We start from the raw sequence: 115,343 nt of genomic DNA on the forward strand, positions 1-115,343 counted from the left end.
TCGGCGAACGGCGCAGGTCCATATTCGCCATTGAGAGCCGCCTTCAGCGCCAGCACCCGCCCACCCGGCGACTGCAGGGCTTCATCGGTGGCACGGTAGCTGGGGCACATCACCCCCTTCGGCTTGCGCTGGCACAAGCGGTCGCTGATGCACACCGCCACCGCCTTGGCGAAGTCGCCGCCGGTCGCTGGGATACCCGCGTAGGCATCACCCTGCCCGGCAGTCTCGTAGCTCGACCAGTCGAGTTGATGTTTCATTTCCTTCCTCCGGAGAGCAAGGAAAGCAAGTCCGATACCAGCGCAAACGGCCCGCATCCGTGCCACAAATCAGCACGCGCATGACGGGAACCCGACAAATCCGACATCGGAAGTGCAAAAGGACACGCAAACGCGAGCTTGCGTGTCCCGCCCGGCTTCAGTACTTGCCGTACCTGTCCACCAGCGCGGTCGGGCGCCGGCGTGGCCACGGCACCGGCTATTCGTGACGGAGCGCTTCGATGGGGTCGAGCTGCGCCGCCCGACGTGCCGGAAAATACCCGAATACCACGCCGATCGCGGCCGAGAACAGGAAGGAAATCAGGTTGATCGACGGGTCGAACACGTAGGCAATGTTCATCACACCGGACAAGACCACCGACGCTGCCGCGGCCAACGCGATGCCGATTACCCCACCCAGGCTGGACAGCACCACGGCCTCGATCAGGAACTGCAGCAGCACCTCGCGTTCGAGGGCACCGATGGCCAGGCGGATGCCGATTTCGCGGGTCCGTTCGGTCACCGATACCAGCATGATGTTCATGATACCGATGCCCCCCACCAGCAAGCTCACCGCGGCCACCGCACCCAGCAACATGGTCAGGATGCGGGTGGTGCCGGTCAGCGTCTCGGCGATCTGACGCGTATCCATGACGCGGAAGTTGTCCTCCTCGTTGTCGCCGATCTTGCGCCGTTCGCGCAGCAGGCGCTCGAGTTCGGCCTTGATGGAGTCGATCGACGCACCACTGCCGGCCGACACCATGATCATATTGACGTCCTGGCTGCCGCTGAGACGGCGCTGTACCGTGCGCAGGGGCATGACCACGATGTCATCCTGGTCCGAACCCATTGCCGACTGGCCCTTGGACTTGAGTTGCCCGATCACCTCGCAGGCGAACTGCTTGATACGGATCTCGGCACCCACCGCACTCTGCTGGCCGAAGAGCTTGTCGCGAACGGTATTGCCGATCACGCACACTGCCTTGCCGGCGCGCTCCTCGCTCTCGGAAAAGCTGCGGCCTGCGGTGAGTTCCCAGTTGCCCGCGGAGAAGTAATCGTTGCTACTGCCGGTGACCACCGTCGACCAGTTGCGCGATTGATTGACCGCCGTCACTGCACTGCTCACCACCGGCGCGACGGCAACCGCAGCGCCGATCTGACTACGCACGGCCTCGACGTCCGCAAGCTTGAAGTTCGGCGCCGCCTCAGAGCCCGGCCCAAAACGTTGGCCTGGACGCACCATCAGCAGATTGCTGCCCATGCTGGCGATCTGGGCCGACACCGAGCGCGTCGCACCGTTTCCCAGCGTCACCATGGTAATGACGGCCGCCACGCCGATCACCACGCCCAGGATGGTCAGGAAGGATCGCATCAGGTTGCGCCGGATCGCGCGCATCGCCAGCAGCAAGGTATTCCACAGCATCAGGCACGCTCCTCCTGGCGGTGATCGCTATCGACCCGGCCATCCTTGAAGCGAACTACCCTGCGGGCATAGGCCGCCATGTCGGGCTCGTGCGTCACCATCAACACGGTGATGCCGCGGTCACGGTTTAGACCGCTGATCAGCTCCATGATCTCGCAACTGTTGTGGGTATCGAGATTGCCGGTCGGCTCGTCGGCCAGCAGGACCTTGGGATCGGTCACGATGGCCCGGGCGATGGCCACGCGCTGTTGTTGCCCACCGGACAATTCGTTGGGTGCATGATCTTCCCAGCCCGCGAGACCCACCTGTTGCAGCGCCGCACGTGCCGCCGCGTGACGGGACGTTGCCGGCTCGCCGCGGTAGATCAGCGGCAACTCGACGTTCTCCAGCGCCGTGGTGCGCGACAGCAGGTTGAAGCCCTGGAACACGAACCCAAGAAAGTGCCGCCGCAACAACGCGCGCTGGTCGCGCGTCATGCTTTCGACATGCGCGCCCTGGAACGTGTAACTGCCTGCGGTGGGAGAATCCAGACAGCCAAGGATGTTCATCACCGTCGACTTGCCCGAGCCACTGGGGCCCATCACCGCGACGAACTCACCTTCGTCGATCTCGAGATCGATCCCGTTCAGGGCCTGGAACGCGGCGGCACCTGCGCCGTAGGTTCGGGTAATGCCGGCAAGCCGGATCAACGGCGACGCCGCGGTCATGGATTGGCACTCGCGGTTTCGGTGATCACCTCCATGCCGGCCTGAAGATCACCCCCCACGATCTCGGTCACGCGGCCGTTGGTGGCGCCGGTCCGGACCTGCAGCGGCACGACCGTGCCCTCACGCAACACCCACAGGCGCTGACTGCCGTCATCGGCCCGCGGCGGTGCACTCGCCCGCGGTGCGCTGCGGGGCGGGCGCGGCATCAGCGAGCTGAGTACGCTGCTGCCGGCGGTGCGCTGCGCGCTTGGCGCAGGGGGCGAATAGCGTAGCGCGGCATTGGGCACCAGCAGCACCTGTTCGCGGGAAACCGTCGTGATTTCGGCGGTCGCCGTCATGCCCGGGCGCAAGCTGAGGTCGTCGTTCGCCACCTGCAGCACGGCCGGATACGACACCACGCCGTCGCTGTCGGTCGCATTGAAGCCCACTCGTGTGATCGCAGCCTCGAAGCGCCGGCCCGGCCATGCATCGACGGTGAACGATGCCTTGAGTCCGGCCTTGACACTGCCCACGTCGGCCTCGTCGACATCCACACTCAATTCCATCTTCGACAGGTCTTCCGCCAGCGTGAATAGCGTAACCGCCTGCAGGGACGCCGCCACCGTCTGCCCCGGATCGACCGCACGCAACAGCACCACACCATCGATCGGCGAACGGATGCTGCCGCGTGAGAGATTGGTGAGATCGGTCTGCAGCGCGGCCTTGGCCTCGGCGATGCTGGCGCGGGCACTGGCGACATTCGCGTCGGCGCGCTCGACATCCGCCTGTGCGCTTTCGATTTCGATCTTCGACGGCACCTTGCCACCCGACAGGCGCGCCACCTCGCGATACCGGTCAAGCTTGGCCCTTGCCTCGACAACCGTGGCCTGCGCCTGTTTCAGTGACGCCTCCGCCACCGCCAGCGCACCGCGCGACTTGGCAACCGCATCTTCGAACTTCGAGAGATCGAGCCGGGCCAGTACCTGCCCCTTGCGCACACGCTCGTCGTCATCGACGAGGACCTGCGCGATCGTGCCCGACAGTTCGCTGCCGAGATTGACCTGATTGGTCGGCGCCAGGTTGCCCGTCGCCGACACCGTTACGACCAGGCTGCCGATCCGGGCCGCTTCGGTCCGGTATTGCGGCAGACCGGACTCGGTTCTGCGACCGAAGATCATGAAGATCGCAACTGCGACCACCAGGACGGCAGCGATGATGAGGCGCCAGCGCCCGGACCGGCTGCCGCCACTGCGTGCAAGAATGCTGTTGAGATCGGGCGCAGACACCGCTGCGGTCTTGTCGGACTGATCTTTCATGAGGCGCTTCCGGGTTGGCTGGCAGCACTGGCGGGCGACCATCCGCCGCCGACTGCCTTGTAAAGCTGGATCTGGGCAGTGGCGAGGTCGCCGGTACTGCTGGCAAGCTGGTCTTCGAGACTGAGCAGGGTGCGCTGACTGTCGAGTACGTTCAGAAAATCGGTGAGGCCGGATGCATAGCGATGCTCGGCGATCTGCAGCGCCTCGCGCGCCGCCGCCGTTGCCTGTGCGAGTTGGTGCCGGCGCTCGCCGGCATTGGCCACCGCTACGAGCGCATTCTCGACGTCCTCGAGCGCCCCCAGCACCGCAGCCCGGTAGGTGAGCCGGGCCTGTTCGAGCAAGGCATCCTGGATCTCGATATTGGCACCGATCCTTCCTGAATCGAAGATCGGTGCGGTCACGCCGGCGAACAGCGAACGCGCCGCGCTGGCGCCATTGGCCAAACTCTCGAGGCTGAGCGCATTCAAGCCGAGCGAGCCCGACAGGCTGAAACTCGGGTAGCGCGCCGCCTCGGCCTCGCCCAGACGTGCGGTTTGTGCCGCCAGCCGGCGCTCCGCGGCGCGCACATCCGGGCGCTGGCGCAGGGTATCGGCGGGAATGCCCACTGCCATCGATACGTCGGTCTGAGGAATCACCGCCTCGTTCAGGCGTGCCTGCCATTCCTGCCATTCGCCCGGCGTACGCCCGAGCAGCAACGCGAGCCGGTTCTGCGCCCCGGAGATCGCCGTCCGCAAGGCCGGCATGGCCGCACGGGCGCTCTCCAGCTCGGTCTGGGCCTGTGCGGCGTCCAGCGCCGACACCAGCCCGGCCTGAACCCGCCAGCGCGTCAGGTCGAGGGTTTCGCCGCGCGCGGCCACGCTGGCCTCGGCCACGGCGAGCCGGCGTTCGCTGGTGCGCAGATCGACATAGTTCAGGACCACTTCGGCCACCAGCGAGACTTGGGTGGCGCGCAGACTCTCGGCACTCGCACCGAAATCAGCCTCTGCGGCCTCGACACCACGCTTGAGCCCGCCAAAGACGTCCGGCTCCCAACTGGCGTCGAACCCCGCACTGTAGAGATCGGTCGTCCTGCTGTTGTCGCCGACCCCGGTGGTGGTGCGGCTACCCGAGCCCGTGGCGGTCATCGTCGGCCCCAGCGCGGCACCGCTCAGCGTGCGGCGCGCCCTTGCTTCGCGCAGTTGCGCCGTTGCCGTGGCCAGATCGAGGTTGGCCGCCAGTGCGTCAGCCACCAGGCCATCGAGCACCGGGTCCTTGTACTGACGCCACCACTGCGCCAACAACACCGTATCGGCCGCGGCGACGGCCGTCTTTGCCGACCATTTCGGCGGAACGCTCGACTCCGGCGGCCGATAGTCGGGCCCAACCGTCATGCAGCCCGACAAGGCCAGCGCGGCCAGCAGCGCGAGACACCTCCCCCGATCGTCGCGCGGGACGCCAGGGGCAGGACGCGGGCGTAACCCGACAAATGGATTCATGTGCATTCTCGTGAAGGTCGTTTGCCTTGCTCCGATCGCGATGACGTCCGCGATCGGGCAGTGCAATTTGTTGGCCTGAAAATGGTAACGTCCGCCCCCGCGGACAATGTGTTGCAATGTATCGACTTTGTAGCGGCAGGCCCGATACCGACGCAGCCGTGGCCATGACCGACCCGGTCAGACAATCTGCTTGCCAAACACCACCGGTTCTCGTCTATAATCCGCGCCCTTCAGCGCCCGAAAGACACGTCCTCGACCTGTCGCAATAAATTCGGGATGCGGGAGCCCTGGTGGTGAAATTGGTAGACACGCTATCTTGAGGGGGTAGTGGCGAAAGCCGTGCGAGTTCGAGTCTCGCCCAGGGCACCAAATGCAAGGCAACACGTCGAAAGCCAGACCACCCGATAACACGGGAATCTGGCTTTTTTCGTTGCCACGCGGAATGCCGGCGGAAACAGCAAACAAGCAAGTGGGGTTTCAGATGCGAGTACAGGAAAATCCGGCCGACGTCGGTCGATGCGGCTGCGGTCGCCGCGAATACTGCGATGGCAGCCATAGCCTGACCGAGGCGCAATGGCAGGCACTATGTGTGAAGGAGCGCGAAACCGAAGGACAGACGCGGCAACCGGAAGAACGTCACACCGCCTAGGCAGAAAGGGTCATTCCCGCCCTGCCCAGGCAAGCTCCGGACAAACTCAACGCCTTCTCTGCCAACCCGCACGCCTGAGCGCAACACTGCCAACGCCGGCCAGCATCATCGCGAGCAAGGCAAAGGCGGCAGGCGACAGTGCTGGAATCTGGGTCAGCGGCAGAATGGCCGGTCCGACCGGATCGATAATGTGCCCATCGGCACCGGTGCTGTCACCGACACCACCATCGATCACCGAGAATCGAATCGTCTTCGCCGTACGGTCGATAACCCCTCCCGACACCGCATACCACCGGCTCGCACCGCCGAAGTCGGGCGCCACGGGGCCGAACTTGCGCACCGCCATCGGTCCCGAAAAATCAGCACCGGGGAACCACAGGGTGACCTGCGCCGTCGTGCACTCGAGATCGAAACTCGCAACCCCTTCGGGATAGCGCGCATCGCCGTCCTTGATTCCCAGCGAGTCTGCGCTCACCACCGAGAAGGAGACGATCTTGTCGCAGCCGCCTTCCACCGACAACGCCACGGCACGCCCGGTGACCGGACTGACCAGGCTGGCCACCGTTGCCTGCAGGGCATCAGGGATACCGTCACCGTTGACGTCCCCCAGCGCCTGCTCGACTGACGTCGGTATCCCGTCACCATCGGGATCGGATTCGTCGAGATTCAAGGGCGTCAGATCGCGCGGCGCACCGGCTACTTCGACTTTCAGGATCGCGCTTGCCTGAGCGAAGTTTTTCACCGCACCGGCATAGGTCGCACGCACGAGATCCGTCGAGCTTGGATAGTTTGCTGCCGCCGCACCGGCTGGTACCGCCAGCGTAACGTCGAAGGTACAGCTTCCGCCGGGTGCAAGGGATCCCCCCGACAACGCGAGCGTGCCCGTTCCGCTCAAACTCGAACCCGCACCGCATACATCGGCAGCCGGCAGGCCCGTCGCAACCAGGCCGGATATCACCCGACCCAACACCTGGCTAACGTTGATCGACGTCGCTGCTTCCGTCAGGCTGTCGTTCGTCAGCGTAAAGCGCAGTGTCGTGGTCCCACCCGGTGCCACGGGATCGTCGATGAAGGCTTGCGTCGCACCAAGGCCCCCCACGGTGAGCATCGTCGCGGCTGCAGTGCCCATAGTGACCACGCCACGCGCCACGCCGGATGGCGGGCTCGACGTCAACGCATACGTTCCCGAAGCCGCGAGCGCAGGCACGGAAAGCGGTACCGAGAAACTGCAGTTCTGCCCGCTCCCCAGGACGCCGCCCGTCAGCGCGAGAACGGTGGCACCCGTCAGCTGGGACCCGCTGCCACAGACGTTGCTCAACGGCAGACCGCTCGCCGACAAACCCGATAGCGCCGCATCGAGATCAAGCGTGAACGCGATAGCGGAAAAACTGTCGTATTCATCGGCATCCACCTGGCCCCCGCTATCGTTCGACAGCAGGACATCGAGCGTCGCAGTACCACCCGCAGCCGCGAAGCTCTCCGCGATATCAAGCGTAAGTGCGGGTGGCGGCACGACGACGAAACTGTCTTCGGTGACCCGCGCATCCAGCGTGACAGCTGCGACAGTACCCGTCGCGGTCTCGGAAACACTGCTGAAACGCCCGCTGCGAACGCCCGCCGTAATCGGCAAATCAACGTCGAAGCTGCACGTTCCGCCAGGCGCCAGACTCAAGGAACCAGACACACGCGCCGGATCAATTGTGTTGGCGACAGTTCCGCTGAGGGTGCCACCGCACACGGATGTACCGCCAGGAAAGGTCGGCACCGTACTGACATAATCACCGTAATTATCGACAAATGTAAAACTCAAGCTGTCCGTCGCACTGGTGTTGGCTAAGGTGTAGCGGAGTGTGATGCTCTGTCCGCTACCAACCACCGGTGCCAAAAACTTCTTGACCAACCGAGGCACGGCGTCCACCTGTAGAACATCTGTTGCTGCATTCGATACGATCGGCCCCGCTCCCAGCGTTCCGGACAGCGCGCTGGTGGTATTCGGGTAGCTTCCACGCGCCGCACCCGCGGGGACCTGAAGGGGCACAGAGAACTCGCAACTTGCACCCGGTGCAAGGCTGCCACCCGTCAGCGTCAGAACACCGCTACCCGACAGGCTCGACCCGCTCCCGCACACATTGGAGAGCGGCAACCCGGTAGCACTCAGCCCCGAGAGGGCGGCGTCGAGATCGTCGGTAAAGGAAAGACCGCTTGCCGAGTCCGTACGCGAGGTATTGACGATACGAAAGCTGACACTGACCGACTCGCCCGGAATAGCCGGGTTGCGTTCGATACGCTGGGACAGGCCGACCGTGTCGGCCAGCACCTCCAGCGCCGCAAGCGCGATACCACCGCCCCCACCCGGGCTAACCGTCAGTGGCGACGAGGCATGTGCAAAGCTACCGACCGCTTCGGCAAAGACATCGACAGCGATCGTGCAGCTTGAAGACGCCAATGAAAAGGCAGACGTCAAACTGATGCTACGCGTCCCCGGAAGCGCCGATACAGTGCCTCCGATGCAAGTCGACACTGTCGAATTGACCGGATCGGCAAGAACGAGCCCCTGCGGCAACTCGTCGGTAAAGAGCACGGTTGCAGGCGAGCCGCTTCCGGGGTTATCGACCGTATACGTCAGGACAACCCGATCGCGCCAATGCACGGTTGCAGCGCTGTATGCAGCGTGAAACGCGGGACGCGCACTATCGACCGTCAGCGTCGCAGTACTCGATCCGCCGTTGCCTTCGCTGCTGGTCAGATCGCCACTCGTATTGGAGAAACTGCCTGGGGCAGCAGCGACAACATAGGCGGAAACGGTACAGCTTCCACCAGCAGGCACCAGACCTGAAGCCAACGTGATCGTCGAACCGCCATCGGGCGCGCTGACCTCGCCGCCACAGGTGTTGCGGACAATTGCCGGGCTGGCAAACGTCACGCCCGCCGGCAGGGTGTTGGCAAACGCCACCGACGTAAGTGGGGCCACACCGCCATTCTGGATGGTGAACGTTAACAGGGTGGCCGTACCGGGCGCCACCGTGGAGGGCGCAAAAACCTGGGTAAACGCAGCCAGCGCCGGCTGGGCGAACGCCGTCGCTGTCACAGTCACGAAGCAGGCAAGCCAACGGACAAGCGAACCACCGATGCGCAAGTCGAAACGGGCCGACATCTCGTTCAGTCCTGTTGACGGATCTGCAGCCGCGCCTGCAACGCCTCGATCTGCTCCTGCTGCTTGACGGTGTATAAGGTGAGCTCCTCGACCTTCTTGAGCAACTTCAGCTGCAACTCGGTCATGTTCAGCCCGTCGCGCTCGATCTCCGCAGCAGACGGAATGCCGGGCAGATGCCCGTTGGTCTTGATGAAGTCATGGACGTTCGTCAATGGCGGCAGCACGTAGCTGCTTGCGAACACGTAGTCGGGAACCGTGTTAGCCGGAATACTCGACGCGATCACGGAGCCGCCAAGGCTGAGATTTCCGTTCGTATCCAGCCGCATCCGGAGCTTGCCATTGAAGGCAACACTCAGACCCGCTTCATTGGCCTGGATATCCCACACCGCCGGCGTGAAGCCGCCAGAACCGTTCTGTTCGAGCCGGATCGCCGGCGCATTTGCACCGCTCACATGAACACGCTTCTGTGGCGCATTCGTCCCCAGGCCAAGGTCGCCCGTCGACGACACGAAGACGCTATAGCTTGGCGCGCCGCCCATCAGTGTGAATATTTCCCGTGTGGCGGTAACGTCCTCCACAGAGAAGCGGTTACGCCCGCCATTGGTCGAATCATTGGCCACCAGCTCCCAGTCCGTACTCGGAAACGAGCCACTGCTGCTGGTATCGACGAACCTGACGCGGGTATTGTTTTCCTTCAGCCTCAGGGTTTCGAAACTGAACACCTCACCGAGAGCGCAATCCATCCCGACACACTGACTGCCCTGAATGATCGAATCGTCTGCAACCACGTTGTCTGCACGGGCAGAAAACGGCAAGGCGAGAACCAGAGCGGCGACGAAGATGCGATTTTTCATTTGATCAATCCTGGCGTGACTGTCGGGAGCCGGCTCGGTGGCATCGCCACATGCACAAAACGAAGGGGCGCTCGCGCAGCCGGCACATCTGCGCAAAAAGTCTAACAGAGAAACACTCTGTAACATGCTCGCGCTATCGCAGCGCCTTCGGGGCGCCTGCCGCAATGCAAGCCATAAGCCGACAATCGCACCTCGATTGATGCATCCGCTGTGCTACCCGGGCAACGCTGACATACGTGGCGCAAGCGCTATGGCGCCATGAACCCTGATGAGGTCAAGCAACTGCGGCAGCTGGAGTCAGAGAATGCGCGGCTCACGACGATGCTGGCCGAGCGGAGTCTGGAGATTTACGTGATGAAGCAGATCGCGGCAAAAAAGGGAGCACCTGCGCACGCCGAGCGCAGGTGCTTTACGCAGTGAGGCGAGGCGTTTCGCGGCACCTCAGGGTTTGCGGCAATACATCATGAAGATCGGGTAGTTCCGCGCCGACGTGCCTTCACCACGCGTCATCCGGAACACGGTGGAGAATGCCACCTCGGTAAAACCCGCCTCTTGCGCAAGGCGCCCCAGATGCGCGCGCTCGAAGCCGTTGTGGCCATCGAAGCCGACGCCGTGAAATGAACCATCTTCGGCGTCCAGATCGGCGATGCACAGCTGCCCGCCCGGCTCGAGCAGTGCATTCAGGTCCTGAAGCAGCCGTGCCGTATCGGACACGTGGTGCGCCGTCATCAAGGAATAGATCAGGTTGAAACGCTGACTTGGCAGCGGATCGGCAGCCAGGTCAAGACGCAGGGTTCGCATGTTGTCGAACCTGCCGTCGACGATCTTGCGCTCGGCAACCGCCAGCATGCCCTCCGAACTGTCCATCAGGGTCAGCTGTCCCACGCCGGGCTGCAGGAAGAAGCTCAGCAGTCCGGTACCGCTGCCAAACTCCATGGCTCGGGTTTGACGTGAAAGCGGCACGCGCGAACGGATGGCCTCGGCAACGGCCGCCGCACGCGCGACCTTGACCGGGTCGGCATCCCAGGTCGCGGCCTTGGCATCAAATTGGCTCATGATTGGTGATCATCCTCGCAGGCAATCAAGCGCATCATATTCCCTGCCTGCGCGCCGCAGCCAAGCCCGTGCATGGGCAGCAGCCGGACAAGCGGCTGAATCCGCCCCCTTCCGCAGGAAATGGCGCCGGATTCAGCCGGGTTTGAAGCCACGCTCAGAACGCCATCTGCCAGCCTGCAGACAGCCAGAAGCTCGGCGCTTCGCCCTTGGTCGTGGCATTGAGCATCAGCGAGCCCTTGCCGCCGCCCATCGTGCCTTCCACACCCACGCCTGCACGCAACCAGTCCTGCTTGTAATCGGTACCGGCAAAATCAAAATCGAACAAGCCGACAATCACCCCCGACGTGCGATCGCCCTTGCCCTCGAATCGATGCGCCGCTTCGAGCACGCCCAGCAGCTTCACGCTGCCAGCAAGCGGCCTGGCCGCATTGACGCCGACCCGCAGTTCGGTGGCCGCGTCGGTGCGCGCATCGAAATGGGCCGGGAAACCACCACCGGTCTCGGTGTAGGCATCGAGCTTCGCCTCGGTGTAGCTCAGATCGACGTAGGGCGAGAAATCTGCGCCACCCACACGATAGGCATTGTCCCAGTCGAGTCGGGCGCGCAGGCCCCAGGCGTCGACATCGGGCGTCCCCACCGAACTGCTTTGCACACCCGCATTCTGATACCCGCGGCGGATGTCACTATCGCCCCAGTACCCGTAGCCGCCGATGGTTGCCCACAGACTGTCACTCACCGGCATCAGCGCTTCGGCCAGCAGGTAGGTTCCGTCGCTGCGCACACGACCGTTCAGCGTCAGCTCCTGTTTCGCCCAGCTCTGACCCAGCGACACGTTCAGCTGCAGCGGCCCGAAGTTGTAGCCGAGCCCTGCCTCGGCCAGGCCGAGGTCGCCGTCACGCGTGCCGTGATTGTCCGTGCCCCAGTCGCCGACGAGCCAGAAGGCCTTCTGCCCCGCCGCCACACGTCGCGATAGGGGCCGGCTGTTGGCACCGTTGAACACCGTGCCCGCGGTCGACAATGCCGCGTTGGCACCGGTCGCCGCAGCGCCGAGGCTGGTTCGAAGGTCATCTACTGCAACCAGGCCACTTGCCCCGCGGGCAATGAATGCACGTTGGTTGGTGTTTCGGTTGGTCAACTGCCCAACCACGATACTGCCATCCTGGTTGGTTGCGGTGGCTTGATATGTAATGTCCTCGGGAACAACCACACCGCTGTCGCGCAGCCAATCCTCGACCGTCTGCATGCCTGTGGCTTCGGTCCAACGCATGGCCCTGTAGTCTCTGACATTGCCGTTCACCGTAAATACGTATCCAACGATGACGCGCCCGTCTCCTGATATGCCGTATGCAGCCGACTCGACTCCTCCGTCGATGACACCCAGACTTTGCAGGCCGCCTGCCTGCGTCCAGCGAAATGCCTTGTTCGCATTGCCGAACGCTCCATCGTCCGAAGTTCCGACAATAACCGTGCCATCCGCCGAAACACCATATGCGATTGAACTGAAGCCGCCGTTGATGACGCCCAGATTGATCATCCCTTCCGCCTGTGTCCATCGAAATGCACGTGCGTCGGATTGCCCGACAATGACCGTTCCGTCGGCGGAAACCGCTCTTGCTTCAGAATTGGCGAAAGCGCTACCGAGCGTCCCCAGATCGACCATTCCACCCGTCTCAGTCCAGCGAAACGCCTTCCACGCAGATGAACCAAGAGCGGCACCAACAACAACAGTTCCATCCGCGCTGACTCCGTAGGCCAACGATCGGGTACTACCATCCAGCGTTCCGAGTCTTGTCATCCCTGTTGATTCAGTCCATCGGAAAGCGACCCAACTCTTATATGGATAGGCGTGCTCAGCAACGGCGAGATCTTCTGAATTCCCGACAATCGTCTTTCCGTCAGCACTGACCGCACTCGCGTAGGAACTCCCACCAGTACCACCAAGCGTTCCGAGTGCTACCAATCCCTCGGATTCAGTCCAACGATAAGCGACGGGTTCGTATCTGTAAGCCCACCAAGCCTCCTCGAGGTGTGATTCCTTTGTAATCGTGACAGCAACTACAGTCCCATCTCCAGAGATTCCGGAAGCAATTGATGACGATCCCCATGGCGTCACGCCGAACTCATGAATCCCCGGCTCTACGGCGTAAACACCTTCCACGGCCAATGCGGCTGACACTGCCAGCGCGATCCGAAGCATGCTCGGCCCGGACTTGGTTCCGGATACCACAGGCACGTTGATCCGTTTCATTCTGAAACTCCCTGTTTAGCGGAACGCCGTTGACCTCAACGACATTACAATATGCCAAAAGAGATAATTTTAAGTGAATTTTCATATAACGCTAAGCAGCATGGTGTTCGTATCATCCCTACGCACGCGCCGGAAACGCAACTTTTCAGCTTGCAGTCAGGTGATCCGGGCGCATCCGAATCAGCAATGCGCCGATCGCCGTGATCGTGGCCAACGCGGTCACCCCCGTCCAGCCCCACTGCGACTGCATGACGCTGCCCAGTGCCGAGCCGATGGCCATGCCGATGAACATGCCCACCACCAATACCGCGTTGACGCGACTGCGCGCACCGGGATCGATGCCATAGACGATTGTCTGGTGCGCGATCAGGCTGGCCTGGATGCCGAGATCGAAGCCAACGGCGCAAAGTACGAGAAGCCATAGAGCGGCCTGCGGCGGCATCAGCGGCAGCAAGGCCATTGCCGCAAACGACATCGCGGCAATGCCGGCGCCCAGGCGCGTCACCACCTGCGGACCGCGGCGGTCGGCAAAGCGGCCTGCAAGCGGCGCAGCCAGGGCGCCGGCCGCGCCTGCCAGACCGAACGCGCCGGCCGCCGCACTGCCCAGGTAAAACGGTGCGGCGTGCAACATCACCGCCAACGTGGACCAGAAGGCGCTGAATCCGACAGAAAGCAGCGCTTGCGCCAGGGTGGCGCGACGCAAGGCGCGGTGACGCTTCCACAGGCTGGCCAGGGAACCGAGCAAGGCCGCGTAGGGCAAGTCGGTAGTGGGCCTGAAGCGGGGCAGACCGCGCCACACGGCCACGCCGATGAGCGCCACGTTGACGGCGGCCGCAATGAACATGCTGCGCCAGCCGAAATGCTCTGCGACGAAGCCGCTCACCACACGCGACAGCAGGATACCGAGCAGCAGACCGGTCATCACGGTGCCGACCACTTTGCCACGATGGGCGTCGGGTGCGAGGGTGGCGGCGGCGGGCACCACGTCCTGCGCCATGGTTGCCGCCAGGCCGATGCCAAGACTGGCAAGCAGCAGCAGGCCGATGGATGGCGCAGTGCCCGCCAGCAACAGGGCAAGGACCAGCATCGCGGACTTGATCAGGATGATGCTGCGCCGATCGAAGCGGTCGCCCAGCGGTGCCAGCAGAAGGATGCCCAGCGCGTAACCCAGCTGGGTGAGTGTCGGCACCAGCCCGATCATTCGATCGGAGGCGCCAATATCCGCCCCCAGTATGCCGAGCATGGGCTGGCTGTAATACAGGGCCGCAACGGCAAAGCCCGTCGCCGAGGCAAGCAGAAGCACCAATGACGCGGGCAGGCCTGAAACGGCGCCTGCAGCAGCCTGCAACTGAGGCGGAATGGCGGCACCGGCCAGGTCCGCCGTATTCGTATTCTGTATGTTGGACATGATCTCTAATCCGGTCTGAATTCCATGCCTCGAGTCTGCACAGCACAGGATTAAAGGGGTAGTGCCATGACTTGCACATTTGTTATACATTCGACGCATGCAAGGAAGCCGCCCTCCACCCGCACTCACAGCATCCGGATCGACCGATCGCATCGAGTTGATGCAGACCTTCGTGCGCATCGTCGAGGCCGGCAGCCTCTCCGCCGCCGCCGCACAACTGGGCACGACGCAGCCCACCATCAGTCGCCGTCTGCAGGCGCTCGAACGTTCACTGGGCCTGCGCCTGCTGCAACGCTCGACCCACGTGATGCGCCTCACGGTGGATGGCGAACGCTGTTTCGAACGCGCCAAGGCGCTGCTGGCCAGTTGGGCCGCATTCGAATCGGATCTGCGCGGCGCGAACGAAGAGCCGGAGGGCATCCTGCGTGTCGTCGCACCCCATGCATTCGGCCAGGAACGATTCGTCAGACCGCTGGCCGACTTCCTCCACCGCCATCCCAGGGTCAGCGTCGAATGGCTGCTGCACGACGATATCCGGGATTTCATCGCCGCCGGCATCGACTGCGCCATCCAGGTCGGTGAAGTGCGTGATCCGGCACTGGTGGCGATCAAGCTGTCGGAAATCCCGCGCATCGTAGCCGCCGCCCCCTCGGTGCTGGCTGACGGGCCGCGACCCGAGCAGGCAGCGGACCTCGCCTGTCTGCCCTGGCTGGCGCTGCGCACCTTCTACCGCAACGAGATATCGCTGACCCATGCACGAACGGGCAAGACCGAGCGTATCGCGATCAGTCCACGCGTCAGCACCGACAGCCTGTATGCACTGCGCAGCGCGGCACTGATGGGTCTGGGCGTGTGCGTGGGCTCGGCATGGCTGCTGGCCGACGACATTGCACGGGGCGACCTGCTGCATCTGGCCCCGGAATGGCAGGCGGCGCCACTGCCGATCTATCTTGTCTACCCCTATGCGCGCTTCTATCCGGCACGGCTGCGTCAGTTCGTCGACACCATACGGGCGGCGATGCCGTCGGTGATGAACGGCGCCGGGATCGACACACAATACTGAATCAGGCCGACAATACCGCCCGCGCCAGCGCGCAGAGCGCCCTGGCGCCCTCCTCGATCAAGGAAAACCCGACATGACCGACGTCACCATCTTTCACAATCCCCGCTGCGGCACCTCGCGCAACACACTGGCCATGATCCGCGAACGGGGCATCGAGCCACAGGTGGTCGAGTACCTGAAGTCGCCGCCGACGAAAGCACGTCTCACCGAACTGATCGCGGCCAGCGGGCTGCCGGTGCGCGAGCTGATACGCAGCAAGGAGGCCGTTTTCGCCGAGTTGGGCCTGGCCGACCCGAAGCTCGGCGACGACGCCCTCATCGACGCGATGGTCGCTCATCCGATCCTGATCAACCGCCCCGTCGTCGTCACCCCGCTCGGCACCCGGCTATGCCGTCCGGCCGAGCTCGTGCTCGGGATTCTGCCGGACACGACGCCTCGCACCGTCGATCCGGAGCCGACAGATGCCTGATGCGCTGAGCGACATGCCCAATCTCGAGGCGGACCTGTTTCGACTGCCGGACCCGGCCCGACTCCACCCGGCACCCGCATCGACCCATGCCCCGCGCATCCTGCTGCTCTATGGATCGCTGCGCAAACGCGCATTCAGCCGCCTGGTGGTGGAAGAGGCCGCACGCCTGCTGCAGGCCATGGGCGCCGACACCCGCATCTTCAACCCGAGCGGCCTGCCGCTGCCGGATGACGCCCCCGACGACCACTCCAAGGTGGTCGAACTGCGCGAACTGACGCAATGGGCAGAAGGCATGGTGTGGTGCTCGCCGGAACGCCATGGCGCCATGACCGGCATCATGAAGGCCCAGATCGACTGGATCCCGCTGGCGATGGGTGCAGTGCGCCCCACCCAGGGCAAGACGCTGGCGGTAATGCAGGTGAGCGGCGGCTCGCAGTCGTTCAATGCGGTCAACCAGATGCGGGTGCTCGGACGCTGGATGCGGATGCTGACCATCCCCAACCAGTCATCGGTGGCGAAGGCCTTTCTCGAATTCGACGACCAGGACCGCATGAAGCCGTCACCCTACTACGATCGCATCGTCGACGTGATGGAGGAGTTGGTCAAATTCACCCTGATGACACGGGATGCCGCAGACTATCTTGTCGACCGCTACAGCGAACGCAAGGAGAGTGCGGAGGCGCTCTCGCGACGGGTCAATCAAGGCGCGATCTGAATTCGACCGACCAAGCCCTGAAGTCATGCGGCGACCTCGAACCGGCTGGTTCAGCTGTCGCTCAAGCGCACCAGCAACTTGCCCCGATTGCCACCGTTGAACAACAGCCTGAGCGACGGAAAGGCCTGCTCGATGCCCTCCACCACATGGGCCTGGTACTTGAGCCGGCCGGCCTGGAACCAGCGGGTGAGGTCGCGCTGGCAGCGCTGCTGCTCGGCGCCGCCGAGGAAGTCGAAGACCACGAAACCTTCCATGCGGGCGCGGCGCATCAGCAGCATGAAATGGTTCTTCACGCCGTAGAGGGCGTCCGGGTCCTCGATGTTGTCGTAGTCGGAGATGCCGCCGCAGATCACCACCCGCGCGCCCATGGCCAGATGCGCCAGGGCGGCGTCGAGGATGGGCCCGCCGACGTTGTCGAAGAAGATGTCCACGCCGTCCGGGCAGGTGCAGCCGATGGCCTCCAGCACGTTCTCGGCCTTGTAGTCGATGGCCGCGTCGAAGCCGAAGTCCTCGATGAGCTGGCGGCACTTCTCCGGTCCGCCGGCGATGCCCACCACGCGGCAGCCGGCGATCCTGGCGATCTGCCCGGCCGGGACGCCGGTGGCCCCGGCGGCGCCGGAGATCAGCACCGTCTCGCCCGGCCGTGGCTGGCCCTTGAGCAGCAGGCCGTAATAGGCGGTGTGAGCGTTCATGGCCAGGGCGCAGATGGACGCTTCGAGCGACACCTCGGTCGGCGCCGGCATCTTCATCATGAAGGCGGTGCGGTCGGGGTTGATGATCGAGTACTGCGCCCATTGCATCAGGCCGTAGGCGATGTCGCCCTCCTGCCAGCCGGGCGCACGGGACTTGTCCACCACACCGATGATGAAGCCGCGCATGGGGTCGCCGAGCGGGATCGGCGGCAGGTAGGTGTAGCGCGGCGACAGCCACACCCGGTTGGTGGGGTCGAGGGAGAGATACACCCCGCGCACCCGGATCTCGCCCTCGCCGGGCTCCGGCATGGGCTGCTCGCGCAGCACCAGGTTGTCGTCGCTCATGGGCCCGTCGGCATGGCGGTTCATCGCCCACAGCGTGTTCGTTTGCGTCATGTCTCCTGCTCCTTCTGTTTTTGTCGACGGGCTAAAGCGTGTAGTCCGGGCAGTCGCGCGCGAAGGCGATGTAGTCGTCGAGCGCGGCCGGGTTGGCCATTGCGTCCCGGTTCGCCGCCTTCGCCACCGGCACGCCCATGAGCAGCTTGCGCACCGGCACCTCCATCTTCTTGCCCGTGAGGGTGTAGGGAATCCGCTCCATGGCGTAGATGCGATCGGGCACATGGCGCGGGGAGTACTCGCTGCGCAGGCGCGCGCAGATGCGTTGTTCCATGGCCTCGTCCAGTGCCACGCCGGGTTCCAGTTTCACGAACAGGGGCATGAAGAAGCGCCCGCCCGACAGGTCGAGGCACACGATCAGGCTGTCCGCCACGCCTTCGATCGCCTCCACGCAGCGATAGATGTCCGCCGTGCCGATTCTGACCCCGAAGCGGTTGAGCGTCGAGTCCGAGCGGCCATAGATGTAGCAGCCGCCGCGCGCGTTGATCTTCAGGTAATCCCCGTGGCGCCACAGGCCGGGGTACACCTCGAAGTAGGATTCCCGGTAGCGCACGTCGCCCGCGTCGTTCCAGAAACAGAGCGGCATCGATGGCATGGGCTGGCACACCACCAGTTCGCCCACCTCGTCCACCACCGGTTCGCCGGCATCGTTCAGGGACTTCACATCCGCGCCCAGCATGCGGGTCTGGATCTCGCCGGCGTACACCGGCAGGGTCGGCGAGGCACCGACAAAACCGGTGGCCACATCGGTGCCACCGCTCTGGGAGGTGAGCCACAGGTCGGGGTTGATGTTCTCGTAGCACCACACCATGGACTCGGGCGTCACCGGCGAGCCGCCCAGCAGGATGCCCTCGATGCGCGACAGGTCGTAGGTTTCGCGCGGATGGATGCCGCCCTTGGCCATCATGCCCACATAGGTGGGGCTGGCGCCGAAGAAGGTGGTGCCGGTGTCGGCGGCCATGCGCCACAGCACGTCCGGGTCCGGGTGGGCGGGGTTGCCGTCGTAAAGCACCGCCGCGGCACCCGACAGCAGCGAACCGACCACGATGTTCCACATCACCCAGCCGGTGGTGCTGTAGAAGAACATCACCCCGCCGGGCTTGAGGTTGAAGTGGAAGTGCGAGAGCTTGAGCATCTCCAGCGTGATGCCGCCATGCCCGTGCACGATGGGCTTGGGCAGGCCGGTGGTGCCCGAGGAATAGACGATCCACAGGGGATGCTCGAAGGGCGTGGGCGCGAATTCGAAGCCGGGCACATCCGCCCCGTCCCGCACCACGTCCGGCCACAGGGCAACGCGCACGCCCGGGGTCGCCGCCGGGCCGGGGTCGTCCGGATTCAGGTAGGGCAGGCAGACGATGGTCTCCAGCGTCGGCAGGCTGGCGGCGATCTCGCGGGATTCGGGCCGGCGGTCGAAGTCCTTGCCGCCGTAGCGGTAGCCGTCGATGGTGAACAGCACCTTGGGGCGGATCTGCACGAAGCGGTCGAGCACGCTCTTGACGCCGAAATCCGGCGAGCAGCTCGACCAGATCGCCCCCACCGCCGCCGTGGCCAGCATCGCCACCGCCGCCTGCGGGGTGTTGGGCAGATAGGACACCACCCGGTCGCCCTGCTCCACCCCGGTCTCGCGCAGCCAGGTGGCCAGGCAGCGCACCTGACGGGCCAGTTCGTCCCAACTCATGTGCTGCAGCGGAGCGAGCTCCGACAGGTGATGCAGGGCCACCTCGCCCGGCCGCGCCTGGCGCAGCAGCTGCTCGGTGAAGTTCAGCTGCGCGCCGGGAAACCAGCGCGCGCCCGGCATCACCGGGTTCTCCAGCACCGCCCGGTAAGGGGTCGGTGAGCTGATGCCGAAGTAGTCCCACAGGGCTTCCCAGAACGCCGCCACATCCTTCACCGACCAGGCCCACAGGGCCGGGTAATCGGCGCAGTCCACCCCGCGCGCGCGCCGCAGCCAGTCGATGAACGCCGTCACGTTCGAATCGCGGGCGAAGGCCTCGCTCGGCGTCCACAGCAGATCGCCTTCATTGACCATGTCGCGTCTCCACTCTCGTTGTTGTTCTGTCAGGTGGCGGTCCAGCCGCCATCCACCGGCAGCTCCACGCCGGTGATCCAGGACGACGCCTCTGAAGCCAGGAAGCGCACCGCATGGGCAATGTCCGCCGGCTCGCCCATGCGCCCGATGGGATGGGCGTGCAGGAAGGCGGCACGCACCTCGTCCAGCGACGCGGTGCCGCCGGACAGGGCCTGGTTCTTGTGCAGGAAGGAATCGGCCATCTGGCTGGCGACCACGCCCGGATGGATGGAATTGCAGCGGATGCCGTAGCCGAGGCGGCCGCACTCGACCGCCACGTCCTTGGTAATCAGGCGCACCGCGCCCTTGCTGGCGCCATAGGCCGACAACCAGGGCACCCCGACGAGGCCGGCCACCGAGGACATGTTGATGATCGAGCCACCCCGCCCGGCCGCGCCGCCGGGCCGCATCGCGGTCACCGCCTGTTTGCAGCCGAGGAAGACGCCGTCCACATTGATGGTCATGAGGCGGCGGAAGTCATCGAGATCCACCTCGGTGATCGCCCCCATGATCTCGATGCCGGCGTTGTTCACCAGCACGTCGAGGCCGCCGAAGCTGTCGACGGTGGCCGCGACGGCGGCCTCCCAGTCGGCTTCGCGGGTCACGTCGAGCGACAGGTAGTCGGCCTTTGCGCCGCTGGCGCGCAGCGTCGCGGCGGTGTCGTGGCCGATGTCGTCGAGCACATCGGTGAGCATCACCCGCGCACCGGCAGCGGCCAGGTGGCGGGCGCATTCGGCGCCGATGCCGCGCGCCGCGCCGGTGATCAGCGCGACCTTGCCGTCGAGGCGGAAGGGATCGGCGGCGCTCATGCGGACACCTCCGCCAGTTCGGCCTGGCCTTCGCGACGGCGCAGCACGGCGAGACGATCGAGCACGGTCTCGGGCACCGCGTCGGCCGGGATCACGCCCTGGTAGAGCCGGGCATTCGCGGGCGCGAGCGCCTCGCCCCCGGCCATCCAGAAGACCTCGGGCACGCGTGCCTCGCGGCTGCCGGCGGGCGCGATCAGCACATCGAGCGCACCGGCCTCATGCACCGGCAGCAGGCCGGCCGGATCGAGCAGGCCGATGGCCCAGCGGAAGTGCCGGCAGGTCTTGAACACCGATTCGTACAGGGCCAGATCCTCGCCACTGCGGGCGCCGTCGTCGGGCGACTCGCACAGCAGCACCAGGTCGACACCCGCCGTGGCGAACTCGCCCAAAAAATTGGCGACATACACCGCCGCGCCATCGATCTCGTCCGGGTCGCTCGCCACCTCTGCCGCCATCGGCTCGCCATGGGCCACGGCGTAGGCGGCGGCCAGCCACTGGCGTGGCGAGGGCAGCACCAGCGCCAGCGGACGCTCGCCGTCGGCGGCGCGCAACGGCCCCAGCAGGGCGGACACCGCCTGACGCAGGCCGGCGTCCTCGAGCAGGCGGCGCAGCGGGTAGGCCGGCCGCTTCTTCTCGCCCAGGGCGCTCGACAAGGCTGGATTGGCCCGCAGCAGCGCCTCGGCGATGCGCGCCACCGGGACCGTGATCACGTCGGAGCCCAGCAGGCCCTGGGCCTTGCCGTGGAAGGCGGCGAAGGCCGCCTCGTCGAGCCAGGGAATGCCGGCGGCGCCGGCCAGTTTGGCCCCGGCGTAGTCGTAGAAATCCAGCCACACCAGCGGCTCGCCGCCGGCCAGCCGATTCATGAAAGCAGTCTGCATCGGAGTCCTCCCGCAGGATATCGGTCAGCCACGCCCGGCCGTCGCGGCGGCCAGTTGCGCTTCGAGTTCGGCGATGCGCACATCCTTGGGGTTGGGCATCATCACGCCGGTCACCGCGCCACGCGCCATCACCACCCGGCCGGCGCCCTGGCCCGCGTAGATGCGGGTGGGGTCGTCCCAGCTACCGTAGTAGGGCAGGTCCTCGGGCGGCTCCGCGCGCACCCACTCGGCCACGAACTGGTCGAAGGGCTTGCCCCGGCGCTTGCGCGCCTCGCGCTCGGCGGCGCGGGCGGCGCGGGTGGCTTCCACATCGAGCACCAGCGAGTCCTCGTCGTACACCACGTGGTAGAGCGCGCGGGCGGTCTCGTGGGAGATGAGGTCTTCCTCCAGGTCACGGATGACCAGGTTCGGGTCGCGGTCGAGCACGTCGCCGTAACCGGCGCCCGCGCCCTGGCAGATCATGTAGACCTCGCCCTCCTGCACCGGCTCGAAGGTCATCCCCATGTCGTAGGCGCCGTACTTGGCACCGGGGATGGCCTGCTCGTTCATGAGCTCGACCAGGTCGAACTTGAAGCTGCGCGGATCGGTCTTGAGGGTGTCGAAGACGTTCACCTCGCGGATCTTGCACAAGGTGTAGACCGGCGAGGCGTAACCGCCGAAGAGCCCGTAGGCGCTCGGATGCAGCGAGCCGGTGCCGCCGGTCATGAAGCCCCAGAAGCCGGCGTCGCGGCTGGTGATGAGCTGCTCGTAGCCGAGGCCGCCGCGGTACTTGCCGAAGCCGACCCGGTCCTTGGTCAGGTGCTGGGCCACCAGGCGCAGCACCGGCAGTTCCTCCTCGATCAGCTCCTGCTCGCCGGTGTCGCACATGTAGCCGAAGCACGGCGACACCGCATGCTCGCCGTCGCGGTTCTCGCGTGCGCCGCCGCCGTTGCCGTTGATGTCGGCGCAGAAATTGCCGGTCACCTCGCCATGCTGGGTCACCCCGCCGTAGATGAAGGTGTAGGGCTGGTTGAAGTGGGAGGAGTAGATCGCGGTGTAGCGCGTGGGGCAGCTGTACATGAACTTCGCCAGCGCGATGGTCGGCAGGGTGAAGGACTTGAACAGCGGGATCAGGCTCATGCAGTTGGGCGCGTCGAAGGACGAGTCCAGCAGCGAGTTCTCGTCCGAGAGCACCTCCACCGCCGAGAAGCAGGCCATGTTGTGCGGCAGGTCCGGCCAGATGTAGAGCAGGTAGGCCGTGGCGATGCAGGTCTTGAGCGAGGCGACGGTGGTGTTGATGGAGCGGTTCACGAACTCCGGGCTGGAGCCGCGCACATCCAGGATCATGCGCTCGCCCTTCACGGTGACCGTGAGGTTGTACTTGATGAGCACGTTCTCGCGCAGGGTGCCGTCGATGAAGGCATGGGTGCGCACGGTGCCGTCGGGCATCTCGCGGATGCGGCGGCGCACCTCGATGTCCACATCCTCGATGTTCTTGCGCAGGCAGGCGATCAGGTTCTCCTTGCCATACTCGGCGATCACCGCGCGGATGCGCTCGATCAGGCGCAGGCAGGCATGCAGCTTGACCTTCACGTCCTCGTACTGGAGCTTGGGATCGCGCACCGAGTTCTGCAGGAAGGTGAGCAGGTCGCGCCTCACCTGGTAGTTCTCGACGATGCGGAAGGGCGGCATCTTGAGCCCCTCGTCCCACTTGCTCTCGGCCGCCGCCGGCATGCCGCCGGGCTCGCAGGCGCCGTTCTCGCCCTCGTGGATGGTGGAGGACACCCAGCAGATCACCTCTCCCTCGTGGAACACCGGCATGATCATGCTCTGGTCGGTGTTGTGGATGTTGCCGTAGCGCGAGTCGTTGTGGATGAAGCCGTCGCCGTCGTGCAGGCCCACGGTGGGGTCCTTGGCCCAGTACTTGGCGATGAACTTGAGCGGGTAGTGGCACACGCCCGAGAACACCACCACGCCTTTCGGGCTGATCGACGACAGGTCGCCGGTGGCGGTGTAGACCGCGGTCACCAGGTCGCCCCATTTGGCGCCCGGCGCGGTGCCCATCTGCTCGACCATGTCGTAGGTCTCGTCCAGCGCCGCATGCAGCCGGCCGCGCACCAGGTTGAGCGCGTGGGGGTCGAGCTCACCCTGCAGCAGCTCGTCCTCGATGGCGCTGCGCGGGCCGATGGTGTGGTCGCGCATGATCGCCGGGTCGGGTCCGTAGAACAGCGAGTGCTCATCCAGGAAGGTGTTCAGCAGGGCCTGCTCGTCGGCGCTCAGGGCGTCTTTCATTTGCTTGTCGGTATGTCCCATATCGGTCTCCGCGAATGGCTTGTCTGGGGGGCGTCAGCCGGCGAGCTGGTTGAACCACACGGCGCCCTGGCCGGCGGCCCGGAACTGCCAGCCGGGCTCGACCAGGTAGGTGGTGGCCGGGGTCACGACGATGGCCGGCCCCTCGATGCGGGTGCCGTCGGCCAGCGCCGAGTCGTCGTAGATGGGCGTATCTACCGCGCCCTCGATGCCGACGAAGTGGCACTCGCGACGCCCTACCGGCGCGCCCGGTGCCTTGTCCGGCCCGGTCGGCTTGATGCCGGCGAAGCGCACGGTCTCCAGCTCCACGTAGGCGCACACCCGGATGGTGTTGATGCGCACGCCGGCTTCCGGCGCCTGGCTGCCGGCCCCGAAGCGGTCGCCGTAGCGGGTGTGGAACTGCTCCATGAGCTTGAGCACGTCGGCCAGGCTGGCGAGGCGGTTGAGGTCGGTGACCACGGCGGTCTCGACCCGCTGGTTGCCGTAGCGCATGTCCAGCTCCAGCCGGTAGCGGATGTCCTCGGCGCGCATGCCCTGGCGCGTCAGGTCTTCACGGCCGCGGCTTTCCAGGTCGGCAACGATCTCGTTGAAGCGGGCGTAGTCGCTGAACATCTGCTTGCGGTTCGAATCGAACAGCACCATGAACACCGAGGATTCATGGATGTGCATCTGGTGCATGTTGCCGGCACCGCAGGCCGAGAACACCGAACTGTAGGGCGGCGCGAGGATGGCGCCGATGCCCAGGCTGCGGGCGATACCGCAGGCGTGCAGCGGGCCGTTGCCGCCGTAGGCCAGCATGGTGAACTGGCCGGGGTCGTAGCCGCGGGCACGCAGCTCGGCGGCCATGCCGTTGGCCATGTTGGCGTCCACCGTCTGCTTGATGAGCTTGCACACCTCGATGGTGTCCAGGTCCAGCTCGTCGCACAGGGTGTCCTCGATGGCCCGTTTGGCCCGCCGCGGGTTGAGCTTGATCTTGCCGCCGGCGTAGTTCTCCGGGTCGAGGTAGCCGAGCAGCAGGTCGGTGTCGGTGACCGTGGGCTTGAGGCCGCCGCGGTCGTAGCTGGCCGGGCCGGGATCGGAGCCCGCGCTTTCGGGGCCGACCTTGACCGTGTGGTACATGCGGTCGTAGCTGGCCACCGAGCCGCCACCGGCGCCCAGGGTGACCAGGTGCACCATGGGCACGCTGACCATCCAGCGCTCGATCACCGGGTTGAAGTCGTAGTGCTTGACCCCGCCCTCGACCACGATGCCGATGTCGAAGCTGGTGCCGCCCATGTCGGTGGCCACCACGTTGCCCAGGCCCGCTTCCATGGCCAGATGTTCCGAGGCCGCCACGCCCGACACCGGGCCGGAATGCACCGTCTGCAGCGCGTCGGTGGAGTTGAGCTGGGCCATGCCGCCGGAGTTGTGCACCACCAGCATCGGCCGCTGGTAGCCGGAATTACGCAGGTTCAGTTCCAGCGTGCCGAGGCCGTGGTACATGACCTTGTGCAGAAAGGCATCCATGATCGCCGACATGCCGCGCACATACTCGCCCTTGCGCCCCGCCACCTGGTGGGAGAGCACGATGGGCAGCGCACCGAGCATGTGGGCGGGGTATTCCTCGAGGAAGATCTCGCGCACCCGCAACTCATGGGCGGGGTTCACCACGCTGTTGGCGAGCATCACCACCAGCGCTTCGGCGCCCTTGTCCACCAGCTCGCGCAGCTGCAGGCGCAGGTCGTCCTCGTCGATGTCCATCACCACCGCGCCCTTGTAGTCGATGCGCTCGCGCACCTGGCGGATCATGGGGATGGGCACCAGCGGATCGGGCCGCGCGGCGTTGGGGACGTCCATCTGCCGGCTGATGTCCAGACCCTCGCCATAGCCGCGCCCACGCGAGATGGGCAGCACGCTCTTGAAGCCGGCGGTGACCAGCACCGCCACCTTGGGGCCACGCCGTTCGATCAGCGCATTGGTGCCCAGGGTGGTGGCGTAGCGCACCGAGTCCACCTCGGAGAGCAGGGCTTCGCGATCGACCCCGAGGTCGCCGCAGGCGTAGTCGAGGGCCTCGTTGAAGCCCAGCGCCAGGTTGTGATGCGTGGTCAGCGCCTTGCGCTGCACATAGTTGCCGTCCCACACGACGAAGCAGTCGGTGAAGGTGCCACCGATGTCTACAGCCACCCGTTTCATGTTTTGGATTCCTCGTCAGTGCTCAATGGGCGTGGGTGTGGCGCAGCTGCTTGATGCGCTCGTCGTCGTCCGGGATCTCGCGAACCGCCGGGGCGGGCCGGTCCTTCCATTGCGCCCTCAGCGCGTCGATGTCGAACTCCATGTCATGCAGCGGCGGGTGGCCGGGCACGGTGTATTCGGTCTCGACCATCGTTCCGCAGGAGGGGCAGTAGTATTCGAGCAACGCGCACCACGCCGGGTCCGGCGCGAAGCTGCGCTGGTACTTGGTGGTGTCGAGCAGCGGCTTGTGGATCTCGCGCGGGTTGCGGTCATACACCAGCAGGCCCTTCTTGTAGTTCTCGCGGGCGCTCTGGATCAAATGGCCGCAGCAACGGCATTCCCACATCTCGCGATCGAGGTCGATCGCCAGGTATTCGGTCATCGGTATTTTCATTGTGTGTCTCCTCGGAATTCGGCGTGGCGTGTGCGCTAGTCGGCCTTTTCGAGCACCAGGTCCATGCCGCCGGCAAAGCGGTAGCGCCAGCCGGCCGGCACCCGGCAGGTGAAGAAGTCTTCCTCGATGACGGCCGGCCCCGACCCGGTGGCACCGGCCGCGTTGTCGGCGATGCGCACCAGGGGAATGTCGCGGGCGTCGTCACCGGGCAGGCACACCCGGCGGGTACCCGCCGCCACCGCGTCGCTGGCCGTGCCGACATCGACCGGCTCGAAAGCCACATGCTCGATGGGCTTGGTCACGCGCATGGACACCGTCAGGTGTTCGCCGGCCGTCAGATGGACGTCCGGCGCCTGGCCGGGTCGATAGGCCAGCGGATGTGCTTCACCCGCGGCATCGACCCGCAGCAGCGACACCGCCTGCTCGCATTCCTCAAGCTCGAAGCCCTCGGCGTACATGTCGCGGCGGGCACGCTCGAGCAGGCTCGCCACCAGCGCGTCCAGCCCGGCCATATCGCCCTCGGGCACCACCGCCTCGTAGTGATGGGCGATGTCGCTGAAGCCCAGGCCGAAGGCGCTGAACACCGCCGCCAGCGCCGGCACGATCACCTTGCGCACGCCCAGCCGGTCGGCCACGTCGCAGATCAGCAGCGGACCGCCGCCGCCGAAGGCGGCCAGCGTGGTGTCCGGCGTGATGTCGGTGAAACGGCGGATGCTGTCGGCCACCTTGTCCACCCAGGCCCACTCCATGGCGGCGAGGGCGTCGGGCATGGGCAGCCCGAGGGCGCCGGCCACGTTTTCATTGATGGCCGCCTCGGCGCGGCCGGTGTCGAGGGTGAGCTCGCCACCAAAATAGGATTTCGGATCGAGAATGCCGGTGAGCAGGCACACATCGGTGATGCAGGCGAGCTTGCCACCAAGCCCGAAACAGGCCGGGCCCGGCTGGGCGCCGACACTCTCCGGCCCGACCTTGATGCGCCCGTCCTCGGCGCGGATGATCGAGCCGCCGCCGACGCCGACGCTGACCACATCCACCAGCGGCAGGCTGATCTCCACCGACTCCACCGCGCCACGCCGGCGGCTGCGTAAGGCGTCATGCTCGACCAGGCCGATGTCGGTGGTGGTGCCGCCCACGTCGACGGTCACCAGCCGTGCCGCGCCATGCTGGGCGGCCAGCGCCCGGGCGCCTTCCATGCCGCCGCGCGGCCCGGAGCTGTAGGTCTTGAGCGCCACCGTCTTGGCCACCCGCGCCGAATCGCCGTCGTTACGGAAGATCAGCAGCGGGGTCTTGAAGCGGTGCTCGCGCAGGATGTTCTCGGCGTGATAGAGGAAGGTCTCCATGGCCGGATGCAGGAAGGCGTTGAAGGCCGCCGTCCAGATCCGCCGGGCGTCGTCCAGGTCGCTGCCGATCTCGTGCGAAAAAAGCACCGGGATCGCCCCGAGCAAGTGGGAGGGGAACTTGCGCAGGATGATCCGGCGAATCCGTTTTTCCTGGTCTTCATGGTCGGGCCCGAGGGCGCCGATCACCAGCCGGTTGGCGCCGGCCGAGGCCAGCGCATTGACCACCCGCACCACCTCGGCCTCGAAGGCCGCGCCCTCCAGCGACAGGTCGATGGCTTCCAGGCGCTGGTCGAACAGGGCCTCGAACATCTCCTCGCCGCCCGGCGACTGGCGCAGGACGTCACCCGGCGTGCCGGCCGGCAAGGCCAGCCCGAGCCGCGGACCCTTGCGCTCGACCAGCGCGTTGGTGCCCTGGGTGGTGGAGTAGCGGATGTAGTCGGTCGTGCGCAGCAGTTCGACGACGTTCTCGTCGCCGTAGATCTCCCGGGACGCCTTCTTGAGCCCTTCGAAGAAGCACTTGCTCAGGTCGTAGGGCGTGGTCAGGGTCTTGGTGCGGAAGATGGTGTTGCCTTCGACGACCACGATGTCGGTCAGCGTGCCGCCGTTGTCGATATTGATGAGTTTTCCCACGTACGCACCTCTGTAACGGGGTTGATGGAGAGCGATTCGATGGATGCATTGTTTTGGAATCCGCCCCCTGCCACATCGTTAATAGGGATGATTTTTGGCCGTCGCGGGATACCCACAATGGACGACGCATTGCCACGGGAATCGGGGTAAAAGTAGGCTTCGGCGTGCCATGCGCCGGGGCGGCGATATACTCCAAAAGACGAGGTACGCACGCACCCGCCACGACCCGGCCCAGCCGGATCGATATAAGAAAAGACGTGAGGAGACAGCTGTGAATCGGGACCCGGAAATCGAGGTGAGCGCCAAGCCCGCACGGATCAGGCTGAGTGCGGCCAAGCTCAGCCCACCGACACTGACCCCCAATTCGGTGGCGCGCACGGCGCCGATCCCGGACCTGATCCAGTCCCACATCAAGCTGGCGCTGTTCCACGCACCGGCCGGCTTCGGCAAGACCACCGCCATGCTGCAGTGGGTGGAACGGGCCCGCGCCTCGGGCATCGGCACCGGCTGGGTCACCCTCGATGCGCAGGACAACGACGCCAGCCGCTTCCTGAGCTACCTGGTCGCCGCCCTCGACGCCTGCGGCGGCGAGAACCGCCGGGACGCCGCACCGGGTTCCCTGTTCGACTCCCAGACCGCGCCGCTGGGCGCGCTGCTCGACGCGGTGGACCGGCTCTCGGCCGAGGGCGTGGATTTCGCCCTCTTTCTGGACGACTTCGAGACCATCACCAATGGCGCCATCCACGAGATCGTGCGCCAGTTCATCGACCACCTGCCCGCCGGCAGCCAGCTGGTGATCGGCAGCCGCGCCACCCCGCCGCTGGGGCTGGGCAAGCTGCGCGCCCGCGAGCAGCTGGTGGAAGTGGGCGCCGACCTGCTGCGCTTCTCCCTCGACGAGGCCCGCCACTACCTCACCGGCGTGCGCCAGCTGAACATCAGCGACCGGGATGTGGCCGAGCTGCACCGCTGCACCGAGGGCTGGGCCACCGCCATCCAGCTCGCCTCATTGTTCCTCGACGGCCAGCGCGACATCGGCGCCTTCATCCGCGGCTTCAGCGGCGATCAGGCCGCCATCGCCGACTACCTGGCCGAGGACGTGTTCAACCGCCAGAGCGAACCGGTGCAGGACTTCCTGCTCAAGACCAGCATCCTGGGCAACCTCAACCCCGAGATCTGCAACGCCCTCACCGGCCGCCAGGACGGCGCCGTGATGCTCGAGCAGATCGAGCGCGCCAACCTGTTCCTGGTGTCGCTGGACAGCGCGCGCATGGCCTACCGCTACCACAATCTGTTCGCGGATTTCCTGCGCAGCCACCTGTTGCGCCGCCATCCCGCCCAGGTGGCCGAGCTGCACAACCGCGCCGCCGCCTGGTACGAAACCGAGGGCGTGCTCACCACCGCGCTGGAACATGCCCTGGCCGCCGGCAACATGCACCTGGCCGCCACCCTGCTCGACCGGGTCGCCGAAACCCTGATCTACGAAGGCCGGGTCGCCACCCTCATCCGCCAGGTGGAGGCGCTACCCAAGCAGCACCTCGACGGCCTGCTCAAGGTGCGCCTGTCCTACGCCTGGGCGCTCACCTTCGCCCATCGCTACCAGGAGGCGAAGCTGGTGCTCGCCAGCCTGGAGCAGAACAAGACCCGGCTCGACGAACGCTCCCGCGACGGCATCCTCACCCTCGGCCCCTGCGTGCTGCTGTGGTCCGACCGCATCGACGAATGCCTGGTGATCGCCGCCGAGAACCTGCCCAAGCTCTCGGGGCGGGACGACTTCTCCCATGGCGCGCTGCTCAACATCTACGCCATGTGTCTGAGCATCGAAGGCAACTTCGGCCAGGCCCGCGAGATGCTCGGCACCGCCAAGCGGCGCATGGCCCGGGCCAACAGCGACTACGGCCTGGTCTACGCCGACTGCATCGACGGCATCATCAGCTTCACCCAGGGCCGGCTGCGCGCCGCGCTGGCGCAGTTCGAGACCGTCTATCGCTATGCCAGCCAGCGCTCGCGCTATTCCAGCGCCAGCGCGGTGGCCGCGGTGTACCTGGCCGAGGCCTGGTACGAGGAAAACAACGTCGACGCGGCCGAGGACATCCTGCGCGAGTACCTGCTGCTGATCCGTCAGACCGGCCTGCCCGACCACATCATCGTCGCTCACCGCCTGCTCAGCCGCATCGAAGCCCGGCGCGGCAGCCTCGACGAAGCCCAGTACCAGCTCAGCGAAATGGAACGCCTCGGCCTGTCACGCGGTTCCGGCCGGGTGGTGGGCGGCGCGCGACTTGAGCGGGCGCGCATCGCCATGATGCTGGGCGACCTCAACCTGGCCGCCAGCATCATCCGCCAGGAGGAAGTGGACCTCGGCTGGCGGAGCTCGGTGAGCGGCCGGCCGCCGGCCAACGAGCTCGACGACATCCGCCTGCATGCGATCCGGCTCAAACTCATGCAGCGCGCCGGTGGCGAAGCCATCGTGCTGCTGCAGCGCGAATTCGACCTGCTCGACAAGGCCGGCGGCATGAGCCGGCGCCGGCTGCTGGCCACCCTGCTGCTGGCCCGGGCGCAGCAGCTCACCGGCGACCTCGCCGCCGCGCGCCGCCATCTGACCGAGGTGCTGCGCTTCGCCGCAGAGGAAGACCTGCAACGCACCCTGCTCGACGAGGACTACCTGCTCGTCGGCCTGTTCGACGAACTGGGCCCGACCCTCGACCCCCAAGCCGGCCCGGCCGCCACCTTCCTCAACCGGCTACGCGGCCGCCCGGCCCCCACTAACGCGCCGCGACCGGACAACGTGGACACGCCCGTGGTGCCGGACGAAGGCGTGGACGCCCTCACCCAGCGCGAAATGCAGATCCTGTCACTGGTGGCCGAAGGCCTGTCGAACCGGGAGATGGCCAACAAGCTGTTCCTCTCCGAAGCCACCGTGAAGACCCACATGCGCAACATCAACTCGAAGCTCGCGGTCCACAGCCGCACCCAGGCCATCGCCCTGGCGCGGAGCCGGCAGCTGATCTAGTCGTGCCCCGTGACGTAAGCGGCGAGACGATCCGCCAAGCGTGACTCAGAAAGGTGAGATCTCTGCCCGGGTAGAGACCCTTGTACGCTATCGGCGCCTACCGGCCAGCTGCTGCCGCTCGATGATTCCTGAAAGCCACCATCTAAACGGCCGCTTGACTCTCAACCTTGCCGTAAAGCCTACTCCAGCTATTACTCTTCTGAATAGATGGGCCGAGCTATCAACTTCTCCGCATCACCCTTCTATTATTTAGGCGGATGCTTGCGTCGATTTCTATTAAGTTTAAACCCTTCAGGGACGGGCTTAAACGAATCCCCATTTTCCGGCCAGCGTTTGGCTCGACTTTGAAATGCACGTAAAGAGTCAATATCCAGCGTGGCAGCTATAACAAAATCGTTATCTCCACCGCGCACTCGTGCAATGTCCCGCACAAAGGATTCTTTTGCAGGGGAGCGTACACGGCTGTCACCGTATTTCCGGTTATTAACCAGAATGGTGTAGGCATGCACATCCAATGCAGCGGATTCAATCAGCGAAGCAAAAGTCTCCAAGTCTTGGTTCCAACTCAGCACCATTAATGCATCTACTTTCCCTTGAAACCTCACTCGGGCTTTGCTGTTTTGTAGCTCTGAACAGACCATCACTCCAAAATGAACATTGTTGTGCACATATATTGGCTTGCTGCGTTGTCCTTGTAACCTAGACACAGCCCAGTGCTTGCCAAATTTTGCGGTCAACTCCTTGTCTTCGCCAACCGCTGGTTCCAGTTTGGGCTGCCAAATCTTTACTGTAGCCGGGTAGCCTAGCCGGTTATCAGTTAGTACCAGGCAGGCCTCACTCAGTAGTTGGCTATCCTCAAAGTGGCGGTACTCGGTTCCGGCAATTAGGCTTATACCTAAGGCGTTCAGCCTTGCTGCCACGCTATCTATCCATTTCAAAGGAATAGAGAGCTCCGGGAATACTAGGTAGTCAGGGCGAGGCTTAAGCCGAATAGCTTGGTTGACCAATTCGGAAATGCGCTGATACCTCTCACGAGATAAGTTTGGTCTATTGCTGGCCATTGCACCCCAATCTTTATCCTCTGTTTTGAGGTTGGTCAGTGCAATAGTTATCCTACTTTTTCGGTCAGTGCCAATCCGAACGTATATGCGTGACCTTGGGATATTCGGCATGTCGTTGCCATCCTGCTCTGTGGCAAGCAGAGTTGGCTTTATCCATACACCCCGAAGTGCCTGAGTGTATTGAGCCCATATTATCGAAGGCTTTTCTTGCCAACGCTTTCCGTCTACTCTTGGCAACCCTACACACTCCGGAGCAAGCTCCGATATTTCAGCAGGTGTGAGAGGACGAGTAGGAAAAAGATAGGGTAAAACACTTTCGTTCTTATGTTTCTCACGTTCAACTGCAGCAAGCCGGCTGAGACGGGTTGATTTCAAGAACCCTTTCAGTGCATCGGTATTTAATAGTTGCGAGGATTCCATCAGTTTGAGAATATGACTCTCCTTCTTACCTTGATGCTTCTCCATAAGCTGACCAGCAGATATGCTATGCAAGATGCGCTTATAAGGTTCTTTGGCAAGATCGGCCATGGCAACTAACGGAGCTTTCCGATAAAAATCCTCTGATCCAAATCGAAAATTGAGTAAGGATTCAACTTCAAGTAGGCTATCAAAAATTCCCTTCAAAAACAGCTCTGCTAGCCGCTGCTCTTTCTTTGAGCGCCGACCGAAAAATAATCGATTCGGGTCGTAATGGCGGGACGCTGCGTCAATAAATAGCCAAGTCAGAGTGCCTTTAACCATAGGCCATAAATTTTCCCCTGCCTTGGTGACAACACCGTTCACCGCGATAGGTTTTCCCTTGGGTATTGCTGTCGCCAATTGCTGCAAAGAATGGTATGCGCGTAATGCTATTTGTTCAGCCTGCAGCCATTCATTCAGGCTGATTGCAAAACCCAACAAACGGGGCAAGTAGGTAAAGTGAGCAAATAAGTTGTCTGGACGAAGTATGTGATTGTGAGCGAATTGATAAAACTCCTCGCGCTGCTCATGCCATTCTTGCGCAGGGAGATCTCGAGCCAGTGTCTCTACATGCCGTAGTTGTAACGACCAACTCAAACGGCGAATGGTCAAGCCATCGGCGCGACGTAAGGTATCTGCACTTTCGCCAACGGTGCCCGCTGCCGATAACACTCGGGCGGCAGTAGAGTCGTCAAGTTGATCAGGTGAGGGCATAAGTCTGTGCTCGCTAGACAGTTCACTAATCTCCTTCTCAATGCTGTCCAGCAGGTCGAGCCCCGCGCGACCTTGAAGCAAAAACATTTTCTGTTTGTCAGATTGCAGTTTTATCTGCGTTTTGCCTTGGAAATCCTTCCCCTGTTGTATCTGCCAAATTTTGTCATTAGCATTTCCCTCTTGAGAAACGACTTTTTTGCCCATTCTATCCTTCAAATACAGCATGAACTGCTGACTATCGTTGATAGTCTTCGTGTCACGCAGTACCAAAAACATATCGTCCACATAGCGGCCATAATGGATTGGCGCAATGCGTTCTTTGATCAGCCTGTCCCAACGAGATAGCAATACATTAGAAATAATTCGGCTCGCAGTTAGGCCGATAACAAGTCCACCGGGAATTGCGGCTATCCCCGACGTAACCTTTCTTGAAAATTTGCCAGCCCCCTCGGACCAATGTTTGAGAAATTTAGCAAGATCTCTAGTGAATTTTTGCTCTTCATCACTTAGAGCAAGTCCTAGCTCCTCGTGAAGGACCGCTGAGGCCAAAGCCATTGGGTCGATAAAATGGTAATAACTTTTTAAATCTAACGAGACAGCGATAATTTCTCGGCCTTGCTCAAGCTCACCCCGAATAGCGTTAAGACCATCATTGCGCCACTTTTGATAGGGTTGAAAGTACGGTACAAATGAGCCTACAGCGCTAATATGAAAAGGCTTCTCGTCTGCCTCGCTAAATAGCTCGTCGTCACGAATGCGTCTTAACCTAGCGCCGTAGCAACTAGTGGCTAGCTTAGCGTCAAAGCGATGCCCAACGGTATTGATCCATAATGCAGATAAAATATGCGTATCTACAGGGAAATCGCCAACCACTCGAAATTCCGGAACGATCTTGTTGTGTTCAAGCAGATGTACCACTGTGCGATCAGGATTTGAGAAGTGAACATGGCCATTTGCAGGCAAATTCTTCTTAGGCTTGTTGGACAGCTTTTTCGGAAGGAGACGAAAATCGCCCAGCAGTCTTTCATTACCTGAAAATCCCTTGTCTTGATGCAGGTACTCAAGTAATTTTTTTAGATTAGCGAGTAAATCTCGTTCATAGTCTGCAAATTTTATGGCCGCTGGAAAGGTATTTTCAAAAAAACAATCAGCCTTAGCCTTTCGGTAGGCCACCAACAGATCTTCGAGCGTGATATCTTCCCAACCAGTAAACGTTGCTTGATAGCCCATTGTGGTCCCTTTTAATTCTGCTGATGGCAGGCCATTATTAGCTTGAAATACCAGTCTCCAGGCTAATGATTGGTTTATTCTATCGCTTTTGGTTATCTAAATGCGACCCCGGTGGATTTTTTGTTGGCTGCAATTATCACCAACGGGTGCTTTTCGTAGATAGTTGCCATGCTAGCACATTGGATTAACCGGCATATTTGGCAGAGGAGCGAAGTTGCCTGAGTGACTGCCGCACTCAAGAATTTGCCGCTGATTTGTCGTCTGGTTGGATGTCTCTTATGGGTCGATGGCTGCCGCAAAGAGCCACACTACCTAGCAAAAAGGGCTCCAGAGGGAGCCCTTCAACGTCTTTCTCATCGCCCGTGGCAAGAAATCTCACTTATCTGGCACAGATCGCATCATTTATGGCACCAGAAACCCCAGTTCGCGAAGAATTGCAGCGGTATCTGCGCCCGGGCTTGGTACCTCCCCGCCCACCGCGCCCGGCGTGCGGCTGAAGCGTGGTGCTGGCGCGGGCTGGTAGATGCCGTCGACCTCGATGAAGGCCTTGCGCGCCCGGTTGTGCGGATGGTCTGACGCCTCGTCCAGCGACAGCACCGGCGCCACGCAGGGATCACCGCGCTCGAACAACGCGCACCAGTCCTAACGCGTGCGGGTAGCGAAGATCGCTTCGAGCCGGGCGTGCAGGGCTAGCCAGCGGGCCGGGTCGTACTGGGCCTGCCAGTCGGCATCGTCCAGCCCCAGCACCTCGCCCAGTAAGCGTAGCCCGGACAAGGCCCGAAGGGCCGCCTCCGGGAATCATCGGTTGAGCAGTCAGCCATCCCGGATTCCGCTTCGCTGCATCCGGGCTATGGAACGAGCGGCAATGGGGCCGACGGCGACTAGAGCGCAGATCGGATTCGGGTCTAGCGTTGTTGCATTCAACATCCCGTCGCTGGCTGACGATGAGACCACGTGGGTACGCTCCTCCGGCGAGGGAAGTAAGTCCGCCCTGACCCCGACGTCGGCGCGCGGGTTTTGGTCTGCCGCTGACGAAGCAGCGTCCTTCGACTTCGCCTGCCCACAATACCTCTGAGCGCAACCATCTGTGGCCTCGGCTCCGGCCTATGCATCTCGGGTCTTGCATCGACCGGGAGCTCAAGGCAATATGACGTGACTATTTATTTCAACGTCATTGATTGATACTCGACCATCGGCAGGGAATCATCACTTAATTGAAATTCCTGCACTCACCCAGAACACACGGGAAAGACACATGAGAAAGCTACTGATACCCGCACTTGCATTGATGCTATTGACATCATGCGCGTCGCGCGGCACAACCGCATTATTCTTTAGCCCCACGTTTAGAGCCAACATCCCCGAAAGCGAAATGATCGGAGGCACCATCTTTCAATCGGAAGAGCTTTCCTTGAAGACCGCAGCAGGACGGTCAATATCTGGCAAGACAATATCCAACGCAACCGAGGAACTGCCCGGCGATTTCGATATCCATGAATATCCAAAATATCTGCTTGGTGTACTGGAAATTCCGGCCAACCTGCCTAGCAGCAAGAATTTCTCGTCATCGAGAATGGAAATTGACCACACATACGGGATAGAGAATCTAAGAATATTGGAAGACAGTCGCTCAATTTCCTATCTGTTATGCAGATCGGAGTCTTGCTTGGCTTTTGTCGTCAGCAGATCTTTCCATGATCACATTCTTACCATCCACTCAGATGGCTACAGCGAAGCGGAATTCACGAGCTTTATAAGGGGAAACGTTGATGTTAAGCGCTGACGAACAAGACCAACTTTACGTGTTAATTACTTCGATTATCGGGGAAGATCAGACTATCAAGAGTCACAAGCCGATCTTCAACGAAACGACCGTTGACGTTGTGGAGGAAATGGTTGAAGCAAGCATCCAGTGCAATACAAACATGAGGAAGCTAATCACCGAGCTTGTTGGGGGAGCGTCCGTTCTTACCAGAGGCTGGCTCAAGAGGCTGTTGAAGACAACGAAAAAATCGCTGTCCAAAATTGAGTTGAACTAAACCGCTACGCGGTGGCCGCTTACTCGCCGAGCATCGCATTTCCCATGAAATGCTGGCGCACGACCTACCTTGAAACCGGGGATGTCCCCGACTTCAAGGAGAAGTGTCATGACCCCGTTACGTCAGCAGATGATCGACGCGATGGTGCTGCGCGGCTTGGCCGGGCGCACGCAGGAGAGCTACGTTGCGGTGGTAGCGCAGTTGGCGAGCTACTACCACTGCAGTCCGGACCGACTCGATGCGGCGCAGGTCAAGGCGTGGCTGCTGCACCGGATCACTGAGCGCCACCTCGCCTACGCGACGGTCAATCAGGCGGTCTGCGCAATCAAGTTCTTCTTCGGCACGGTGCTTGGGCGCGAGGCCGAGGCGATCTCGATTCCCTATGCTCACACGCCGCAGCGCCAACCCGAGATCCTGTCGCGCGAGGAACTGGCGCGGTTGTTTGAGGCCGCTGGTAATCTGCGCTCGCGCACCTTGCTGATGACCACCTACGCAGCCGGGCTGCGGGTCTCCGAAGTCTGTGCGCTGCGTGTGGGTGACATCGACAGCGCGCCCGACCGTATGTGCATCCGGGTGGTGGCAGGCAAGGGAGGTAAGGATCGCTACACGTTGCTCACCCCCAGCCTGCTCGAGGCGCTGCGCCTCTACTGGCGGATCTGCAAGCCCCGGCAGTGGCTGTTTCCCCGTGTCTCGGATGCCACCCGATCGTTTGACATCAGCAGCGCGCAGCGCGCCTACCATCGCGCCCGCGAACGGGCAGGCATACAGAAGCGCGGCGGCATTCACGGGCTGCGCCATGCCTTCGCCACCCACCTGCTCGAGGCCGGTGTCGATCTGGCGACGCTCGCCAAACTGCTCGGGCACGGCCACCTGTCGACCACTCAGCGCTACCTGCACTTGGCGCGCCCCGGGGCGGTGGCCCTGGAGAGTCCGCTCGATCTGCTCGGCCGGCTGTGAGGCGCAGCCGCCATGGTGCGGCCCACGCTGGCGGGGATTCTGCGCGAGCACGGTCGCGCCTACCGACAAACCCACACGCTGTCGGCAGCCCAGGCGCGCGCCTGGCGGGCCATTGTCGATTGCCGCACCGCTGCGCTCGGCGGGGTGCGCGAACGCTGCGATGCGTGCGGGGCCGAGCGTCACGTCTATCGCTCCTGTGGCAACCGGCATTGCCCACAGTGCCAGACCCGGGCCAAGGAAGCGTGGCGCGCTGCGCGCCTGCGCGAACTTCTCCCGGTGCCCTACGCCCACTGGGTGTTCACCTTGCCCCATGCCCTGAACCCACTCGCCGCCCGCCACCCACGCTGGCTCTTCGATGCCTTGTTCCGCTGTGTATCAGCGACTCTGCTCGAACTGGCGAGCAATCCCCGCTGGCTCGGGGCCACGCCAGCCTTCAGCCTGGTGCTGCACACCTGGACGCAGGAACTGCACACGCACCTGCATGTGCACGCGCTCGTTGCCTGCGGCGGACTCGATGACGAGGGGCAGTGGCACGCGCCAGGCCGTGGCAAAGGCTTCCTGTTTCCGGTGCAGGTCGCTTCGCGGGTGTTTCGCGCCAAGTTTCTTGATGCGCTCGACCAGGCGCGGCGCAGCGCCCGGATTCCGGCTGATCCACAAACCGAGCCCCCTGCATGGCAGGCCCGCCGCCGCGCGTTGCTTGCGCATGACTGGGTGGTCTATGCCAAACCACCGCCGGGCGGGCCGGCCCAGGTGCTCGACTATCTGGCGCGCTACACGCATCGGGTGGCAATCTCAAACGAGCGCATCCTCGGCTGCGATCACGAACAGGTGCGAATCCGGGCACGGGATAACCGCAGCGGGGGCAAGCGCACGGTCACGCTGCCCACAGCCGAGTTCATCAGCCGTTTCCTGCATCACGTGCTGCCCCCCGGTTTCAAGCGCATCCGCCACTACGGACTGCTTGCCGCCAACCACAAGCGGTCGCACCTCGCGGCCGCGCGTGCGGCCCTGGAGATGCCCGAGCCGCAACCGACCGCAATTGAAGCGGCCGAAGCCTTCTTCGCCCGCGTCGGTGGTCACGACCCGTGCCGCTGTGCGCACTGTGAGCACGGGCACTGGCGCACCATTGCCACGTTGGCGCCGACGCCCCGCTGTCGCGCCGGGCCATCATGACGCGGATCTACTTCAATGCAACCACGACCAACGGCGACCGATGTCGGCCGCCCAAGACCCCTTGCGCGCCCTCTCCGGAGAGCGTGCTGAAACGCCCCAAAAGCAGCGCCTCTCCGCGTGCAATTCGCCTGGTGTCTGCCACGCATGCATGGCACAGTCGCCGATCGACGCCGTCAGACTACAACCATGGTGATTCACGCTACCCACTACGCATGAGCCGGGCGTAGAATCCCCAGTGTCACCGCCGTGCCGGCGGTTCAGTCCAACAAGGTTTATCCCTCGCGACATGCTCATCGACGCCGAATACGCTTGCGTGCCGCGTGGGATAAACCCTATTCGTTAAATGGCTACGGATGCCTGGCTGCTACCAAAGCTCGGTGGAAATCTGCAATTCTTATCAGCACCATTTAGCGAACCCTCGGCGTCACCTTTTTTGGCTCCCGACACCCCAGTTCGCGAAGGATCGCGGCAGTGTCCGCGCCCGGCGCCGGCACCGCACCGCCCACCGCGCCCGGCGTGCGACTGAAGCGCGGGGCCGGGGCCGGCTGGGAGATGCCGTCCACTTCGATGAAAGCCTTGCGCGCCCGGTTGTGCGGATGGTCCGGCGCCTCATCGAGCGAGAGCACCGGCGCGACGCAGGCGTCGCTGCCCTCGAACAGGGCACACCAGTCCTCCCGCGTGCGGGTGGCGAAGATCGCTTCGAGCCGGGCATGCAGGCTCGGCCAGCGGGCCGGGTCGTATTGCGCCTGCCAGTCGGCATCGTCCAGGCTCAGCAGCTCGCCCAGGGCGCGGTAGAACGGCGGCTCGATGGGACCGAGCGACAGCCAAAAGCCGTCGGCGCAGCGATACACGTTGTAGAAATGCGCCTCGCCGCCGAGCACGTTGTTCCGCTGCAACAGTCCGGCCGCATTGGCGCCATGGATGAGCGCGCCGAGTACGGCGGCGCCGTCGGTGATGGCGGCGTCCACCACCTGGCCGGTGCCGGAGCGCTGCGCTTCGAGCAGCGCACTCACGACGCCGAAGGCCAGGAACATGGCGCCGCCGGCCATGTCGCCGACGATGGTCGGCGGTACCCAGGGTTCGCCGTCCGCGCCCTTGCGGCCCAGGTCGAGCAGGCCGCTCAGGGCCACGTAGTTGATGTCATGGCCGGCCGATTGCGCCAGCGGTCCGGTCTGGCCCCAGCCGGTCATGCGGCCGTAGACCAGTTTCGGGTTGCGCGCGAGGCACACGTCCGGCCCCAGGCCGAGCCGTTCCATCACGCCGGGGCGGAAGCCCTCGGTGAGTGCGTCCGCGGTGTCGATGAGCGCCAGGACCGTGTCGATGGCGGCCGGGTCCTTGAGGTCGAGCGCGAGGGAGCGCTTGCCGCGATGGGTGACGGTGAAGCGGCCCAGGTCGAGCAGCGTGGGTTTGGCGGACGGGTCGATGGTGCGGGGCCGTTCCACCAGGATCACCTCGGCGCCCATGTCGGCGAGCATCATGCCGCAGAAGGGCGCCGGGCCGATGCCGGCGAACTCCACCACCCGCAGGCCGGCCAGTGGCCCCTGCCGCGTCGGCTTACTGGCGTTCATACAGGGTCACCACGCAGGCGCCGCCGAGGCCGAGGTTGTGCTGCAGGCCGAGTCGGGCGCCCTCAACCTGGGTCGGGCCGGCGGTGCCGCGCAACTGCCGGGTTAGCTCGTAACATTGGGCCAGCCCGGTGGCGCCGAGCGGATGCCCCTTGGACAGCAGACCGCCGGAGGGATTGGTGACCACCGCGCCGCCGTAGGTGTTGTCGCCGTCCATCACGAAGCGCTCGCCCTCGCCCACCGGGCACAGGCCGAGGCCTTCGTAGGTGATGAGCTCGTTGTGGGCGAAGCAGTCGTGCAGCTCGCACACGTCGATGTCGTCGGGGCCGATGCCGGCCTGGTTGTAGACGGCTTGCGCGGCCTCACGGGTCATGCCGGCACCGACCAGTTCGATCATGCTGCGATCCTCGAAGGTGCCGGGGCGGTCGGTGGTCATGGCCTGGGCGGCGATCGCCACCCGGGTGTCGATGCCGTGTCGGCGGGCGAAGTCCGCCGACACCAGGATCGCCGCCGCGCCGCCGCAGGTCGGCGGGCAGGCCATCATGCGGGTCATCACGCCGGGCCACACGGGCACGTCGTTCATCACCTCTTCGGTGCTCACCACCTTGCGGAACAGGGCCAGCGGGTTGTTGGCGGCATGGCGGCTGGCCTTGGCGCGGATGGCGGCGAAGGTGTCCATGCGGGTACCGTAGCGCTGCATGTGCTCGCGCCCGGCGCCGCCGAAGTAGCGCAGCGCCAGCGGCAGCTCCTCGTCCACCAGCTCGCCGCACAAGGCCTCGAAGCGGGTGAAGGGCGAGGGCCGGTCGGTGTATTTCTCCACGATGGCCCCCGGCGCCATCTGCTCGAAACCGACCGCCAGCGCGCACTCGGCGATGCCATGCTCGATGGCCTGGCGCGCCAGGTACAGCGCGGTCGAGCCAGTGGAGCAGTTGTTGTTCACATTGACCACCGGGATACCGCTCATGCCCACCTTGTAGATAGCCAGCTGGCCGGCGGTGGAGTCGCCATACACATAGCCGGCGTAGGCCTGCTGCACCTGGCCGTAGTCGAGCCCGGCGTCCGCGAGCGCGAGTCGGATGGCCGCCGCGCCGAGATGGTCGTAGCTGTCACTGGCGCCGGGTTTGGAGAAGGGCACCATGCCCACGCCGGCGACGATTACCTTGGATGCCATGACATTGCTCCTGTTTCAGTCTTCGACAACGGCTCGACCGATCACCATGCGCTGGATATCGCTCGTACCTTCGTAGATTTGGGTGACCCGTACATCGCGGTAGATGCGCTCGACGGGGAAGTCGGTGGTGTAACCATAGCCGCCATGGATCTGTATCGCTGCCGACGCCACCTGCTCGGCCATCTCGGAAGCGAACAACTTCGCCATCGAGGCTTCCTTGAGGCAGGGTTTACCGGCGTCCTTGAGACTGGCCGCATGCCACACCAGCTGGCGCGCAGCCTCGAGCTGGGTGGCCATGTCGGCGAGCCGGAACAGCACCGCCTGATGCTCGACGATGGGCACGCCGAATGTCTCGCGCTCGCGGGCGTAGCGAATCGCGGCCTCATGTGCGGCGCGGGCCATGCCTACCGCCTGGGCCGCAATGCCGATGCGTCCGGCCTCGAGGTTGGACAGCGCGATGCGATAGCCGTCACCCTCGGCACCAACGATGGCATCGACGGGCACCCGGCAATCATCGAACAGAATCTGCACCGTGTCCGAGGCATGCTGCCCCATTTTCTGTTCGGTACGCGCAACCACGTAACCCGGCGTATCGGTCGGCACGAGAAAGCATGACAGCCCCTTCTTGCCTCCGGCCGGATCGGTCACGGCGACGACAATGGCCACTTCGGCATGACTGCCGGTGGTGATGAACTGCTTGGTGCCCTTGATCACCCAGTGATCGCCCTCACTGTCCGTCACCCGCACCGCCGAGGTCCGGATTGCCGAGGCATCCGAACCCACATGCGGTTCCGTCAGGCAGAAGCAGCCGAGCCACTCCCCGCTGGCAAGCTTGCGCAGGTAGCTGTCCTTTTGCGCCTCACTGCCGAAGGCGAGCGGAATGCCGCAAGCAAGCGAGTTCTGCACGCACACGATGCTCGAGGTTGCCCCATGTCCGGCCGCAACCTCCTCGATCGCAACCACCAGCGACAGGTAGTCCAGCCCCGCGCCCCCCCACTGCTCCGGCACCGTCACACCGAGTACGCCGAGCTCACCAAGGTCGGTCAATACTTCGCGCGGAAAAATGCGCTCACGCTCCCAGCGCGCCGCGTTGGGCGCCAGTTCGGTTGTCGCATAACGACGCAGCACCTCGCGCAGCATGTCCTGCTCCTCATTCAACAACATGGTGCTCCTCCCTCAGGGAATCTCGATGGCCATGGCGGTGGCTTCGCCGCCGCCGATACACAGGGCGGCGATGCCGCGTTTGAGGCCGCGCTGGCGCAGGGCGTGGATGAGCGTCACCAGCAGGCGGGCACCGGTGGCGCCGATGGGATGACCCATGGCGCAGGCGCCGCCGAGCACGTTCACCTTCTGTGCCGGCAGAGCCAGGGCGTCCATGGCCAGCAGGGTCACCACGGCGAAGGCCTCGTTAATCTCGAACAGGTCCACCTCGCCCGCCGACCAGCCCGCCTTGGCGAGCACCCGCTCGATGGCCGGGATGGGCGCGCTGGGAAAGTCGCCGGGCGCGGCGGCGACCCCGGCGCTGGCGACGATGCGGGCGATGGGCGTGAGGCCCCGCTGGCGGGCAGCGTCCGCGCCCGCCAGCACCAGCGCGGCGGCCCCGTCGGAGATGGACGAGGCGTTGGCGGCGGTGACCGTGCCGCCGGCGCGGAAGGCCGGTTTCACGGTAGCGATCTTGGCCAGCTCGCAGCGGCCGGGGGTTTCGTCGGTGTCGATCGTGATCTCGCCCTTGCGGCTGGGCACCGTCACCGGCGCGATCTCGGCAGCGAAGGCGCCCTCGACGATGGCCGTCTGCGCCCGGCGTACCGACTCGGCGGCAAAGGCGTCCTGGCGGTCGCGGCCGATGCCGGCGGCCTCGGCGGCCAGATCGGCGTAATGGCCCATGAGCTGGCCTTCGTAGGCGTCCTCCAGACCGTCATGGAACATGTGGTCGAGCACTTGCCCATGGCCCAGTCGGTAGCCGGCGCGGGCCTTGGTGAGCAGGTAGGGCGCGTTGCTCATGGATTCCATGCCGCCGGCCACGCCGAACGCAGCATGGCCGGCGAGGATGGCGTCGTGCACCTGCAGGGCGGCCTTCATGCCCGAGCCGCACATCTTGCTCACGGTGGAGCACGGCACCGTGGCGGGCAAGCCGGCGCCGAGCACCGCCTGGCGCGCGGGCGCCTGACGCAGGCCGCCGAACAGGCAGCAGCCCATCACCGCCTCGTCGATGTCGGTGCCAGCGAGGCCGGATTGCTCGATAGCGGCGGCGATGGCGGTGGCGCCCAGTTGCGGGGCGGTGAGCCCGGCCAGGGCGCCCTGGAAGGCGCCGATCGGCGTGCGCCGGGCGCCGAGAATGACGATGGAGGATTCGGACATTAGGTTCTCGCTAGGGAAGGTCTCGGAGGAAAGCCACGCTCAGCGCCCCAGGCGCTGGATCGCGGCGGTGGTCAAGTAGCGTTCGAGGATGGACGGGTCGTTCACCCGCATGTGCTCGCCCCCGGGCAATGCGCGCACCTGCTCGATGCGGGTCATGCGCCCGGTCTGCACATTGCAGGCATGCACGGTGGACCAGGACCAGTAGGGATGGCGGCCATCCATCACCCGCGCCTCGCCGTCCTCGTACACCGAATAGGCGCCGTCGAAGAAGCGGAAGGGCTGACCACGGCGGTCGTAGGAGGTCATGGCCAGCGGCAGCAGGGTGCGGGCGTCGAACCACACCCGCTTGCGGCTGACCGGTGCGCGCGGATAGCCGGTAGGCTCGGCGTCGATCACGATCACCTCGGGCACCAGCTCGACCGTGGTGTCCCAGAAGCGGTTGTGCTGCGGGCCGCCATGGGTGGCGTGTTCCCAGTCGGGATGACGCGCATTCCAGCCGCCGGACACGGCGCCGAGGAAGGGGCCGCGCCCCACCACCCGGTAGTTGCCCCAGGTCAGGAAGGGGTCGCCCGCCGCCCAGGCGTCGGAGAGATACAACTCCGAGCCCGGATTGAGCGGCTCGAAACGCTGGTTGGTGGGAAAGCGCCGCACCCGTTTAAAGGCCGGCAGATAGCCGTACAGCTCGGGAAAGCGCGACTGATCGTAGGGCCAGATGTTGAGGTAGGCCGTGCCCTGGATGTCGCCGGGCTCGACGAAGAACACCGACTGCAGGCGCAGGGTGTCGGTCATGTCCGGCAGGTAGGGGTGGGGGTCGAGGCTGGCACGCGCCACGGTGGACATCTCGGCCCAGCCGCTGGCGTACTGGTAGAGCACGGTGCCGTCCACGTCCAGGTCGTACTCGCGGCTCACATAGAGCGCGGCGTCATGGCGGCCCCAGCTCAGGGTGTGGGCGGCGAACACCTCGAGCGCGGTCGTCGGCTCGGGGAAGGGATTGCCGCCGATCCAGGGCTGGCCGTCGCGGGTCACCACGTTGCCGCCCGCATCGAAGCGGGCCTGGCCGCGATGACGCAGGCTGGCCTCCAGGTACTCGGGCGGGTTGAGTTTGAACAGGTCGGTCGTGGTCGGCGCCAGGCGCAATCGGCGGCCCTCATGAGCGATCTGGTGATGGCGCACCGGGTCGAGCAGATCCTGCACCAGCGCGACGTTGTCCGCCATGATGGTGTGGCCCGGCGCGAGCTTGCCGCCGGTGTATTCCTCGATCGAGACCAGTTCGTCCGGATAGGCCGCCGCGATGGAGCCTGTGCGCCACAGGGCCGACCAGGCCGAGCCGAACACGCCGGCACGCAACAGCCCCCGGGCGCTGTTGGCCAGGAAGGTGCGGCGCGCCTGCGCCCGGCTGTGGCATCCGGTGACACTCATCGGGGGAATCCAGGTTCAGGAATAAAGCCGGCGCCGCGTCGCGCGCGACGCCGGAAAAGAGCGGTGGGGCCGCTCAGAAGGAGACGGTGGCGCGGGCGAACACCTCGTTGGCGTACTCCAGGCCCTGCGCAAAGTTGCGGTTGTCCTGGGCGCCGTAGCTCTCGATCACGTTGGCGTAGACATCGAGCTGGAAGTCCTTGTTGGGCTTCCACTTCACGCCCGGTTGAATCAGCCAGCCGCCCTTGAGGTCGGTGAGCACCGTCAGGTCGAAGCGCCATGCCAGGGTCGGTGAGGGTTGCTGCAAGGCAAAGGCCACGGCATTGAAACCCCCGCTCTGCCCTCTTGGTCGTTCGCCTGCCACGTTATCGACGCCCACCAGCGAGCGGCCGAACAGGTCGCTGGCCGATTTGTGCAGCCACTGCGCCACCATGTAAGTCGCCGGAATCGCGTTGCTGAACTTGTGGTACTTCTCGAAGATGAAGGCGAACTGGGTCTCGTCCTCTTCGATATAGCGACGCGACAGGGTGGGATTGGTAAATTTCTTGTCCGGCGTGTAGGACAGCTCGAAGCGACCGATCAACTGATCCATGAGCGTGTCCGGTTCGCCCTCGAACACGTGGTTGATGCCGAAACCGACCACTGTCTCGCGCGGATACTCGCGCGCAAGATGGCCGCGCAAGCTGCCGGTGGTGAAGAAGGTATCGAGAATGCAACCGCCTGATGCCTGGTCGACCCGGATCGCGCCCACCGCCGAGGAGGGCGCGCCACAGCCGGCAGCCACCGCATTGGCGCCCAGTGCGACCGTGTCCGGAAACTCGTTGAGCGCGGTCTCCAGTGCGCCGAGACCGTCGAGCCGGGTGGCTGCAGCGTAGTCGAACCATTCCGCGGCACTGAATACGCCGCTATTGCTGCCGCCCTGGAAGGCGGAACCCGGCAGGGTGCCGGCGCCCTTGGCCAGCGTCCATTTATAGACGCCGTCGGGATTATTCCGGTTCACCGCAAATGCATGGATGTCGAAGGCACCCAAGGTCCCCTTTACGCGGGCACCCAGATTCCAGTTATTGCGAGCGTCATCGAACCCCTGGCGCTCCTGGATCGTGAATTGGGCGGGAATCGGGTTGTAGGGCGAGTTCTGGCCGGGCAGGAGCGACGCCTGGAATTTCTGCGCAAATCCTTCGACTTCCCAATCGTCGGTCACCCGGTAGCTGCCGCGAATGCCGAGGGCGGGCACCCGCGAGTCGGCATACTCTTCCGCAGCAACACCGAGCACCGAGTGGCGGCGGAGGTCGAGACCATTGGGCACATCCGAGACACGGAAGAACAGCGCCTCGCCCCAGGCGATCTGCTGATTGCCGAAGCGCAACCACAAGGGCCCCTGGCTGTAGTCGGCATAGGCAACCGGAAGATCGAGCATCCACTGCCTGCCGTTGGCTTCCAGGGGCGTGCCCTTGGTGCTCGCGTAGAGTTTCTGCTCGAAGGTATTGCGCTTGTCGAACGCGTCGTCCACCTGGCCGATCTCGTCGGCAATGCCGCGCAGCTTGAAGTGCGCAGACCAGTTGTCGGAGAGTCTGCCATCCAGGTTCAACTCGATCCGGGTCTGGAAGACGTTGAAGGTGTTGTCCTCGGTGTGCGAGGCCGGGCGCGTGATACTGCCGCCGAACAGGCCGGTGTTGGGCACGGTGACGCCGTTGTAGGTGTTGCCCTGTTGATTGTTGATGTTGCTGTCGCCCGAGGTCTTCACCGCCACTTCCTGGCGGACGAAGCCGGACACCGACCAGTCGGCGGCAAGCGCCACCCCGGGTCCCGACAGGCATGCTGCAGCCATCGCGCTTGTTGCCATCATTCTGGTATTCACCTTGGTGCCTCCTCTATGCGTTCTCTTGTTTTCGAGTGTCTAGCGCTGAATCGAAAGAATCGTGCCGCCCGAGCCGACCACCACCACATGGGCCGCACCGTCGGCGTCCCGCGTGCCGGTCACGGCGAGGTGCCAGCCGGCGCGCGCCGGTGCCGATGACGCGGCTCGCCAGCTATCGCCGCCGTTGTCGGAAAACAGAATGGTGTAGATGCCCGCCGCGACCACGCCGCCACCCGGTTGTGCCCACACGCTGGTCAGGATGGCCTTGGTGCCGCTGGGCAGTTCCGTCCAGCGGGCGCCATCGTCACTCGACCGCAGGATCACGCCCTCCTGGCCGACGGCATACAGGTGGCCGTCGTCGGTGAGCGCCAGCCCGAACAGCGAGCGTCGCCCCTTGTGCAGCGCCTGCCAGCTCGCCCCGCCGTCATGCGAGCGGATGACCAGCTCGAACTCCCCCACCAGCGTCACTTCACCGGCCGCATCCACGTGAACGTCGTAGAGATGCGGCTCGGCCCAGTCGCCGGTCAGCGCTTCCCAATCCAGCGTGAGCGCCGCCCACGTCTTGCCCCAGTCGCGGGTCTGCAGCACCGTGCCGAAACCGCCCACCGCGTAGCCGGTGCCGCTGGCATTGACAGCCACCGCCAGCAGACGCGCATCGGTGGGCACCTCGGCGCGCTGCCAGTGCTCGCAGTCGGCGGCATACACGATCACGCCCTGCTGACCGCCGGCAATGCAGCGGCCCGCCTTGCGGGTGACCGCGAGCAGGGCGATATCGGTGGGCGATTTCTCCTGGCGCTGCCAGGTGTGGCCGCCGTCGGCGCTGCGCACCACCATGCCGAAATCGCCGACGGCGATCAGGTCCCGGCCTTCGCCGCCGAGCGCATACAGGGTGTCGTGGGACACACCGCTGAACACGGTATCCGGTGTGGACACCTCGCCTCCGAGCGCCGGGCCGCAGAGCGCGGCCAGAAACGCCAGGGCGAGACGACGGGCGTGGCGGCTCAGATCCATGACCGTATCCTTCCCGCTCAGGCGCCGAGGCGCCGGATGGCCTGAGCCGTCATGTACTTCTCGTACAGGCCGTCGATGTTGCGGCCAGAGGCGATGCCGCCGACGATGGACTTGACCTGGTTGAAGCGCGACATGCGGTTGGTCTGCACGTCATGGCTGTGCACGCCGGTCCACGTCCAGGTAGTGTGCTTGCCGGTCATGTCGCGATGCGGGCCCTTCTCGTACAGGCTGTAGGCCGGCTCGAAACTCTTGAACAGTTCGCCGCGACGATCGTAGGTGTGGCAGCCGATGTAGATCATGTTGCGGGCGTCGATGAAGACCCGCTTCTTGCCCACCGGTGCGCGCGGATAGCCCACCGGCTCGGCCTCGACGATGAGCACCTCGGGGCACAGCTCCATGGCTGTCTCGGAGAAGGTCTTGCCCGCCGGGCCGCCATGCACCGGCGGCTCCCAGTTGGGATGCTCCGGGTGCCAGTTGTCGGACACCGCCGCGAGCATGGGCCTGCGCTCGATGAGCTTGAAGTTGCCCCAGGTGAGCATCGGATCGCCCGCCGCCCAGGCGTCGGACAGGTACACCGTGATGCCCGCCACCAGCGGCTCGAAACGCTGGTTGGTGGGGAACTTGCGCACCCGCTTGAAGGCCGGGATGTAGCCGACCAGATCCGGGAACTTGCGCTGGTCGGCATACCAGGTGCTCAGGTAGGCGGTGCCCTTCACGTCGTTGGGCCCGGTGAACAACACGGTCTGGTAGCGCAGCTTGTCCTCGTGGCCGGCCAGGTAGGGGCTCTCAACGCCGACCCGGCCGATGGTGTTTTCCTCCACCCAGGCGAAGTCGTACTGGTAGCCGATCTCCCCGTCCGGGCCGATGTCCCAGTCGCGAATGGCGTACAGCGCATTGTTGTGGCGGCCCCAGCTCATGGTGATGTTGGCGAAGGCCTCGATGCCGGTCTGCGCATTCGGGAAGGGGTTGCCGCCGATCCAGGGCTGACCGTCCGCGGTGACCACGTTGCCATCCGCGTCGAGTTTGGCCTTGCCGTTGTTGCGCAGGGTGGCCTCGAGATAATCGGCCGGGAACAGGCGGGTGATGTCGGTGGTGGTGGGCACGATGCGGATGCGCCGCCCCATCTCCTTCACTTCCTTGTAGGCGATCGGCGTGAGCAGGTCCTTGACCGTCTCCACGTTGTCGGCGGTGATCACATCCCCGGTCTTGATCTTGCCCTTGGTGTAGGCCTCGATCGACAGCAGCTCCTCCGGATAGGCCTTGGTGATGTCGCCGGCGCGGGCGATCAGCGGCCACAGCGGCGTGAGGATGCCGGCGCCGGCCAGGGCGCCGGCCTTGCCGAGGAAAGCGCGTCGGGCGAAGTCGAAGTCGTATTTCCGGATATGCATGGTGTGGCCTCCTGGATCGGTGTTGTTATGTGCGTGGTTGGGACATCACAGCCCCGAGGGCGCCGTGGCGGGACGCGGCACCAACGAGTCGTCCAGCGATTCGGACAGCGCGTGATGTTCGGCCGAGACGAAACGCGGCCGGAAGAGATAGAGCAGCAGCGGCACCAGCAGCAGTGCCAGGATCATGTTGATGGTCATCACCACGATCAGCAGCAGGCCCATGTCGGAAAGGAACTTGAGCTCCGACAGCACATACCAGGGCAGGATGCCGATGGTCATGAGCAGGGCGGTGAAGAGGATGGCCTTGCCGCAGGTGAGCAGCGCGGCGGTGATGGCATCGCCCATGTGCTTGGCGTCGCGATACTCCTCGCAGATGCGGCTGACCATGTAGATGCCGTAGTCGATGCCCACGCCGATGCCGATCGCCAGAATCGGCAGGCTGTTCACATCCAGCCCCATGCCCATGAGCACCATGTAGGCGGTGAGCAGCGCGTTGGCCAGGTTCACCGGCACCAGCAGCACCAGGGCCGCGGCCACCGAGCGATAGGCGATGGAGCAGCCGATGCCGATGATCAGGTTGAGCCCGGCGAGGATGTACCACTGGTAGGTGTCGACGGTGTCGTTGATCGACTGCTGCAGCGCGATCGAGCCCGAGGCCAGGCGGATGCGGAAGGTGTCATGCTCCGGCCCCACGGCGGCGATGCACTGACGCGCATCGGCCAGCGCCGCGTCCACGGTCGCCTGCTTGTTGTTGGGATACCAGAGCGACACGGTGGCGTTCTTCTGCTCGAAGTCGGCCACATGCAGGAAGGCCTTAGGGCTGGTGCCCATCATCAGCGCATTGGCCGCCGCCGATACCGCCGCGTCGTCGCGATCGAGCGGCATCCACTTGGGGTTGCCGCCGTTGAACAGACGGTTGGCCTCGGGCGCGTAGTCGGCGAAGGACAGGGTCGCGGTGGGCGGATGGGGCTGGCGTTCCAGGCAGCGCTGCAGGGCGCGCATGGCGATGAGGGTGTCGGCCTGGCGCACGATGCGCCCTTCCTTGCCCTCGAAGATCACCTCCAGCGACATCACCCCCGGGAAGTGGGCGTTGATGTCGCGCACCGCGGTGTTGAAGGCCGAGTCCTCGCGCAGCAGGTTGCTGCCCTCCACCGGGTTGCCCACCTGGATCTTCGTCATCAGTCCCAGCGCGAGCACCGCCACCACGGCGAAACCAATCGCCGACAGCTTGGCCAGGCGGCCGGTGCTCAGGCGCCCCAGGTTGCCGAGCACGACTTCGAGCAGGCGATGGACGATGCCGGCGTCCTTGGAGGAGCCGACCAGCTTGTCGAGGTTCTTCGGCGCCGGTAGCAGGCTCAGCAGCACCGGTGTGAGGATCACGCTGGTGGGCACCAGCATCAGCGCCCAGAAACCAGTAAACAGGGCGAAGCGCTCCATGGCCGGAATCGGCGCCAGGCCCACCAGCAACAGGCCGCAGGCATCGGTGAAGATGCCCAGCGTGCCCGGCGCCACCATCACCGCCAGCGACAGTTCCGCCGCCTTGCGCTTGTCGCCGTATTCGCGCAGCAGTTCGTAATAGCGCTCGGCAGCCTGCACCGAATGGCTGAAGGAGCGCGCGATCAGCAGCAGCGGCACCACCATCAGCAGCGGCTCGACCGGATGGCCGATCCAGCCCACGAAGCCGAAACCCCAGATCGCCGAGATGGTGCTCACGATCACCGGCGTGAGCACGCCTGCAGTGTTGCGCATTACCAGCAAGAGGCACAGGAACATCAGCCCCAGGGTGACGGCGAAGATCTTCACCGTGTCGCCGCCGAAGTGATAGACCCAGCCGGTCAGCGTCGGCCAGCCGGCCACATGGATCTCGTGCTGCGCATCGCTGTGCTTCTTGACCAGCGCCTGCACCTGGTCGAAGACCGTGCCGTAATCCACCAGCCGCTCGATGAAGGTGGCGTTGATAAGCGCGGCAGTGCCGTCGGCCGACACCAGGAAGGTGCGCGCGAAGGGCGACTCGCCCACCCGGCGGCGGATCTCCGCCAGTTCCTTGGGCGTGGTCGGCGGCGTGTCGTCCATGATCGGGTTGGAGTAGATGCCGTCGGCGGTCAGCGTGGTGTAGCGCGCCTTGGCGGTGGCGATCGACACGATCTGGTCGTGATCCACCCCCGGCACCAGGTCGATGTCGCGGGAGATGGCGTTGATCTTCGCCATGGTTTCGGCGCTGTAGATGTCCTGCCCGTCGGTGCGCTTGACCATGATGGTCACGGTCAGCGGATTGCCGAAGTTGGGGTGGTCGATGTAGGCCTGGACGAAGGGATGGGTGCGCGGAAAGAGATCCGAAAAGATGGTTCTTGCCTCGACACGGAACAGCCCGTAGCCGAATACCAGGGAGATGAGCAACGCGACGCCGATGGTGCGCCAGCCATTGCGCACCGCCATCCGCGCCACCTTGTGTCGGATCGTTTCCAAGAAATTGTCTCCAGTCACCGTTTGCCGGTACGGCTTGCCTTGCCGCCCCGCGTGGCACACCACGCGCAAGCCGACAGGTCACCGCTTTTCGTTAGCGTCGACAATAGAAATCCGGGCGCGGACGGTCATAGTCCGAAGGAGGTATTCGGGTAGGTATTTTTCCGCGCCGGTCGGATAGACGGCTTGGTAGACGAGTCGTGATCGGCGTCATTGCGGTTCGACGCGTCGCCTTGCGCTTGAACGGGCTCAGCCCCTCGTCACGACGCTTGGACGGCCTCACCAATGACGCTATGCTTGCCCGGCGGCCCCGGTGCAAGCGTGCCCCGGCCACTGCCGGAGCACGTCAGGCAATGGCCGCGGCCGACGGCAAGCGCGCCGGGCAGCAGGCAGACCCGAAGCGGGAAATCCAGGATACGACGTAGAAGGTCCATGCGTTGTCGCGCGAGATCTTGCGCGGGAGTACCAAGGCAGCGGGTGCATTCGGCGCCCGGCTCGAGACCATATGATGAAGGTGGGCACCAAGAACAATGGACATCATGATGCGCGTGTCTGAGCAATGAAACATCGATCTGGACTGGAAGGCCTGAAATCGAGGATTGCCGAGGAGTTTCGCCAACTGCTCGCGATCACTCCCAGCAACCGCCTGTGGCAAATGCCCTTTGCGGCGGCGCTCGCATCGGGCCTGCCGCTGCTGATCGGCGCGTACTTCGGGCGCATGGACTTCGGCCTGATCTCGTCGCTGGGCGGAATGGTGTTTCTCTACCTGCCGGGCTCTCCGCTGTCGCATCGCATGGTGTGGTTGATGGCATGCGGTTTCGGCATGACTGCATGTTATGCGCTGGGCGTGATGAGCCACTTCTTTCCGCCACTGATGATGTGGGTGCTGAGCTTCATTGCCGTGCTGGCCACGATGGTAGGCCGCTTCTACGGCCTGGGGCCACCGGGCAGCCTGTTCTTCGTGCTTGCCACCGCCATCGGCGCCTACTCGCCCGGCGTTGTCACAGAGATTCCGCTCAAGGTCGGGCTGTTCGTGATGGGCAGCCTGCTCGCGTGCCTGATCGCATTCTTTTACAGCCTGTACACGCTGCGACTGCAGCCGCCAACGCCGGTAAAGCCACTGCCGCCGCCCACGTTCGACTATGTGATATTCGATTCGGTCGTGATCGGTGCCTTCGTCGGCATCTCGCTGGCACTGGCGCAGGTGCTGCAACTGGAGCGCCCCTACTGGGTGCCGGTAAGCTGCATTGCCGTCATTCAGGGCATGTCCCTGCGCGCCGTGTGGACCAAACAGGTGCATCGCATCGTCGGCACCGGCATCGGTCTGTTGCTGGCGTGGGGCGTGCTGATGCTGCCGCTGGACAACTGGAGCGTGTCGCTGATGATGATGGCGCTGGCGTTCGTGATCGAGACCGCTGTGGTACGCCATTACGGCTTTGCCGTTATCTTCATCACCCCGCTCACCATCCTGCTGGCCGAGGCCGCCACGTTGGGGCACGGCTCGCCTGCGGAACTGATCCATTCGCGCTTCATCGATACCATCCTGGGCTGCGTAGTGGGCCTTGTCGGCGGCGTCTGTCTGCACAGCCCGCGCTTCAGGGCAGTGGTGGGTGCCCAGTTGCGACGCCTGACCCCCTCACGGTTGATGCGGGGGGAAGGGGCCGAACCCTAGCTCAGCCGGTACATGTTGCGGCCGATATCGAACTTCAGACCGGATTCGGCAAATTCGCCATTCAAGGCCTCGTCGAAGAACTGCTTCACCTGCGGATTCTTCACCGGATCGCCCTCGAAGTACGCATGCTCGCTGCCCACATGAGGCTGGTTGGTGAAATCGACATACACCGCCTGGCGCGAATCGAGCTTGTACGGGTAGTGGCCCAGGCGCGCCAGTTGCTGCTCGCCGACCTTCATGCGTGAAGCGAGCAGGGCGCTGTCACGTTCGTTGATGGTGATGAAGATGCGGCCCCGGCACTGGATGCGGTCCACCCACTCGGCGTGGTTCTCGTTGTTGGCATCGGCCGCCACCATGACCACGTTGTCGAACAGCAGGCGATTGCCGCGATATACCGTCGACTTGAGCAGTTGCTTGAACAGATAGTTGCCCATGCTGTGCAGCATCATGCTGACGCTGAAAGGGCACCATTTCTGCGACTCTCTGGTGAAGAAATTGTCCCATTGCTCGGCGTCGATGAGGCCGGGCTTGTCCTTGTTGGCGTAGCGCGCGTTGGCCAGCGCCTCGACCCGCTGCACATGCTCTTCGTGGATCCGGTTGAGAATGTCCTCCAGTTTGCCCAGACAGCGATCGAAGGCACCGGTCGACGCCAATGCATCGCGCTTGTCACTGAGGTAGCTGACCACGCCTTTCACGCCGCCACCATTGGCGGGCCAGGTGAAGGGCAGCACTTCGACCCCGTAGAGTTGCTCGAGTTGTTCGGCGCGATCGAGCACAGCCTCGACGTTGTTGTTGAAGCCATGCACGAAAAACACCAGGTTGCGGCCCTTCGACTTGGCCTTGCCTTTGGGCTTTTCCTTTCCGCCGAGCATCCTCGGGTTGACCCGTTCGACGATACGGCGGGCCACGTAGGCACTGGCATACAGGGGTTTCCTGTCACCGGTATCCGGGTCAATCTCGTGTGTCAGCCCGACCTCGGCCGCCATCTCGTCGGTAATCTCGTCGGGCAGGATACGAATCCGCCACTGGCTCCCGTCGCGCACCGCCTCGGCAAGACGCAGCTCGTTGGGTCCGCGGGCGTTGGCATACGGCTTGAACGCGTCCTTGACGGTCGTCTTGGTTTCGTCGACTTCGCGATTGGTGACGATGAACATGATCGGACTCCCCGGGACTGCTGTCCTGTTCTTTTGCGCCCTACCCGCTCGCGACGCGCCCGCACAGCCTCACGCGCCGACCCCGCCATCACCTCAATGGCATGTCTCTGCACTATAGCCGAGCACCGCGCACGTTCAAGGCCGACGACTTGCCGTCAAAAGCACTGCTCTTCAAGCTGTTCCAGCAGTTCAAGCGCTTCATGATCGTGATGACGCTCGAACAGTTCGCGCACCGGGTTGACGAAGCTCGCGAGCAGCAGCAGGTCGTCACAACGCACGCCGCTGGTGGCCACGCGGCGTTCCTTCAACAGATCGAGCAGGGCCTGCTCATCAGGATCTTCGCTACGCAGGCGTAGCAATAGTTCCATCACGCGATGGGCATTGCCGTCGCAGTCAATCCCCTTGAAGCTGACATAGCGATCGGGTTGAGGAATACGGCAGGAAATCGGGTCGGTGCTCATGACAGTCCGGTCGAGGAGGTTGCACAAGCGCACATCATCGCGGTCCTTCGCCACGGTTGTCTGTCGCGTAGACGACGAAACTTGCGACGAGTCGGCGGACAACAACAGGCCATCGTGGGCGGCTTACACGGGCGCGACCTTTCCGACGCGCCAGAACCGGCCAATGATCGGCTTGACGCTGACGCCATGGAAAATGATCGACAGCGTCACCACGACCAGCGTCAATTGGATGAGTTCCAGTGCCACGGACTGCGGCAGACCGTGCTGAATGGCATACATGAGGTAATACAGCGATCCGATACCGCGCACCCCGAACCATCCTGAAAGCGCTCTGATCCGCCACGGGGTGCGGGTTCCGATCAAGCCGATGAAGACACTGAGCGGACGCGCGACGAGAAACAGGAACAGTGCAAGACCGACCGCGCGCACGCTCCAGGAATTGACGAACAGGGTACCGCCGACCAGCAGGATCAGCACGACTTCGGAGAGGCGCTCGAGATATTCCTTGAACGCCAGCGCACCACCGCTGATCCCGGCGCCGTGGGCATTGTGTTCCGCCTCGTGTTCCGTCTCGCCAAGGCCAGGCTGGGCCGCTTCGCGGACGGGTTCGGGCACAGCCGCGACGACGCCGGTCTCGTTCGCGAGCCGGTATTCGGTCTGGCGCAAGGCGACGGCAGCAAAGAAAACTGCCAGAAAACCCCAGGCATTCGCCATGACGCAAACGCCATACACCACGCCAATCAGTCCGAGCCCGAGGAAATCGTCCATCAGCCCATACGCGGGCCAACGTTTGCGCAACGCGTGCCCCGCCCGCGCCAGGGCCGTCCCGCCGGCTACACCGATCGCCAGCGCTGCGGCCGTCGCCCACAGCACGTCCATCAGCACCCAGCGCAATCCCGTGTCGCCGAGATCATGCAGGCCGAGCAGACCCAGACCGAGAACGACAAAGGGAAATGCACTGCCGTCGTTCATGCCGGCTTCGCAGGTGAGTGCAAAGCGCAGGCGATCCCGGTCTCCCGGATGACGAATCTGCACCTCGGTCGCCAGCACCGGGTCGGTCGGCGCCACGATGGCACCAAGCAGGATGGCTGCGCCAATCTGCATGCCGAGAACGTAGTACGCGAATGCAGCCACCATCCCGACGGTCAGCGCCATCGACAGCGTAGCGAGCAGAATCGGCACACGCCAGCGCGGCAGGCTGAACGGCACCGGCATCTTCACCCCTGCGGCAAACAGCGAGATAAGTGCCGCAACCTCGGTCAGCACCTCCAGCAAAGCGGACTGCTTGAGCGGGTTGAAATGAAACAGTCCGAGTATGGTCGGCCCAACGGTGACGCCCACTGCCAGATAGACGATGGCGGAAGTCACCGGGAGGCGCTTGAGCAGGGCCGAGGTCAGACCCATCGCCAGCAGCAGCGAGCCGACGAGCAGAATCCAGGAAGCATTAGACATGGTTTGGCACTTTTCAATGAGAGCACTCGCCCCGCGTGGTGAAAGGTGCCGTACATGTGGCGCCCGGCAACACGCGGGACAGCGCGAGTATTGCGCAAATCCATGCGCAGCCGCGCGACCGTTTCCATCGGTTACGCTTGCGGTACGCAATGGCGTCGGAATCGCATACCGTTCCACTCCATGCCCCAGAAAGCCGCAGGCACTCTTGCGTGACGCCCCGCCACTCCAGCGTGCACAGGCGCTCCGGCAAGCTGCTGCCCCTATTCCGGCCGGTAAACGGACAAGGCCCCATCCTGCGGGGCCTTGTCTTGTGGATGAGCGTTGATCTTATGCCGTTTTCTTCGCCTTCACCTCGATGGAGTCGCTCAGCTTCTCCGTCATTTCAGTCGCTGCCTTGACGCCGGCAGCGGTCATGTCGCTGACCTGCTGAGTGGCCTTCTTCACCATGTCGAGCACCGGCGCCATCGCCGCAACGTTGTCACCCAACGAGGACATTTGCTCGTTCATGATCTTGGCAAACATCATTTGCATGTCCTTTGACACTTCCTGGACATCGCGCACGTATTTCATCATCTGCTCGCTTACCTTCTCGCCCAATGGCGCGGTCAGCGTCTTCAGGTCATCCGCATCCTTGACTTTGGCATACGACTGCGTCAGCGCAACACCCTCTTCAACGAAGGAACGAGCAGCCGCCAGATTGAGGGCCGTCAGACGCTCCAGACTCGTCAGTGTGACTTCCGACAACTTCGCGGCGGCCTCGATATTGCTCTTCAGTGCGTCGGTTTGTGCATTTGCAAACTTTGTCATGGTGTTCTTCCTCTTCAGTGCTCGTGAGTGGATATAGCAGGAACGAAAGCGACGCCCCACCCGATGCCTTCGCATCGCCGTGCCGCCAACCGCTTGCTGTGACGCAGCACGTATCTGTCAGTGTGGCGCCAGAATCGCAGGAGTCAAATTATATTTGCGTGAATCTCACGCAGTATTGCAAGCGAATGATTCCCCGTGCAGAAGACATAATAAGTCATTGTTTAATAATGCCTGTAAAGTCATTATTGCATGCGATCGTTTCAGTCATTTCTGCGTCGGTTCGAACCCTGAATCACCTATATCGACAAATTCGTTTGTCATTGCTGCGACGCGATACCGCATCCTATTCAGTGCGCTGAAACCTAAGGCCTTCTCCCTTCATCGGACGACCACTGTTCGAGCGCACCGAGGCGGTGCACGCGGAGGCAATGCCGACCACGGCGTTCGAGAATGCCGCGCCTCACCATCGCACTCATGTGTGCAGAGACGGTCTGACGCGTCGTGCCAAGCAACAGCGCGACGTCGCCCAGCGAAAGGCTGAGCGGCACCAGCCAACCATCACCGTCGGAACAACCCCGCTGCCGGGTGGTCTCGACCAGATAGCCGGCAAGACGTGCGCCGACGTCCTGCAGCGACAGACGCTCGATACGACGGATCACATCGTTGAGCAGTTTGCCCAACGCACGCATCAGGAAGGGCGTGAGCCCGGGTTGCGCTGCCATGCGTTCGGCAAACCGCCGCGTATCCATGGCAATGATGGCACTCGTCCCCATGCTGGATAGATAGGCCGGGGTATGCGTACTGAAGATATCACCCGGTTCGAGAATGGAGAGTGTCAGTTCGCGCTCATCGCTTGCGACGTAGGCACGCACCCTGCCCGCAACCACGATGAATACGCGATCGACGGCACTCTCCGGCGTGGCAATGAGTTGTCCCTTGCCATACTGGATGCGCTGGAAACCGTCGATGAAATTACGCCCCGACTCGGCATTCAGAAAAGCCAGGAAACCGGGCGCCGCCGATGCGTCAGGCGCGGGGCGAGAATGGTCTTGCATGACTTCCCGTCACAATGTTCATGGTTCGTGAAAGGCCGATTATGCCTTGGCAGCCACACTTCATCCCCCCGTTTCCAACTTCGCCGTATCGATCGTCGCGCGTCGCCCGCTAGGTGCAGTCTCCCCGCCTTGTCGCAAACGAGACAGCAGATCCAGCGCCGTTTTACTTTAATTTCAATAATTTGAAACTGGTACGCCAATTGCAGACATGTTCCTCAAGGGTAGTCGGACCCAGTTACCGGAGATGGACCAGTGAAACTGCAGATTGAACGCGCGGTGGCCGATGCGATGTGCGCGCGCTTCCCGGCCTGGCACGGCTATCGTGAACAGCTGAAGATCTCGAGCCGCATGGAAGTGCCGATCGACGCGCTCGATGCGGAACGCCTGACCGTCCTCATCGGGCTCTACCGCGAACAACCCGCCAGCGGCGCCAGGGTGGCGATGCTTGACGCCATGAATGCGCTGTTCGACACCCAGGCGCCCGCGTTCCACGAAACCGACATCGAAGCCATGGTCCCGGCACTGGTCGCCTGGCTTGCACAAGGCGAGCGCGGCTGGCTGTTTCATGTCGATGGCTCGGGAATCGTCAAGCCACACGTGGTATCGCGCATCGACTACACACCCGCGGGCACCGAGGAGCGCGCCCGCATCGTGCTCGACCTGAAAGCCAACAGTTGCGGCAAGGTCGTGCACAGCAACCTCTTCATCGGCGAACGCGAGCTGGCGGGGCGCAATATCGCGCAGATTCTTGCGGCAAAGGGCTACCTGCGTGAGACCCCGGCGCTGATCGCCGCCTACGATGAAGGCCTGGCCCGTTATCACGCCTGGCGTGGAGAATATTCGGCGCAGTTTTCCGGCACCGGCCTGGGCCTGCTGGCCGAGGACCCGACTGCAACCCATCGCAATACCGACTGGTCGCGCAAGAACTCGGTGGTACTGTCGACCAGCGGCCAGGCCGCGCGCCTGGTCAACGACGAGGCCATCCTGCTCAACCGCGAGCTCACGCTGGAAATCAGCGGCAACCTGCTCACCCAGTTGCTCAAGCGTGCCGACCGCAATGCGGTGTTCTCGCGCGAGACCGAACGCCGACTCGCCGATCTCGCCGAAACCATGCCCACCCGGCTCTTCACCCAGGTGCCGATCCACGGCTACGTGCTGCTCTACCACCTTGAACTGCACCACCACGTCTGGGTCCATGTCGATCAGCTGAGCCCCTATCGCTACCGGCCCGAGTTGAAGGACAAGCTGGTGCTGCCGCCCGAGCAGGTGGACCTGATCGACATCCTGACCGCGGAAATGGACATGCTGATGGACGACATCGTCGAGGGCAAGTCCGGCGGCACCACGGTGCTGTGCACCGGGCCTGCCGGTGTGGGCAAGACGCTGACGGCCGAGGTGTATGCGGAGATCATCCAGCGTCCCTTGTACCGGGTGCATTCCGGTCAGCTCGGGCTCGACGTCGCGGCAATGGAAAAGACCTTGCGCGAAGCCCTGATCCGCGCCCAGCGCTGGGGCGCAGTCATGCTGATCGACGAGGCCGATGTCTACATCCGCCGCCGCGACGACCAGTTGGCCACCAACGCCGTCGTGGGCGTGTTCCTGCGCGTGCTGGAGTACTTCAATGGCCTGCTGTTCCTCACCACCAACCGCATGGACGACATCGACGAGGCCATCGTCTCACGCTGCATCGCGATGATCCGGTATGCGGCGCCTTCAGAGGCCGAGCGTCAACGGATCTGGGGCGTAATGGCTGCGCAGTTCGGTCTGAACATGGGAGAAGGCATGCCCGCAACACTGGCAAGGCGATTTCCCCAAGTCACCGGCCGTGACATCAAGGGCCTGGCCAAGCTGGTGGCGAAGTACTGCACGCACAAGGCCGTCGAGCCCGACCTGCCGGTGTTCGAGCGCTGTGCAATCTTCCGCGGCATGAACCTGACCCCGGGTGGCTGACCTGGCGTGTCCCGCGCCCGACCCGGCCTCACTCTAGCCGCGGCTAGAACTGCTTCACCTGATTCAACTCATAAGCGTTCTTCTTCTCCGATCCGGATTCCCACGGCTGCTTGCCGATATGATGAACGTTGATTGAATCCAGGAATGCGGTCCGGAAACCCATAGCCGTAAAGCGGTCTGCGAATTCCTTCTCGAAATGGCCACCGCCTTCGTCATAGCGGCCGATCGACCGGATCTTGTCCACGAGACTCAGCGAAGGATGCAGGGAATAGTTTGGCCACCAGGCATTGGTCCGCGATCCCGGCGGCATCGCCTTGAGGTAGGCGTCGAAAGACTCCGGCGGCACGTACTCATGCATCACGTACCGGCTTCCATCCTGCGAAATCGTCCTCGATTCACCGCCGGTGAGGGTGATATGTGCCGGTATCAGACCGTAATTCCGATTGAACAGCACCTGGGCGATGGCTGGATCATCGTGCAGGATAGCGAGCATCCGGGCGAAAAAACGGTCCTTCACCACGAACTGCCAGTCGTCTTCGAGAGCAAGCCAGTAAGGCGTATCGATGCGGTCCAGCAGCATGTTCATGCTTCTGGCGTGGCCCTTCTCCGATGCATCCTTCAGAACAAACTCGAAGAACGGGTAGAGTCGAGCCATCTCGGCGCGGTCTGCCTCGCTGGACCCATCGTCAATACAAATCCAGCGACGAATCCGGTCCACATCCTCACAGCAGTTCAGGAACGAGTTGACGGTCACCTTGAACAAGTCGAGACGACGGCAACTGGTAATGGTGAAGGTTACATCGCCGTCCTGTTCGGTCCGGCTCGCCAGCGCATGCACGATGTGCTCGGGGTAGGCGCCGGTTCCTTGCGGTACATGGGGCGCGGAGTATTCGCGGTTCTTCTCGATTCGGACCCTGTCCGTCTCCGTCAGGTCGGATCGCCGCAGGATGTCGGAACAGAGATCGTAACTCTCCTGATATCTGCCTTCGTAAAAAGCGCAAATCGAGACCTCGTCTGCCAGACGCCAGTTGAAGGTCTCGACCTCGACGAACAGGCGATCGCTCGTCCGGCATCCGGTCTCCAAGGCTCGTCGCCCAAAAAGATAACCCAGGCCGAAATCGCTACATGCTCTGTAATAACAGCAGATTCGATACAGCGGCTCAATCCGGTGCTTTCGAAACGACCATGCCTTGAGATACGCGTCCAGGGCCTCGGGCCATCGCTTCATGGACTCCAGCAGCACACCGCACTGGTACAGACTGAAAAAGACCTCTTCGTCCCATCCACCCATCGCCGCACGATGCCGATAGGCCTCGAGTGCCTTCTTCGGCTCCTTCGCATCGCGCCAGCTCTGTGCAAGATAGAAGGCATAGCGGGTGTTACCGGGTTCCTTCTTCAAGGCTGCAGCCAGAATGGCGGCATCCTTGCGGTAAGTAAGCGGGTCGCGGCTCCGAGCGCCTTCATGGCGCCGGTCTACCCACGGCCCCTGCAATTCCGACGATACGGATTCCGGGGTCGAGACCAGGTACTCGTGGAGCACGCCAACCCAGCGCCAGGCCAGCCTGTCGGCCACCAGCAGACGCAAGCGGTATTCCGTGTTGGCGCTCCTGATCAGCAGATCATAGGCGTCGACGGTCAGCGCGGGCCAGTGCCACCCCTCCCGCGGCGCATGAAAAATGTTGTCCGCATCCATGATCAGGATGTAATCGGCCTTACCCCTGGCCAGTTCGATCGCCTCCGTCCGATTGTGGCCAAAATCGACCCACTTACGGTGATGCAACTCGCCGGGGATGCCCTTCAGCGTCGCCTGGATCTTTGCCGGCGTGTCGTCGGTGGAGCCGGTGTCGACGATCACCCAGTAATCAATGTGATCCTTCACCGATGCGAGACAGCGGTCGATCACCGCGGACTCGTTCCGGACGATCATGTTCAGACAGATCGCGGGTTTCAACTCAATACTTCCTGCTCGTGATCAGTACGCTCCAACATCATGACGACGTACGGCAGACAAGTGCCATGCGCAAATCCTGTGCACCCAATTTACCGGTCTACCAGACACCGAGAGACCGAACTCTAGCAGCCGGTTGCCAGAAGGCCGCAATCCACCCACGCTGGATGGATAACGGCCGTCCGTATCGAGCACAATTACTGGAGCTGCAAAATCGTAAATCGGGCCCCTTGACCCGGGGGACCAGAAAGCGTAATCGCTACGGCACTGTTGTTTCGCAACGTGAGCACGTCCCCAGCATTAAGATTCATCATCGCCGTGTTGTTGAGTACATCGGTACCAGTCAACAGATCGATGCTCGTACTTGGGTCAACAGTACCATTCACGGCAACTGCAATTGCCGCGCCGATTCCGGCTGTATAGCTCACACCGTAATCGACCTTGTAGGTCGCGGTAGCCGCGACAGTTAGCGTTGTAGTCGCAGCGGTATGGGTTACTCCAGACAAGGGGCCGTTGTTCGAAAACGCTACATCGGCACCACCAACAACGATATCCGAGCCAATTTGGTATACATAACCAAAGGTTCCTCCCATACCTGCAGGCCCGGTGGGACCTGTCGGCCCGGTATCGCCCGTGGGCCCGGTATCGCCCGTGGGCCCGGTATCACCCGTCGGTCCCGTAGGACCGGTGGGTCCCGCAGACCCCACCGGTCCCTGAATACCCTGTGTTCCCTGAATACCTTGAGGTCCCGTGGGTCCGGTTGGCCCCGTAGGCCCGGTCGGTCCGGTCGGCCCCACGCCCACACCACCGGCACAAGGCCCCAATACGCCACTGGCATCGAAACAGGTCAGATTGTTATTGGCCGTTGCGGTGGGCAAACCGGGAATGCTGACCACCCCCCCTTCACTGACGCGGAAGCGGTCCGACGAATCGGCATTGTTACGCACCGAGAAGCCGTCGCCGGAAGGAGGAACAACAGTGACATCGGCCGCATTCACCGCGCCAACCTGAGACAGGAAGCCGAGAATCAGTGCGGAACACAGGCGGGAAGGGCAACGGGAAAAAGTCATCGTGGAAAACTCCGTTCAATCTGTCTGTTTGGTATGCGCTATTGCAGTGCTGGTATCAGATCGCCACGCGTCGGCGAATCAAGGGTACGACCGCCATGAGCATGGCCAGAATCGCCAGCGCCCATGCGTTCAGCGTGGGAATCGCCGTGGTGCTTGCGGGCGCTCCGATAAAGACGTTTCCGCTGACATTCGCGTTCGATCGAACCACGGTCGCACCCGGGCCGAGCAGGATGGTCGCGGGCGAACCCGAAGAGGACACGACGGAAATCGGCTGCCCGACCGTCCCCTGCAACGTCAGCGTGCCGTTCACGGTAATGCTGCTACCGGAAGGAATCACATAGGTATGACCCGACGTACTGGACAGGGTCAGGTTGTTGAACACTGTCGAACCGGTCAGCGCACTGCTGCCCGACGCACAACCATCGGTCAACACGACCGTCCCGCTGCCGGGGACGAACGTACCGAGGTTATTCCAGTCACCGCTCAGGGTAATTGAACCACTCCCGCCATTGAGCACGCCCGTAGCGTCGATTCCCACGGTCAGACCCTGCGTCACCGATCCGCTATTGACGTTCATCGCGCCCTGCACAAGCAGATCCGTACAGGCGAGATTCATACTCCCACCCGGCGGAACGCTCACGCTTCCCCCCACGGGCACGGTCACCTGCGCAAAAGCCTGCATGGAGAAAGCAAAGAGCAATGACGCCCCGATTTTGAGAAGCGGACGAACGGTCATCAATTACCTCTGGTCGAATCGATCATATGCGCCAAGCACAACCCCGTGTTTTCCCGGACAACCGCAAATGATTTACTGATGAATTTACTTATTTCGATTAGTAACATGGCCCGACCAATATTGTCACCAATTATTTCTTCGGCGCAGCAGGCTCCTGGAGCAGACATCTTGCGTACGGTGCGCGCAGGTCAATGCCCCGACACTCGTGCGCCTTACAAACCGGTATGCTTGACGGTAAAAACCAACTGGAGACCCCGATGAGCAAGCTTCGCCCCGAAATCACACTCGATCTTCTCAAACAACGCGGCAGTGAATACCTTCCAGGTTATCTCGGCATCGAAATCCTGAGCATCGACCAGGGGGTGCTGACGAGCCGGATGCCGGTGAAGCAGCTCCACTTCGCGCCGAACAGGTTTCTCCATGCAGCCAGCATCGTCGCGCTGGCGGATACCACCTGCGGCTACGGCACGATCGCACACCTGCCCGAGGGCGCCGAATCCTTCACCACCATCGAACTGAAAAGCAACCATCTGGGTACCGTACGCGACGGCAGCATCGCCTGCGTCGCCACGGCACAGCACCTCGGGCGCAGCACGCAGGTGTGGGACGCCATCGTCACCGACGAGGCCAGCGGCCGCAAGCTTGCGTTGTTCCGCTGCTCGCAGATGATCCTGTGGCCGAAGGGCTGAACGCGGCCCATACTGACATGCTGGACAAGGAAATCGAGCTTCGGGAGCCTGTCATGAAACACCACCTATTCGGCCGACATGCGGCTGTGCTTGCACTGGCAGCGGCAATGCTGGCGTTCTCACCCGCCCATGCACAGAACAGGGAGCCGGTCAGCGGTGACCGCGCCACCGACATGGCCGTCGATCTGGTCGTGGTGCGGCCGCTCGGCATCGTTGCGACGGTGATCGGTACCGCGGGTTTCATCCTCGCACTGCCGTTCACATTGCCCACGGGCAGCACCGGCGATACCGCACACGAATGGATCGGCGCACCGCTGGAGTACACCTTCAACCGTCCGCTGGGCAACTTCGACACCTGCGGCGCGGATCGCCACCCCTGCGGCAAACGCTGACGGGGAGAGACCAGGGCAACTGCGCCTCGCGCAAGCGCCCCCTCCGCCGGCACGCGACCATCGCCCTCGGCCATCACCAAAAGTGCCACCATGCAATTGCCGCCGCTCCAGTCGATTATCGCGTTCGAGGCTGCCGCGCAAAGTGGCAGCTTTCTGGCCGCTGCCGACAGACTGAACCTGACCCCCTCTGCCGTCAGCCACCGGATCAAGGCGCTGGAAACCTGGCTGGGGGTGAAGCTGTTCGCGCGCCACCATCGTCAGGTCACGCTGACCGCCGAAGGTCTGGACTATCTGGCCGAGGTGCAGCACGCGCTGGGTCGAATCGAGGCGGCCAGTGCCCGCCTGCGCGGCGCCAGCAAGCACGAGTTGCGGCTGTCGGTGGCACCCGCATTGGGGGCAAAGTGGTTTGTCAGTCGGCTTGCGGAATACCGCGACCAGCATCCGGAGATCAGCTTCGTGCTGTCCACCGCATCGACCCTGGCCCCGGTGGCTGCCGGCAGGGCCGATCTTGGCGTGTGTTACGGCGAACCGCCGTGGGCAGGTCTGGAAGCTTACGAACTGCGGCGCGAAACCGTGTTTCCGGTGTGTAGCCCGGCGCTTGCCGCGCACCTCGGTACGCCGGCCGATCCGGCCCGGCTCGCCACCTTGCCGTTGTTGCGCCACCCGCTGCTCGAGTGGAAATCGTGGTTTGCCGCCGCCGGCATCGACTACGCCGAACCCGTCGAGGGCATGTTGTTCGAGGATGCGATGATGATGCTCGAAGCGGCCGCAGCGGGCGTCGGCGTGGCGCTGACCGTCGGCCTGCTTGCGCGCAGCTATCTGGCCGACGGCAGTCTGGTCAGGCCATTTTCACCGCATGCCGAAGGCAAGGGCTTCTATGCCGTGCTGCGCCCGGAAGCCTACGAACAGCATTGGGTGCGACATTTCGTGCGCTGGCTGCAGGGTCGCGCGCGCAGCGAAACACCGGATTGAACCCCAGCACTTCGAGTGAACTTCGTTCACTCGAAGTGCCCGCGTTTTCGTTTGAGGCGCCGCGCCGCCCGCGGCAATCTGCGCATACCCGCCTCACTCGATCACCACACGGCCACGCACCCATCCGTGTCATGCCGCCGAAACCGACAGCCGTTTCTCCACGTGGATCGAACACACCGCCATCACCGGTGTGCAGCTGCGCTCCCCGCCCATTCGGCGCGGAGCGCTCTTATCTTCGATCACACAAGGAGCACGACATGAGCATGGAAGACCGCGACGGCTGGATCTGGATGGACGGGCACTGGCGGCCCTGGCGCGATGCGAAGGTGCATGCGATGACCCACACCCTGCACTACGGCCTGGGCTGCTTCGAGGGCATCCGCGCCTACGCCACCGCCGACGGCCCGGCCGTCTTTCGCCTCAACGACCATATCGAACGCCTTTTCGACTCTGCCCACATTCTCGGGCTGGAGATGCCCTTCGGTCGCGACGCCTTGCGCACCGCCTGCTGCGAGGCGATCAGCCGCAACGGCCTGACCAGCGCCTACATCCGTCCGCTGGTCTTCCTTGGCGCCGAGAAAGCGGGGATCGATCCCGCGGGCGCAGCAGTTCATGTGATGGTCGCGGCCTGGGTGATGAACGCCTATCTCGGCGACAAGGGCATGGAACGCGGCATCCGGGTGAAGGTGGCGAGCTTTGCGCGCCACCATGTGAATGTGCAGATGTGTCGTGCCAAATCGGTGTCGACCTATACCAACTCCATCCTTGCCTGCCGCGAAGCGCGTGCCGAAGGCTACGACGAGGCACTGCTGCTCGACACCGACGGCTTCGTCGCCGAAGGGCCGGGCGAGAACGTGTTCGTGGTGAAGCGCGGGGTGATCTGGGAGCCCGAGATCACCTCGGCACTGGATGGCATCACCCGCCGCACGATCCACGCGCTGGCGCAGGAGGCCGGCTACGAGATCCGCGCCCGCCGCATCACCCGCGACGAACTCTATGTGGCGGACGAGGTGTTCTTCACCGGCACCGCAGCCGAAGTCACCCCGGTGGTGGAGGTCGACCGCCGCCGTGTGGGCAGCGGTCAGCCAGGTCCGGTAACCCGCGAACTGCAACGACGCTTCTTTGCCGCCGTGCGCGGAGAAGACAGGGATCATGCCGAGTGGCTGACCCGGATCCGCTAAAAATGGCGTGCCGCCGGACTACTGCGTCCCCGTTCCGGCGGCACCTCCATGTAAACCAGGCAGGTATCAGGGCCAGAACTTTCCGCAGAAACCCAAGTAGCGATAGGGCAGACCCGGCACGGCCGGTTCTGTTCCCAAGGGCTCCAAGGTCACAGCCAAACGGGAAACGTTCGCCAACAGCGCCTCGGCCGTGCCATCCAGCGCAATACTGCCCTGACTGCCAGCGGGCAAGGGGCCGATCGCGACAGCTGCACTGCCATCGGCGGGCAAGCCCCAGAGATAGAAGACCTGGCCTTCAGGCGGCGTCTCAGGTTTGACGAACTTGAAGTCGGCACTGCGGCCATGACGCAAGCTGCTGACCAGCAGGCCGGCACCCCCTGCTTCGTTTGCCAGCACGCCAACATAGCTTGGCGGCAACTGGGTCTTGCCAGCAGCGCTCAATGCCGGCGACTGCGATCCGCCACGACCCAAGTCAGGGATAAGCTGGCCACCGACGAAACCAACCATTACACCGACCGCGGCCCAGCCAAGCGCAGGGCGCAGCAGCCGGTCGAACCAGCGTACCGCCCGTGCAGGTGCGGTCAATTCCAGACGTTGATCAATGGCCTTCCACACCGTCACGCTTGGAGTGACAGGTTCAAGCGTCAGCGCAAGCGGCGCCAGACGGATCTGGGCATCGTCCACCAGCGCCTGCAGGCCCACATCGTCTCGCAGCAAACGCTTGAAGCGGGAACGAACGAGCGGACTCAAGGAACCCAACGCATAGGCTGAAGCCAGCTGCCTGCGTAACTCGGGATTGTCATATCGCATGGATCAGGCTTCCATGCAGCGTTGCAGACGCTGAAGACTGCGCCGAATCCACGCCTTGACCGTTCCCACCGGCTGAGCCAGCCGCACAGCGAGATCGCGATGCGTCAGGCCGTCGAAGTAGGCCAGCATTATTGCTTGACGCGGCGCGGCTTCAAGTTGGTCGATGCAGTGGCTCAGGCGCTTGTCTTCGCACTGCTGAAGAAGAGATTCCTCAGGCGTCAGACCATCACTCGCCACATCCACCGTGCGCGTTTCACCGTCACCATCGGTCACTTCAAACGGTAAGTGGTTGGGGCGCGAGCGGCCAATATCCAGTGCCTTGTTGCGCACCAGCGTCGCGAGCCAGGCCATCGCTGGCGCGCGATGCGCTTGATAGCGGCCAGCGTGGTGCCAGAGCGCGACGAAGGCTTCCTGCAGTGCGTCTTCTGCAAGTGCGCGCTCGCCCCCGAGCAGACGCAACGCTATCGGATACAGGCGCGCGGCACTCGCGTCATAGACCGCACGCAACGCAACGCGATCGCCGAGCGCCACGCGCCCGATGAGGACTTCGAGCGCAATGCCCGAGTTCACTTCGCCGCAGCCCGCCCAAGCTGACGGCTGGCAACCGCCACCGGTTCGCGCGCCACCGCTTCAAGCATGGACTGCACATCGGAGAATTCACGAACCTTGTTCAGATCCTGGAAATCACCCCACCGCAAAGCAGCCGGAATATCGTTGTAAATCTCTCGCGGCGCCGCAAAACAAGCTACCGGTACGGTGCCGCTCTCACCCGGGATCAGCTTGAATCCCTGACGCCCAGGCAGCAGAAGGGGTTGCCCCGGCTCGATGCGCGGATCGCTGACGAAGCGGTTGGGAAAGATGCGCTGCAGCTTGCCGCCGGCCGTGCGCGCATAGCAGTACACATAGGCCGGTGCGCTACTGCTGACACTGAAGCCGAGCCCCTCACCGGCACCTTGTTCAACCGCATCCAACGCCAGGGCAATACGCGCGGCCGGCGCTTGCGCGGCGGGCAGCACATCACGCGCAGCAACCGCCGGCGGGTTGGGGAAGGGACCTTCGAGGAAAACCGTAAAGAAGGCCAGATCGACAGCAGGCGTATCGCCCATGCCCAGTGCGGCGCGATAGCTGCTTACCGCCTGACGCAGCGCTGGCGTCACGTTGCCATCGGCCGGACCATCATAAAAGCCGCGATTGCGCAGTTGGGTCTGGAAATAGGCCGTCAGCTCGCCGCCGCGCTCCATGCCGACGAACCAGTCCTCGATTTCTTCGCGCACCTCCGGATTACGCGCATCGGCGCCAAGGCACTGCCAGTAGGGCAACTTGAGCAGCCGGCCGAAGAGCTCGACGGACGACAATTCGACCATGTTGCGCAAGGCCTGGGCCGTGCCGTCGGTACGCTGGAAGGAGGTACTGAAATTGATGCCGATCTTGGAGAAAGTGGCCTGAGCATCGAGCGCATCGCCTTCCTTGACGATGGTCGTCAGGTTCTTTGACACGACCCCCGGAATGAGGGTCAGGCGTGTCGTGTCGGCCAGTGCCACATCGAGCCCAAGTACATTGAACTGGCGACTGGTTGAGGCACCGGCACCGAGCAGGTTGCCGAGCGACACACCTCCATCGGCCTGACGTTTGAGCACACCTTCGTCAAGCTGGCTGATCGACCCCCGCAGATTGAACTGGGGCACGACGGCGAAGGCGGTGCGCTTTTGCGCATTGGCCAGAAACGCCACGGCATTGTTCGCATCCTGCCCGAAAGCGCTGACCTCGATGGCACGGCTGCGGCGGGTCTGATCCGACAGCGCCGACATCATCATGTCGCGCGTACCGGCACTGACCTTGCGCGTGCTGTCGGAAAGATCCTCGAGCACCACGCTCACGTCTCGCACACCGTAGGAGATATACAGCTTGTCCATGCAGCGCAGGGCGTCGGAAAAATTGGTGACGTTCCGTTGCGGCAGTGTTTGCGGTGGCGCAACTGCGGCAAGCACATCATCCTTTTTAGGCGGAAGCGATGTACATGCGCTAAGTGCGAGAAGCGCAAGAAGCCAGATCGGTTTTTGGGTCATGGAATGAGCGCAGAAAAGGGATGATGGATCAGCGGCAGTTGTTACCCGCCTGAATGATATCGCCGGTAATGATCACCGTCGTCTCGCGCTTGGCCGACGTACCGATTTTCTTGTCGTCCTCAAACACGTTTCCGACTGCGATCGTGCACCCATTGTCAAAGGTCGTGAGCCCTCCCCCGCCACTTGAACCCGGTGACTCGCCATCAAGGCGGGCGCGTGCACGATCTGAAGCACGCGCTGCCTGCTCGCTCTTCGCGCGTGCAATACGGGCATTCACGTCGTCGGGAATGTCCGGTGTTCCGGCGAACACCGGCGTCACTACGAACATCATCGACAGACACATACGCCGGAGCATGGCCGCGGACGCCTTCCCGCGCCTATTGCGCACCTTCGACTCCACCCACCAGAACACGCTGGGCTCCACCACTGGAACCCTGTGCGGTCTGGCGAACATCGCCTGTCACCGTCACGTTGGTGGAGACATTGCCGCCATTGGCATTGCGCACACTGCCAAGATTGATGGACTGAACGCTATTGCCGACAGCCGTTGCCGACTGGCTCAGATCACCCGTCACTTCAGCCCGCGTGTTCACGACTGCTGCTGTATTCTCGGCACTGCCGATCGAGATGTTCTGCGACGTGTTGACCGAGTTGGTCGCATCTTGCGTAATGGCGCCGCTGCTGGCCGCTTCGGTAACTGCCTGCGTGCGAGAACCGTCCACGCTGCCCACCGACAATCGTTGCTGAACATTGCGATTACCGGACTGGCTCTGGCTGATCGCACCGGCAGTCGTCGCATTCGTCTGAATATTGCCTCGCGAATTCGTCGCACTGCCCACCTCAACCCGCTGACTGTTACCCTCAGACGGCGCCCCACCGCCGGCCGTCTGGGTAACCGACCCGAGCACGTTACCGTTGGTTCTGGCCTCGAGCGGCGAGCCACCACGCACACTTCCAACCTCGATCCGCTGCTCGACGATACTGTCGGCAGACTGCGTCACCGCACCGCTCACCGTACCGCGAGACAACACACTGCCAGCCGCATCCACGTTGTTCACTGCGCCAACACCGAGTGACTGAACACCCGCCCCTGTCGCACCCCTGACTTGTGTAACACCCCCGCTCACGCTACCGCGAGCATTGACGCTCGACGCCTGGCTGCCTGAAATGCTGCCGACTTCGACACTTTGCGCATTGGCCGAAGTGCCGCGGATACTCCCGCTACTGGACTGGATGACGCCTGCGCCGGTGATTTCACCACGGGTGGTGGCTGCACCCACGTCCGAGCCCACCAGACTTCCGGCACCCACTCGCTGATCCACCGCTGCAGCACCGGTCGCACTCTGCACCACATCAGCCGCAATACCGCCGTCGAGTGTCGCGCTGTTGGCACGCGTGCCACCTTCCACACCGGCCACCGACACAGACTGGGTCGCGGCACCCGGACCTGTCTGCGTCTGCTGAACATTACCTGTCAGCGAACCGCGCGTACTCAGATTGTTCACGCCATTGGCCGGCGTTCCGCCCCCCTGGCTTGCCGGGGCCGACCCCACGGCCGACCCGGAGGGCCTCTGCACAACGGGCAACTGCACCTTTTCGGTAGTAACCAGCGTGTTGGAAACACCATCCTTCACGGTTTGCGCAAAAAGCGGCGTGCACGCGAGACTCAACATGGCGATCAGCAGGGGGCGGGGGGTGCTTTTCATGATCAATTCTCCAGTTTCGGGGGCGCGGACGGGTACCGCTTGGAGATACTTCGTTCCGTATCCTAGTTTGGATGCACCCCGGGTGGAATTTATTTCTTCGACCACTCGAAAATCCGCCCCCAACGCCTCCGATCAGGGGTAGAGACCCCGCTCGGCACGGGCTTCGAGCACGCGGTGGCAGGCGATGATGAAGGCGGCAGTCCGCAGCGACACCTGCTTCTCGTCGGCAATCTGCCAGATCGCATTGAAGGCGCCGACCATGATGCGCTCGAGGCGATCATTGATTTCGTCCTCGGTCCAGAAGAAGCTGGAGAAGTCCTGCACCCACTCGAAGTAGGACACGGTCACGCCGCCGGCGTTGGCCAGAACGTCCGGCACCACGAGGATGCCTCGGTTGCGCAGGATGTCGTCCGCGGCCGGTGTGGTCGGGCCGTTTGCGCCTTCGACGACGATGCGGGTACGGATGCCTTCGGCACGCTGCGGCGTGATCTGGCCTTCCAGCGCCGCGGGCACGAGGAACTCGCACTCGAGCCGCCAGAACTCCTCGATATCGATCGCCGACGCACCGGCAAAGCCAGCAAGACCGCCCTTGGCGGCAACGTACTCGATCGCGGCAGGAATATCGATGCCCGCCTCGTTGACCAGCGTGGCCGAATGGTCGGCAATCGCGATCACGCGCGCGCCGGCATCATGGAACAGACGCGCGCCGATACCGCCGACGTTGCCGAAACCCTGCACCACGACGCGCGCACCTTCGAGCGGCAGGTTCAGATGTCGCGCCGCCTCGCGAGCGGTGATGAAAACGCCACGGCCAGTGGCTTCCCGGCGCCCCAGGCTGCCGCCGAGTGCAATCGGCTTGCCGGTCACGACACCGGTCGCAGTGCCGCCGCGGTTCATCGAGAAGGTGTCCATCATCACCGCCATGGTCATCTCGTTGGTGCCGACATCCGGCGCCGGAATGTCGCGGTCGGGGCCGATGATGATGCCGATCTCCGAGGTGAAGCGACGGGTGATGCGCTGCAGCTCGCCCTTGCTGACGCTCTTCGGATCCAGGCGGATGCCGCCCTTTGCGCCGCCAAAGGGCAGACCAACCGCGGCATTCTTGACCGTCATCCAGCCCGACAGCGCCATCACCTCGTTGAGCGTCACATCGGGGTGGAAGCGGATGCCGCCCTTGCCCGGACCGCGCGACAGGTTGTGCTGCACGCGGTAGCCCTCGTAGTGCGCAATCGTGCCGTCGTCGCGCTCGATCGGCACGTCGACGATCAGGGTGCGCTTGGGGTGCTTGAGGGTTTCGATCCAGCGTTCGAGATCACCCAGGTAGGGGCGGACACGCTCGATCTGCTCGACGAAGCTCGCCCATGGTTCGGGCGCAGCCGGATTGAGGTAGGACAGGCCGCCGATGCGGGCGTTGGCTTTTTCCGAGCCGGGCAATGCTGACATATACGTGGTCCTCGAGGGGTAAGGAGCACGCATTGTGCGCAAGGCACTTGGCGCGAAGAATGCCGTTGCTTCATGCTGTCATGCGATTCATGCATAACCATGCCATGCGGGCACAAGCCTGGGTGATCCCCGAAATCAGGCGCCGGACGCAGGTGCGGCCGTGGTCGTCGTCAGGTGTTGCCACAGGCGTTCGAGTTCCGGCCGCATATTGCTGCGGTCCCGATACAGGCGAACCTCCATGTCCAGGCTCCATTCCGGGCCACCGGCACTCACCAGGTCGCCGCGCTTGAGTTCGCCGCTGACCGCGCTCGCCGGCAGAAACGCCAGCCCATGGCCCGCAAGCAACATAGCCTTGAGGCTCTCGGCCATGTCGGACTCATAGTGCAATGCCAGATGCACCGGCGTGGCGGCACGATCGAGAATGGTATCGACCATGCGTCGCAGATAGGTGTTCGGACCGTAGCGCAGGAAAGGAATCGGCGCATCCGGCGTGCCGGGCAACTGCCAGTGTCTGTCCTGCACCGCCGCCCGCGGAATGAAGGGGCGCACGCGCTCGATGCCCAGGGTCAGGCCTTCGAAGCGTGCCGGATCGAGCCATACCGGGTGCGATGCATGGTGATAGCACAACAGCAGGTCGCAGCCGCCTTCCACCAGCGTCATCACCACATCATGGACATTACCTGCCATCAAGCGTGTCGGCAGCTCGCCGAAGCTGTCCTTGAGGCGGCCCAGCCAACCCGGGAAAAAAGCGAACGCCAGTGTGTGCGGTACCGCGAACACCAGGGCATCGCCGGCAACGGTCTGGTAACCGCGCACCTGGGCCCGCGCCGCATGCAGGCGCTTGACGAGATCGGCCGCCGGCCCCTTGAACGCCTCGCCGGCCTCGGTGAGCCGGGTGGGATAGGTGCTGCGGTCGATCAGGGCCACACCAAGCCAGGCTTCGAGCGCCCGGATCCGGCGTGAAAAGGCCGGCTGGGTCACGTGGCGCTGCTCGGCCGAACGCGAAAAGCTGCCACTGGCGACGAGACTGAGGAAATCCTCAAGCCATTTGAGTTCCATGTCGGATTACCCGGGTTCCTTTGCACAGGCACATGAACAGACGCTGCGAGGCGTGATTCTAGAGACAGCCAAGCGCTATTTCAGCACCCCGATGCGGTACTTCGGCAGCAGCGAGTCGGCATAGGGCGAGTGCGGGCGCCCCTTGGTCTTGGTGAGGTAGGCCTCGGAGGCGTCCTTGCCGCACCACGGCGTGATCACGTCCGGATCGGACGGATGCTGTGGCAGATAGGTACTGAAATCGAAAACCTCCCTGCCGAGAATCATCCAGCAGTCGGTCGGACGGTCGTGACGCGCCACCTCTTCGGCCGACCACTGCGGTTCAGTGGTCTTCTGCACCACCCCGGCGCCGGCCTCGGGCGGCGTCAACACCGCGCTCGCCAACCAGAATCCGCACACCGCAAGCCCGAACACCAGCGTGGAAGCGATAAAGAGTTTGCGCATTATCGGAAGTCGAACCTTTCAAAGTGAATGGAGTCGGCCGGCACACCGTGTCGACCGAGCGCTTCACGAGCGGCATCGATCAGCGGCACCGGTCCGCATAGTTGCACATTCCGCTCGCGCAAGTCGGAAACCTTGCCGAACAAGGCGACGAAATCAGGCAGGCCCCCGCCGCAGACGTCATACAGTGCAAGCAGGGGATCGGCTTCGGCAATCGCCTTCAGCTCATCGACGTAAGCGGCATCCTGCGCGCTGCGGTAGAGGTAGATCAGGGCGACCGGATACGCACACCGGTCGCGTCGCAAGGCCGCCAGGAAGGGCGTGATGCCGATTCCGCCAGCAATCCACAATTGGGCGCCGGCCGACCACCCGGACAGAAAGGTGCCAAAAGGTCCCTGCAGGCGCACCAGTACCCCGCTTTCGAGCGCCTGTACATGCTGAGAACACGGGCCCAGAGCCTTGATGCCGACCGCCAGGCTGCCATCGGCGCCGACGGCGCTCACGGTAAAGGGATGAAACTCGCCGCACCCATGAAAGTTCGGACCATCGCCAAAAGCGGCAAAGACGAACTGGCCCGGTACCGGCTTCATCCGCGCGCCGCAGGGTTCCAGCACGGCTTCGATCATTCGCGCAGCGGGTCGGATCACACTGCGCACCCGATAGGCATGCGCCGCAATGCCCAGATCCACGCCGAACAGGCGCCAGCTCATGGCGAGCCCGGCCAGCAGCATGAACGGCCACAGCGCCCCGGGTTCGCCCAGCAGTGCCCATACATGCAACAGTCCGCAGAGCACGCCGATGCCGAGCAGGTAATGCAGTGCGCGCCAACGCCGATAGGGCAGGTCGACGCTGAAGGTTGCGCCCAACCCGACCATCAGCAACAGCAATGCGGCCCAGCCCAGCCACAGCGGCCAGCTCAGAAGCCACGGCGCCAGCGCCTGCCAGGCAAGCTGTGGCGACTGTGCCCAACCGTCTACCGCCAATGCCAATGGATGCAGCAATAGCAACGCATAAGCCACCGTGCCGCTGCGGTGATGCCAGCGATACTGAACATCGAGCCCGCCCAGCAGCGCGGCCAGCCGTGGCACGCGGACCATCAGCAACAGGCTGCCCACCAAAAGGCCGGTGCCAAGCCAGGCCGACACGATGGACACGCTTCGCCACAGAGGCAAACCGTGGGGCAGCGCCCACAGCACTCCACTCAGCCCCAGCATCAACGGCAGTGCCGGGGCAATGATCCGCTTGAGCGCGCCGGCCGCCGTGCTCATTTCAGCCGCCCCTCTGCGCGCAATTGATCGCACACCGACTGCCGTCGAGTGGCGAGCACCACCCCGGCACGTTCGGCGCGAGCGGCCAGTTTGGCATGATGCGCCGCCACGTAGGCCACGCATTCGCCATAGTCATCGAAGCCGCGCAATCGGCGCTGATGTTCGATGCGTTCATCGGGCGTCATCAACTGCCAGCCGACCACGTTGCCCTCCGCAGCCCGCCACGGCCCGGCGTTGGCCGGCGCGGCGTGCGTTGCGAACAGCATCAGCAGAAAGAGAACACGGATCATGGAATATTCCGTTGCGGGCAGCGGACGCCGCCGGTAGGGGTGGCATCGGGCTCACGATAGGCGCCGTGCGCGGCAAGTAACATGCTTCAGATCAAGGGATCGGTTCATCCCGTGTGAATTGTGGCAGACAACGGGGTCTCACCCGGGCACGAGCACGGCCGCCCCCTGAATCGCGCCCTGGCGAAGCGCCTCGAGCGCAAGATTGGCCTGAGCCAGCGGATAGGACTGCACATGCGTGCGAAGTGGCGATTCCGCCACGATCCGGAGAAAGCGCAGGCCGTCCTCACGCGTCAGGTTCGCCACTGAGCGCAGCACCCGCTCCCCCCACAGGATGTCATACGGAAAGGCGGGAATGGTGCTCATGTGGATGCCGGCGCAGACCACGATGCCGCCCTTTCTGACCTGGCGCAAGGCGGCCGGCACCAGTTCGCCGGCTGGCGCAAAAATCAGCGCGGCATCGAGCGGCACGGGACTGTCTTCATCACTCGCACCCGCCCAGGCCGCGCCGAGGCTGCGCGCAAATTGCTGGCCCTCGGCGTCGCCGCGCCGGGTGAAGGCATAAAAGGGCCGTTGCTGATGGCGTAGGATCTGGCACAGGATGTGAGCCGCGGCGCCGAAACCGTAGATGCCGACGCATCGCGCCTCGCCGGCCATGGCCAGCGCGCGGTAGCCGATCAGACCGGCGCACAGCAGCGGCGCCAGCTCGATGGCAGGCACGGCCTCCGGCAGCGCAAAACAATACCGGCAATCGGCCACGGTGTACTCCGCGTAACCGCCGTCGAGCGTGTAGCCGGTAAAGCGCGCCGCGTCGCACAGGTTCTCCTGCCCTGTCCGGCAATACATGCATTGGCCACAGGTCCATCCCAGCCAAGGCACGCCGATGCGCTGCCCGATCGCAAAACCCTGTACGCCCTCGCCCAGCGCCACCACCCGGCCGACGATCTCGTGCCCCGGAATGACCGGGAGGGCGGGATCCGGCAACTCGCCGTCGATCAGATGCAAATCGGTGCGGCATACACCGCATGCCTCCACCTGCAGCAGTATCTGTCCCGCTGCCGGCTGCGGCCGCTCACGCTCGACCAAACGCAATGCAGCGCGGGGGGACTCGAGAACCATGGCGCGCATGGGGTGCTCCAGTGCACAATCGGCATGAGAATGACACTACGCCGGGCAATGCCGGACGGCAAGACGTGGCTGCGTGGTTAGGGACGGAAAACAACGCGTCATCATCTCCACGCCGAACTGCGCTACGCTCGGAACGTATCTGACTGGCACCCATACAGGAGGCGCTCATGCCCCCCGAAATCCACGGCGATGCACCCTACTTCGCGCCGATGCGCTTCGACGAGCCGACTGCCGCCATGGCGCGGGTATGCGAAATCTACAATGCCGGAGTCGATCACCTGCGCAACGCGCTCAGACGCTTTGTCGCCGGCGACAGTGTCGGCCGCCATGTGCGGGCGTGCTATCCCTTCGTACGCGTGCGCACCGATACGGTGGCGCGCGCGGATTCGCGACTGTCCTACGGTTTCGTCGCCGGTCCGGGCATCTTCGAGACCACCTTGACGCGTCCGGGCCTGTTCGCCGACTACTACCCCGAGCAGTTCCGCCTGCTGCTGAAGAATCACGCCGTGTCGCTGGAAATAGGCAGCAGTACGCAACCCATTCCACTGCATTTTGCGATGAGCGGACAGGACCATATCGAAGGTCAGCTCGATGGCGCCCAGCGTCAGCGCCTGCGCGACATCTTCGACCTGCCCGATCTCAACGCAATGGATGACGGCATCGCCAACGGCACCTACGAGCCGCCACCGGGCGAGCCGCATCCACTGGCGCTGTTCACCGCACCGCGGGTGGACTACTCGCTGCAGCGACTGAGCCACTACACCGGCACCGCACCCGAGCATTTCCAGAACTTCGTCCTGTTTACCAACTACCAGTTCTACATCGACGAATTCATCAAGCTCGGCCATACGCTGATGAAGGAAGACACGGCCGACCACGGCTACAACGCCTTCGTCGAGCCGGGTAACGTGATCACCCGTCGTGCCAGCGAGGCGCCGCACCCCGGCGACGAGGCGGGCGTGCCGCCACCGCGGCTGCCGCAGATGCCGGCCTATCACCTCAAGCGCCGCGATCGTGCCGGCATCACGATGGTGAACATCGGTGTCGGCCCCGCCAACGCCAAGACCATCACCGACCATATCGCCGTGCTGCGGCCGCATGCGTGGATCATGCTCGGCCACTGCGCCGGCCTGCGCAACACCCAGGAACTGGGGGACTACGTGCTGGCACACGGCTATGTGCGCGAAGACCACGTGCTGGACGAAGAACTGCCACTATGGGTGCCGATTCCGCCATTGGCCGAGGTACAGCTCGCGCTCCAGGCCGCCGTGGCGGACGTGACCAAGTTGAGCGGTTACGAGCTCAAGCGCCTGATGCGAACCGGCACCGTGGCCAGCACCGACAACCGCAACTGGGAGCTGCTGCCATCGCACGGCAGCTACAGCAGCCCCGAGCGCCGCTTCAGCCAGAGTCGCGCCGTCGCGCTCGACATGGAATCGGCCACCATCGCCGCCAACGGCTTCCGCTTTCGCGTGCCCTACGGCACCCTGCTCTGCGTCAGTGACAAGCCACTGCATGGCGAAATAAAGCTGCCCGGCATGGCCAACCAGTTCTACCGCGAACGTGTCGACCAGCACCTGCGTATCGGCATTCGTGCCATCGAGCGACTGCGCGAACAGGGGGTGGACCGCTTGCACAGCCGTAAGCTGAGGAGCTTTACCGAGGTGGCGTTTCAGTAGCTTGCGCGTGTCCGGTATCGAGAGATGATCGGCGGAAAGCGCAAAAAAATGCCCGGCCGAAGCCGGGCAAAGAGGAAGGGACACCATCCCTTTTCAAATAATGTCGAATCCGGTCTGGTCGCTAACGTCCGGCTGCCTCGAGCTTGCCGAGCGTGACGTCATCGGCGGTCATGGGTTCGTTGACCTTCAGGTCGCCGACGAAGATGGTGGCCTTGCGTGCCTTCAGATCGACTTGTTCGCCCTGCAGCGGGCCGATCGCACGAAAGCCGTCCTTGCCGGTCACCACACTGTGGTGCCAGTTGAAGAACTTCCAGAAGTCCCCTTTCTTGTCATACATCTCCGCCTGATAGATTCGGGGAAACCGGGTGTCCATATAAACCACCTTCTTCCCGTAGGGATGCTCCTCGGGTGGCGTGCCTTCAATGATCCAGACTTCGCGAGGCTCCCACTCATCATGACTGTTGATATAGGGCGGCGTCTTGAAATCCACCTGGGGATAGGTCTCTTCGTTGCTCGTCTTGCCGTCCACAAGCGCCGGTTTTCCGTGAGCCACGGCGAGAATCCACCGTTTGCCCACGAGCTTCACCTGCCGATACCACGACGGCGGCGAGTCCCAGCCATCAATGTCATCGTTGAGCGATACCGTACCGCCAATCGGGTCCATCCACGCATTTCCCGACAGCCTGCGCACGCGTCGTACCGATTTCACGTACACCCAGCTGTCATCCACTCTCGCCGGATCCGAATAACGGATGGTGAAAGTACCGACACCGCGGATGTCGTGCGGGTAGTTTGCGTACAGCAGCGTCCGCGAATACTCGCTGCCATCGCCCGCCGTCGCTCCCTCGCCGGTCAAGCGTCCCACCATCATGTAGCGCTTGATCTGCCACTTCTGGATGCGGTCGAGGCCCTTGTCGAAGTCCATCATCAGGAAGTGAAGATCCTCGACGGGTTGATCGCCCATCATCGAGCCATAACGCATGTTCCAGATCAGCTTCTCGCCGCCATTTGGGTCATCTTCACGAACGTCCGGAAATGGCAAACCGGCCTTCCATCCCTTTACCGTGCGCGTTGCCGTATCAAAGGTGACCCCGCCCGAATGCGCCCGGGTCGCCTCTTCGAGCCGTCGATCGAGCGGTATCGGAGCCGATTTGCGCAACGTGATACTCAAACCATGTTCGCGGATCATCAACTCCATCTTGTCAGTCAGCATGCTGGCAATGGACTTGCCCTCGAAAGTGTCCGCCTTCGACTGGTCGAGATTGCTGGCGTTGATGACCGCACCGGCGGGCAGATCAGCTGCAAGTGCAGTGCCCGAGCAGAGCAGCGGCCACAACCCGATGCACAGACGTCTCAGGTTGATCGTCAAGTTTTTCATTGTCTCCTCCTAGGTTCGATGCAGAATCAGAACTGCCGTGTCAGGCGCACGTAGAGTTGGTTGTTGTCACGGAAATAGCCCATGGTGCTGGTCGCGCTGTCGAGATCGCCTGGGCGACGAGGCTTACCGCCAAAGAAGAGATCGGCTTCGACCTTCAGCCGCCAGGCATCCCCAATCACCACATCGACACTCGGAATCACGAACCCGCCGCCATAGCTGACGTCCCAACCGCCTGCCAACTGCGGGTTGATGCGGTCGCCATCGAAACTCATGCCGAGCAAGGCGGTGAGCAGGGCTGAATCCCGCTTCTTGAGCGTGGCATAACCGACATTCATGACGATGTCGTCGGCCTTGTCGAAATCGAGAATGCGGGTGTTGAAGAACTGCACCGAGAACATCGACTGCTTGCTCGTGCCGATGACGTTGCGCAAGTCGAGGTTCTTGTCCATGCGGAACATCGAAGTGAAGGTATTCCGCCGCACGATCCCACCGAGCCCCTCGGGAAGTACACCCGGCAACATGCTCTGACTGCCGATGTTGAAGGCCGAACCCTTCGTATAGACCAGCTCGGTACTCAGCACCGCATCGATGGCTTGCAGGTAGCCCGACACCGTCGCGCCATAGACATCGTTCTGCGGGTGGATCCAGTCGCCCAGGATCCCCGTCGGAGTCTTCTTGTAGGGAACAAAGGATGAGTTCAGGACCGGGTCGGGATTGAATGTCTTCAGGTAGGCAAAGGAGTAATTGACTGCACCCCCGCGTCCGGACCAGCGCACTCCCCAGGTCTTGTCACGTACATCACCCGACGGATGGCGGGCATCATAGTGAGTCGCCGAAAGCGTGTCCGAGCCCCGGTAGGGCTGCGGTCGCCAGCGCCCGCCAGCGAGATCTACCGTGTTGCCGATATCCTCCTTGCGATCCCAGCCCGGACGGAACAAGAGCTGCAAAGCGCCATGAACTTCCGGCACCTGGACCGTCATGTTGGCCAGAATCAGGGGTTTGCGAAGTTCCTCGTTCTCGGGCTCGAGGAAGGCACGCCAGCGGTAGTCGAATCCGTGCACGACATCCATCGCGCGGAAGAAATCGGTCTCGCCCCAGACGACCTGCTGTTTTCCGAGTCTGACCTGGATGCGGTCGGTTGGCTCGAATTCGACATGCAGTTCGCGGATCTCGCCCTCGTTATAGAGGTAGTCCATCATGTCCGAGCCGGGCCCGCCCGGCGTGGTGGTCTCAACGCGCTTCTCCAGATCCTTGAGATAGCCGGTCTGGTGCTCGCGCACCCCGCGAGCAACCCCTTTGATGCGCAAGGGACCGACCTCGGCATCCGCGTCGAGCAGCAGCGTACCCCGAAGCATCGACAGCTTGCCGGAATCGTTGGCGGGGGTTTCCGGTGCATCCTGAAGATTGAAGGACGCCCCCATGCGGACATATCCGCCGAGATGGAAGCTGTTCTCCTCGGCATGGACGAGCCCGGCGGCCATCAACAGCGCCATCAGGGCCATGCGACGGCGTGGGCGGTAATGCACTCTCTTATTGTTCACCTTGTCTCCTCCTTGGTTTTTGGATCTACTGCGCTCTCCATCGCGCTTCAGGCCATCGCGGGTACCTGCTGCGACACTGGATCGGAAATGTCGCCGACGATGAATCGCGGACGGAACATGCGCACCATGGCCGGCATGACGAAGAGCGCGCAGCAGGCGGAGATCCCCAGCCAAAGGGCCATTAGCAGGCCCATCTCCGCCTGAAAGCGCAGCGACGAAGCCGCCCACAGAATCACGCTGGCGGTGAGCGTCAGTGCCGTGATCAGCACACCCTTTCCGGCACTGCGGAGCGATTGGGCAATGGCGCGATCGAGGTCCCGATGCTTGTGCAGTTCCTCGCGAATACCGTCAACAATGTAGAAGGCGTAGTCCACGCCAAGACCGATACCGAGTGCCGCAATCGGCAAGGTATTGATGTTCATCCCGATTCCCTTCCACGCCATATAGCTGAAGGTGAGCGTGTTGGAGATGACGACGGGCACCATGAAGAACATGCCAGCCACGGTCGAGCGGTAGGTCACGGTGCAACACACCACCAGCACCAGAAGCGCCAGGGCGATACTCTCGATCTGGCCAGCGAGGATGACTTCGTTGACCGCAGCCAGCACGCCAACCAGGCCGCCCGCCAACAAATATTCGCCACCGCCGGGCAAGGGATGCGCAGCGGCATATTCCTTGACCCGGGCCACGGCGGTGCGGATCGTCTCGCCCTGGTGGTCGCGGAAAAACAGGGTCACGGCGCCATCGGCGAAGCCATTGTCGGCATAGCGCTCGAGATCGCCGGGGTCAGCCCCTGATGTAAAGAGGTAAAGCAACTCGCCATTCTCTTCCGGCGTGGCGCCAAACTCCTCGTAACGCGGGCTGCCCTCACGCAAGGTTCGCTTGACCGTCGGCACGATGTCCGCGAGTGATATCGTGCCCCCCACGTCCGGCTGCGCCTCCATGAATCGCTGAAGCCCCGCCATGTTTTGCAGTACCAGTGGATTCTTGAGGCCGTCCTGACGGCCCGTGGCAGCGACCACGAACATCCGGTCCGCACCCGGAAAGCGATCATTGATCCGTGCGGCGTCGCGGTTGTACTCCGAGTCACCCCACAGGATCGGCGAACCCGGGTTCGCGTCGCCGACCTTGATACTGAACGCATATCCGAGTGACGCGGCAAAGACCACCGCCGAAGACGCCAGTACGGCGCGACGTACCCTCGGTGCAGCGGCGAGACGGACACAGCGGTCCAGGCCCCTGGCAAGCATCGGCGAGACGTCAACTGGATGAGCCACCGCATCCGCACGCCGGACGTAGGACAGCAACACCGGCGTCAACACCACCGCACTGACGGCGATCGTCGCTACCCATACGGTTCCGATGACGGCCACTTTCTGCAACAGCGGAATCGGGGTCAGGATGACGACGATCATGCAGCCGGCGTCGGCGACGACGCCGAGCATGCCGGGCTTGAACAGCGCCAGCATGGCGGTTCGCGCCGCCACCGCGGCATCGACGCGGTCGGGATGACGGGCAATCTCGTCGTCGAAGCGGGTCACCAGCTGCACCGAATGCGAAATGGCGCGCGCGGTGATCAGGAAAGCGACGACGATGACGAGTGGATCGAAGTGATAGCCGATCAGTCGAGCACAGCCCAGCGCCCATACCGCGCTCACCGCGCCCGCCGTCAGCGGCAACAGGGTACCGCGCCAGCTGCGGGTGATCAGGAACAGCAGCGCGACCAGCGCACCCAGCGTCATCAGAAAGATGTGCAGGGTCTCAGGCAGATAGTGGTCCACCCATCCATACAGCATCGGCTCCCCAACGACACTCAGCGCGATGCCGGGACCTTCGGCCTGCCTGACCAGCGCACAAATCTGCTCGAAGACAGCATGGTAGTCGAGCAGGTGATCATAGAAGTCCACCGTGACCAGCGCGGCTTTGAGGTCTGCGGAAACATAGGGCCCGTAGGCCATCGGGTTGTTCAGGACAGCCAGCTTCAAGGCGGCAATGCCGGCCTCGTCAGCCGGGACGTCGGGCCACATCAGCGGACGGATCTCGATGCCCTCCGTAGAAGTTCGTACCTCCTTGAGCTTCTTCGAGGCCAGGGACACGATCTGGAACGGATCGACCCCATCGACCTTCTGCAGATCGCGGGTAAGGACGTGAAGCGTCTTCAGAACCTCGGGGCGAAAAATGTCGCCGTCCTCGACCTCGAGCATGATCGACACCATGTTCGAACTGCCGAAGCCGCCCTTGTAACGATCATTGACCTGCACATAGGGGTGATCCGCCGGCAATAGATCGGAAAACTCCGTTCGTACCGGAACTCCTGATGCAAGCACCGCGAACACGGCAGTCAACAGACCAAGAATGAAGAGAACCCGTACCCGTTGGCGGATGCAGAGCGCAACGAAGGCACCGAGCCTGCGAAAAGTCTCGTCCCTCATGATCCACCTCCTGATCGCGGCGCCATGGCATGGGCGGTCTGGGCCACCAGCGAGAGGCCCGGACCAGCGTATAGCCAACGTCCCCCACCCTCGACGAGCTTCGAGTGCCACGCCAGCGAACGGCCGGTCGCGCGTTCGATGGCCCACTTGCTGCCATCGGGCACTCCCCTCAGCAGCACATCCCTCATGCCCACTGCGCGCCAGCCATCACCATCGACGGCGATGTCATAGAGGTGCCCAGCCGCCTTAACGGAATGGTCGATCCAGCTCATTCCGCCGTCATCGGTGATCAACACCGTACCCTCCAGTCCGACGACCGCGCCGTGCAAGGCATCGCGGAACGCGACGCCGGTGAGGCTCGCGCTGACAGGGACATTCGCCGTGTGCCAGACCTTGCCCCCGTCATTCGACCGCATCAAAGTGCCGGCCTCGCCTGCAACCCAAAGCGTATCGCCGGCAAGGGCGACCGCATTGAACCCGACATCGCGCTCGGCAACGAGGCGACGCCAACTACGGCCAAAGTCCTCGCTTTCGAGTAACGCACCCATCTCACCCACAGCAAGCGCTCGCCCTCTTTGCAGCGCGACCACGCGCAGCAGCTTGTTCGCAATTTCGGAACGCGGAGCCGGCACGACGGACCAGTGCAGTCCCCCGTCGTCAGTACGCAACACCACCCCCTGATTGCCAACGACCACTGCCTGGCGGCCGTTCCACGCAGCGAGATCCTGCAAATGCTCGACCGTCGGCGTCGGTTGCACCGTCCACGTCTTGCCACCGTCGTCGCTACGAACGATCTTTCCACGGCTTCCGGCTGCCCAGATCACACCGGGTGCGGGAAGATCGAGCCCGAAGAATGCGTCGCGACGCTCGATCGGCGGCGTCGGTACCGCCTGACCCGTTGGCGAGGGCTTGATGAACAAGCCGGCATAGAGCAGCGCTGCGATGACCAGCGCAGGTACGAGCGCAGCCGCGACGCGGCCAAGTGAGCGTGATGGGGAGGCGGCGCGATTCATCGGCACGACCAGTGCGCTACCACCACTCCCGCTTGCAGGCAAACAATGCAGGTATTCATATCGATCGTTCGTTCTAGCCATGGTTGAAATCTCCTCTCTGAATGCGCCCATGCTCTTGGCCCCGTTCCGGGGTCAATGGCTGCGGTCCCGCCCGCTCCCTGGCTGCCCCTTACGGGCGAGGATGGCGCGGTGCAGTCATGCGTTCAGGACGGCTCCCGCAGCGAAGGCAAACCATCCACCAGCTTGCCCCGCAGGCTGCGGCATTGGCCCTGGGCAACAGCGATGACTTTCCGTTCGCCGTTGAACACCTTGATGTCGTAGGTACTCGTGCGGCCGGCGTGGTTGCTCTCGGTTGCCTCGGCCACCAGCCTGTCACTGCATTGCGCGGGTGCCATGAAAACGATGTTCACCGCCTGCGAGAGGGTATTCACGTTGTAGGAATTGCAGGCATAGGCACATGCCGTGTCCGCCAGCGCAAAAAGGTAGCCGCCATGGCAGATGCCGTGACCGTTGATCATGTCCTCACTCACACTCATGGCGATCGCGGCATAGCCGGGCCTGACCGTTTCAAGTGCCATGCCGAGGCGCTGCGCGACCCGATCGCGGGCATACATCGCACTGCCGACTTCGCAGGCCACGGCGGTTCGGTCCAGCGGGGTATCGTCCAGTTTCACTGTGTGTCTCCCTGTTGATGAGGTCGCGGTGTGGCTCAGGCAGCAAGCACTGCGACCGTCATCGATTTGGTATCAGCGGCACGATCGCCGCCCATGCAGTGCGCCAAGCCGAGCCTGGCACCGTGTACCTGGCGCGCGCCGGCATTGCCTCTCAGCTGGCGGGTGAGCTCGACGATCTGCTCGACGCCGGTCGCGCCCACCGGATGTCCCCGCGCAAGCAGTCCACCCGAAACATTCACCGGCTTGCTGCCGCCGAGCGCAGTCACACCCTCTGCCACCAGGCGGCCGCCTTCACCCACAGGACACAGACCCAGCGCTTCGTAGTGCAATATTTCGGCGATCGTGAAAGCGTCGTGGCATTCGATCACGTCGAGATCCGCCGGCCCGACGCCAGCGATCTCGTAGGCCTTCTCCACGCCTTCGCGGTCCGTGCGCCAACGCACCATATCCTGCGGATTGTCGTAGTTGCCGGTCGACAAGGTGGCCGCACGTACCGTGATCCGGGCACCCAGCCGCCGCGCCATCGATTCCGAACAGACGATCAGCGCCGAGGCGCCATCCGCGATCGGACAAGACTGAAAACGCGTCAGCGGATCTGCGATCATCGGCGAGGCCAGCACTTCGCCCAGGGATACCTCGCTGCGGAACTGGGCGAGCGCATTGAGCACGCCATGACTGCGGTTCTTGACCGAAACCTGGGCCAGTTGCTCAACCGTCGTGCCGAACTCAGCCATGTGCCGACGCGCCCGCATGGCAAAGCTGGCGGGGGTCACCAGTCCGAGCAGGGTATCGAGTTCGCTGTCGCCGGAGCTGAGCAGCCCGAGTTGAGGCACGCACATCTTCTCTGCCCCGATCACCATCGCACAGTCCACCTCGCCCGCACGCACGGCCAGGCAGGCAAGGTAGAACGCTGTCGACCCCGACGTGCAGGCGTTCTCCACGTTCGCAATCGGCAGGCGTGACATGCCCAGCGCGGCAAAGACGTTCTGCCCGATGGTGAGATCACCGAAGAGCTTGCCTGCAAGGGCGTTGGCGAAAAACCCGATCCCGACATCGGCCGGCTTGATGCCGGCATCCGCCAACGCCCTACGACCCGCTTCTGCAGCCAGCTCGAGCAGGCTGACATCGGGCTGCCGACCAAAAGCCGTGCTCCCAATGCCGGCAATATAAACTTCGCCGCTCATCTCCCGACCTCCGATGCCGTCGGGTGTTCGGAGCGAAAAACAGGTCGCAGACAGGGACGGCCCTGCCCATCCACACCAAGCCTCATCAGGCCGACCTCAACACGCTGTCCGACCGTCAGTTCGTCAGCCATCGCCGGGTCGATCAGTCCGAAGACCCGCAACCCCGATCCGTCCAGATCGACATAGCCGACCGCATAGGGCTCGGGCAATCCAAACGGCGCCCGCGTACGGACCACGGTGTAGGTGTATAGACTGCCTGCGGCACCCACGCCCTGCCGCAGAGGCTGGCCCTGACAATAGGGGCAGCGCACGACACTTGGAAATACTGTAGCGCCACAGTCCGGACAACGACTGCCGACAAGCGCGTACGGCCCACGCCCATTCACTCGTTCGACCAAACCCGGCACCAGCTCTGCCGGCTCGGTAACATCCCCGCACATGGTCCCGGTCATGATGCACACGCCATCTGCTGGTTTTCCCGATCCCACGTATCGGCCGTAACGCCTTCTTCCCGCAAACGGAACTTCTGCACCTTCTCGGTTGGCGTCTTGGGTAAGGCGTCAACGAAGCGAACGTAGCGCGGCACCATGAAGCGGGCCATCAGGCCTTCGCAGTGCGCCACCAGTTCGGCTTCGGTCAGCACACTGCCAACCTTGCGCACGATGCACACCAGCACCTCGTCCTCACCCAACTCCGACGACACCGGCACCGCTGCCGCCTCCAGCACCTCGGGATGAGTGACCACCAGACGTTCGACCTCGAACGAACTGATGTTCTCCCCGCGACGCCGGATCGCGTCCTTCTTGCGATCCACGAAACGGTAGAACCCATCGCCGTCCCGCACCAGCGTATCGCCGGTGTGAAACCACAGATCCTGCCACGCCTCGACCGTCTTTTCCGGCATCCGGTAGTACCCGAGCAGTGTCGACCACGGCCGCTTCGGCCTCACCAGCAGTTCGCCCGGCACCTCGTCGCCAACCGGCAGACCGTCGTCGTCGACCAGCAGCACTTCACAGTCGGGATGCGGCTTGCCGCAACTGCCTGGACGCGTATCGTCGAGGCGGCTGACCAGGGCCAGACCGATCTCGCTCATGCCATAGCCTTCGAGGAGACGAACGCCAAAGCGGCGCTCGAAGGCCTCGTGGACCTCGGGGGTCGCCCCGGCTCCAAACAGCAGGCGCAGCGAATTGTCGATATCGTCCGCGCGAGGCTCGGCCTTGAGCAGGATGGCCAGAATGCTCCCGATGTAGTTGAACTCGGTGCAGCCGTAACGCTTCACCTCATCCCAGAACACGCTGGCGGAGAAGCGTTCGGCCAGCACCATGCGCGCACCCGACAGCAACGCAGGCACCGCCGACAGGAACTTTGCATTGCCATGGAACAGGGGCAGTGCGTTGTACAGGCAGTCGGCCTCGGTGTAGCCGGCAATCGCGCACACGCTTTCCGCGGTCTGTACCGCATAGTTCTGAGGGAGTACCGCCCCCTTGGATGGGCCGGTCGTACCCGAGGTGAACTGGATCCCCATCGGATCGCTCCAACGCACCTCGGGACGCTCGAATACGCCATCGTTGTCGACCAGCCTCGCCCACGGCAGTACCTTGCGGCCTTCAAGCGCAAAGTGCCCGTCCTCCATGTCGAGCACAATGACCGTGTGCAGGCGGGACAGTGTTTCCGGACGCGCGGCAATATCGCTTATCCGATCAGCAAAAGCTGCCTCGACGACAAGCACATCGCAGTCGGCCTGATCGATCAGATAGGACAGCAGATAACCGCGATGAGCGGTATTCACCGGCACCTCGACTGCCCCCAGCTTCGACAGACCAAACCACACCGCGAGGAACTCAGGGCGATTGGCCAGCATGACGGCCACCTTGACCCCCTTGCCGACCCCTTGCGCAGACAGGCCGGTCGCCACGCGGTTTGCCTCCGCATCGAGCTGACCGTAGGTAAATTCGCTACCGCGATACCAGAACCATGGACGTTCCGGCATACGACAGGCACGCCACTCCAGCAGTCCGTGCAGCGTACGCTTTGCGGGGTCGCGCAGATCGATCGTCTCCATCTCGACGCCCCTCATGCCGTCGCGGCCGCCACGGATCCCGCACCCGGATCGGGCCACCGCCCGTACCAGCGCAGTACCGCCGCAGGCGGACACTTGGCGGACCATTCACGGACGAAATCGGCGTAAGGCTTTGCCCTCGCCTTGCGAACATGGCGAGCATCCGTGCGCAGAGCCCTCGTCGCCTCTGCATCGAGCCGCAAGGTATCGGCATCGTAGGCGACGCGATAGACATTACGCGCCGCCCACGGCGTCACCAGCTTGCGCCGAAGATCGGCGATGACCAGCGCGGGGTCGCGCTCGAGCACGTCGCCATACCCGGCGCCACCGGATACCGGTACATAGATCGTGTCGCCCTCAGCCAGAGGCTGAGGCGCGAAGCTGACATGCTGCAGCCGACGCTCGCCCGCTTCCACGCGGTCCTGCCCATACAGCGCCCCCATGTCGTGTGGCAACTCGGCACCATCGGCAAGCAACTGTCGCATATTGCCGTTGGCAACGACCTGGACGAATATGGTCGGTGCTGCGCGCCCGCCGAAAATCCCCGGTGTTGCCGGGAATCGGGTGCCGAAACCCATGCCCCCGACGGCCAGACCCGGCGTCCCATGCACCATCGCGCCAAAACCCACACCGGCACCACCACGGAACTTGCCATGGCCATAGGAGTTGTTGAAGAAGTTGCGGAACAGGTAGAGGAAGGGCCGGTCGGCTTCGGTCGCTTCGACGTCGCCGCAGTCACTCATGGTGGCGAAGAAGGCGCCCGCCGCGTCGACCCCGTCACCATCGGGGCAGCCACCACCGCCGGTGGCATTGATCTCAGGGGTGATGTCGGCCACCGGGTCGCCCCACTGGTTGAGTCCGCCATAAGGCGTAACGGCAAAACCCGAATACCAGCACCCCACCGCACGCAACGGCTCGATCGCGTAGGTCATGCGTGCGCCACACATGAACATGCCCTGGGTAAATGCCACCTGGGTGGCAGGCGCATAGGAAACCGGGAGATCACCACCGGCGCTGACCAGCGTATTGTCGTCAAACTCCCACTCGATCGCGTCAAGCAGGCCATTGTTGGCCGGAAGATCGTGGAAGAACCAACCGCAGAAATACACCATCGCCAACCCGATAATGCCCTGGAAATAGCTGTTGATCGGGCGGTCGGAAATTGCCGGCGAAGATCCCCGCAGAATCAGCTTGATCCGGTCTCCACGCTTCTCCACCGCGAGGTTGATCTTGAGCAACGCATCTTCCGGTCCAGTCGTATCCATGAAACGGGGCTGACGGTAGATGCCGTCGTTGAGACGCGACACCTTGCGCCGTGCCGCCTCGCCGGTAATCCGCAACACGCGGCGCAAAGAGCCAACGAAGAAGTCGCTGCCCTTTTCGGTGATGATCTCCTTCACCCGGCGTTCGGCAATCCGCGACGCTGCGAGCCGAGCCTTGATGTCGAGCAGCATGGTGCGTGGGTCGCGGGTCATGTTGGCGAGCATGCCCAGGATATCCTCCTTGAGCACGAAATCCTCGCCGATCTTGATGGGCGTCACCAGCAAGCCTTCGTCGTAGCGCGAACGCGCGCCGTTGACCATGCCGCCCGGTTCGGAACCGCCACATTCGCCGGTATGCACGGCGGCACCGATGAAGCAGACCAGTTCGCCGTCGGCGAATACGGGAATCGCGAGCCCCATGTCGGCGTTATGCACCCCGCCATAAAATGGATCGTTGTAGAAGAAGGAGTCGCCCTCCTTCAGTCCCACCGATGGATCGTCCTTCCAGTGTTTGACGATGTACTTGATCGGAATCTGTGACAGCACGGCATGATGGTAGATGCCAGTGGCACAGATCGCGAGATCGCCCTGGGCTGTGTAGATGCCGAAGGCCACGTCCCCCCAGCGCATCGCCGTCGACGCGCCAAGGCGCATGGTGGTTTCCTTTCCTTCCAGGGCAATCATGCCTGCCTTGTGCTGGAAGATCTCGAACTCGAGGTCGTCGATTCCCTGCTGGGCCGCCACCTCGCGGGCAGTCTCCGGTTCGGGGCGCAATCGTTGCACCACCTCGAAATCGCGCCCATAACGGAAGTTCGCGCGTGCGTTCATGTCTCCTCCTGATTCTCTTCTGGTTCGATGCAGTGTCGGATGCGGTGCGACGGCCTGTCAGGCGGCGTACTCGAGCACACCGTTCTTCCATGGGTCCATCCGGTAACACCAGCCAGGCTCGATGACGTAAGTCGTTTCCGGTGCCTCGATCAGGGCGGGGCCATCGATCCGGTTGCCCGGGGACAGGCGAGTCCAGTCATAGACGACGGTGTCGACCAGACCGACCGCGGGATCGAAGCAGGCCGGGCGAACGCCACTGCGCGCGGCCGACGCGTCTTCGCTGCCATTTGCGAGTTGATGGAAGGGGGCTCTGGGTTGGTGCACCGATGCCGTCAGATAAAAGCACTCGACGTTGATTCCACCCACCGGAAATGCAGCTTCGGGCGAATAGATTTCGGAGTAGCGACTGGTGAAGCGATCGCACAGATCACGCACGTCTTCCTCGGTCTGCAGGACCAGGTGAGGCACCTCGACCTTGGTCACGTTGTACTGGCTGCCGTAGCGCATATCCAGCTCAAGCCGGAACTGGATGCGCTCCTCGGGAAAACCCTCGAGACGCAGGTCGCGTACCGCCTGGTCGCGCAGTTCGCGAACCACCTGATTGAACGATTCGAGATCTGCCAGCCACGCTTGCTCGTTCCAGCGAAACAGCTTGAGCGTACGCGACACGTCCCACACCTGACGAATTTCCATGGTGGAAGCGCCGAAGGCCCCGAACACGGATGCCACGGCCGGCACGACTACCCTGCGGGAGCCGATGTAAGGTGCAAATCCGCAGGCATGCGCAGCACCCGCGCCGCCGCAAGCGAATACAGTGAACTTGCGCGGGTCATGACCCTTCAGCGCAACTTCGTTGAACACCTCCTGGCCCATGCGGGCGTCAACCAGGCGACGGATGCGGTGCGCGGCCTCCAGTACGGTGATGCCCAGCGGAACGGCAATACGGGTTTCGATCGCATCGCACGCCAGGTCGGCATCGAGGTACATCTCGCCACCGAGGTAGTTGTCCGGATTCAGGTAACCGAGCACCAAGTCGGCATCGGTCACCGTCGGCTCGACCCCGCCCTTGTCATAACAGGCGGGGCCAGGCATTGAGCCCGCCGACTGCGGACCGACTTCGAGCGCCTTGCCCATCAACTCGTTGACCCAGGCGATCGACCCGCCCCCGGCGCCGATCGACTTGACCTCGATCGCAGGAATATTGGTACGCCAGCGATCGATCACGGGGATGAAGTCATGCGCTCGAAGTTCGCCCCCGCTGATGACGCCGATATCGAACGACGTCCCACCCATGTCGGTAAACACGACATTGTCGGTGCCAATCAGGCGACCGACTTCAGCCGACCCGTACATGCCTGCCACCGGGCCGGCGTTATGCGTCAATACAGCCTTGGTTCGCGATACTTTCTTTGTCCCACCAGTGTTGTGGACCAGGATCAAGGGACGTTGGTAGCCGCCATCGCGCAACTCGTTGCCGAGCCTGTTGAGGTTATCGGCCATGATGCCGTGGATGTACGCGTTCACCACGGTGGTCATGGTCCGGGTGTATTCACCGGACTTTGGCGAGATTTCGCTCGACAGCGTGACCGGCATCGCCCCAAGGTAGTCCTCGGGATATTCCTCCTCGATGATCTGCTTGATCAGGCGTTCATGCTCGGGATTGACGAAGGACCACATCAGGCTGACGACGAAGCCCATTGCGCCACGGTCGACCAGTTGCTGCAGCTTCTCCAGCACATCCTCACGCGAGAGCGGGGTGACCACGCCGCCACGGCAATCGATGCGCTCGCGTACGCCGACCACCATCTCCGGATCGATCAAGGGCGCCGGTTTGCGGATTCTGGCCAGATCGCGGGCCTGATGCACCGGAATGCCATCGGCCCAGCTACGTGAGCGCCCGATGAAGATCGTGTCCTCGAATCCCGCAGTCGTGATCAGGCCGAGCTTGGGACCATTGCGTTCAATGAGCGCATTGGTGCCGACGGTGGTCGAATAGCGCAACGCCTCGACCCGCGACAGGTAGTCGTGTCCGCCCAGACCACTGCGCCGGGCCAGCTCCTTGATTCCCCTCATGAAGCCCACCGACAAGTCATAGTGGGTGGTCGGCGTCTTGTAGACCACTGCCTGACCATCCGCACCGATCGAACAGAAGTCGGTGAATGTACCGCCGATGTCGATCCCGACGTTGAATCCCATGTTCATGTCTCCTATTGGTTTTTTCTTTGCGGAAGACGCTAGGCAGCAGTGGCGCCCGCTGCCTTGAGTGCCTCGATATCACGGGTCTGAGCAGCACTGGCAAACCACAGCACAGGGCCTCCCTGTATCGCCTCAGCGACTGTTGACGGTGCTGCCGACATCCCCAGGCTGCGCCATCCGGCAGCGGCCGCAGCCTCCAGACAAACACCCGCATCGGTCACTGCGCCCGCGAGCAGCAGATGATCGAGGCGCAAACTGCTACGCGCGGCGATCGCCGCCAGCGTGTCCGTGCCGGAGAACCGCATGCCCAGCGCCACACCGTAGTAATCGGCCACGTTCTTGAGTGTGCCGAACAGGCGCTTGGCGTCCGCGCCAGCCAGCGCGGTAGCGTCGTGCTCATTGACCAGTACAAGCGCAGGGCGACTGGCGCAGAGCTTCTCCATGAACGCGACCAGACGCACTTTGAGCGCATCGAGGGCCGCACGGTCCCCGCCGTCCAGGAGTGCAATCGGCCCAGGCATCAACACCGCGAGGTCGCACCCGCCGCGCTGTGTTTCGGCCAGACGTTCCAGCGTGTCGATCAGCGCGGCAGCGGTATCGTCGGCGCCGCCACGAAGCGCATCGGCAAGCCCCTGCTGTACGCCATCCGCCGCGCCAATCAGGATCGCCTGAGCGTCGACCAGGCGTGCGGCGCGCGGCAAGGCATTCGCCCAGCGTGTCGGATCAGCAGCAAGAGCGGATTCCGCCACGCCTTCCATGTCTGCCGCAAGGCCTTCGAGAAAGGGCAGGAAGCCGGGACCGGTCGGCTGGCCACCACTGACCAGCGTTGCGAAGAAGCTCATTTCGAGTCCCCTCAGGCCACGCCGTGCCGCACCTTGAGCGCGGCGATGTCGAGTTCGATGTCGTGGGTCAGCGGATGCCCCGGTGGCAGATACTCGTTTTCGATCAGCGTGCCGCAATCCGGACAGTAAAACTCGATCAGTCGGCAATAGTCGGGATCCGGCGCGAATGAAAACGCCTCGCCGGCGGTCATCGACGGATGGGCCTCGGTGATCGGTATCTCTGCCACCAGGCATCCACGTTTGTAGTCTTCTGCAGCCGGACCCAGTACATGGTTGCAGCGATTGCACTGCCACTGTTCGGTATCGAGTTCGATATCAAGATATTCCGTGATTCGTACTTTCATTGTTGGCGGCTCCGCTCGATAAGCGCGTTGTCGTACTGATCCACCCGCAACGCCCAGCCTGCGGGAATCACCATCGTGGTTTGACCCGACTCAACGATGACGGGACCCGTCAGCGCATGGCCGTTGCCCAGCCGCGCTCTGTCATACACGGGCAGCATTCGGTGCCCTTCACGCGCCCCGAGATAAACCTGGCGCTGAGTTCGCAAAGCCGTTTCGAGCCCGTCGGTCGCTGCGGCAACTGCTTGCTGCCGGTAGTGCGGCACGCTCGAGCGCGCGAACAGACCGAGGGTGGAGAGCGTCAATTCCGCGTCGCCGGCAACGCCGAGCAGGCGGATTGCCCGGGCCCGGAGGCGCTCTACGCTGTCATGCGCGGCGAAGGTATCGACTGCTGCGGTGAGACGGGCTTCGCGACCCGCGGCATCCTCGACAATCAGTTCGAGCTGCCAGGCAATACCCTCTGCACTGAAACCCTCACCACGCATGTCGGCACTGCCTCGCCGACTCAGCCCCGCCACGATGTCGCGTACCGCGGCATAGTCATGCCCTGCATCGAGCGGGAGATCCAGGCGGTGGTAGTAAAGGTGGCCGACATCCATCAATGACGACGAATACGCCGAAAACACCGCCGAAAACGGCGTGATCACCAGACGATCGATGCCCGCAATCTGTGCGATCTGGCAACTGTGAAGCGGTCCGGCACCGCCGTAGATCACCATCAACGGATCGGGATGCACACCAATCTGATCACGAATCCTCGCCAGCTCGCGGCCAACATCGGTTTCCACCGTCTGCCTGATCCGGCATGCGGCCTCCTCTACGGATATACCGAGTGGGCCCGCAACATGCTCGGCAATCGACTCGCGGGCCTTGTCGACATCGAGACGGCGGGCACCACCGAGGAAATAGTCGGGATCGAGCCAGCCAAGCACGAGATTGGCATCGGTCACCGTCGGCAGCTTGCCGCCGAGGCCGAAACACACCGGCCCCGGTAACGCACCAGCCGATTGCGGACCGACCCGGAGCACGCCTTCCACGACACTGGCGATCGAACCACCCCCTGCGCCCAGCGCCCGGATCTCGAGCATTGGCAGATTGCAGTCGAAACCCTCGATGTCGGGGCGCAAGGCATAGCCTGGTTCCCCCTCCCGCACACAGCCGATGTCGAACGAGGTACCGCCCATGTCACCCGAGAACACGCACCCGGCACCGTACATCGCACCGATCTCGCGCACCCCCAACAAACCCGCTGCCGGACCTGAATTGTAGGTATTGATCGCGCGTGTCTTGGCCACACGGGCAACCGCGCCATTGTTGTGACCGATCAGCAACTGACCGCGATAGTCCAGACGACGCAGATCCTCGCCGGCCTTGTACAGCAGTCGGGTGAGCTTGCCGTGAATGTATGCGTTGAGCACTGCCGTGTTGATACGCTCACGGTAGCCGCTACGCTGGACGATGTCGGCACTGAGGAAAACCGGTACGGAACCAAGGTAGTCGCGTGGATATTCACGTTTGATCGCGTCGCGAATAGCACGCTCGTTGGCCGGATTGATATCGGCATGCTCGAGCGCCACCACCAGACAACGTGCGCCACGATCGATCAAGGTCTGAGCAGCCTCGAGCAACTGGAGCAACTGCGGGGCACGCCGTACATGACCTGCGCCATCCATGGCCTCATCCACACCGGCCACCATATCGGCGGCGACCAGTGGCGTCTTGCCTTCGACGTCCGCAGACGGCGCCAGCCCCTCCATGCCCGCGGTGACGATCAGCCCGATCTTGGCGCCATCGCGCTGGATGATCGAGTTGGTACCGATGGTATTGGAGAAACGGATGATGTCCGTCTCGAACAGGAATTCGCGCACAGGCAGGTCGAACGCGCGTGCGGACTCCCTGATGCACTCCATGAAGCACATCGTGAGATCGTGCGGTGTCGTCGGTGTCTTCACCGTGCGAAAAGCGTCGCCATGCGTGACGAAGCCATCGGTGAAAGTCCCGCCGGTATCAATGTCGACGGTAAAGCCCATTTGTCTCCTCCATTGTGTTCGGTCTGCTGTTTGTCTTTTTTGTCGGACCGTGGATCAGCTCTGCCCTGGCGGGGTACCGATCACCCCGTACAGCACGAACGCCACGATCTCCTCGTACACTTCATCCGGTGCGAGCGGTCCGTCGGGGCGGTACCAGCGCAGGTACCAGTTGACGACACCCAGCACGTTGAAGGCCAGTATCTTGGTCTGAGCGCTCTTCACCAGACCTTCGGTACGCAGTTCTTCAAGGATGCCGACATAGGCATCGAGCACGCGCTTCTGGATGGCCTTGCTTGTCTGATCGCCCGCAGCCGACATGCGGTCGTAGTCGATGAGAAAGATCTTCGATTCCTTCTGGTAGAGCGCCGACGCTGCGAGATGCGCGCGCAGCACCCGCCGGAATCGCTCGAGGGCGTGTCCACCGCCACCAAGCGCGGCTTCGAGTCGCGCCGGCAAACCCTTGACCGAATAGTCGAGAATCGCCGACCACAAGCCCTCCTTGTTTCCGAAGTAGTGATAGATCACCGACACGCTGACGCCGAGCGTCTTTGCGATATCCCTGATCGACGTACCCTTGAATCCTCTCGTTGCGAACAGATCGACTGCGGTCTGCAGCAATTCCTCACGCAATCCGGTGCGCTCCCGTCCGGCGCCTTCCTGAGCATTGTCAGGCACAGCCTCATTGGTATTGGTGTCCAGCATGCCGCTTCTTCCTCGTTGAATGGTCTGATTGTTATCGATCGTTCGTTCGATACACGCCGTGATCCTTTTACCATCTTTCCCAAGGGCCAGCAGTAAGTGGCGCACCTGTAACTGCCATATTGACCAATAATCTATCGAACGATCGTTCTGGTACGCATTGTTGGCCGCCAAACGATCAATGTCAACCGGAAATTCGCGCTGATATCAGGGCAATCTTCGAACATCATCATGGTGCAAAGCAGCATCCATGAATGCATTGACGGCACGATTCTGCTTGATTATTGTGAATGTATCGAACGATCGTTCTCTAAAAATCCTCATCGAGATACGTTCGGCAAGTTCACCCGCCTCAAACCACACAAAGGAGACAACAAATGGGTCGCGTACAAGACAAGATTGCACTCGTCACCGGCGCCGCCAACGGCCTGGGCCGCGCCACGGCAGAACTGTTCGCCCGCGAGGGCGCTATCGTTCTGCTCACCGACATCGATGACAGAAATGGCGAAGCAACGGCAGCGGCCATCTGTGCCAACAACGGCCGCGCGCGCTACATGCATCACGACGCCTCGAAGCCCGAGGACTGGAATTCGGTACTGGATGCGCTCCGCCATGCGCACGGCCGCCTCGACATCCTCATCAACAATGCCGGAGGGGGCACCTACAATGACATCGAGACTGTGACCCTGGCCGAATGGCGACGGATCATGAGCATCAACCTCGACGCCACCTTCATCGGCACCCAGGCGGCAATCCGCTGGATGAAAGAGACAGGCGGCGGCAGTATTGTTAACGTGAGTTCGGTTGCCGCCTTCGTCGGTTCGCCCAACCTTGCCGCCTACTGCGCTGCCAAGGCCGGAATCAACCTGCTGTCGAAATCAGCCGGAGTTTACTGTGGCCAGAAGGGCTACGGCATTCGCGTCAACTCGGTTCATCCAGGGCTGGTAGAGACGAAAGCCGGGGTGGAAATGGCACGACTCGCCACCGGTGCGGGCAGTGACGAGGAGGCTATCGCCATGTTCACCGGCCTCCATCCGATCGGACGCATTGGCCAACCCGACGATATCGCGCAAGGGATCCTCTACCTGGCCAGTGACGACTCCAGCTTCGTTACCGGCTCAAGCTTGGTCATCGACGGCGGCTTCACGGCAATCTGACCGAGGAAGAATGGGGGCCGGGCTCACGTCCCCCGGCCCCCGGCAGGCCCACCCGGCGCAAATCCAACGCCGGGCAAGCATCCGGATATGATCGCCGAGTCGGTATTCAACTCAGTACAACGGCGTGGGCAGATCGACCACATAAAGCATGTTCCGATCCACGCTGCCGTCGAACAGCTTCTTCTGCTCGACACCGCCGCTGCCATCGGGCGCGATGGCAAAGTCGTCGTCGTTGATGATGCCCAGATGGGTGGAATCGATCACCCACAGGCCTTCCATCTTGTCGTGCGGATAGTGCTGCGCGGCAATCGCGTCGTAGACAAGCGATTTCGTGGCCGGCTGAATGCTGTAGCTTGCCAGTTCCGCCCAGCCCGCGGCGAAGTTGCCATCGCTGCCCGCGTTCTTGATCACCTCTTCGAGCGTCTTGCCGTCGATCTCCAGTCCGTTCGTCGCGCTGACGCCAAACGCGGCATTGGCGGCCACCAGCGTCGTATTGCTGCGATCGACATTCGTCGCGCCAGTCAGATCAACTTTGTAGACATTCTTGCGAATCGCCCCGGTATCGATCCCGAAGAACTTGGTATCGCGTTCGACCATCAGGAAACTGGTCGCCGTCAGGGCGACGATCTCCGAATTCGCCAGTCCGGCGGCATCCTGCCGATACAGGTACTGGGCGGTCGCACCGGTCTCGATATTGATGGTCACGATGCGGGTGAGGTTGATGCTGCCCACGGCCGCCTTGCTCGGGTTGTACAGGTTGGACTGCATCACGCCGACCAGGGTCTTGCCGTCGGGCGTGATCGCGAGCCCTTCCATGCCACGATTGGGCCAGCGCGTGCTCAGTTCGGCCGGCAGCACACGACCGGTCCTGTTGCGCGGATCGGCCGCGAACGCGTTGATACGTTCGATCTCCTTGCCGTCGGCGGCAAAATGCACCATGTGCGGACCATATTCGTCGCTCACCCAGAAGCTGCCGTCGGCCATGGCGACCAGACCCTCCGGATCGAGACCGCTTTCGTCATAGCCGGCAATGCCGTCGCCGTCCGGATCAAGCGACACCACGCTCCCATCGAGCGCATAGGGCGTTTCACCCGTCGAACCGAAGCTGCTGTTGGGCAAACCGGTAATCGGCCGCCCTGCAGGGTCCTTGAGGAGAATACTGCGCACGAGTTTCACTTCACCCTTGCTGTCCAGTCTGAACAGGCCGATGCGAGGCGTGTAGTCCGGGGTGACGAAGATCTTCCCTGCCGGCACGACGCCGGCTGCGGTATCGGCGTTGGGGCCGCGATCGGTCAGCGCGTAGAAGTAGCCGTCCTTGTCGGGATGTCCCGCCATCGCCGAACCGAATCCGCCCTGGCGGATCTGGGTTGCCTCGGCATTGCCCACGGTCATGAGCAGTGAGTAAGGAAGCATGGTCCCCTCGAGGCCTGGATACTTGAACGCATCGGAATCCGAACCGCCAACACAGCCGCTCAGCACGAGACTGAGAACGAGGGGTGACAGGGCAAACGACAGATTGAGTTTCATGGCTGGGTATTCGCAGAAATATTTGGAAACAGCCATGAAGTCTATGCGCGGGGTATTTCGATCAGATGGCGGGAAGATGACGGTCGCGAGGGGAGGGCGCGACCATCGTCGCTACCAAAGCCGATACGGCACAGTCGTGGCGCGCGCCTCGGCAATTGCGGCCGACGATGAGCGCCGTCCCTCAATGGAGGACGGCTCACACAGCCAGCTCATGACTCAAGCGGCGTTCGGAAGCACACTAGCGGCCGGCACGCACCAGAAAGGGCAGATTGGCCGTGGCGGCCTTGCCTCGCGCATCCCGGACGGTGATGAACAGGCGGTAGGCACCGGGCTGTTTGGGTGCAAGGAAGCGGAACTGTCCACTGTCCGAGGCGAGCATCGCGACGTCGATGCGCGGGGGAACGGCTTCGTTGTCGCCGCCGAGACGCAGGTCGGTGGCTTCGGCCAGCACCTTCCACTCCGTACGCACGCGTTCGCCATCTGCGGTGCGCGCATCGACCCCGGCCGACACCATCTGACCGGGTACAAACACGTCTGCCGAGATGCCGATGCCGAGAATCGTCGGCGCAGGATGCTCGACCGGTCGTCCCCAGGCCAGTGCAAGCGCATCGGTCATTTCGGTCAGGCTGCCGTCGGCAAGCAACAGACCGTGCCAGGTTTCGGTCTGTTCCTGCTTGGCCCCCCACAGAAAAGGAAATACGCCGCGCACCTGCGGCTGTCCGCGCAGGCTGGCCAGCGCGTCCCGAAAGAACGCCGCCTTCTCCCGACTGCTCAGTTCTACCGGCGCACCCCAGGGTTTGCGCCCGGCCTGCCACTGCCCCAGCGGACCGAGCTCGGCGACAACCACCGGTTTGGCAATGCCCGCACTGCGCAGGCGTTGAGCGAGATCGAACACTGCACCGGCGTAGACGTTGATGCCGAGCAGATCGACATGGGCACAGCAGTCCGCGAGCAGCTTCAGGCGCTCGAGGCTGGTATCGCCGACGACCATCATTGTCGCGTGATCGGGGTCGATCGACTTGATCATCGCCGCCAGCCGGTCGATTTCGCGCCAGACCGGTAGCGGGTCGGCTTCGCCGGTCTCGACCTCGTTGCCAACGCCCCACGCAAGGAGCGCAGGATGGCTGCGATAGCGCGTCACGAACCTGCGGATAGCATCTTCCTGTGCCCGCCTTGCCGCCTCGCTGTCGAGCCGGAAACCGTGACGCGGGTGCCCGACCCACAGACCCATCACCACCTTGAGGCCGAGCTTTTGCGCCTCGTCCAGCACCCATGCATCGGATTCGCGATAGACACGGACGACCTTCGCCCCGGCCGCGGCGAGTTGCACCAGCGCGGCCTGATCCCCCTCGAACGCGGCACCCTGCCATTGTTCGGCCGCCGAATGCGCGAGGCCCGGGAGCATCGCAATCGCGGCCGACATCAATAAGCGTGCGGTGAAGTATCGGCAGCCAACGGATAAGTTGCGCAGGTACAGCATGAGAGCCTGGATCGGAGGTGTCTGGCTCTCGGACAGCTGCTTCGATCCGAGGTTCGAAAAACCCCGGGCGCAGGTGCATGTAAAAAGGCGCCAGTCCTTGCGGCTGACGCCCTGATCGGCATCTCCGGCTGTAACGGCAATGCCGCAGCCGGAATCAAGGATTACTTCAGCACTGCCAGCGCGGCGGCATAGTCCGGCTCGTTCTTGATCTCGGACACCAGTTCGGAATGGATCACCTTGTTGTCGGCATCGAGCACGACCACGGCGCGCGCCGTCACGCCGGCGAGCGGGCCCGAGGTGATGGCAACACCGTAGTCGGTGGCGAAGCCCGGGTTGCGGAAGGTCGACAGCGTTTGCACATTATCGAGGCCTTCGGCGACGCAGAAGCGCTTGGCAGCGAAGGGCAGGTCGGCGGACACGACCAGCACCACCGTATTGTCCAGACTGCCGGCTTCGGCATTGAACTTGCGCGTCGACGTCGCGCAGGTCGGCGTATCCAGGCTGGGAACGATGTTGAGCACCTTGCGCTTGCCGGCGAAGGCATCGAGTCCGACATCCTTGAGATCCGCCGCGGTCAGGCTGAAAGCGGGTGCCGTCGCACCAGTCTGCGGAAAGCTGCCGGCAACATCGATGGCGTTTCCGCCCAGGGTGACTGTACTCATGTTCAGATTCTCCAATAGGGTAAGGCTGCCGCGCTCATGTATCGGCGAAGGTCAGCGGGTGTAATAGCCTACACCAACCAGCTTGCCGTCGACGGCACGGAAGAATGTGTGCTTGCTTTCCACCTTGGCGGTTGTCGGATTGCGCCAGGCGTAGTCGAGTTCGCCACGACCATTCTTCTGCGCAATATTGATCATGTCGCTGATGACCGCCTTGCCCTTGGGGTCGCGCAGTTCGCGCCCATCGCGCCCAACCAGTGCAGGACTGGCGCCGTGTGAGAGAAACCTGCCGTCGGCCATATTCACCACGAAGACATACAGATCGTCCCGGGTGAATCTGCCGCCCACGTTCTGGAATTCGTTCATTGCGCCACCGCTGTCCGCGGCCAGTGCCTCCACCGCCCGATCGAGCAGCTGCCGCGCCTGCTCGGCAGACGCGCGTGGCGAGTAGAAACCCACCGCCACGATGATGTCGCGCACCTTGCGGAACAGCGTCACCTTCGGCTCCTCGCGGCTCTCTACCGGATTGAGCCAGCGATATTCGACCCGACCGACATGGTCTGTTGCTGCCTTGTCGAGCATCTCGCGGAAGAAGGGCTTGCCCGTTGCATCGACTTCGGCAGCGACATTGCGCCCGATCAGCGCCGCCGAAGACCCCCCGCTCGCCAGAAAGCGTCCATCCGAGGCGAGCGCGAACACATACAGATCACCGTCGACGAAGGTACCCTGGCGGCTGAAATCGCTCAGCGCATCCGGCCCCCCTGCTTCGACATGCCTGACCGCGCGCGCGAGCAAGGCGGTGGCCCGCTTCTCATCCCAGCGCTCGGACAGTCTGACGGTCTCGGTCTTCTGGGCAAATACAGGGGCCGCTGCGGCGCCGCCCAATACGAGCACCAGCGCGAGACCGACGGCTTTTCGGGCACGGACGAACATCGACATCTCCTGACTTTTTGAACACACGACCAACAAGATAAGAAAGTTTGCCGCCGATGTCGAGCACCACCAGCGGCAAGTTGCGTGTGCAGCGCGTGCTCAGCCCCTCAGCCCGCAAGGACCTCGCGCGAGGTCAGGGTGTACCTGAAAGCAGCAGGATCCAGGCTGTCGAAACGCCCCGCATCGTTCTCGCCCTGCGGATACATCAGGAAAGGCAGCACCGGCCCGGCACTGCCCGGCAACTTGACGTCGTGGCCGAAGTTGTAGGCCAGCCAGTTGGTTTCCCACGCGCCGAACAACTGTTTGCGTGCCGCGACCACCTTGGCATCGTCCAGCGCAAGCTTGCCGGGCGGTTCTTCGAGCACGACCTTGCGCACATCCGCAGGGTCGACCGGCACCCAGCCAAAACGCGACAGAAAGACCTCGGCGCGGCAGTGCTGCGCCTTCGACACATCACCGCTCTTGCCCAGGCTCTTGTAACCGAAACGCGAGTCGGCCACCCGTACGCCGTAGACATCGCGTGACGGCAGTCCGGCCGCGCGCGCCAGGCCGACATACAGGGTATTGAGATCGGCGCACTTGCCCGACAGATCGCGGGTTTCAAGCATGGTGCGAATGTCGCCGATACCGCAGCCGCGGGTCTTAGGATTGCGGAAGGTGTTGTCCACGACCCACTCGTAGATCGCACGCGCCTTGTCCTCGTCGGACTTAGCGCTGCGCGTAATCTCGAGCGCGGTATCGCGCACGATACCGTCGGTCGGCAGCAGTGCGGTCGGACGCGTATAGAGCTCGAACTCGGCATCTGCCAGCTTGACCGGATTGGCTGCCGGGCGGCTGAAGTCGATGGCACGGTCGCGGGTGGCGAAACGGCTGACGACTTCGAGCACGGGGTCGACAGTGTCCGCCGCCCATTCCGCGTACAGCATGGAGGCGCCATAAACCGGGTCGGTCGCCACCCGCATTACGCTGGCATTACCCTGCCAGATATTGCCCATGGGGCGAAACCACGCGGCTGCATCAACAGAGGGCAGCGGCACCCAGGCACGCAGAACCCCGCCAGCCTGTTGCGGTTCGACGCGGCTGGTCAGTTCGAAGGTACGCCAGCCGGCCTCGGGCGAAGGCGCAAAGACGGATGCGGGCACGCCCGCCCGTGCGGCCCAAGCGGGAACGGCCAGCGATGCGGCAAGGGCAGTGGTCTTGAAGAAGTTGCGACGGTTCATTGTGTCTATCCTCTCAGTTCGGAATGGTTTGGTGTCTCATGCCGGCAGCCTCGAAAACACGGGCACGAACGGCAGCGCTGCGCCAGTCGGCCTCGCCACGCACATAGGCGCGTGGGCGGTGATCAGCGTCGAGCACGAAGGTGGTGGGAATGGTGCGAACGCCCCATTGGCGGGAAATCGCCTGGTCCGGATCGGCGATCACGGTCAGGTTTTCCATCAGGTAATCGTCTAGGAAACGGTGTGTGTCGGCAGCACGGTCGGCCACGGCCACCGTCAGCAAGGCGATGCCCGGCTCGCGCTCGTCGAGTTCAACCAGCGCCGGCATCTCGTCGCGGCAGGGTCCGCACCAGCTCGCCCAGAAATTGACCAGAACCGCCTTGCCACGGAATTTCTCGAGTGCGGCGCTCAGGGCGGCGGGCGGCGGAGCCAGTTGCCCGACCGGCTCGAAGCCCTCGGCCAACGCCCCCGCGGGCAGTGCGAGGATGGCACCGGCCAGCAGGACCACCCGTCGCATGTGGAGCCCGAGAATCACCGCGACCGTTCCCGCACCGCTGTGGTGGGGCACGCCTTTCGACGCGCTGCCGCAAAGACGATGGAAGGCTTGGCGCCAGGCGCGGCGCGAGCGCGGACACGCCCGCTATGGGCGACCAGTGAAAGGACCATATTGTCGCTCCCGATTTTTCGCTTTCTGCACCGGTGCGGGAAGCCGCCGGTACCTTGTGTGTCGACCCGGGGGCCGACGATGGGATGGCAGTGCACAGACCGCCGTTTGCGGACGAACCCGTCGTCCAGGCTTCATTCTAGGAGATTGGACGGCAGACGGGGCAGGGATCCGTGCCCGGACCACCTGCCCCGATCATGCACACGCCACCCTCAGGCGGCAGGCATCATGCCCGTCGCATCGCGCGCAACTTGGCGACACGCTCCGCAGTGGCGGGGTGCGTGGAAAACAGCCCGCGCAAGCCGCCACCGGACAGCGGGTTCATGATCATCATCTGCGCGGTCTCGGGATGCGCCTCGGCCGCATGCATCGGAATCCCGCGCGCGTAGGCGTCGATCTTGGTCAGCGCGCTGGCGAGCGCATCGGGATCGCCGGAGATCTCGGCACCACCGCGATCGGCACCGAACTCGCGGGTGCGACTGATCGCCATCTGGATGAGCATGCCGGCAATCGGCGCCATCAGCATGACGATGATCGACACGATCGGATTCGGACGGTCTTCACCATCGCGCGATCCGCCGAAGAACATGCCGAACTGCGCAAGCGAGGAAATCGCGCCGGCCACGGTGGCCGAAATCGTGGAGATCAGGATGTCACGGTTCTTCACGTGTGCCAGTTCGTGCGCCATCACACCGCGCAGCTCGCGCTCGGAGAGCATGCGGATGATGCCCGAGGTGGCCGCCACCGCGGCATGGTCGGGGTTACGGCCGGTGGCAAAGGCGTTGGGCTGGTCCTCGTCGATGATATAGACCTTGGGCATGGGCAGGCCGGCGCGCCGCGCCAGATCGCCCACCATGTTGTAGAGATAGGGCGAAGTGCTCTCGTCGACCTGACGGGCGTTGTACATCTTGAGCACGGCCTTGTCGGAGAACCAGTAGGCCCACAGGTTCATGCCACCGCCCAGCAGCAGGGCGATGAGCATGCCCTGCTGGCCGCCGATGGCACCACCGACGACGCCGAACAGGGCAACGATGCCAGCCATCAGGATGGAGGTCTTGATCCAGTTTCCAAACATTGTTCGTGTTCCTTCAGAACGTTGGGGTTGCGCGATACGTGGGGCCAAACCTCGAAAAATCAAGCAGCTGCCGGATTCTCCAGGCTAAACGTTTCACCCGCATTGACTGCGAAACCGCGCAGGAATTCCCCGGCCCCCATCCGTCGGCTGCCGGAACGCTGCAATTCGGTAAAGCACAGCGCGCCATCGCCACAGGCAACCACCACACCGGCCTCATCGGCCTGGAGCACCTCGCCAGGCACACCTTGGGCATCGACGATCCGTGCCGACCACAACTTGATCAGGTTGCCGCGCAGATGCCCGACTGCGCCCGGAAACGGATTGAATGCGCGCACCGCACATTCGATGTCGCGCGCCGGACGCCGCCAGTCGATCTCGGCATCGTTGCGGCCGATCTTGCTCGCATAGGTGACGCCGTCGAGCGGCTGCACTTCGGCGACCAGCCCGCCCGCGGGCAACAGGCGCAGGGCCTCGACGATACTGGTCGCGCCCAGTTCGGCCAGCTTGTCATGCAGGCTGCCGGTGGTATCGTCCGCCGCAATGGACAACGCATGCCGCATCAGCATCGGCCCGGTGTCCAGCCCCTCATCCATCTGCATGATGGTGATGCCGGTCTCGCGGTCCCCAGCTTCGATCGCGCGGTGAATCGGTGCCGCGCCGCGCCAGCGCGGCAGCAGGGACGCATGAATGTTGAGACAGCCCAGACGCGGCAGTTGCAGCACCGCCGGCGGAAGGATCAGGCCGTAGGCCGCCACCACCAGCACATCCGGCGTGCTCGCGGCCAGACGTGCGCGCTGCTCGACGGTACGCAGACGCTCGGGCTGATCGACCTCGATCCCGTGCTTGAGCGCAATCTGCTTGACCGCACTCGGGGTCAGTTTCATGCCACGGCCAGCCGGTCGATCAGGCTGTGTGAGTACCAGCGGCACATCGAAACCGGCGTCGATGATCGCCTCGAGCGCGCGTGCAGCAAACGCCGGCGTACCGGCAAAGGCAACGCGCAATGGTGTGTTCATTGTCATCGGTATCGTGGGTCCGGCGCGATCACGCGGTAATGCGGGCTTTCTTGGCCAGGCGGTTCTTGATCCGGGAAAGCTTGAGCTGAGACAGGTATTCGACGAACACCTTGCCATCGAGGTGATCCAGTTCATGCTGGATACACACGGCAAGCAGGCCTTCGGCCTCGAGCTCGAACGCTTCGCCGTTTTCATTGAGCGCCTTCACCTTGACCCGTTCGGCACGAGTCACCTTCTCGTAGATGCCGGGAACCGACAGGCAGCCCTCTTCGCACACCTGCTCGCCGCTGCGTTCGACGATCTCGGCATTGATGAACACCATCAGTCCGCTCTGGTCCTCGCTGACGTCGATCACGACCACGCGCTTATGCACATCGACCTGCGTGGCGGCCAGACCGATGCCGGGCGCCTCGTACATGGTCTCGGCCATATCCCTGACCAGCTGACGGATGGAATCGTCCACGACGGCAACCTTGGCCGCGCGTGTATGAAGACGGGGATCGGGAAAACGGAGTATAGGAAGTAGAGCCATAAATGCTTGCCGCGATAAGCCTTTAAGTGCAGAATTTCAAGCGCTTTGACATGAATGACCATGTGCTGCGCCTGACGTCGTGTTGGGGTATGAATACTTCGACGCTCGCCAGCCACTAGCGTTCCGAGCCGGCCTGCGCCGTCCCGCATCAACTGGAAGCGAGCAATGATACGAATTATATTCCCTCTCATCGTCTGCATTGCGACCCTCGTCAGCAACACGGCTGCCGCACAGGGCGCCGAGCTTGCCGACGACGCCCCGGACTCATACACCGTGGTCAAGGGCGACACGTTGTGGGGTATCTCCGGGCGCTTCCTCAAACAGCCCTGGCGCTGGCCGGAAGTCTGGCGCATGAACCGCGACCAGATCCGTAACCCGCATCTGATCTATCCCGGCCAGATCGTGCATCTCGATCGCAGCGGTCCGTGGCTGAGCATCGGCAAGCGCATCGGTACCGAGAAGCTCTTCCCGCAGGTCTATGAGGAATCGATCGCGAATGCGCTGCCCAGCATTCCGCTCAACGTGATCGAGCCCTTCCTGAACAAGCCGCTGGTCGTGGACGAGGCCCGCCTGCAGGGTGCGGCAACCATCGTCGCCACCGATGTGAGCCGGGTGTTCATGGCCACCGGCGATACGGTCTTTGCCAAGAACGTGCGTGAGGACGCTGACGTCTGGCAGATCTTCCGCCCGGTCACACCGATGAAAGATCCGATGACGGGCGAGATCATCGCCTACGAAGCGGCCTACCTCGGTGCGGCGCGGGTCACCGAGCACACCAATCCTGCAACGCTGGAAATCGTCGATGCGGTCGAGGAAATCGGCGTGGGCGACCTGATGCTGCCGAGCGAGCGTCCGAACGTCTTCTCCTATGTTCCGCACGCGCCGGAGAATGCCGTCGATGGGCGCGTCATGTCGATCTATCGCGGCGTCACCGAAACCGGCAAGCTCAATGTGATTGCGCTCAACGTCGGCGAACGCGACGGTATCGAGCGCGGCCATGTGCTGGCGCTGTATCGCAATCGCGGCATCGCCGAATATAAGGACGATGACGGCAAGGAGACCTTCCAGTTGCCCGAGAAACGGTACGGACTGGTGTTCGTATTCCGTACTTTCGATCGCGTCTCCTACGCGCTGGTGATGGATTCCGACGGTACGGTCACCATCGCCGACGGCGTCCGCAAGCCCTGAGTCAGACCTCACCCGCGGCAGATACCGAAGCACTCGCCGCTTGGCTGCGACTGGCGCTGGCGCCCGGACTGGGCGCCGATCGTCAGCGCCGGCTGCTGGCCGCATTCGGGCTGCCCGGCGGGATCTTCTCCCGCGACCGCAGTGCCATCGCCAGCGTCGTCGGTCACGAGGCTGCGGACATCGTCCTCGCACCACCCGACAGGCAGGCCATCGAATCGGCCATTTCATGGAGCGCGGAAGCCGGAAATTGCATCCTGACCCTGGCCGACAGCGACTATCCCCAAGCGCTGCTCGACATCGCCGATCCACCTGTCGTGCTCTACGTCAAGGGCAATCTGGCCCTGCTCAACCGCCCTGCGCTTGCAGTCGTGGGTGCGCGCTCCGCCACCGCCTAGGGCATGGCGAATGCCGAGGCCTTCTCCCGTAGCCTGAGCGATGCGCATCTCACCATCGTCAGCGGGCTCGCCCTCGGTATCGACGCGGCGGCACATCGCGGCGCATTGTCAGGGAGTGACGGTGGCACGATCGCCGTCATCGGTACCGGCGCCGATCGCATCTACCCGTCGGGCAATGCCGCACTGGCGCGCGATATCGCGGCCAATGGCGCAATCGTCAGCGAATTCGCGCTCGGTACGCCGCCACTGCGCCATAACTTCCCGCGCCGCAATCGCCTGATCGCGGGCCTCAGTCACGGCGTGCTGGTGGTCGAAGCCGCCATTGGCAGTGGATCGCTGATCACGGCCCGTCTCGCAACCGAGAGCGGGCGCGAAGTCTTCGCCATACCGGGTTCCATCCACTCGCCGCTGGCAAGAGGCTGTCACCGCCTCATCCGCGACGGCGCCAAGCTGGTTGAAACCGCCGAAGACGTGCTCGAGGAGTTGCGCGGACGAATGGGTGCTATGCCGCCCATTGCACGCCCGAAAACCGGAAACGACACCCGGAGCGACCCGGAAATTCCCCTGCAGCAGGGGTTTGCACTCGATGCCGATACGCAGAACGTGCTCGCTGCGCTGGGTGACGAAGCGCTCGATATCGACAGTCTTGCCTTGCGCTGTGGCTTGACGGTCGATGCGCTGTACGCCATCCTGCTGCCCATGGAACTGGCGTCACTGATCAGCCGTCTGCCCGGTGGCCGGTTCCAGCGCCTCCACAGAAAGGGAGCGCCCGCTCGGGCCTAGTGCCCGGCGTTCGCGAAGGTCGCCGTGTGCGGCCGTTTGAATCGTCAGGCTCATTCCGGGAGGTCATCATGTTCGACGTTCTTGTATACCTCTTCGAAAGCTATATCCACGCCGATGCCTGCCCGGCCACCGATCAGCTCGCACGCAAGCTGTCGGCTGCCGGCTTCGAGGACGAGGAAATCAACGAAGCGCTCGACTGGCTTGCCGGTCTGCGCCGCGTGACCGAAGCCACCGAACCCTGCACTGCACCCACTGCCGGTTCGATCCGCATCTATGCCGACGAAGAGATTGCGCATCTCAATCCCGAATGCAGGGGATTCATCGCCTTTCTCGAGGCGGCAGGCGTGCTCGATGCCGGCAAGCGCGAATTGATCGTCGAGCGTGCCATGGCCCTGGGTGACTTCAACATCACGTTGAACCGGCTCAAGGTCATCGTGCTGATGGTGCTGTGGCAGCAGGAGCACCCGGTGGATGGATTGATCATCGACGAACTGCTTTCGGGCGACGATGAAGACTATCAACCGGTATTCCATTAAGCGCGCATTGCATCCAGATCGCTTGCAAGTCTTCCGGCGGCGTCTTTATCATCCGCCGCTCTACAACCTATCGGACGGACACCTTTCCGGGTGCTCCGCAGCGGCCAAGCCGGCATGAGCAAGCAACTAATCATCGCGGAAAAACCCTCCGTCGCGCAGGATATCGCCCGCGCGCTGGGTGGCTTCACCAAGGAAAAGGACTACTTCGAATCGGAAGAGTATGTCCTGTCTTCGGCTGTGGGCCACCTCCTCGAACTGGCGGTACCCGAGGAATACGAGGTCAAGCGTGGCAAATGGACGTTTGCCCATCTGCCGGTGATTCCGCCGCATTTCGCGATCAAGCCGATCGAGAAGACAGAGGATCGCCTCAAGCTGCTGACGCGACTGATCAAGCGCAAGGATGTCACCGGCCTCATCAACGCCTGTGACGCGGGACGCGAAGGCGAACTGATCTTCAACTTCATCGCCCAGCATGCGGGCACCGGCAAGCCGATGCAGCGCCTGTGGCTGCAGTCGATGACGGCGAACTCGATCCGCGACGGTTTTGCCAACCTGCGTGCGGCACGCGATGTCGAAGGACTACGCAATGCCGCCATCTGCCGCGCCGAAAGCGACTGGCTGATCGGCATCAACGGCACCCGAGCGATGACCGCGTTCAACTCCAAGACCGGTGGCTTTCATCTCACCACGGTCGGCCGCGTGCAAACGCCGACGCTGGCCATCGTCGTCGAACGTGAAGACCGCATCCGCAAGTTCAAACCGCGCGACTACTGGGAGCTCGAGGCCACCTTCGGCTGCAAGGCCGGCGAATACACCGGGCGCTGGCTCGACGAGAAGTTCAGGAAGGTCGAGGGCGACGAGCACGCCAACGCGCACCGGCTGTGGGATGCGGCCAGCGCCGAGGCCATCCGCGCCAAGTGCGAAGGCAAGCCTGGCCAGGTCAGTGAAGAGGCCAAGCCGTCCACCCAGCTGTCGCCGATGCTGTTCGATCTGACCAGCCTGCAGCGCGAAGCCAACGGCCGTTTCGGCTTCTCCGCCCGCGTCACGTTGCAGCTTGCGCAGGCCCTGTACGAAAAGCACAAGGTGCTGACCTACCCGCGTACCGATGCGCGCGCGTTGCCGGAAGACTACGTCGGCACCGTGCCCGAGGTGATGAAGGGCCTGCCGATCGAATATGCCCCCTTCGCCAACGAGATTGCGAGAAAGGGCTGGGTCAAGCCGAACAAGCGCATCTTCAACAACGCCAAGATTTCCGACCACTTCGCCATCATTCCCACCGGCGCGGCGCCGAAGTCGCTGTCCGAAGCCGAACAGAAGATCTACGATCTGGTCACCCGCCGTTTCCTGGCCGTGTTCTACCCGGCCGCCGAATACCAGATCACCACCCGCATCACCCGCGTCGAGGGCGAAGCCTTCAAGACCGAGGGCAAGGTCCTGGTCAATGCCGGCTGGCTTGCCGTCTATGGCAAGGAAGGCACCTCCGACGAAGGTGGCAAGGACAGCAAGGAAGGCGGTGGCGCCCAGCTGGTCGCCGTGCAGCCCAACGAGACCGTGTCCACCGAGGACATCCTGGTCAAGGCCTTGCAGACCAAGCCGCCCGCGCGCTTCAACGAAGCGACGCTGCTGTCGGCGATGGAGGGCGCGGGCAAGATGGTCGACGACGAGGAACTGCGTGCCGCCATGGCCGACCGCGGCCTGGGTACGCCAGCGACACGGGCGCAGATCATCGAAGGCCTGATCGCCGAGCAGTACATCCACCGTGACGGCCGCGAGCTGATTCCCAGCGCCAAGGCCTTCTCGCTGATCACGCTGCTCAAGGGCCTCGGCGTGTCGGCGCTGACCTCTCCCGAACTGACCGGTGGCTGGGAACACAAGCTGTCGCGCATGGAACGTGGCGAGCTGTCGCGCGAAGCCTTCATGAACGAAATCGCCGAGATGACGCGCGAAGTCGTCGAGCGTGCCAAGCGCTTCGAGTCCGATACCGTGCCGGGCGATTTCGTCACCCTGGCCACACCGTGCCCGAAATGCGGCGGTGTGGTGAAAGAGAACTACAAGAAATTCGCCTGCCAGTCGTGCGACTGGAGCACCTGGAAGATCGTTGCCGGGCGCCAGTTCGAGATCGAAGAAATCGAAACCCTGCTGCGCGAAGGCAAGGTCGGGCCGCTGCTCGGCTTCCGCAACAAGATGGGGCGCCTGTTCAACGCCGACATCGTGCTCAACGAAGACAAGCAGCCCACGTTCGACTTCGGCCAGCCCAAGGAAGGCGAGGACGCCGAACCGGTCGATTTCTCCGCGCAGGTGAGTATCGGCAGTTGCCCGAAATGCCAGTCACGCGTGTTCGAGCACGGCATGGCCTATGTGTGCGAGAAATCCGTCGGACCGGGCAAGAGCTGCGATTTCCGCTCCGGCAAGGTCATCCTGCAGCAGCCGATCGAACGCGAGCAGATGAGCAAGCTGCTGACCGAAGGCAAGACCGAACTGCTCAAGGGCTTCGTATCCGCGCGCACGCGACGCAAGTTCTCCGCTTACTTGGTGCGCGGAAAGGACGGCAAGGTGGGCTTCGAATTCGAGGCCAAGGCACCGAAAGCCGGTACGGCGAAGACTGCGGCAAGCAAGGCCGCCGCCACCAAGGCTAGCGCCTCAGAAACTGCCGACGACAGTGAGGCAGCTGCGAAAAAACCCGCGCCGCGCAAGCGCGCAACCAAGAAATCCGCCTGACCAGACAGTCCCGTGACCAGAGGCGCCCAAGGGCGCGTGACGGTCGCGGGACAGCTCGCTGCATCCGGACTTGGCGGTTCGCCACGATCAGTCGCGGTTCCTTGATAGAATCGTGCCTGTTCCCGCCTCGCCCCATCGGGCCGGCGGCTTTGTTTTTTGCGGATCTCCCATGGCCGATACCCCCTTCCCGCCCGAATTGCTGCGCGATGTCCAGAAGCGCCGTACCTTCGCCATCATTTCCCACCCTGACGCCGGCAAGACCACGCTGACCGAAAAGCTGTTGCTGTTCGGCGGTGCGATCCAGCTCGCCGGCACGGTGAAGGCGCGCAAGTCGGCGCGCCACGCCACCTCCGACTGGATGGAAGTGGAAAAACAGCGCGGCATTTCGGTCACCAGCTCGGTGATGCAGTTCGAGTACCAGGGCAACACCATCAACCTGCTCGACACCCCGGGCCACGAAGACTTCTCGGAAGACACCTATCGCGTGCTGACCGCAGTCGATGCGGCGGTGATGGTGATCGACGCCGCAAAGGGGGTGGAAGCGCAGACGATCAAGCTGCTCGATGTCTGCCGCCTGCGCAACACGCCGATCATCACCTTCGTCAACAAGATGGACCGCGAAGTGCGCGAGCCCTTCGAGCTGCTGTCCGAGATCGAGGACGTACTCAAGATCCAGTGTGCGCCGGTAAGCTGGCCAATCGGCATGGGCAAGGCCTTTCGGGGCGTCTACCACCTGCTCAACGACGCCGTGCTGCGTTTCACCTCGGGCGAAGAGAAGCGCAGCGACGCCGAGGTCATCAAGGACATCAACAACCCGCTGCTCGACGAGTTGTTCCCGATGGAGATCGGCCAGGTGCGCGAAGCGGTCGAACTGCTCAACGATGCCTCGCCCCCGTTCGAACTCGAAGAATTCCTCGCCGGTCGCCAGAGCCCGGTGTTCTTCGGCTCCGGTATCAACAACTTCGGCGTGCAGGAGATCCTGCAGGCGCTGATCGACTGGGCACCGCCGCCGCAACCGCGCGACGCCGGCAAGCGCATGGTCGAGCCGGCCGAAGCGCCATTCACCGGCTTCGTGTTCAAGATCCAGGCCAACATGGACCCGAAGCACCGCGACCGCATCGCCTTCTTCCGCATCTGCTCCGGCCGCTACAGCTCGGGCATGAAAGTGAAGCATGTGCGCGCCGGACGCGACATGAAGCTGGCCAATGCGCTGA

90 protein-coding genes, 1 tRNA gene and 3 pseudogenes (2 of these 94 running past the window's edge) are annotated in these 115,343 nt (G+C 63.4%); 22 read left to right on the forward strand and 72 right to left on the reverse strand.

Features of this window, described 5'->3' with window-relative positions; genetic code table 11:
* The 5 genes from J5J83_RS15055 to J5J83_RS15075 all read right to left on the reverse strand — a co-directional run.
* A protein-coding gene (locus J5J83_RS15055; RefSeq protein WP_212350496.1) for a (Fe-S)-binding protein crosses the window boundary here: on the reverse strand, positions 1-257 show its 5' end (the start). Its footprint begins 1,090 nt before the window's first position; the window shows 257 of its 1,347 coding nt (coding positions 1-257); its start codon is at positions 255-257; its stop codon lies beyond the left edge, outside the window.
* 217 nt (positions 258-474) lie between these two features.
* Positions 475-1,677: an ABC transporter permease gene (locus tag J5J83_RS15060; protein ID WP_212350497.1), complete on the reverse strand. Its 1,203-nt coding sequence runs from the start codon at positions 1,675-1,677 to the stop codon at positions 475-477.
* Positions 1,677-2,384, reverse strand: a complete 708-nt coding sequence (locus tag J5J83_RS15065; protein WP_282959131.1) for an ABC transporter ATP-binding protein — start codon at positions 2,382-2,384, stop codon at positions 1,677-1,679. The genes J5J83_RS15060 and J5J83_RS15065 overlap by 1 nt, the downstream gene beginning before the upstream one ends.
* Positions 2,381-3,679 carry an efflux RND transporter periplasmic adaptor subunit gene (locus tag J5J83_RS15070; RefSeq protein WP_212350499.1) on the reverse strand — a complete coding sequence of 433 codons (1,299 nt, stop codon included), beginning with the start codon at positions 3,677-3,679 and terminating at the stop codon, positions 2,381-2,383. The genes J5J83_RS15065 and J5J83_RS15070 overlap by 4 nt, the downstream gene beginning before the upstream one ends.
* Positions 3,676-5,154: an efflux transporter outer membrane subunit gene (locus J5J83_RS15075; RefSeq protein WP_212350502.1), complete on the reverse strand. Its 1,479-nt coding sequence runs from the start codon at positions 5,152-5,154 to the stop codon at positions 3,676-3,678. Before J5J83_RS15075 ends, J5J83_RS15070 begins: the two co-directional genes overlap by 4 nt.
* A gap of 284 nt (positions 5,155-5,438) precedes the next feature.
* On the opposite strand from J5J83_RS15075, the gene J5J83_RS15080 reads away from it, so the two are divergent.
* Positions 5,439-5,523 (forward strand) — tRNA-Leu (locus J5J83_RS15080).
* A 326-nt stretch (positions 5,524-5,849) separates the two neighbouring features.
* Here J5J83_RS15080 and J5J83_RS15085 read toward each other — a convergent pair.
* Entirely contained in the window at positions 5,850-8,957 is a 3,108-nt protein-coding gene (locus J5J83_RS15085; protein WP_212350503.1) for a choice-of-anchor U domain-containing protein, read from the reverse strand.
* 5 nt (positions 8,958-8,962) lie between these two features.
* Entirely contained in the window at positions 8,963-9,811 is an 849-nt protein-coding gene (locus J5J83_RS15090; RefSeq protein ID WP_212350505.1) for a hypothetical protein, read from the reverse strand.
* A gap of 231 nt (positions 9,812-10,042) precedes the next feature.
* Here J5J83_RS15090 and J5J83_RS15095 point away from each other — a divergent pair.
* A pseudogene (locus J5J83_RS15095) lies at positions 10,043-10,248 on the forward strand (IS3 family transposase); the annotation flags it as partial.
* A 4-nt stretch (positions 10,249-10,252) separates the two neighbouring features.
* On the opposite strand, the gene J5J83_RS15100 reads toward J5J83_RS15095, so the two are convergent.
* The 3 genes from J5J83_RS15100 to J5J83_RS15110 all read right to left on the reverse strand — a co-directional run bounded on the left by J5J83_RS15100 (position 10,253) and on the right by J5J83_RS15110 (position 14,523).
* Positions 10,253-10,867 (reverse strand): class I SAM-dependent methyltransferase, encoded by a 615-nt coding sequence (locus tag J5J83_RS15100; RefSeq protein ID WP_212350509.1) that lies wholly within the window; start codon positions 10,865-10,867, stop codon positions 10,253-10,255.
* Between the two features lie 154 nt (positions 10,868-11,021).
* A complete protein-coding gene (locus J5J83_RS15105; RefSeq protein ID WP_212350511.1) occupies positions 11,022-13,115 on the reverse strand; it encodes an autotransporter domain-containing protein in 2,094 nt (697 codons plus the stop codon).
* 145 nt (positions 13,116-13,260) lie between these two features.
* Positions 13,261-14,523 carry an MFS transporter gene (locus J5J83_RS15110; RefSeq protein WP_212350513.1) on the reverse strand — a complete coding sequence of 421 codons (1,263 nt, stop codon included), beginning with the start codon at positions 14,521-14,523 and terminating at the stop codon, positions 13,261-13,263.
* 160 nt (positions 14,524-14,683) lie between these two features.
* Here J5J83_RS15110 and J5J83_RS15115 point away from each other — a divergent pair, with 160 nt between their 5' ends.
* The 3 genes from J5J83_RS15115 to arsH all read left to right on the forward strand — a co-directional run bounded on the left by J5J83_RS15115 (position 14,684) and on the right by arsH (position 16,770).
* A complete protein-coding gene (locus tag J5J83_RS15115; protein ID WP_249115739.1) occupies positions 14,684-15,586 on the forward strand; it encodes a LysR family transcriptional regulator in 903 nt (300 codons plus the stop codon).
* A gap of 73 nt (positions 15,587-15,659) precedes the next feature.
* Positions 15,660-16,055 (forward strand): arsenate reductase (glutaredoxin), encoded by a 396-nt coding sequence (gene arsC / locus J5J83_RS15120; protein ID WP_212350517.1) that lies wholly within the window; start codon positions 15,660-15,662, stop codon positions 16,053-16,055.
* Positions 16,048-16,770, forward strand: coding sequence for an arsenical resistance protein ArsH (gene arsH, locus J5J83_RS15125; protein ID WP_212350519.1), 723 nt, complete (start codon positions 16,048-16,050; stop codon positions 16,768-16,770). Before arsC ends, arsH begins: the two co-directional genes overlap by 8 nt.
* Before the next feature lie 50 nt (positions 16,771-16,820).
* On the opposite strand, the gene J5J83_RS15130 is transcribed toward arsH, so the two are convergent.
* From J5J83_RS15130 to J5J83_RS15165, 8 genes are read right to left on the reverse strand one after another with little or no spacing between them, the layout of a single operon-like run.
* A complete protein-coding gene (locus J5J83_RS15130) occupies positions 16,821-17,858 on the reverse strand; it encodes an NADP-dependent oxidoreductase (protein ID WP_212350521.1) in 1,038 nt (345 codons plus the stop codon).
* Between the two features lie 31 nt (positions 17,859-17,889).
* Complete coding sequence (locus J5J83_RS15135) at positions 17,890-19,887, reverse strand: acetoacetate--CoA ligase (protein ID WP_212350523.1); 1,998 nt, start codon at positions 19,885-19,887, stop codon at positions 17,890-17,892.
* Positions 19,888-19,916: 29 nt separating this feature from the next.
* Entirely contained in the window at positions 19,917-20,735 is an 819-nt protein-coding gene (locus tag J5J83_RS15140) for a glucose 1-dehydrogenase (RefSeq protein ID WP_212350524.1), read from the reverse strand.
* A complete protein-coding gene (locus J5J83_RS15145; protein WP_212350526.1) occupies positions 20,732-21,613 on the reverse strand; it encodes a hypothetical protein in 882 nt (293 codons plus the stop codon). The genes J5J83_RS15140 and J5J83_RS15145 overlap by 4 nt, the downstream gene beginning before the upstream one ends.
* A gap of 24 nt (positions 21,614-21,637) precedes the next feature.
* Positions 21,638-23,884, reverse strand: coding sequence for a hydantoinase B/oxoprolinase family protein (locus tag J5J83_RS15150; protein ID WP_212350528.1), 2,247 nt, complete (start codon positions 23,882-23,884; stop codon positions 21,638-21,640).
* Between the two features lie 54 nt (positions 23,885-23,938).
* Complete coding sequence (locus tag J5J83_RS15155) at positions 23,939-26,074, reverse strand: hydantoinase/oxoprolinase family protein (protein WP_212350530.1); 2,136 nt, start codon at positions 26,072-26,074, stop codon at positions 23,939-23,941.
* Between the two features lie 22 nt (positions 26,075-26,096).
* Positions 26,097-26,495: an acetone carboxylase subunit gamma gene (locus tag J5J83_RS15160; RefSeq protein ID WP_249115740.1), complete on the reverse strand. Its 399-nt coding sequence runs from the start codon at positions 26,493-26,495 to the stop codon at positions 26,097-26,099.
* A gap of 47 nt (positions 26,496-26,542) precedes the next feature.
* Positions 26,543-28,477: a hydantoinase/oxoprolinase family protein gene (locus J5J83_RS15165; protein ID WP_212350534.1), complete on the reverse strand. Its 1,935-nt coding sequence runs from the start codon at positions 28,475-28,477 to the stop codon at positions 26,543-26,545.
* A 271-nt stretch (positions 28,478-28,748) separates the two neighbouring features.
* Between J5J83_RS15165 and J5J83_RS23260 the strand changes: the two genes are divergently transcribed.
* Entirely contained in the window at positions 28,749-31,484 is a 2,736-nt protein-coding gene (locus J5J83_RS23260; RefSeq protein WP_212350536.1) for a LuxR C-terminal-related transcriptional regulator, read from the forward strand.
* A gap of 245 nt (positions 31,485-31,729) precedes the next feature.
* On the opposite strand, the gene J5J83_RS15175 is transcribed toward J5J83_RS23260, so the two are convergent.
* Both J5J83_RS15175 and J5J83_RS15180 read right to left on the reverse strand, forming a co-directional pair.
* Positions 31,730-34,948, reverse strand: a complete 3,219-nt coding sequence (locus J5J83_RS15175) for an RNA-directed DNA polymerase (RefSeq protein ID WP_212350538.1) — start codon at positions 34,946-34,948, stop codon at positions 31,730-31,732.
* Positions 34,949-35,350: 402 nt separating this feature from the next.
* Complete coding sequence (locus tag J5J83_RS15180; protein ID WP_212350540.1) at positions 35,351-35,578, reverse strand: CoA transferase; 228 nt, start codon at positions 35,576-35,578, stop codon at positions 35,351-35,353.
* A gap of 625 nt (positions 35,579-36,203) precedes the next feature.
* Here J5J83_RS15180 and J5J83_RS15185 point away from each other — a divergent pair.
* The 3 genes and pseudogenes from J5J83_RS15185 to J5J83_RS15195 all read left to right on the forward strand — a co-directional run.
* A complete protein-coding gene (locus tag J5J83_RS15185) occupies positions 36,204-36,731 on the forward strand; it encodes a hypothetical protein (protein ID WP_212350541.1) in 528 nt (175 codons plus the stop codon).
* A gap of 364 nt (positions 36,732-37,095) precedes the next feature.
* Positions 37,096-37,944 carry a site-specific integrase gene (locus J5J83_RS15190; protein WP_212350543.1) on the forward strand — a complete coding sequence of 283 codons (849 nt, stop codon included), beginning with the start codon at positions 37,096-37,098 and terminating at the stop codon, positions 37,942-37,944.
* 12 nt (positions 37,945-37,956) lie between these two features.
* A pseudogene (locus J5J83_RS15195) lies at positions 37,957-39,072 on the forward strand (IS91 family transposase); the annotation flags it as partial.
* Positions 39,073-39,524: 452 nt separating this feature from the next.
* On the opposite strand, the gene J5J83_RS15200 reads toward J5J83_RS15195, so the two are convergent.
* From J5J83_RS15200 to J5J83_RS15245, 10 genes are all read right to left on the reverse strand, one after another.
* Complete coding sequence (locus tag J5J83_RS15200; RefSeq protein WP_212350547.1) at positions 39,525-40,685, reverse strand: CaiB/BaiF CoA-transferase family protein; 1,161 nt, start codon at positions 40,683-40,685, stop codon at positions 39,525-39,527.
* Positions 40,672-41,853, reverse strand: a complete 1,182-nt coding sequence (locus J5J83_RS15205) for a lipid-transfer protein (protein WP_212350549.1) — start codon at positions 41,851-41,853, stop codon at positions 40,672-40,674. Before J5J83_RS15205 ends, J5J83_RS15200 begins: the two co-directional genes overlap by 14 nt.
* Positions 41,854-41,868: 15 nt before the next feature.
* Entirely contained in the window at positions 41,869-43,017 is a 1,149-nt protein-coding gene (locus J5J83_RS15210; RefSeq protein ID WP_212350551.1) for an acyl-CoA dehydrogenase family protein, read from the reverse strand.
* Positions 43,018-43,029: 12 nt separating this feature from the next.
* On the reverse strand, positions 43,030-44,211 hold the full coding sequence (locus tag J5J83_RS15215; protein WP_212350553.1) for an acetyl-CoA C-acyltransferase: 1,182 nt from the start codon (positions 44,209-44,211) through the stop codon (positions 43,030-43,032).
* Between the two features lie 39 nt (positions 44,212-44,250).
* Positions 44,251-45,630: a DUF1329 domain-containing protein gene (locus tag J5J83_RS15220; RefSeq protein ID WP_212350555.1), complete on the reverse strand. Its 1,380-nt coding sequence runs from the start codon at positions 45,628-45,630 to the stop codon at positions 44,251-44,253.
* A 73-nt stretch (positions 45,631-45,703) separates the two neighbouring features.
* Positions 45,704-47,473: a DUF1302 family protein gene (locus J5J83_RS15225; RefSeq protein WP_212350557.1), complete on the reverse strand. Its 1,770-nt coding sequence runs from the start codon at positions 47,471-47,473 to the stop codon at positions 45,704-45,706.
* A 51-nt stretch (positions 47,474-47,524) separates the two neighbouring features.
* Complete coding sequence (locus J5J83_RS15230; protein WP_212350559.1) at positions 47,525-48,496, reverse strand: YCF48-related protein; 972 nt, start codon at positions 48,494-48,496, stop codon at positions 47,525-47,527.
* 17 nt (positions 48,497-48,513) lie between these two features.
* A complete protein-coding gene (locus J5J83_RS15235) occupies positions 48,514-49,884 on the reverse strand; it encodes a DUF1329 domain-containing protein (RefSeq protein ID WP_212350561.1) in 1,371 nt (456 codons plus the stop codon).
* 45 nt (positions 49,885-49,929) lie between these two features.
* On the reverse strand, positions 49,930-52,350 hold the full coding sequence (locus J5J83_RS15240; RefSeq protein ID WP_249115741.1) for an MMPL family transporter: 2,421 nt from the start codon (positions 52,348-52,350) through the stop codon (positions 49,930-49,932).
* 343 nt (positions 52,351-52,693) lie between these two features.
* The gene (locus tag J5J83_RS15245) at positions 52,694-52,888 is read right to left on the reverse strand and encodes a hypothetical protein (protein WP_212350563.1); all 195 of its coding nucleotides are present in this window, start codon (positions 52,886-52,888) and stop codon (positions 52,694-52,696) included.
* An 18-nt stretch (positions 52,889-52,906) separates the two neighbouring features.
* On the opposite strand from J5J83_RS15245, the gene J5J83_RS15250 reads away from it, so the two are divergent.
* Complete coding sequence (locus J5J83_RS15250) at positions 52,907-54,019, forward strand: FUSC family protein (protein WP_212350565.1); 1,113 nt, start codon at positions 52,907-52,909, stop codon at positions 54,017-54,019.
* Here the strand turns inward: J5J83_RS15250 and J5J83_RS15255 are convergent.
* The 5 genes from J5J83_RS15255 to J5J83_RS15275 all read right to left on the reverse strand — a co-directional run bounded on the left by J5J83_RS15255 (position 54,016) and on the right by J5J83_RS15275 (position 58,948).
* Complete coding sequence (locus J5J83_RS15255; RefSeq protein WP_212350567.1) at positions 54,016-55,173, reverse strand: alpha/beta hydrolase; 1,158 nt, start codon at positions 55,171-55,173, stop codon at positions 54,016-54,018. The genes J5J83_RS15250 and J5J83_RS15255 overlap by 4 nt on opposite strands.
* 155 nt (positions 55,174-55,328) lie before the next feature.
* The gene (cowN, locus tag J5J83_RS15260; RefSeq protein WP_212350569.1) at positions 55,329-55,634 is read right to left on the reverse strand and encodes a N(2)-fixation sustaining protein CowN; all 306 of its coding nucleotides are present in this window, start codon (positions 55,632-55,634) and stop codon (positions 55,329-55,331) included.
* Between the two features lie 123 nt (positions 55,635-55,757).
* Complete coding sequence (locus J5J83_RS15265) at positions 55,758-57,086, reverse strand: cation:proton antiporter (protein ID WP_212350571.1); 1,329 nt, start codon at positions 57,084-57,086, stop codon at positions 55,758-55,760.
* Between the two features lie 327 nt (positions 57,087-57,413).
* The gene (locus J5J83_RS15270) at positions 57,414-57,893 is read right to left on the reverse strand and encodes a phasin family protein (protein ID WP_212350573.1); all 480 of its coding nucleotides are present in this window, start codon (positions 57,891-57,893) and stop codon (positions 57,414-57,416) included.
* Positions 57,894-58,255: 362 nt separating this feature from the next.
* Complete coding sequence (locus J5J83_RS15275) at positions 58,256-58,948, reverse strand: Crp/Fnr family transcriptional regulator (protein WP_212350575.1); 693 nt, start codon at positions 58,946-58,948, stop codon at positions 58,256-58,258.
* A gap of 252 nt (positions 58,949-59,200) precedes the next feature.
* Here J5J83_RS15275 and J5J83_RS15280 point away from each other — a divergent pair, with 252 nt between their 5' ends.
* Positions 59,201-60,898 (forward strand): ATP-binding protein, encoded by a 1,698-nt coding sequence (locus tag J5J83_RS15280; RefSeq protein ID WP_212350577.1) that lies wholly within the window; start codon positions 59,201-59,203, stop codon positions 60,896-60,898.
* Positions 60,899-60,941: 43 nt separating this feature from the next.
* On the opposite strand, the gene J5J83_RS15285 is transcribed toward J5J83_RS15280, so the two are convergent.
* The 3 genes from J5J83_RS15285 to J5J83_RS15295 form a co-directional block, all read right to left on the reverse strand.
* The gene (locus J5J83_RS15285; protein WP_249116025.1) at positions 60,942-62,825 is read right to left on the reverse strand and encodes a glycosyltransferase; all 1,884 of its coding nucleotides are present in this window, start codon (positions 62,823-62,825) and stop codon (positions 60,942-60,944) included.
* A 218-nt stretch (positions 62,826-63,043) separates the two neighbouring features.
* Entirely contained in the window at positions 63,044-63,916 is an 873-nt protein-coding gene (locus J5J83_RS23165) for a hypothetical protein (RefSeq protein ID WP_212350581.1), read from the reverse strand.
* Positions 63,917-63,971: 55 nt separating this feature from the next.
* Positions 63,972-64,652 carry an IPTL-CTERM sorting domain-containing protein gene (locus J5J83_RS15295; protein WP_212350583.1) on the reverse strand — a complete coding sequence of 227 codons (681 nt, stop codon included), beginning with the start codon at positions 64,650-64,652 and terminating at the stop codon, positions 63,972-63,974.
* A 257-nt stretch (positions 64,653-64,909) separates the two neighbouring features.
* Here J5J83_RS15295 and J5J83_RS15300 point away from each other — a divergent pair, with 257 nt between their 5' ends.
* From J5J83_RS15300 to J5J83_RS15315, 4 genes are all read left to right on the forward strand, one after another.
* The gene (locus J5J83_RS15300) at positions 64,910-65,341 is read left to right on the forward strand and encodes a PaaI family thioesterase (RefSeq protein ID WP_212350584.1); all 432 of its coding nucleotides are present in this window, start codon (positions 64,910-64,912) and stop codon (positions 65,339-65,341) included.
* Positions 65,342-65,394: 53 nt separating this feature from the next.
* Positions 65,395-65,733 (forward strand): hypothetical protein, encoded by a 339-nt coding sequence (locus tag J5J83_RS15305; RefSeq protein WP_212350586.1) that lies wholly within the window; start codon positions 65,395-65,397, stop codon positions 65,731-65,733.
* 90 nt (positions 65,734-65,823) lie between these two features.
* A complete protein-coding gene (locus tag J5J83_RS15310) occupies positions 65,824-66,705 on the forward strand; it encodes a LysR substrate-binding domain-containing protein (protein WP_212350588.1) in 882 nt (293 codons plus the stop codon).
* Positions 66,706-66,962: 257 nt separating this feature from the next.
* Positions 66,963-67,886, forward strand: coding sequence for a branched-chain amino acid transaminase (locus tag J5J83_RS15315; protein WP_212350590.1), 924 nt, complete (start codon positions 66,963-66,965; stop codon positions 67,884-67,886).
* A 66-nt stretch (positions 67,887-67,952) separates the two neighbouring features.
* On the opposite strand, the gene J5J83_RS15320 is transcribed toward J5J83_RS15315, so the two are convergent.
* The 11 genes from J5J83_RS15320 to J5J83_RS15370 form a co-directional block, all read right to left on the reverse strand.
* Positions 67,953-68,696, reverse strand: coding sequence for an anti-sigma factor (locus J5J83_RS15320; RefSeq protein ID WP_212350592.1), 744 nt, complete (start codon positions 68,694-68,696; stop codon positions 67,953-67,955).
* A gap of 3 nt (positions 68,697-68,699) precedes the next feature.
* Positions 68,700-69,266: a sigma-70 family RNA polymerase sigma factor gene (locus tag J5J83_RS15325; protein WP_212350594.1), complete on the reverse strand. Its 567-nt coding sequence runs from the start codon at positions 69,264-69,266 to the stop codon at positions 68,700-68,702.
* The gene (locus J5J83_RS15330) at positions 69,263-70,762 is read right to left on the reverse strand and encodes a DUF4384 domain-containing protein (protein WP_212350596.1); all 1,500 of its coding nucleotides are present in this window, start codon (positions 70,760-70,762) and stop codon (positions 69,263-69,265) included. The genes J5J83_RS15325 and J5J83_RS15330 overlap by 4 nt, the downstream gene beginning before the upstream one ends.
* Before the next feature lie 28 nt (positions 70,763-70,790).
* Positions 70,791-71,117: a hypothetical protein gene (locus tag J5J83_RS15335; RefSeq protein ID WP_212350598.1), complete on the reverse strand. Its 327-nt coding sequence runs from the start codon at positions 71,115-71,117 to the stop codon at positions 70,791-70,793.
* A 22-nt stretch (positions 71,118-71,139) separates the two neighbouring features.
* Positions 71,140-72,468, reverse strand: a complete 1,329-nt coding sequence (locus J5J83_RS15340) for a hypothetical protein (RefSeq protein ID WP_212350599.1) — start codon at positions 72,466-72,468, stop codon at positions 71,140-71,142.
* Positions 72,469-72,600: 132 nt separating this feature from the next.
* Entirely contained in the window at positions 72,601-73,911 is a 1,311-nt protein-coding gene (locus tag J5J83_RS15345) for a Glu/Leu/Phe/Val dehydrogenase (protein WP_212350601.1), read from the reverse strand.
* A 135-nt stretch (positions 73,912-74,046) separates the two neighbouring features.
* Positions 74,047-74,970 (reverse strand): LysR substrate-binding domain-containing protein, encoded by a 924-nt coding sequence (locus J5J83_RS15350; protein WP_212350603.1) that lies wholly within the window; start codon positions 74,968-74,970, stop codon positions 74,047-74,049.
* A gap of 75 nt (positions 74,971-75,045) precedes the next feature.
* Positions 75,046-75,411: a cytochrome b5-like heme/steroid binding domain-containing protein gene (locus J5J83_RS15355; protein ID WP_212350606.1), complete on the reverse strand. Its 366-nt coding sequence runs from the start codon at positions 75,409-75,411 to the stop codon at positions 75,046-75,048.
* Positions 75,411-76,676, reverse strand: coding sequence for a ferric reductase-like transmembrane domain-containing protein (locus J5J83_RS15360; protein ID WP_212350608.1), 1,266 nt, complete (start codon positions 76,674-76,676; stop codon positions 75,411-75,413). Before J5J83_RS15360 ends, J5J83_RS15355 begins: the two co-directional genes overlap by 1 nt.
* The gene (locus tag J5J83_RS15365) at positions 76,673-76,966 is read right to left on the reverse strand and encodes a hypothetical protein (RefSeq protein WP_212350610.1); all 294 of its coding nucleotides are present in this window, start codon (positions 76,964-76,966) and stop codon (positions 76,673-76,675) included. Before J5J83_RS15365 ends, J5J83_RS15360 begins: the two co-directional genes overlap by 4 nt.
* Positions 76,967-77,104: 138 nt before the next feature.
* A complete protein-coding gene (locus J5J83_RS15370; RefSeq protein WP_212350611.1) occupies positions 77,105-78,091 on the reverse strand; it encodes a zinc-dependent alcohol dehydrogenase family protein in 987 nt (328 codons plus the stop codon).
* Positions 78,092-78,258: 167 nt separating this feature from the next.
* On the opposite strand from J5J83_RS15370, the gene J5J83_RS15375 reads away from it, so the two are divergent.
* A complete protein-coding gene (locus J5J83_RS15375) occupies positions 78,259-79,770 on the forward strand; it encodes an AMP nucleosidase (RefSeq protein ID WP_249115742.1) in 1,512 nt (503 codons plus the stop codon).
* Positions 79,771-79,891: 121 nt separating this feature from the next.
* Here the strand turns inward: J5J83_RS15375 and J5J83_RS15380 are convergent, their stop codons facing one another.
* From J5J83_RS15380 to J5J83_RS15445, 14 genes are all read right to left on the reverse strand, one after another.
* Complete coding sequence (locus J5J83_RS15380) at positions 79,892-81,148, reverse strand: DUF1329 domain-containing protein (protein ID WP_212350613.1); 1,257 nt, start codon at positions 81,146-81,148, stop codon at positions 79,892-79,894.
* A gap of 26 nt (positions 81,149-81,174) precedes the next feature.
* Positions 81,175-82,689: a DUF1302 family protein gene (locus J5J83_RS15385; RefSeq protein ID WP_212350615.1), complete on the reverse strand. Its 1,515-nt coding sequence runs from the start codon at positions 82,687-82,689 to the stop codon at positions 81,175-81,177.
* 47 nt (positions 82,690-82,736) lie between these two features.
* Complete coding sequence (locus J5J83_RS15390) at positions 82,737-85,121, reverse strand: efflux RND transporter permease subunit (RefSeq protein ID WP_212350617.1); 2,385 nt, start codon at positions 85,119-85,121, stop codon at positions 82,737-82,739.
* Entirely contained in the window at positions 85,118-86,215 is a 1,098-nt protein-coding gene (locus tag J5J83_RS15395) for a YCF48-related protein (protein ID WP_212350619.1), read from the reverse strand. Before J5J83_RS15395 ends, J5J83_RS15390 begins: the two co-directional genes overlap by 4 nt.
* A gap of 122 nt (positions 86,216-86,337) precedes the next feature.
* Complete coding sequence (gene paaI / locus J5J83_RS15400) at positions 86,338-86,808, reverse strand: hydroxyphenylacetyl-CoA thioesterase PaaI (protein WP_349251901.1); 471 nt, start codon at positions 86,806-86,808, stop codon at positions 86,338-86,340.
* A 35-nt stretch (positions 86,809-86,843) separates the two neighbouring features.
* Positions 86,844-87,992 (reverse strand): thiolase family protein, encoded by a 1,149-nt coding sequence (locus J5J83_RS15405; protein WP_212350621.1) that lies wholly within the window; start codon positions 87,990-87,992, stop codon positions 86,844-86,846.
* Positions 87,989-88,444, reverse strand: coding sequence for an OB-fold domain-containing protein (locus J5J83_RS15410; protein WP_212350622.1), 456 nt, complete (start codon positions 88,442-88,444; stop codon positions 87,989-87,991). Before J5J83_RS15410 ends, J5J83_RS15405 begins: the two co-directional genes overlap by 4 nt.
* Positions 88,441-90,054, reverse strand: a complete 1,614-nt coding sequence (locus J5J83_RS15415) for an AMP-binding protein (protein ID WP_212350624.1) — start codon at positions 90,052-90,054, stop codon at positions 88,441-88,443. The genes J5J83_RS15410 and J5J83_RS15415 overlap by 4 nt, the downstream gene beginning before the upstream one ends.
* Positions 90,055-90,065: 11 nt before the next feature.
* Positions 90,066-92,141, reverse strand: a complete 2,076-nt coding sequence (locus J5J83_RS15420) for a hydantoinase B/oxoprolinase family protein (protein ID WP_212350626.1) — start codon at positions 92,139-92,141, stop codon at positions 90,066-90,068.
* Positions 92,142-92,198: 57 nt separating this feature from the next.
* Positions 92,199-94,337, reverse strand: a complete 2,139-nt coding sequence (locus J5J83_RS15425) for a hydantoinase/oxoprolinase family protein (protein WP_212350628.1) — start codon at positions 94,335-94,337, stop codon at positions 92,199-92,201.
* Positions 94,338-94,375: 38 nt separating this feature from the next.
* Complete coding sequence (locus J5J83_RS15430; RefSeq protein ID WP_212350630.1) at positions 94,376-95,179, reverse strand: hypothetical protein; 804 nt, start codon at positions 95,177-95,179, stop codon at positions 94,376-94,378.
* 11 nt (positions 95,180-95,190) lie between these two features.
* The gene (locus J5J83_RS15435; protein ID WP_212350632.1) at positions 95,191-95,523 is read right to left on the reverse strand and encodes an acetone carboxylase subunit gamma; all 333 of its coding nucleotides are present in this window, start codon (positions 95,521-95,523) and stop codon (positions 95,191-95,193) included.
* Entirely contained in the window at positions 95,520-97,550 is a 2,031-nt protein-coding gene (locus J5J83_RS15440) for a hydantoinase/oxoprolinase family protein (protein ID WP_212350634.1), read from the reverse strand. Before J5J83_RS15440 ends, J5J83_RS15435 begins: the two co-directional genes overlap by 4 nt.
* A gap of 54 nt (positions 97,551-97,604) precedes the next feature.
* Positions 97,605-98,252: a TetR family transcriptional regulator gene (locus J5J83_RS15445; RefSeq protein ID WP_212350636.1), complete on the reverse strand. Its 648-nt coding sequence runs from the start codon at positions 98,250-98,252 to the stop codon at positions 97,605-97,607.
* Between the two features lie 374 nt (positions 98,253-98,626).
* Here J5J83_RS15445 and J5J83_RS15450 point away from each other — a divergent pair, with 374 nt between their 5' ends.
* Positions 98,627-99,406 (forward strand): glucose 1-dehydrogenase, encoded by a 780-nt coding sequence (locus J5J83_RS15450; protein WP_212350638.1) that lies wholly within the window; start codon positions 98,627-98,629, stop codon positions 99,404-99,406.
* A gap of 111 nt (positions 99,407-99,517) precedes the next feature.
* Here the strand turns inward: J5J83_RS15450 and J5J83_RS15455 are convergent, their stop codons facing one another.
* The 9 genes from J5J83_RS15455 to def all read right to left on the reverse strand — a co-directional run bounded on the left by J5J83_RS15455 (position 99,518) and on the right by def (position 108,509).
* Entirely contained in the window at positions 99,518-100,969 is a 1,452-nt protein-coding gene (locus J5J83_RS15455; protein WP_212350640.1) for an esterase-like activity of phytase family protein, read from the reverse strand.
* Positions 100,970-101,171: 202 nt separating this feature from the next.
* Positions 101,172-102,356 carry a glycoside hydrolase family 2 TIM barrel-domain containing protein gene (locus J5J83_RS15460; protein ID WP_212350642.1) on the reverse strand — a complete coding sequence of 395 codons (1,185 nt, stop codon included), beginning with the start codon at positions 102,354-102,356 and terminating at the stop codon, positions 101,172-101,174.
* Between the two features lie 218 nt (positions 102,357-102,574).
* A complete protein-coding gene (tpx, locus tag J5J83_RS15465) occupies positions 102,575-103,075 on the reverse strand; it encodes a thiol peroxidase (RefSeq protein ID WP_212350644.1) in 501 nt (166 codons plus the stop codon).
* 51 nt (positions 103,076-103,126) lie between these two features.
* Entirely contained in the window at positions 103,127-104,005 is an 879-nt protein-coding gene (locus tag J5J83_RS15470) for a cache domain-containing protein (RefSeq protein WP_212350646.1), read from the reverse strand.
* A gap of 107 nt (positions 104,006-104,112) precedes the next feature.
* A complete protein-coding gene (locus J5J83_RS15475; protein WP_212350648.1) occupies positions 104,113-105,225 on the reverse strand; it encodes a transglutaminase domain-containing protein in 1,113 nt (370 codons plus the stop codon).
* Between the two features lie 13 nt (positions 105,226-105,238).
* Positions 105,239-105,790, reverse strand: a complete 552-nt coding sequence (locus tag J5J83_RS15480) for a TlpA disulfide reductase family protein (RefSeq protein ID WP_349251902.1) — start codon at positions 105,788-105,790, stop codon at positions 105,239-105,241.
* 322 nt (positions 105,791-106,112) lie between these two features.
* Positions 106,113-106,961 carry a zinc metalloprotease HtpX gene (gene htpX, locus J5J83_RS15485; protein ID WP_212350650.1) on the reverse strand — a complete coding sequence of 283 codons (849 nt, stop codon included), beginning with the start codon at positions 106,959-106,961 and terminating at the stop codon, positions 106,113-106,115.
* Positions 106,962-107,020: 59 nt separating this feature from the next.
* A complete protein-coding gene (gene fmt, locus J5J83_RS15490; RefSeq protein WP_212350652.1) occupies positions 107,021-107,977 on the reverse strand; it encodes a methionyl-tRNA formyltransferase in 957 nt (318 codons plus the stop codon).
* A gap of 28 nt (positions 107,978-108,005) precedes the next feature.
* Positions 108,006-108,509: a peptide deformylase gene (gene def / locus J5J83_RS15495; RefSeq protein ID WP_212350654.1), complete on the reverse strand. Its 504-nt coding sequence runs from the start codon at positions 108,507-108,509 to the stop codon at positions 108,006-108,008.
* A 165-nt stretch (positions 108,510-108,674) separates the two neighbouring features.
* Between def and J5J83_RS15500 the strand changes: the two genes are divergently transcribed.
* The 5 genes and pseudogenes from J5J83_RS15500 to J5J83_RS15520 form a co-directional block, all read left to right on the forward strand.
* Positions 108,675-109,697 (forward strand): LysM peptidoglycan-binding domain-containing protein, encoded by a 1,023-nt coding sequence (locus tag J5J83_RS15500; RefSeq protein ID WP_212350656.1) that lies wholly within the window; start codon positions 108,675-108,677, stop codon positions 109,695-109,697.
* Positions 109,694-110,875 (forward strand): annotated as a pseudogene (dprA, locus tag J5J83_RS15505) (DNA-processing protein DprA). The gene J5J83_RS15500 and the pseudogene dprA overlap by 4 nt, the downstream one beginning before the upstream one ends.
* A gap of 68 nt (positions 110,876-110,943) precedes the next feature.
* Entirely contained in the window at positions 110,944-111,411 is a 468-nt protein-coding gene (locus J5J83_RS15510; RefSeq protein ID WP_212350658.1) for a DUF494 domain-containing protein, read from the forward strand.
* Between the two features lie 114 nt (positions 111,412-111,525).
* Positions 111,526-114,129: a DNA topoisomerase III gene (locus J5J83_RS15515; RefSeq protein WP_212350660.1), complete on the forward strand. Its 2,604-nt coding sequence runs from the start codon at positions 111,526-111,528 to the stop codon at positions 114,127-114,129.
* 169 nt (positions 114,130-114,298) lie between these two features.
* Positions 114,299-115,343: the 5' portion of a peptide chain release factor 3 gene (locus J5J83_RS15520; RefSeq protein ID WP_212350662.1), read on the forward strand. Its footprint extends 563 nt past the window's final position; 1,045 of the gene's 1,608 nt are visible here — the first part of the coding sequence; its start codon is at positions 114,299-114,301; its stop codon lies beyond the right edge, outside the window.

This window comes from Azoarcus sp. L1K30 (genome assembly GCF_018122735.1).
GTDB lineage: Bacteria > Pseudomonadota > Gammaproteobacteria > Burkholderiales > Rhodocyclaceae > Parazoarcus.

Bases quoted from the DNA above. Each gene is read 5' to 3' on its own strand.
- J5J83_RS15220 (WP_212350555.1), bottom strand. From the start codon at position 45,630: ATGAGTGTCACCGGATGCCACAGCCGGGCGCAGGCGCGCCGCACCTTC.
- J5J83_RS15145 (WP_212350526.1), bottom strand. From the start codon at position 21,613: ATGCAGACTGCTTTCATGAATCGGCTGGCCGGCGGCGAGCCGCTGGTG.
- J5J83_RS15330 (WP_212350596.1), bottom strand. From the start codon at position 70,762: ATGACCCAAAAACCGATCTGGCTTCTTGCGCTTCTCGCACTTAGCGCA.
- J5J83_RS15250 (WP_212350565.1), top strand. From the start codon at position 52,907: ATGAAACATCGATCTGGACTGGAAGGCCTGAAATCGAGGATTGCCGAG.
- J5J83_RS15460 (WP_212350642.1), bottom strand. From the start codon at position 102,356: ATGTCGGCCGCGATTGCGATGCTCCCGGGCCTCGCGCATTCGGCGGCC.
- arsC (WP_212350517.1), top strand. From the start codon at position 15,660: ATGACCGACGTCACCATCTTTCACAATCCCCGCTGCGGCACCTCGCGC.
- J5J83_RS15340 (WP_212350599.1), bottom strand. From the start codon at position 72,468: ATGAAAAGCACCCCCCGCCCCCTGCTGATCGCCATGTTGAGTCTCGCG.
- J5J83_RS15270 (WP_212350573.1), bottom strand. From the start codon at position 57,893: ATGACAAAGTTTGCAAATGCACAAACCGACGCACTGAAGAGCAATATC.
- def (WP_212350654.1), bottom strand. From the start codon at position 108,509: ATGGCTCTACTTCCTATACTCCGTTTTCCCGATCCCCGTCTTCATACA.
- J5J83_RS15410 (WP_212350622.1), bottom strand. From the start codon at position 88,444: ATGACCGGGACCATGTGCGGGGATGTTACCGAGCCGGCAGAGCTGGTG.
- J5J83_RS15160 (WP_249115740.1), bottom strand. From the start codon at position 26,495: ATGACCGAATACCTGGCGATCGACCTCGATCGCGAGATGTGGGAATGC.
- J5J83_RS15350 (WP_212350603.1), bottom strand. From the start codon at position 74,970: ATGGAACTCAAATGGCTTGAGGATTTCCTCAGTCTCGTCGCCAGTGGC.
- J5J83_RS15105 (WP_212350511.1), bottom strand. From the start codon at position 13,115: ATGAAACGGATCAACGTGCCTGTGGTATCCGGAACCAAGTCCGGGCCG.
- J5J83_RS15510 (WP_212350658.1), top strand. From the start codon at position 110,944: ATGTTCGACGTTCTTGTATACCTCTTCGAAAGCTATATCCACGCCGAT.
- J5J83_RS15255 (WP_212350567.1), bottom strand. From the start codon at position 55,173: ATGTTCATCGTCACCAATCGCGAAGTCGACGAAACCAAGACGACCGTC.
- J5J83_RS15230 (WP_212350559.1), bottom strand. From the start codon at position 48,496: ATGGATCTGAGCCGCCACGCCCGTCGTCTCGCCCTGGCGTTTCTGGCC.
- J5J83_RS15090 (WP_212350505.1), bottom strand. From the start codon at position 9,811: ATGAAAAATCGCATCTTCGTCGCCGCTCTGGTTCTCGCCTTGCCGTTT.
- J5J83_RS15210 (WP_212350551.1), bottom strand. From the start codon at position 43,017: ATGTTGTTGAATGAGGAGCAGGACATGCTGCGCGAGGTGCTGCGTCGT.
- J5J83_RS15110 (WP_212350513.1), bottom strand. From the start codon at position 14,523: ATGTCCAACATACAGAATACGAATACGGCGGACCTGGCCGGTGCCGCC.
- J5J83_RS15390 (WP_212350617.1), bottom strand. From the start codon at position 85,121: ATGAGGGACGAGACTTTTCGCAGGCTCGGTGCCTTCGTTGCGCTCTGC.
- J5J83_RS15150 (WP_212350528.1), bottom strand. From the start codon at position 23,884: ATGAAAGACGCCCTGAGCGCCGACGAGCAGGCCCTGCTGAACACCTTC.
- J5J83_RS15085 (WP_212350503.1), bottom strand. From the start codon at position 8,957: ATGTCGGCCCGTTTCGACTTGCGCATCGGTGGTTCGCTTGTCCGTTGG.
- J5J83_RS15335 (WP_212350598.1), bottom strand. From the start codon at position 71,117: ATGCTCCGGCGTATGTGTCTGTCGATGATGTTCGTAGTGACGCCGGTG.
- J5J83_RS15100 (WP_212350509.1), bottom strand. From the start codon at position 10,867: ATGAGCCAATTTGATGCCAAGGCCGCGACCTGGGATGCCGACCCGGTC.
- J5J83_RS15360 (WP_212350608.1), bottom strand. From the start codon at position 76,676: ATGAGCACGGCGGCCGGCGCGCTCAAGCGGATCATTGCCCCGGCACTG.
- J5J83_RS15415 (WP_212350624.1), bottom strand. From the start codon at position 90,054: ATGGAGACGATCGATCTGCGCGACCCCGCAAAGCGTACGCTGCACGGA.
- J5J83_RS15365 (WP_212350610.1), bottom strand. From the start codon at position 76,966: ATGATCCGTGTTCTCTTTCTGCTGATGCTGTTCGCAACGCACGCCGCG.
- J5J83_RS15345 (WP_212350601.1), bottom strand. From the start codon at position 73,911: ATGTCAGCATTGCCCGGCTCGGAAAAAGCCAACGCCCGCATCGGCGGC.
- J5J83_RS15200 (WP_212350547.1), bottom strand. From the start codon at position 40,685: ATGAACGCCAGTAAGCCGACGCGGCAGGGGCCACTGGCCGGCCTGCGG.
- J5J83_RS15245 (WP_212350563.1), bottom strand. From the start codon at position 52,888: ATGATGTCCATTGTTCTTGGTGCCCACCTTCATCATATGGTCTCGAGC.
- J5J83_RS15420 (WP_212350626.1), bottom strand. From the start codon at position 92,141: ATGAACGCACGCGCGAACTTCCGTTATGGGCGCGATTTCGAGGTGGTG.
- J5J83_RS15370 (WP_212350611.1), bottom strand. From the start codon at position 78,091: ATGCGCGCCATGGTTCTCGAGTCCCCCCGCGCTGCATTGCGTTTGGTC.
- J5J83_RS15205 (WP_212350549.1), bottom strand. From the start codon at position 41,853: ATGGCATCCAAGGTAATCGTCGCCGGCGTGGGCATGGTGCCCTTCTCC.
- J5J83_RS15435 (WP_212350632.1), bottom strand. From the start codon at position 95,523: ATGAAAGTACGAATCACGGAATATCTTGATATCGAACTCGATACCGAA.
- J5J83_RS15130 (WP_212350521.1), bottom strand. From the start codon at position 17,858: ATGACGCAAACGAACACGCTGTGGGCGATGAACCGCCATGCCGACGGG.
- J5J83_RS15265 (WP_212350571.1), bottom strand. From the start codon at position 57,086: ATGTCTAATGCTTCCTGGATTCTGCTCGTCGGCTCGCTGCTGCTGGCG.
- J5J83_RS15395 (WP_212350619.1), bottom strand. From the start codon at position 86,215: ATGGCTAGAACGAACGATCGATATGAATACCTGCATTGTTTGCCTGCA.
- J5J83_RS15315 (WP_212350590.1), top strand. From the start codon at position 66,963: ATGAGCATGGAAGACCGCGACGGCTGGATCTGGATGGACGGGCACTGG.
- J5J83_RS15300 (WP_212350584.1), top strand. From the start codon at position 64,910: ATGAGCAAGCTTCGCCCCGAAATCACACTCGATCTTCTCAAACAACGC.
- J5J83_RS15140 (WP_212350524.1), bottom strand. From the start codon at position 20,735: ATGAGCGCCGCCGATCCCTTCCGCCTCGACGGCAAGGTCGCGCTGATC.
- J5J83_RS15380 (WP_212350613.1), bottom strand. From the start codon at position 81,148: ATGAAAAACTTGACGATCAACCTGAGACGTCTGTGCATCGGGTTGTGG.
- J5J83_RS15405 (WP_212350621.1), bottom strand. From the start codon at position 87,992: ATGAGCGGCGAAGTTTATATTGCCGGCATTGGGAGCACGGCTTTTGGT.
- htpX (WP_212350650.1), bottom strand. From the start codon at position 106,961: ATGTTTGGAAACTGGATCAAGACCTCCATCCTGATGGCTGGCATCGTT.
- tpx (WP_212350644.1), bottom strand. From the start codon at position 103,075: ATGAGTACAGTCACCCTGGGCGGAAACGCCATCGATGTTGCCGGCAGC.
- J5J83_RS15175 (WP_212350538.1), bottom strand. From the start codon at position 34,948: ATGGGCTATCAAGCAACGTTTACTGGTTGGGAAGATATCACGCTCGAA.
- J5J83_RS15430 (WP_212350630.1), bottom strand. From the start codon at position 95,179: ATGAGCTTCTTCGCAACGCTGGTCAGTGGTGGCCAGCCGACCGGTCCC.
- J5J83_RS15425 (WP_212350628.1), bottom strand. From the start codon at position 94,337: ATGGGATTCAACGTCGGGATCGACATCGGCGGTACATTCACCGACTTC.
- J5J83_RS15295 (WP_212350583.1), bottom strand. From the start codon at position 64,652: ATGACCGTTCGTCCGCTTCTCAAAATCGGGGCGTCATTGCTCTTTGCT.
- J5J83_RS15070 (WP_212350499.1), bottom strand. From the start codon at position 3,679: ATGAAAGATCAGTCCGACAAGACCGCAGCGGTGTCTGCGCCCGATCTC.
- cowN (WP_212350569.1), bottom strand. From the start codon at position 55,634: ATGAGCACCGACCCGATTTCCTGCCGTATTCCTCAACCCGATCGCTAT.
- J5J83_RS15310 (WP_212350588.1), top strand. From the start codon at position 65,824: ATGCAATTGCCGCCGCTCCAGTCGATTATCGCGTTCGAGGCTGCCGCG.
- J5J83_RS15275 (WP_212350575.1), bottom strand. From the start codon at position 58,948: ATGCAAGACCATTCTCGCCCCGCGCCTGACGCATCGGCGGCGCCCGGT.
- J5J83_RS15515 (WP_212350660.1), top strand. From the start codon at position 111,526: ATGAGCAAGCAACTAATCATCGCGGAAAAACCCTCCGTCGCGCAGGAT.
- J5J83_RS23165 (WP_212350581.1), bottom strand. From the start codon at position 63,916: ATGACTTTTTCCCGTTGCCCTTCCCGCCTGTGTTCCGCACTGATTCTC.
- J5J83_RS15225 (WP_212350557.1), bottom strand. From the start codon at position 47,473: ATGATGGCAACAAGCGCGATGGCTGCAGCATGCCTGTCGGGACCCGGG.
- J5J83_RS15475 (WP_212350648.1), bottom strand. From the start codon at position 105,225: ATGAACCGTCGCAACTTCTTCAAGACCACTGCCCTTGCCGCATCGCTG.
- J5J83_RS15355 (WP_212350606.1), bottom strand. From the start codon at position 75,411: ATGCGCAAACTCTTTATCGCTTCCACGCTGGTGTTCGGGCTTGCGGTG.
- J5J83_RS15215 (WP_212350553.1), bottom strand. From the start codon at position 44,211: ATGTCCGAATCCTCCATCGTCATTCTCGGCGCCCGGCGCACGCCGATC.
- J5J83_RS15450 (WP_212350638.1), top strand. From the start codon at position 98,627: ATGGGTCGCGTACAAGACAAGATTGCACTCGTCACCGGCGCCGCCAAC.
- J5J83_RS15305 (WP_212350586.1), top strand. From the start codon at position 65,395: ATGAAACACCACCTATTCGGCCGACATGCGGCTGTGCTTGCACTGGCA.
- J5J83_RS15060 (WP_212350497.1), bottom strand. From the start codon at position 1,677: ATGCTGTGGAATACCTTGCTGCTGGCGATGCGCGCGATCCGGCGCAAC.
- J5J83_RS15285 (WP_249116025.1), bottom strand. From the start codon at position 62,825: ATGATCGTCCGGAACGAGTCCGCGGTGATCGACCGCTGTCTCGCATCG.
- J5J83_RS15075 (WP_212350502.1), bottom strand. From the start codon at position 5,154: ATGAATCCATTTGTCGGGTTACGCCCGCGTCCTGCCCCTGGCGTCCCG.
- J5J83_RS15185 (WP_212350541.1), top strand. From the start codon at position 36,204: ATGAGAAAGCTACTGATACCCGCACTTGCATTGATGCTATTGACATCA.
- fmt (WP_212350652.1), bottom strand. From the start codon at position 107,977: ATGAACACACCATTGCGCGTTGCCTTTGCCGGTACGCCGGCGTTTGCT.
- J5J83_RS15500 (WP_212350656.1), top strand. From the start codon at position 108,675: ATGATACGAATTATATTCCCTCTCATCGTCTGCATTGCGACCCTCGTC.
- arsH (WP_212350519.1), top strand. From the start codon at position 16,048: ATGCCTGATGCGCTGAGCGACATGCCCAATCTCGAGGCGGACCTGTTT.
- J5J83_RS15375 (WP_249115742.1), top strand. From the start codon at position 78,259: ATGCCCCCCGAAATCCACGGCGATGCACCCTACTTCGCGCCGATGCGC.
- J5J83_RS15190 (WP_212350543.1), top strand. From the start codon at position 37,096: ATGACCCCGTTACGTCAGCAGATGATCGACGCGATGGTGCTGCGCGGC.
- J5J83_RS15065 (WP_282959131.1), bottom strand. From the start codon at position 2,384: ATGACCGCGGCGTCGCCGTTGATCCGGCTTGCCGGCATTACCCGAACC.
- J5J83_RS15155 (WP_212350530.1), bottom strand. From the start codon at position 26,074: ATGAAACGGGTGGCTGTAGACATCGGTGGCACCTTCACCGACTGCTTC.
- J5J83_RS15455 (WP_212350640.1), bottom strand. From the start codon at position 100,969: ATGGCTGTTTCCAAATATTTCTGCGAATACCCAGCCATGAAACTCAAT.
- J5J83_RS15470 (WP_212350646.1), bottom strand. From the start codon at position 104,005: ATGTTCGTCCGTGCCCGAAAAGCCGTCGGTCTCGCGCTGGTGCTCGTA.
- J5J83_RS15115 (WP_249115739.1), top strand. From the start codon at position 14,684: ATGCAGACCTTCGTGCGCATCGTCGAGGCCGGCAGCCTCTCCGCCGCC.
- J5J83_RS15440 (WP_212350634.1), bottom strand. From the start codon at position 97,550: ATGGGCTTTACCGTCGACATTGATACCGGCGGGACTTTCACCGATGGC.
- J5J83_RS15320 (WP_212350592.1), bottom strand. From the start codon at position 68,696: ATGCGATATGACAATCCCGAGTTACGCAGGCAGCTGGCTTCAGCCTAT.
- J5J83_RS15135 (WP_212350523.1), bottom strand. From the start codon at position 19,887: ATGGTCAATGAAGGCGATCTGCTGTGGACGCCGAGCGAGGCCTTCGCC.
- J5J83_RS15445 (WP_212350636.1), bottom strand. From the start codon at position 98,252: ATGCTGGACACCAATACCAATGAGGCTGTGCCTGACAATGCTCAGGAA.
- J5J83_RS15235 (WP_212350561.1), bottom strand. From the start codon at position 49,884: ATGCATATCCGGAAATACGACTTCGACTTCGCCCGACGCGCTTTCCTC.